The organism is Gaetbulibacter sp. M240 (assembly GCF_043876815.1).
Lineage (GTDB): Bacteria > Bacteroidota > Bacteroidia > Flavobacteriales > Flavobacteriaceae > Gaetbulibacter_A.
Genome location: NZ_JBAWKA010000002.1, coordinates 519,044 through 634,386, shown reverse-complemented (window position 1 = coordinate 634,386; position 115,343 = coordinate 519,044). Strand labels below are relative to the sequence as shown.

At 36.9% G+C, this 115,343-nt stretch carries 111 protein-coding genes, 4 tRNA genes and 1 other RNA gene (2 of these 116 running past the window's edge); 61 read left to right on the top strand and 55 right to left on the bottom strand.

Features of this window, described 5'->3' with window-relative positions:
- The 5 genes from V8G61_RS08430 to V8G61_RS08410 all read right to left on the bottom strand — a co-directional run.
- Positions 1 to 218, bottom strand: partial view of a hypothetical protein gene (locus V8G61_RS08430; RefSeq protein ID WP_394875105.1) — the start only. It extends 2,197 nt beyond the left edge of the window; the window shows 218 of its 2,415 coding nt (coding positions 1-218); it begins with the start codon at positions 216 to 218; its stop codon lies beyond the left edge, outside the window.
- A 519-nt stretch (positions 219 to 737) separates the two neighbouring features.
- Positions 738 to 811 (bottom strand) — tRNA-Arg (locus tag V8G61_RS08425).
- A gap of 168 nt (positions 812 to 979) precedes the next feature.
- Positions 980 to 1,054 (bottom strand) — tRNA-Pro (locus tag V8G61_RS08420).
- Between the two features lie 23 nt (positions 1,055 to 1,077).
- Positions 1,078 to 1,161 (bottom strand) — tRNA-Ser (locus tag V8G61_RS08415).
- An 86-nt stretch (positions 1,162 to 1,247) separates the two neighbouring features.
- Positions 1,248 to 3,296: an HD family phosphohydrolase gene (locus V8G61_RS08410; protein WP_394875104.1), complete on the bottom strand. Its 2,049-nt coding sequence runs from the start codon at positions 3,294 to 3,296 to the stop codon at positions 1,248 to 1,250.
- Between the two features lie 123 nt (positions 3,297 to 3,419).
- Between V8G61_RS08410 and V8G61_RS08405 the strand changes: the two genes are divergently transcribed.
- Both V8G61_RS08405 and V8G61_RS08400 read left to right on the top strand, forming a co-directional pair.
- Complete coding sequence (locus V8G61_RS08405) at positions 3,420 to 4,598, top strand: acetyl-CoA C-acyltransferase (protein WP_394875103.1); 1,179 nt, start codon at positions 3,420 to 3,422, stop codon at positions 4,596 to 4,598.
- Between the two features lie 6 nt (positions 4,599 to 4,604).
- Positions 4,605 to 5,354 (top strand): NlpC/P60 family protein, encoded by a 750-nt coding sequence (locus V8G61_RS08400; protein ID WP_394875102.1) that lies wholly within the window; start codon positions 4,605 to 4,607, stop codon positions 5,352 to 5,354.
- Positions 5,355 to 5,410: 56 nt separating this feature from the next.
- On the opposite strand, the gene V8G61_RS08395 is transcribed toward V8G61_RS08400, so the two are convergent.
- Together V8G61_RS08395 and gyrA are read right to left on the bottom strand one after the other, a co-directional pair.
- Positions 5,411 to 6,658 carry a tetratricopeptide repeat protein gene (locus tag V8G61_RS08395; RefSeq protein ID WP_394875101.1) on the bottom strand — a complete coding sequence of 416 codons (1,248 nt, stop codon included), beginning with the start codon at positions 6,656 to 6,658 and terminating at the stop codon, positions 5,411 to 5,413.
- A 16-nt stretch (positions 6,659 to 6,674) separates the two neighbouring features.
- Positions 6,675 to 9,212: a DNA gyrase subunit A gene (gene gyrA / locus V8G61_RS08390; RefSeq protein ID WP_394875099.1), complete on the bottom strand. Its 2,538-nt coding sequence runs from the start codon at positions 9,210 to 9,212 to the stop codon at positions 6,675 to 6,677.
- Positions 9,213 to 9,471: 259 nt separating this feature from the next.
- On the opposite strand from gyrA, the gene V8G61_RS08385 reads away from it, so the two are divergent.
- Positions 9,472 to 12,027, top strand: a complete 2,556-nt coding sequence (locus tag V8G61_RS08385) for an ATP-dependent Clp protease ATP-binding subunit (RefSeq protein WP_394875098.1) — start codon at positions 9,472 to 9,474, stop codon at positions 12,025 to 12,027.
- 56 nt (positions 12,028 to 12,083) lie between these two features.
- On the opposite strand, the gene V8G61_RS08380 is transcribed toward V8G61_RS08385, so the two are convergent.
- Complete coding sequence (locus tag V8G61_RS08380) at positions 12,084 to 13,406, bottom strand: MFS transporter (protein ID WP_394875097.1); 1,323 nt, start codon at positions 13,404 to 13,406, stop codon at positions 12,084 to 12,086.
- Positions 13,407 to 13,464: 58 nt separating this feature from the next.
- Complete coding sequence (locus V8G61_RS08375; RefSeq protein ID WP_394875096.1) at positions 13,465 to 14,280, bottom strand: M48 family metallopeptidase; 816 nt, start codon at positions 14,278 to 14,280, stop codon at positions 13,465 to 13,467.
- Between the two features lie 147 nt (positions 14,281 to 14,427).
- Between V8G61_RS08375 and msrB (V8G61_RS08370) the strand changes: the two genes are divergently transcribed.
- Entirely contained in the window at positions 14,428 to 14,928 is a 501-nt protein-coding gene (msrB, locus tag V8G61_RS08370; protein WP_394875094.1) for a peptide-methionine (R)-S-oxide reductase MsrB, read from the top strand.
- A complete protein-coding gene (gene msrB, locus V8G61_RS08365) occupies positions 14,918 to 15,313 on the top strand; it encodes a peptide-methionine (R)-S-oxide reductase MsrB (RefSeq protein ID WP_394875093.1) in 396 nt (131 codons plus the stop codon). The genes msrB (V8G61_RS08370) and msrB (V8G61_RS08365) overlap by 11 nt, the downstream gene beginning before the upstream one ends.
- A 78-nt stretch (positions 15,314 to 15,391) precedes the next feature.
- On the opposite strand, the gene V8G61_RS08360 is transcribed toward msrB (V8G61_RS08365), so the two are convergent.
- Positions 15,392 to 16,315, bottom strand: a complete 924-nt coding sequence (locus tag V8G61_RS08360; RefSeq protein ID WP_394875092.1) for a nuclear transport factor 2 family protein — start codon at positions 16,313 to 16,315, stop codon at positions 15,392 to 15,394.
- Positions 16,316 to 16,582: 267 nt separating this feature from the next.
- Between V8G61_RS08360 and lpdA the strand changes: the two genes are divergently transcribed.
- On the top strand, positions 16,583 to 17,959 hold the full coding sequence (gene lpdA / locus V8G61_RS08355) for a dihydrolipoyl dehydrogenase (protein WP_394875091.1): 1,377 nt from the start codon (positions 16,583 to 16,585) through the stop codon (positions 17,957 to 17,959).
- Between the two features lie 69 nt (positions 17,960 to 18,028).
- On the opposite strand, the gene aroQ is transcribed toward lpdA, so the two are convergent.
- Both aroQ and V8G61_RS08345 read right to left on the bottom strand, forming a co-directional pair.
- Entirely contained in the window at positions 18,029 to 18,445 is a 417-nt protein-coding gene (gene aroQ / locus V8G61_RS08350; protein WP_394875090.1) for a type II 3-dehydroquinate dehydratase, read from the bottom strand.
- Between the two features lie 76 nt (positions 18,446 to 18,521).
- Positions 18,522 to 19,034, bottom strand: a complete 513-nt coding sequence (locus V8G61_RS08345) for an outer membrane beta-barrel protein (RefSeq protein WP_394875089.1) — start codon at positions 19,032 to 19,034, stop codon at positions 18,522 to 18,524.
- A 234-nt stretch (positions 19,035 to 19,268) separates the two neighbouring features.
- On the opposite strand from V8G61_RS08345, the gene xerD reads away from it, so the two are divergent.
- Positions 19,269 to 20,165: a site-specific tyrosine recombinase XerD gene (gene xerD / locus V8G61_RS08340; RefSeq protein ID WP_394875088.1), complete on the top strand. Its 897-nt coding sequence runs from the start codon at positions 19,269 to 19,271 to the stop codon at positions 20,163 to 20,165.
- Positions 20,166 to 20,217: 52 nt separating this feature from the next.
- Here xerD and rny read toward each other — a convergent pair whose 3' ends face one another.
- From rny to V8G61_RS08320, 4 genes are all read right to left on the bottom strand, one after another.
- Positions 20,218 to 21,792 (bottom strand): ribonuclease Y, encoded by a 1,575-nt coding sequence (gene rny, locus V8G61_RS08335; protein WP_394875087.1) that lies wholly within the window; start codon positions 21,790 to 21,792, stop codon positions 20,218 to 20,220.
- Between the two features lie 59 nt (positions 21,793 to 21,851).
- A non-coding RNA gene (ssrS, locus tag V8G61_RS08330) (6S RNA) lies at positions 21,852 to 21,959 on the bottom strand.
- A 56-nt stretch (positions 21,960 to 22,015) separates the two neighbouring features.
- The gene (locus V8G61_RS08325; protein ID WP_394875086.1) at positions 22,016 to 22,309 is read right to left on the bottom strand and encodes a cell division protein ZapA; all 294 of its coding nucleotides are present in this window, start codon (positions 22,307 to 22,309) and stop codon (positions 22,016 to 22,018) included.
- Between the two features lie 14 nt (positions 22,310 to 22,323).
- Positions 22,324 to 22,614: a hypothetical protein gene (locus tag V8G61_RS08320; protein WP_394875084.1), complete on the bottom strand. Its 291-nt coding sequence runs from the start codon at positions 22,612 to 22,614 to the stop codon at positions 22,324 to 22,326.
- 169 nt (positions 22,615 to 22,783) lie between these two features.
- Between V8G61_RS08320 and V8G61_RS08315 the strand changes: the two genes are divergently transcribed.
- Together V8G61_RS08315 and V8G61_RS08310 are read left to right on the top strand one after the other, a co-directional pair.
- A complete protein-coding gene (locus V8G61_RS08315) occupies positions 22,784 to 24,469 on the top strand; it encodes a M23 family metallopeptidase (RefSeq protein WP_394875083.1) in 1,686 nt (561 codons plus the stop codon).
- Positions 24,470 to 24,480: 11 nt separating this feature from the next.
- Positions 24,481 to 26,955 carry a carboxypeptidase-like regulatory domain-containing protein gene (locus tag V8G61_RS08310; RefSeq protein ID WP_394875082.1) on the top strand — a complete coding sequence of 825 codons (2,475 nt, stop codon included), beginning with the start codon at positions 24,481 to 24,483 and terminating at the stop codon, positions 26,953 to 26,955.
- Between the two features lie 9 nt (positions 26,956 to 26,964).
- Here V8G61_RS08310 and V8G61_RS08305 read toward each other — a convergent pair whose 3' ends face one another.
- A complete protein-coding gene (locus tag V8G61_RS08305) occupies positions 26,965 to 28,119 on the bottom strand; it encodes a cysteine desulfurase family protein (RefSeq protein ID WP_394875081.1) in 1,155 nt (384 codons plus the stop codon).
- A 100-nt stretch (positions 28,120 to 28,219) separates the two neighbouring features.
- On the opposite strand from V8G61_RS08305, the gene V8G61_RS08300 reads away from it, so the two are divergent.
- Positions 28,220 to 29,119 carry a hypothetical protein gene (locus V8G61_RS08300; RefSeq protein WP_394875080.1) on the top strand — a complete coding sequence of 300 codons (900 nt, stop codon included), beginning with the start codon at positions 28,220 to 28,222 and terminating at the stop codon, positions 29,117 to 29,119.
- Here the strand turns inward: V8G61_RS08300 and V8G61_RS08295 are convergent.
- Entirely contained in the window at positions 29,116 to 29,676 is a 561-nt protein-coding gene (locus V8G61_RS08295; protein ID WP_394875079.1) for a Smr/MutS family protein, read from the bottom strand. The two genes, V8G61_RS08300 and V8G61_RS08295, sit on opposite strands and share 4 nt — an antisense overlap.
- A gap of 5 nt (positions 29,677 to 29,681) precedes the next feature.
- Positions 29,682 to 29,882 carry a hypothetical protein gene (locus V8G61_RS08290; RefSeq protein ID WP_394875078.1) on the bottom strand — a complete coding sequence of 67 codons (201 nt, stop codon included), beginning with the start codon at positions 29,880 to 29,882 and terminating at the stop codon, positions 29,682 to 29,684.
- Positions 29,883 to 30,026: 144 nt separating this feature from the next.
- Here V8G61_RS08290 and V8G61_RS08285 point away from each other — a divergent pair, with 144 nt between their 5' ends.
- Both V8G61_RS08285 and V8G61_RS08280 read left to right on the top strand, forming a co-directional pair.
- Complete coding sequence (locus V8G61_RS08285; protein ID WP_394875077.1) at positions 30,027 to 30,326, top strand: DUF2752 domain-containing protein; 300 nt, start codon at positions 30,027 to 30,029, stop codon at positions 30,324 to 30,326.
- A gap of 9 nt (positions 30,327 to 30,335) precedes the next feature.
- Positions 30,336 to 30,665: a CCC motif membrane protein gene (locus V8G61_RS08280; RefSeq protein ID WP_394875076.1), complete on the top strand. Its 330-nt coding sequence runs from the start codon at positions 30,336 to 30,338 to the stop codon at positions 30,663 to 30,665.
- A gap of 72 nt (positions 30,666 to 30,737) precedes the next feature.
- On the opposite strand, the gene rocD is transcribed toward V8G61_RS08280, so the two are convergent.
- Positions 30,738 to 32,018, bottom strand: a complete 1,281-nt coding sequence (gene rocD, locus V8G61_RS08275) for an ornithine--oxo-acid transaminase (RefSeq protein WP_394875075.1) — start codon at positions 32,016 to 32,018, stop codon at positions 30,738 to 30,740.
- A 231-nt stretch (positions 32,019 to 32,249) separates the two neighbouring features.
- On the opposite strand from rocD, the gene rlmD reads away from it, so the two are divergent.
- From rlmD to V8G61_RS08260, 3 genes are all read left to right on the top strand, one after another.
- The gene (rlmD, locus tag V8G61_RS08270) at positions 32,250 to 33,662 is read left to right on the top strand and encodes a 23S rRNA (uracil(1939)-C(5))-methyltransferase RlmD (RefSeq protein WP_394875074.1); all 1,413 of its coding nucleotides are present in this window, start codon (positions 32,250 to 32,252) and stop codon (positions 33,660 to 33,662) included.
- Between the two features lie 67 nt (positions 33,663 to 33,729).
- On the top strand, positions 33,730 to 34,284 hold the full coding sequence (locus V8G61_RS08265) for a DUF6452 family protein (protein WP_394875073.1): 555 nt from the start codon (positions 33,730 to 33,732) through the stop codon (positions 34,282 to 34,284).
- Positions 34,250 to 34,969, top strand: coding sequence for a DUF6048 family protein (locus V8G61_RS08260; RefSeq protein WP_394875072.1), 720 nt, complete (start codon positions 34,250 to 34,252; stop codon positions 34,967 to 34,969). Before V8G61_RS08265 ends, V8G61_RS08260 begins: the two co-directional genes overlap by 35 nt.
- Before the next feature lie 13 nt (positions 34,970 to 34,982).
- Here V8G61_RS08260 and V8G61_RS08255 read toward each other — a convergent pair whose 3' ends face one another.
- Positions 34,983 to 36,140, bottom strand: coding sequence for a class I SAM-dependent RNA methyltransferase (locus V8G61_RS08255; protein WP_394875071.1), 1,158 nt, complete (start codon positions 36,138 to 36,140; stop codon positions 34,983 to 34,985).
- Between the two features lie 167 nt (positions 36,141 to 36,307).
- On the opposite strand from V8G61_RS08255, the gene V8G61_RS08250 reads away from it, so the two are divergent.
- From V8G61_RS08250 to V8G61_RS08240, 3 genes are all read left to right on the top strand, one after another.
- Complete coding sequence (locus tag V8G61_RS08250) at positions 36,308 to 37,039, top strand: class I SAM-dependent methyltransferase (protein ID WP_394875070.1); 732 nt, start codon at positions 36,308 to 36,310, stop codon at positions 37,037 to 37,039.
- A gap of 65 nt (positions 37,040 to 37,104) precedes the next feature.
- Complete coding sequence (locus V8G61_RS08245; RefSeq protein ID WP_394875069.1) at positions 37,105 to 37,779, top strand: ZIP family metal transporter; 675 nt, start codon at positions 37,105 to 37,107, stop codon at positions 37,777 to 37,779.
- 40 nt (positions 37,780 to 37,819) lie between these two features.
- Positions 37,820 to 38,248, top strand: a complete 429-nt coding sequence (locus V8G61_RS08240) for a DUF4268 domain-containing protein (RefSeq protein ID WP_394875068.1) — start codon at positions 37,820 to 37,822, stop codon at positions 38,246 to 38,248.
- Here V8G61_RS08240 and V8G61_RS08235 read toward each other — a convergent pair whose 3' ends face one another.
- The 5 genes from V8G61_RS08235 to V8G61_RS08215 form a co-directional block, all read right to left on the bottom strand.
- Positions 38,249 to 38,740, bottom strand: a complete 492-nt coding sequence (locus tag V8G61_RS08235; RefSeq protein WP_394875067.1) for a GNAT family N-acetyltransferase — start codon at positions 38,738 to 38,740, stop codon at positions 38,249 to 38,251.
- On the bottom strand, positions 38,737 to 39,363 hold the full coding sequence (locus V8G61_RS08230; RefSeq protein ID WP_394875066.1) for a hemolysin III family protein: 627 nt from the start codon (positions 39,361 to 39,363) through the stop codon (positions 38,737 to 38,739). The genes V8G61_RS08235 and V8G61_RS08230 overlap by 4 nt, the downstream gene beginning before the upstream one ends.
- Before the next feature lie 3 nt (positions 39,364 to 39,366).
- Complete coding sequence (locus V8G61_RS08225; RefSeq protein ID WP_394875065.1) at positions 39,367 to 40,065, bottom strand: DUF4294 domain-containing protein; 699 nt, start codon at positions 40,063 to 40,065, stop codon at positions 39,367 to 39,369.
- 145 nt (positions 40,066 to 40,210) lie between these two features.
- Complete coding sequence (locus V8G61_RS08220) at positions 40,211 to 43,867, bottom strand: M1 family aminopeptidase (protein WP_394875064.1); 3,657 nt, start codon at positions 43,865 to 43,867, stop codon at positions 40,211 to 40,213.
- A 29-nt stretch (positions 43,868 to 43,896) separates the two neighbouring features.
- The gene (locus V8G61_RS08215; RefSeq protein ID WP_394875063.1) at positions 43,897 to 44,784 is read right to left on the bottom strand and encodes an ABC transporter ATP-binding protein; all 888 of its coding nucleotides are present in this window, start codon (positions 44,782 to 44,784) and stop codon (positions 43,897 to 43,899) included.
- Between the two features lie 167 nt (positions 44,785 to 44,951).
- On the opposite strand from V8G61_RS08215, the gene V8G61_RS08210 reads away from it, so the two are divergent.
- Positions 44,952 to 46,040: a M42 family metallopeptidase gene (locus tag V8G61_RS08210; protein WP_394875062.1), complete on the top strand. Its 1,089-nt coding sequence runs from the start codon at positions 44,952 to 44,954 to the stop codon at positions 46,038 to 46,040.
- A 38-nt stretch (positions 46,041 to 46,078) separates the two neighbouring features.
- Complete coding sequence (locus tag V8G61_RS08205) at positions 46,079 to 46,627, top strand: NUDIX domain-containing protein (protein WP_394875061.1); 549 nt, start codon at positions 46,079 to 46,081, stop codon at positions 46,625 to 46,627.
- A gap of 82 nt (positions 46,628 to 46,709) precedes the next feature.
- Here V8G61_RS08205 and V8G61_RS08200 read toward each other — a convergent pair whose 3' ends face one another.
- Together V8G61_RS08200 and V8G61_RS08195 are read right to left on the bottom strand one after the other, a co-directional pair.
- Entirely contained in the window at positions 46,710 to 47,288 is a 579-nt protein-coding gene (locus V8G61_RS08200) for a YceI family protein (protein ID WP_394875060.1), read from the bottom strand.
- A 109-nt stretch (positions 47,289 to 47,397) separates the two neighbouring features.
- Positions 47,398 to 47,982 carry a Crp/Fnr family transcriptional regulator gene (locus tag V8G61_RS08195; protein WP_394875059.1) on the bottom strand — a complete coding sequence of 195 codons (585 nt, stop codon included), beginning with the start codon at positions 47,980 to 47,982 and terminating at the stop codon, positions 47,398 to 47,400.
- Positions 47,983 to 48,080: 98 nt separating this feature from the next.
- Between V8G61_RS08195 and V8G61_RS08190 the strand changes: the two genes are divergently transcribed.
- Positions 48,081 to 49,304, top strand: coding sequence for a multidrug effflux MFS transporter (locus V8G61_RS08190; protein ID WP_394875057.1), 1,224 nt, complete (start codon positions 48,081 to 48,083; stop codon positions 49,302 to 49,304).
- On the opposite strand, the gene V8G61_RS08185 is transcribed toward V8G61_RS08190, so the two are convergent.
- On the bottom strand, positions 49,299 to 49,817 hold the full coding sequence (locus tag V8G61_RS08185) for a DinB family protein (RefSeq protein WP_394875056.1): 519 nt from the start codon (positions 49,815 to 49,817) through the stop codon (positions 49,299 to 49,301). The genes V8G61_RS08190 and V8G61_RS08185 overlap by 6 nt on opposite strands.
- Positions 49,818 to 49,970: 153 nt before the next feature.
- Here V8G61_RS08185 and V8G61_RS08180 point away from each other — a divergent pair, with 153 nt between their 5' ends.
- Together V8G61_RS08180 and V8G61_RS08175 are read left to right on the top strand one after the other, a co-directional pair.
- Positions 49,971 to 51,887, top strand: a complete 1,917-nt coding sequence (locus V8G61_RS08180) for a DUF294 nucleotidyltransferase-like domain-containing protein (protein WP_394875055.1) — start codon at positions 49,971 to 49,973, stop codon at positions 51,885 to 51,887.
- Entirely contained in the window at positions 51,888 to 52,550 is a 663-nt protein-coding gene (locus V8G61_RS08175) for a PolC-type DNA polymerase III (protein ID WP_394875054.1), read from the top strand.
- A gap of 5 nt (positions 52,551 to 52,555) precedes the next feature.
- On the opposite strand, the gene acs is transcribed toward V8G61_RS08175, so the two are convergent.
- The 4 genes from acs to V8G61_RS08155 form a co-directional block, all read right to left on the bottom strand.
- Positions 52,556 to 54,463, bottom strand: coding sequence for an acetate--CoA ligase (gene acs / locus V8G61_RS08170; protein ID WP_394875053.1), 1,908 nt, complete (start codon positions 54,461 to 54,463; stop codon positions 52,556 to 52,558).
- A 69-nt stretch (positions 54,464 to 54,532) separates the two neighbouring features.
- A complete protein-coding gene (locus V8G61_RS08165) occupies positions 54,533 to 56,260 on the bottom strand; it encodes a sodium:solute symporter family protein (RefSeq protein ID WP_394875301.1) in 1,728 nt (575 codons plus the stop codon).
- Positions 56,253 to 56,507 (bottom strand): DUF4212 domain-containing protein, encoded by a 255-nt coding sequence (locus V8G61_RS08160; RefSeq protein WP_394875052.1) that lies wholly within the window; start codon positions 56,505 to 56,507, stop codon positions 56,253 to 56,255. Before V8G61_RS08160 ends, V8G61_RS08165 begins: the two co-directional genes overlap by 8 nt.
- 131 nt (positions 56,508 to 56,638) lie before the next feature.
- Positions 56,639 to 58,003, bottom strand: a complete 1,365-nt coding sequence (locus tag V8G61_RS08155) for an alanine/glycine:cation symporter family protein (protein WP_394875051.1) — start codon at positions 58,001 to 58,003, stop codon at positions 56,639 to 56,641.
- A gap of 100 nt (positions 58,004 to 58,103) precedes the next feature.
- Here V8G61_RS08155 and V8G61_RS08150 point away from each other — a divergent pair, with 100 nt between their 5' ends.
- Complete coding sequence (locus V8G61_RS08150) at positions 58,104 to 59,192, top strand: heparan-alpha-glucosaminide N-acetyltransferase domain-containing protein (protein ID WP_394875050.1); 1,089 nt, start codon at positions 58,104 to 58,106, stop codon at positions 59,190 to 59,192.
- 540 nt (positions 59,193 to 59,732) lie between these two features.
- Here V8G61_RS08150 and V8G61_RS08145 read toward each other — a convergent pair.
- The 3 genes from V8G61_RS08145 to V8G61_RS08135 form a co-directional block, all read right to left on the bottom strand.
- Positions 59,733 to 62,093 (bottom strand): prolyl oligopeptidase family serine peptidase, encoded by a 2,361-nt coding sequence (locus V8G61_RS08145; RefSeq protein WP_394875049.1) that lies wholly within the window; start codon positions 62,091 to 62,093, stop codon positions 59,733 to 59,735.
- A gap of 74 nt (positions 62,094 to 62,167) precedes the next feature.
- On the bottom strand, positions 62,168 to 63,118 hold the full coding sequence (locus V8G61_RS08140; protein WP_394875048.1) for a phosphoribosylaminoimidazolesuccinocarboxamide synthase: 951 nt from the start codon (positions 63,116 to 63,118) through the stop codon (positions 62,168 to 62,170).
- A gap of 130 nt (positions 63,119 to 63,248) precedes the next feature.
- Positions 63,249 to 64,202, bottom strand: a complete 954-nt coding sequence (locus V8G61_RS08135) for a PhoH family protein (RefSeq protein WP_394875047.1) — start codon at positions 64,200 to 64,202, stop codon at positions 63,249 to 63,251.
- A gap of 247 nt (positions 64,203 to 64,449) precedes the next feature.
- On the opposite strand from V8G61_RS08135, the gene V8G61_RS08130 reads away from it, so the two are divergent.
- The 6 genes from V8G61_RS08130 (at position 64,450) to dnaN (ending at position 69,674) form a co-directional block, all read left to right on the top strand.
- A complete protein-coding gene (locus tag V8G61_RS08130; RefSeq protein WP_394875046.1) occupies positions 64,450 to 65,286 on the top strand; it encodes an S-adenosyl-l-methionine hydroxide adenosyltransferase family protein in 837 nt (278 codons plus the stop codon).
- 3 nt (positions 65,287 to 65,289) lie between these two features.
- Entirely contained in the window at positions 65,290 to 65,586 is a 297-nt protein-coding gene (locus V8G61_RS08125; RefSeq protein ID WP_394875045.1) for a putative quinol monooxygenase, read from the top strand.
- A gap of 24 nt (positions 65,587 to 65,610) precedes the next feature.
- Positions 65,611 to 66,330, top strand: coding sequence for a gliding motility-associated ABC transporter permease subunit GldF (gene gldF, locus V8G61_RS08120; protein WP_394875044.1), 720 nt, complete (start codon positions 65,611 to 65,613; stop codon positions 66,328 to 66,330).
- The gene (locus V8G61_RS08115) at positions 66,327 to 66,812 is read left to right on the top strand and encodes a hypothetical protein (RefSeq protein WP_394875043.1); all 486 of its coding nucleotides are present in this window, start codon (positions 66,327 to 66,329) and stop codon (positions 66,810 to 66,812) included. Before gldF ends, V8G61_RS08115 begins: the two co-directional genes overlap by 4 nt.
- The gene (gldG, locus tag V8G61_RS08110; RefSeq protein WP_394875042.1) at positions 66,805 to 68,472 is read left to right on the top strand and encodes a gliding motility-associated ABC transporter substrate-binding protein GldG; all 1,668 of its coding nucleotides are present in this window, start codon (positions 66,805 to 66,807) and stop codon (positions 68,470 to 68,472) included. The genes V8G61_RS08115 and gldG overlap by 8 nt, the downstream gene beginning before the upstream one ends.
- Positions 68,473 to 68,555: 83 nt before the next feature.
- Positions 68,556 to 69,674: a DNA polymerase III subunit beta gene (dnaN, locus tag V8G61_RS08105; RefSeq protein ID WP_394875041.1), complete on the top strand. Its 1,119-nt coding sequence runs from the start codon at positions 68,556 to 68,558 to the stop codon at positions 69,672 to 69,674.
- A 75-nt stretch (positions 69,675 to 69,749) separates the two neighbouring features.
- Here dnaN and V8G61_RS08100 read toward each other — a convergent pair whose 3' ends face one another.
- Positions 69,750 to 70,088: a DUF4870 domain-containing protein gene (locus tag V8G61_RS08100; protein ID WP_394875040.1), complete on the bottom strand. Its 339-nt coding sequence runs from the start codon at positions 70,086 to 70,088 to the stop codon at positions 69,750 to 69,752.
- A gap of 108 nt (positions 70,089 to 70,196) precedes the next feature.
- Complete coding sequence (locus V8G61_RS08095; RefSeq protein ID WP_394875039.1) at positions 70,197 to 71,048, bottom strand: universal stress protein; 852 nt, start codon at positions 71,046 to 71,048, stop codon at positions 70,197 to 70,199.
- Positions 71,049 to 71,226: 178 nt separating this feature from the next.
- Between V8G61_RS08095 and V8G61_RS08090 the strand changes: the two genes are divergently transcribed.
- Together V8G61_RS08090 and V8G61_RS08085 are read left to right on the top strand one after the other, a co-directional pair.
- Positions 71,227 to 71,997, top strand: a complete 771-nt coding sequence (locus tag V8G61_RS08090; RefSeq protein ID WP_394875038.1) for a DUF3108 domain-containing protein — start codon at positions 71,227 to 71,229, stop codon at positions 71,995 to 71,997.
- 7 nt (positions 71,998 to 72,004) lie between these two features.
- Positions 72,005 to 72,391 carry an FUSC family protein gene (locus tag V8G61_RS08085; protein WP_394875037.1) on the top strand — a complete coding sequence of 129 codons (387 nt, stop codon included), beginning with the start codon at positions 72,005 to 72,007 and terminating at the stop codon, positions 72,389 to 72,391.
- 25 nt (positions 72,392 to 72,416) lie between these two features.
- On the opposite strand, the gene V8G61_RS08080 is transcribed toward V8G61_RS08085, so the two are convergent.
- The 10 genes from V8G61_RS08080 to V8G61_RS08035 form a co-directional block, all read right to left on the bottom strand.
- Positions 72,417 to 72,953 (bottom strand): thioesterase family protein, encoded by a 537-nt coding sequence (locus V8G61_RS08080; RefSeq protein WP_394875036.1) that lies wholly within the window; start codon positions 72,951 to 72,953, stop codon positions 72,417 to 72,419.
- Between the two features lie 171 nt (positions 72,954 to 73,124).
- The gene (locus tag V8G61_RS08075) at positions 73,125 to 74,138 is read right to left on the bottom strand and encodes a DUF3500 domain-containing protein (RefSeq protein ID WP_394875035.1); all 1,014 of its coding nucleotides are present in this window, start codon (positions 74,136 to 74,138) and stop codon (positions 73,125 to 73,127) included.
- A 213-nt stretch (positions 74,139 to 74,351) separates the two neighbouring features.
- Positions 74,352 to 75,137, bottom strand: a complete 786-nt coding sequence (locus V8G61_RS08070; protein ID WP_394875034.1) for a DUF6090 family protein — start codon at positions 75,135 to 75,137, stop codon at positions 74,352 to 74,354.
- A gap of 257 nt (positions 75,138 to 75,394) precedes the next feature.
- Positions 75,395 to 76,513, bottom strand: a complete 1,119-nt coding sequence (locus tag V8G61_RS08065; protein WP_394875033.1) for a DUF418 domain-containing protein — start codon at positions 76,511 to 76,513, stop codon at positions 75,395 to 75,397.
- 156 nt (positions 76,514 to 76,669) lie between these two features.
- Positions 76,670 to 78,715, bottom strand: a complete 2,046-nt coding sequence (locus V8G61_RS08060) for an alpha/beta hydrolase domain-containing protein (protein ID WP_394875032.1) — start codon at positions 78,713 to 78,715, stop codon at positions 76,670 to 76,672.
- Positions 78,716 to 78,797: 82 nt separating this feature from the next.
- Positions 78,798 to 79,544: a DUF6090 family protein gene (locus V8G61_RS08055; protein WP_394875031.1), complete on the bottom strand. Its 747-nt coding sequence runs from the start codon at positions 79,542 to 79,544 to the stop codon at positions 78,798 to 78,800.
- Between the two features lie 161 nt (positions 79,545 to 79,705).
- Positions 79,706 to 80,518, bottom strand: a complete 813-nt coding sequence (locus V8G61_RS08050) for a hypothetical protein (protein ID WP_394875030.1) — start codon at positions 80,516 to 80,518, stop codon at positions 79,706 to 79,708.
- 84 nt (positions 80,519 to 80,602) lie between these two features.
- Positions 80,603 to 81,421, bottom strand: a complete 819-nt coding sequence (locus tag V8G61_RS08045; protein WP_394875029.1) for a CDP-alcohol phosphatidyltransferase family protein — start codon at positions 81,419 to 81,421, stop codon at positions 80,603 to 80,605.
- 314 nt (positions 81,422 to 81,735) lie between these two features.
- A complete protein-coding gene (locus tag V8G61_RS08040; protein WP_394875028.1) occupies positions 81,736 to 81,948 on the bottom strand; it encodes a putative signal transducing protein in 213 nt (70 codons plus the stop codon).
- Between the two features lie 255 nt (positions 81,949 to 82,203).
- Positions 82,204 to 83,013, bottom strand: a complete 810-nt coding sequence (locus tag V8G61_RS08035) for a hypothetical protein (protein WP_394875027.1) — start codon at positions 83,011 to 83,013, stop codon at positions 82,204 to 82,206.
- Between the two features lie 188 nt (positions 83,014 to 83,201).
- On the opposite strand from V8G61_RS08035, the gene V8G61_RS08030 reads away from it, so the two are divergent.
- On the top strand, positions 83,202 to 84,224 hold the full coding sequence (locus V8G61_RS08030) for a M28 family metallopeptidase (protein ID WP_394875026.1): 1,023 nt from the start codon (positions 83,202 to 83,204) through the stop codon (positions 84,222 to 84,224).
- A 67-nt stretch (positions 84,225 to 84,291) separates the two neighbouring features.
- On the opposite strand, the gene V8G61_RS08025 is transcribed toward V8G61_RS08030, so the two are convergent.
- The 3 genes from V8G61_RS08025 to V8G61_RS08015 form a co-directional block, all read right to left on the bottom strand.
- A tRNA-His gene (locus V8G61_RS08025) sits at positions 84,292 to 84,367 on the bottom strand.
- Positions 84,368 to 84,459: 92 nt separating this feature from the next.
- Positions 84,460 to 85,176 carry a bacillithiol biosynthesis deacetylase BshB1 gene (gene bshB1, locus V8G61_RS08020; RefSeq protein ID WP_394875025.1) on the bottom strand — a complete coding sequence of 239 codons (717 nt, stop codon included), beginning with the start codon at positions 85,174 to 85,176 and terminating at the stop codon, positions 84,460 to 84,462.
- A gap of 23 nt (positions 85,177 to 85,199) precedes the next feature.
- A complete protein-coding gene (locus V8G61_RS08015) occupies positions 85,200 to 85,793 on the bottom strand; it encodes a TMEM175 family protein (protein ID WP_394875024.1) in 594 nt (197 codons plus the stop codon).
- A 121-nt stretch (positions 85,794 to 85,914) separates the two neighbouring features.
- Here V8G61_RS08015 and V8G61_RS08010 point away from each other — a divergent pair, with 121 nt between their 5' ends.
- The 3 genes from V8G61_RS08010 to V8G61_RS08000 all read left to right on the top strand — a co-directional run bounded on the left by V8G61_RS08010 (position 85,915) and on the right by V8G61_RS08000 (position 88,022).
- On the top strand, positions 85,915 to 86,580 hold the full coding sequence (locus V8G61_RS08010; RefSeq protein WP_394875023.1) for an HAD family hydrolase: 666 nt from the start codon (positions 85,915 to 85,917) through the stop codon (positions 86,578 to 86,580).
- A 114-nt stretch (positions 86,581 to 86,694) separates the two neighbouring features.
- Positions 86,695 to 87,309, top strand: coding sequence for a SatD family protein (locus tag V8G61_RS08005; protein WP_394875022.1), 615 nt, complete (start codon positions 86,695 to 86,697; stop codon positions 87,307 to 87,309).
- Complete coding sequence (locus tag V8G61_RS08000; RefSeq protein WP_394875021.1) at positions 87,306 to 88,022, top strand: DUF3307 domain-containing protein; 717 nt, start codon at positions 87,306 to 87,308, stop codon at positions 88,020 to 88,022. Before V8G61_RS08005 ends, V8G61_RS08000 begins: the two co-directional genes overlap by 4 nt.
- Here V8G61_RS08000 and V8G61_RS07995 read toward each other — a convergent pair.
- The gene (locus V8G61_RS07995) at positions 88,019 to 88,420 is read right to left on the bottom strand and encodes a DM13 domain-containing protein (RefSeq protein WP_394875020.1); all 402 of its coding nucleotides are present in this window, start codon (positions 88,418 to 88,420) and stop codon (positions 88,019 to 88,021) included. The two genes, V8G61_RS08000 and V8G61_RS07995, sit on opposite strands and share 4 nt — an antisense overlap.
- 63 nt (positions 88,421 to 88,483) lie before the next feature.
- Positions 88,484 to 91,669 carry a cytochrome c biogenesis protein CcsA gene (gene ccsA / locus V8G61_RS07990; protein ID WP_394875018.1) on the bottom strand — a complete coding sequence of 1,062 codons (3,186 nt, stop codon included), beginning with the start codon at positions 91,667 to 91,669 and terminating at the stop codon, positions 88,484 to 88,486.
- 149 nt (positions 91,670 to 91,818) lie between these two features.
- Here ccsA and V8G61_RS07985 point away from each other — a divergent pair, with 149 nt between their 5' ends.
- The 11 genes from V8G61_RS07985 to V8G61_RS07935 all read left to right on the top strand — a co-directional run bounded on the left by V8G61_RS07985 (position 91,819) and on the right by V8G61_RS07935 (position 102,745).
- Entirely contained in the window at positions 91,819 to 92,577 is a 759-nt protein-coding gene (locus tag V8G61_RS07985) for a Rossmann-like and DUF2520 domain-containing protein (RefSeq protein WP_394875017.1), read from the top strand.
- Complete coding sequence (locus tag V8G61_RS07980; protein WP_394875016.1) at positions 92,567 to 93,097, top strand: KdsC family phosphatase; 531 nt, start codon at positions 92,567 to 92,569, stop codon at positions 93,095 to 93,097. Before V8G61_RS07985 ends, V8G61_RS07980 begins: the two co-directional genes overlap by 11 nt.
- Before the next feature lie 24 nt (positions 93,098 to 93,121).
- On the top strand, positions 93,122 to 93,442 hold the full coding sequence (locus V8G61_RS07975) for a hypothetical protein (RefSeq protein ID WP_394875015.1): 321 nt from the start codon (positions 93,122 to 93,124) through the stop codon (positions 93,440 to 93,442).
- Between the two features lie 36 nt (positions 93,443 to 93,478).
- Positions 93,479 to 94,069 carry a Maf-like protein gene (locus tag V8G61_RS07970; protein ID WP_394875014.1) on the top strand — a complete coding sequence of 197 codons (591 nt, stop codon included), beginning with the start codon at positions 93,479 to 93,481 and terminating at the stop codon, positions 94,067 to 94,069.
- A gap of 139 nt (positions 94,070 to 94,208) precedes the next feature.
- Entirely contained in the window at positions 94,209 to 95,024 is an 816-nt protein-coding gene (locus V8G61_RS07965; protein WP_394875013.1) for a septum formation inhibitor Maf, read from the top strand.
- 72 nt (positions 95,025 to 95,096) lie between these two features.
- Positions 95,097 to 95,639: a mechanosensitive ion channel domain-containing protein gene (locus V8G61_RS07960; protein ID WP_394875012.1), complete on the top strand. Its 543-nt coding sequence runs from the start codon at positions 95,097 to 95,099 to the stop codon at positions 95,637 to 95,639.
- Between the two features lie 32 nt (positions 95,640 to 95,671).
- Positions 95,672 to 96,739 carry a magnesium/cobalt transporter CorA gene (gene corA / locus V8G61_RS07955; protein ID WP_394875011.1) on the top strand — a complete coding sequence of 356 codons (1,068 nt, stop codon included), beginning with the start codon at positions 95,672 to 95,674 and terminating at the stop codon, positions 96,737 to 96,739.
- 137 nt (positions 96,740 to 96,876) lie between these two features.
- The gene (locus tag V8G61_RS07950) at positions 96,877 to 97,326 is read left to right on the top strand and encodes a hypothetical protein (RefSeq protein WP_394875010.1); all 450 of its coding nucleotides are present in this window, start codon (positions 96,877 to 96,879) and stop codon (positions 97,324 to 97,326) included.
- Between the two features lie 99 nt (positions 97,327 to 97,425).
- Positions 97,426 to 99,951 (top strand): PIG-L family deacetylase, encoded by a 2,526-nt coding sequence (locus V8G61_RS07945; protein WP_394875009.1) that lies wholly within the window; start codon positions 97,426 to 97,428, stop codon positions 99,949 to 99,951.
- A gap of 117 nt (positions 99,952 to 100,068) precedes the next feature.
- A complete protein-coding gene (locus tag V8G61_RS07940) occupies positions 100,069 to 101,781 on the top strand; it encodes a sodium:solute symporter (protein WP_394875008.1) in 1,713 nt (570 codons plus the stop codon).
- Positions 101,759 to 102,745: a Gfo/Idh/MocA family protein gene (locus tag V8G61_RS07935; protein WP_394875007.1), complete on the top strand. Its 987-nt coding sequence runs from the start codon at positions 101,759 to 101,761 to the stop codon at positions 102,743 to 102,745. The genes V8G61_RS07940 and V8G61_RS07935 overlap by 23 nt, the downstream gene beginning before the upstream one ends.
- 131 nt (positions 102,746 to 102,876) lie before the next feature.
- On the opposite strand, the gene V8G61_RS07930 is transcribed toward V8G61_RS07935, so the two are convergent.
- A complete protein-coding gene (locus V8G61_RS07930; RefSeq protein ID WP_394875006.1) occupies positions 102,877 to 103,719 on the bottom strand; it encodes a DUF2911 domain-containing protein in 843 nt (280 codons plus the stop codon).
- Between the two features lie 152 nt (positions 103,720 to 103,871).
- Complete coding sequence (locus V8G61_RS07925; RefSeq protein ID WP_394875005.1) at positions 103,872 to 104,294, bottom strand: MgtC/SapB family protein; 423 nt, start codon at positions 104,292 to 104,294, stop codon at positions 103,872 to 103,874.
- A 118-nt stretch (positions 104,295 to 104,412) separates the two neighbouring features.
- On the opposite strand from V8G61_RS07925, the gene V8G61_RS07920 reads away from it, so the two are divergent.
- The 14 genes from V8G61_RS07920 to V8G61_RS07855 all read left to right on the top strand — a co-directional run.
- Positions 104,413 to 105,069, top strand: coding sequence for a TetR family transcriptional regulator C-terminal domain-containing protein (locus tag V8G61_RS07920; protein ID WP_394875004.1), 657 nt, complete (start codon positions 104,413 to 104,415; stop codon positions 105,067 to 105,069).
- 9 nt (positions 105,070 to 105,078) lie between these two features.
- Positions 105,079 to 106,389 (top strand): ABC1 kinase family protein, encoded by a 1,311-nt coding sequence (locus tag V8G61_RS07915; RefSeq protein WP_394875003.1) that lies wholly within the window; start codon positions 105,079 to 105,081, stop codon positions 106,387 to 106,389.
- Entirely contained in the window at positions 106,389 to 107,006 is a 618-nt protein-coding gene (locus tag V8G61_RS07910; RefSeq protein ID WP_394875002.1) for a flavin reductase family protein, read from the top strand. The genes V8G61_RS07915 and V8G61_RS07910 overlap by 1 nt, the downstream gene beginning before the upstream one ends.
- A gap of 5 nt (positions 107,007 to 107,011) precedes the next feature.
- Positions 107,012 to 108,442, top strand: coding sequence for an SDR family oxidoreductase (locus V8G61_RS07905; RefSeq protein WP_394875001.1), 1,431 nt, complete (start codon positions 107,012 to 107,014; stop codon positions 108,440 to 108,442).
- On the top strand, positions 108,429 to 108,575 hold the full coding sequence (locus V8G61_RS07900) for a DUF2256 domain-containing protein (RefSeq protein WP_394875000.1): 147 nt from the start codon (positions 108,429 to 108,431) through the stop codon (positions 108,573 to 108,575). Before V8G61_RS07905 ends, V8G61_RS07900 begins: the two co-directional genes overlap by 14 nt.
- Positions 108,545 to 109,855, top strand: coding sequence for a DASH family cryptochrome (locus V8G61_RS07895; protein ID WP_394874998.1), 1,311 nt, complete (start codon positions 108,545 to 108,547; stop codon positions 109,853 to 109,855). Before V8G61_RS07900 ends, V8G61_RS07895 begins: the two co-directional genes overlap by 31 nt.
- A gap of 12 nt (positions 109,856 to 109,867) precedes the next feature.
- A complete protein-coding gene (locus tag V8G61_RS07890) occupies positions 109,868 to 111,400 on the top strand; it encodes a cryptochrome/photolyase family protein (protein WP_394874997.1) in 1,533 nt (510 codons plus the stop codon).
- Positions 111,390 to 112,877 (top strand): deoxyribodipyrimidine photo-lyase/cryptochrome family protein, encoded by a 1,488-nt coding sequence (locus tag V8G61_RS07885; protein ID WP_394874995.1) that lies wholly within the window; start codon positions 111,390 to 111,392, stop codon positions 112,875 to 112,877. Before V8G61_RS07890 ends, V8G61_RS07885 begins: the two co-directional genes overlap by 11 nt.
- Before the next feature lie 106 nt (positions 112,878 to 112,983).
- The gene (locus V8G61_RS07880; protein WP_394874994.1) at positions 112,984 to 113,412 is read left to right on the top strand and encodes a hypothetical protein; all 429 of its coding nucleotides are present in this window, start codon (positions 112,984 to 112,986) and stop codon (positions 113,410 to 113,412) included.
- A complete protein-coding gene (locus V8G61_RS07875; RefSeq protein WP_394874993.1) occupies positions 113,409 to 113,681 on the top strand; it encodes a TIGR03643 family protein in 273 nt (90 codons plus the stop codon). Before V8G61_RS07880 ends, V8G61_RS07875 begins: the two co-directional genes overlap by 4 nt.
- 55 nt (positions 113,682 to 113,736) lie before the next feature.
- A complete protein-coding gene (gene folE, locus V8G61_RS07870; protein ID WP_394874992.1) occupies positions 113,737 to 114,432 on the top strand; it encodes a GTP cyclohydrolase I FolE in 696 nt (231 codons plus the stop codon).
- 3 nt (positions 114,433 to 114,435) lie between these two features.
- Positions 114,436 to 114,660, top strand: a complete 225-nt coding sequence (locus tag V8G61_RS07865; RefSeq protein ID WP_394874991.1) for a hypothetical protein — start codon at positions 114,436 to 114,438, stop codon at positions 114,658 to 114,660.
- Positions 114,661 to 114,800: 140 nt separating this feature from the next.
- Positions 114,801 to 115,016 carry a hypothetical protein gene (locus V8G61_RS07860; RefSeq protein WP_394874990.1) on the top strand — a complete coding sequence of 72 codons (216 nt, stop codon included), beginning with the start codon at positions 114,801 to 114,803 and terminating at the stop codon, positions 115,014 to 115,016.
- A 21-nt stretch (positions 115,017 to 115,037) separates the two neighbouring features.
- A protein-coding gene (locus V8G61_RS07855) for an SDR family NAD(P)-dependent oxidoreductase (protein ID WP_394874989.1) crosses the window boundary here: on the top strand, positions 115,038 to 115,343 show its 5' end (the start). It continues 378 nt past the right edge of the window; the window shows 306 of its 684 coding nt (coding positions 1-306); the start codon lies at positions 115,038 to 115,040; its stop codon lies off the right edge, out of view.

The window sequence follows — 115,343 nt, the reverse complement described above, 5'->3', positions numbered from 1 at the left end:
GCACTAAACCCAAGCATTTCTCCCTTTAAGTATGTGCTTTTATTTAATTGACAATAGGCAAGCTCTCTATAAGGATTACTATACTTACTGAAAGAAGAAATTATAGGTTCTAAAGATTCTGTTTGCCCAATTAATGATTCTATGGATGTGAAGTAAATACCAATACTTAAAAAAATAATTATCGAGTAATTAAATCGAAGTACTACTTTTTTATTCATTTTTATCTTGGTAATTTATTAAAATAGTTTTTCACATTCAATTTTATTCATTTGATTCGGATTCCAAATATTGATTTTAAGTGCTACTAATATTCCAATAACTACCAGTAAAATCTCTTCAACGGCTAATCAAACATACTTACCTATTTTATTCTTTACCTTAGGGTTATAGCGCATTTTACGAAAGAATTGAATCATTGGTTAGTTAGTTTTTTTAAAGATAATAAACTATTATAAAAATTAGTTAAATTGAATAAATTATATTCTGACCGAAGATCTCATGGCGGCATTTACTCTAAAGAAGAAGATTAAAAGTCTAAGTTTGAAATTAATACTTCTTAATAATTCACTAATAGAAATCTAAAAAGGCTCCAACACTTTAAGATTAGATATCAGTAATTTAAACGTTGCTGGGTAACTGATGAAAAAAACAGAAATAATAAAAAATATTAATACATTCAGAGCCCTCGTGAACAGCACAAAAACAAAAAAGCCTCACTAAAATTGTGTGGCTTTTTGTGATCGCGACAGGATTCGAACCTGTGACCGTCTGCTTAGAAGGCAGATGCTCTATCCAGCTGAGCTACGCGACCTAACCGAGTAAAATAAATTCACTCTTTTAATTTGTCGGGGTGGCAGGATTAATAAAATTGATCCTGAATAGGTTTGTTGCAAATTAAAGTAAAACTTTAATTTAAAATTAAACCTTTCCACTCCTTTAGGAAAGCGCGCTTTCCACAGGAGTTCCACGCTTTAATTTGTCGGGGTGGCAGGATTCGAACCTGCGACCTCCTGCTCCCAAAGCAGGCGCGATAACCGGGCTACGCTACACCCCGAGTGGGTTATCTTAAAATATTAGCGGAGAGACCGGGACTCGAACCCGGGCGACACTTGCGCGTCGACAGATTAGCAATCTGCTCCATTACCACTCTGGCACCTCTCCTAAATTCTAACAAGAACTTATGCAATAAAATTGCGGTTGCAAATGTAATTTAATCAAAAGAACAACGCAACTTTTTATTTACTTTTTTATTCGGGATATTCAATACGTAAATGATATATATTGGCAAGCTTTAATTTTAATACTTTTTTAATCGATTGGATCTCCTTAAAGGTAATATTCGCATTTAAAAATTGCCCCTCCTCGATTTGCTTATCAATTATATTTTCAACAAAATCATCAATCTTGATCGTAGTTGGTTCCTTTATACTTTTTGATGCAGCCTCAATACTATCACTCATCATGAGGATTGCGGTTTCTTTACTAAAAGGTTTTGGCCCGGGATACTTAAAATCGGCCGTGTCTGTTTCATCAAAATCTTTCTTGTGTTGCACATAAAAATAGTATACCAAACTGGTGCCGTGATGGGTTCGGATAAAATCAATAACCCGATCTGGTAAATTATTCTTTCGGGCAATTTCAATCCCATCAATCACATGATTGATAATGATACTCGCACTTTCCTTGGCAGATAATTCGTCATGAGGGTTGATAGCTGTTGATTGATTTTCAATAAAATAAGTTGGATTTTTCATTTTACCAATATCGTGATATAAGGCTCCTACACGCACCAACATCGCATTAGCCCCTATTTCATTGGCCGAAGCTTCAGCCAAATTCGCCACATTTAAGGAGTGGTGAAAAGTTCCCGGTGCTACATTGGATAACTCTTTTAGTAATTTTGAATTGGTATCTGATAATTCTAATAGCGATACATCACTCACTAAACCAAATAATTTTTCGTAAGCGTATATTAATGGTTGTACGAATAAAGTAGCTAAACCATTTAAAATAAATAATCCAAAAACAGTTAACTCCAAAGTCTCAATAGTACCTTCATGGATCACGAAAAAGGCAAAATAAGCCACTATATAGATCAGGGTTATTTGCCCCACGGAAATAAATAAATTTGCTCGTTTATACAACTCGGATACCGTTAAAATAGTAACAATACCGGCGATGATCTGAAGAAACATATACTCATAGCTATTCGGTACAATAAACCCTAATAGTAATACTGTGATTACGTGTGCGAACAAACCTAAACGCGCATCGAAAAACGCTTTAAAGATCAACGGCATTATACAAATGGGGACCACATATATGTATTTTGAATTATAGTTGATCACCAAAGTGGTTAAAAATACCATCAAAAAGATGTTGAAGAATATAAAGGTCACCTTGGTATTATGGTCAAAAACCGATGGCCTGTATTTCCGCAAGAACAAGAGTAGCATCAATAAGGCTAATGACACCAATAAGGTATAAGCAAACAAAACCCAATAAAAGCTCGATTGATTCCAAACCTGCGACTGGTACTCGGATTCCAAAGATTTTAATATCTGAAATTTATCGCCTTGAACCACCTCACCCTTGGCAACAATTAAAGTACCACGTTCTATGCTACCACGAGTAAAAATAATTTTATCTAAACTTTCCTGAAGTGCCTTCTCCGTAAATGCTTTGTCATAACTCAAGTTCGGCTGAATAAGATCGAAAAATAGTGACGTAAATCCGTTTTTAAAATCTTGTAGATTTTCTTTGGTTAAATATGAATTTATAATCCCTGTTAATTGATCCTGCCTGGTTAAATCGGCATATAAACCATCCTTTTTTTTGACGCGACCGGCAACGATGGCAATGGTTCTATCGTTTGAAAAATTATAGTTTTCATCAAGAACACCATAATCGTAGGCATCATCAATAATGGCTTGTCCAATATTATATAATTGGTTTAATCGCCGTTTCGTAATTGAATCAGAAAAGGTTTTTTCAAAGTCTTTGTTAAATAATTCCTCAACCGAGGACTTAATGGTTTCATCGATATCAAAGTATAGCGTAGCATTTTCGGTGATTGATTTTTTTTCAGCAGAAATTTCGTCCTCAGACTTTTTTATAGCAAAATCAAACGGGGCATAGAGATTTTCAGATTGCCACGGTTTACCCTTTTCAAAATTGTATTTGAACTTACCACTTTTCGGAAAGAGATACACAATAACGAATGTGGTAGAAACAAACAAAAGTGCTTTGTAAATCAGGGAGTGATTTCTGTATAATTTGTTTATAAAGTCTTTCATTATAAATTAAAAGGTTTTCAAATGTAATAAAAATAATAGCTGCCACATTTTTCTAAGGTGTGAATCATTCAGTTTGTGCTAAAAAATGATTAATTTCGCGAGTACTAAACTAAAGATGACGTTATGAGTAAAGAAGTAGTAATTGTGTCGTATGCCAGAACTCCAATAGGAAGTTTTATGGGTGCATTATCGACCATTCCTGCTCCAAAACTAGGGGCGGTGGCGATAAAAGGTGCACTTGATAAAATTAATTTAAAACCTGAACTGGTTGAAGAAGTTTTGATGGGTCACGTCGTTCAGGCGGGAGCCGGGCAAGCACCTGCCAGACAAGCTGCTATTTATGCAGGAATTCCAGATACCGTACCCTGTACAACAGTGAATAAAGTTTGCTCCTCAGGCATGAAAGCCGTCATGCAGGCAGCACAATCGATCGCTTTGGGCGACACCGATATTGTAGTGGCCGGCGGTATGGAAAACATGAGTTTAATACCACATTATTTACAGGCTAGAACCGGAACAAAATTTGGACCAACGACTTTAGTCGATGGTATGCAAAAAGATGGTTTAGTAGACGCCTATGATCAAAATGCCATGGGAGTTTGTGCCGATGCCTGTGCTACAGAATATAAATTTTCTCGTGAAGATCAAGATGCTTTTGCTATCCAATCTTATAAACGCTCAGCTGCTGCCTGGGAAAGCGGGAAATTTAAGGATGAAGTAGTTCCTGTCAATGTACCTCAGCGTCGTGGAGATGATATTGTGGTTAGCGAGGATGAAGAGTTTAAAAATATCCGCATGGAAAAAATATCCAGCCTTCGCCCTGCATTTAGCAAGGATGGTACCGTTACGGCTGCTAATGCTTCTACCATAAATGATGGTGCTGGTGCCATGGTTTTGATGAGTAAAGAAAAAGCAGGAGCTTTAGGCTTAAAGCCTTTAGCGACCATTAAAAGTTACGCGGATGCGGCCCAAGAACCAAAATGGTTTACCACAGCCCCCGCCATAGCCCTTCCAAAGGCACTTGATAAAGCAGGAATATCAATAGATGAAGTTGATTTTTTTGAATTTAACGAAGCCTTTTCGGTTGTTGGTTTGGCTAATATGAAAATACTTGGTTTGAACGACAAAAATGTTAACGTAAATGGTGGTGCGGTATCCTTGGGTCATCCCCTTGGTTGTTCGGGAGTTCGTATTTTAATTACCTTATTAAGTATTTTACAACAAAACAATGCGAAAATCGGAGCTGCTGCAATCTGTAATGGTGGCGGCGGAGCTTCGGCAATGGTCATTGAACGTAACTAAACTTGAATGCTGTACGGAATTTGTAACTTAAGTATTGTTCCTCTTAGAATTGAACCTAATGATACCAGCGAATTGGTCTCTCAATTATTATACGGTGAAATTTTTAAGATTTTGGAACAACGCAAATCCTGGAGCAGAGTCCGTCTATGTTATGATGGGTATGAGTGTTGGGTGGACAATAAACAATATGTAGAAATTTCGGAGGATGACTATAAGTCACTCGAGAAAAATACACCAAAACTCTCAAGTGATCTCATTGAATTCATTCAAGACCCTAATCAACAGCTATATGCTATTCCTTTAGGGGCTACCTTGAATGGCTTAAAGCTATTAAACCACCAATTTGACGGCCATACTACTCAAGGCAAAAAAGCCAAAAATAATATTATCGAAACAGCCTTCCTATATTTAAACACCCCTTATTTATGGGGTGGCAAAACGCCTTTTGGTATCGATTGTTCAGGACTCACCCAAATGGTCTATAAGCTCAACGGTTATAAGTTATTACGGGATGCCTCGCAACAAGCCACACAGGGTGAAGCTTTAAGTTTTATTGAAGAAAGTGAACCCGGAGACCTAGCCTTTTTTGATAACAATGAAGGTATAATTACCCATGTTGGGATTATTATGAAAGATAATTACATTATTCACGCCCATGGTAAAGTTCGGATTGATCGATTGGACCATTCCGGTATTTATAATGTCGATAAAAAAATGCATACCCATAAGCTAAGAGTGATTAAAAAAATTATATAAAAAAAAACCTCCAGAGTACTCTGAAGGTTTTTTTATTTAATGTATTTATGTCGGTCTTACTTAGATTCTAATTCCGCAACTTTAGCTTTCAATTCTTTAAATTTGGCCGTTTCACCCAGAATACTGTAAATATTCATTAGGGTTTGAGCCGCATCCAGATTTTCAGAATCTATTTCCAGAGCTTTTGTTAGATAAGGCACAGCGTTTCTATATAACCCCTGACGCTTTTCTTTTAACTCGTCATAACGTCTATTGTCGGCTGCAGAGTTTCCAAGGCTATTCATTTCCTCGATAAGGCTCTTTTCATCAGCCAAGGCTAAAACTGAAAGGTTAATGTATGCATTAATATATTCCGGGTCCAACTCAATGGCCTTTTCGTAATAAGTTTTTGCTTGGTCCTGTTCATTACTTTGTGAAGCTACAACACCGAGGTTATAATATAATTCCGGATTAGTCGGATCCATTTGGGTCGCTTTTTCTAAAAGCTCCTTGAACTTTTCTTTATCACCTGTTTTTAAGTAAATATTCGCCTCATTAAGAACCAAATTTACATCATTTGGATCTTCTTTACGAGCATCTTGAATCGCGGTTATAGCCTTTTCATTATCACCATTGTTGATATACATCAAAGCAATGTTTTTAATAATCTCAGGTCGTTTAGATTCCGCTAAACGTACTTCCGGCTTGATATACTCTTTGGTCTTTTTATACAATTCAAAGGTATTCTTATCATATACTTGCTCCTCACCTGTTTCTTTATTCGTTAAATAGTATTCTTTCTGAACACCTGTGTAACCAAGGTCTCTAAGTTCTTCGTATAAATTTAACGCTCTATCATAATCCTGCGTGTTCAAGGCAGTTGCGGCAGCATAATATAGGAAAGTTGTATCAATTGTGGATAGTCTAAAAGATTGCTCAAAATATTTTGAAGCTTTAGGGTAATCATTTTTGGTGTAGAAATCATTCCCTTTCTGGATTAATTCGTTAGCCATTTTTATTTTAAAATCGCCAGCTTCTTTCTTGTATTCTGTTTTTACTTTATCTAAATTTTCTTGAGCTTCCTGAATATCCTTTAAAGAACCATTACCTCCAGCATATAATGTTTCTGCCTTTAAGTAATAATACTTGGATTTTAAATCTTCATCCATTTCCGACATCAAAGCCTCTGCTGCTTTTAATTCTGCTCTCGCCTCAGCATAATTAGATGATTTGAGTGCCTTTTCAGCATCCCTTAATTCCCTTTTTTGTGCGAAAATTAAAGTACCCGTAAACAAGGCTATGATAAAAAGTGATTGTTTTCTCATTTTTAAAATATTTAATTTATGTATCTGAATTATTTTCATCATTAGTATTATCAAGAGTTGTGCCATCCTCCGAAGACGCCTCAGATTCTATTCCTTCAGCCTCATCAACCTCATCATCATCATGCATAACTTTTGCAACAGCAGCAATAGAATCATTTCCTTTAAGGTTTATCAATTTAACACCTTGCGTGGCTCTTCCCATAACACGTAAATCCTGAACTGCCATACGAATAGCAATTCCCGATTTATTGATGATCATAAGATCATCATCATCGGTTACATTTTTTATAGCTACTAAATTACCAGTTTTTTCCGTAATAGAAATAGTTTTCACACCTTTTCCACCTCTATTGGTAATTCTGTAGTCTTCAAGACTTGAACGCTTACCATAACCATTCTCTGAGACTACAAGTATGTTGCTCTCCATATCATCTACGGCAATCATACCAATCACTTCATCTTTAGGGCCGGCAAGCGTAATACCACGTACACCGGAAGCATTTCTTCCCATAGGACGCGTTTTAGCTTCTTCAAAGCGAATGGCCTTACCAGATTTTAAAGCTAACACCACCTGACTTTCTCCTGTAGTAAGCTTAGCTTCTAATAGTTCGTCGTCGTCTTTAATCGTTATCGCATTGATACCATTTGTTCTTGGTCGAGAATATTGCTCTAATGAAGTTTTCTTAACCTGACCATTTTTCGTGGCCATTATGACATAATGACTGGTTATGTACTCTTCATCCTTCAGATCCTGAGTGCAAATGAAAGCTTTTACCGAATCATCTTGTTCTATATTGATCAAATTCTGAATCGCTCTTCCTTTAGAAGTTTTGCTTCCTTCCGGGATTTCGTATACCCGCATCCAGAAACATTTACCTTTTTGTGTGAAGAATAACATATACTGGTGATTCGTCCCTACGAATAAATATTCAAGAAAGTCTTCATTTCGCGTTGTTGAAGCCTTTTGTCCAACACCACCTCTATTCTGTGTTTTATATTCTGAAAGCGAAGTACGTTTAATGTAACCTGCATGAGAAATCGTAATAACCACTTTTTCGTCAGGAATCATGTCTTCAATACTCAAATCACCACCTGCATATTCAATTACCGAACGGCGTTCATCTCCGTATTTACTTTTGATTTCTTCCAATTCCTCCTTAATGATCTCCATACGTCTGGACTTCTTATCCAGAATGTCCTTAAGGTCTTCAATGGTCTTCATCAATTCTTCATATTCCGCACGTAACTTATCTTGCTCCAGACCAGTAAGTTGACGCAAACGCATTTCAACAATGGCTTTCGCTTGAATTTCAGTAAGTTTAAAGCGTTCTACTAATTTTTCACGTGCCTCCTCAGCATTCGCGGAAGCTCTAATCAGCGCAATCACTTCGTCGATATTATCCGAAGCAATAATGAGACCTTCCAAAATGTGAGCACGCTCTTCAGCTTTTCGTAATTCGTATCTCGTACGTCTTACAACAACTTCATGACGGTGTTCTACAAAATAATGAATCAGTTCCTTAAGATTCAATAACTGTGGACGACCGTTAACTAATGCAATATTATTTACACTGAATGAAGATTGAAGTGCGGTATACTTATATAGTTTATTAAGAACTATATTAGGTATCGCATCACGCTTTAAAACGTAAACAATTCGCATTCCATTTCTATCGGATTCATCGCGGATCGTTGAAATGCCCTCTAATTTCTTATCATTAACAAGATCGGCTGTCTTCTTAATCATATCCGCCTTATTCACCTGATAAGGAATCTCTGTAACGATAATAGATTCTCTGCCAGCTACCTCTTCAATATTCGCTTTCCCACGAATCACAATTCGTCCACGACCTGTTTCAAAGGCTTCCTTAACCCCATCATAACCATAGATTGTTCCACCAGTAGGAAAGTCAGGAGCCTTTACATGCTTTATCAGTTCTTCAATTTCTATAGAAGAATCGTTAATATAAGCAATCGTACCATCGATAACTTCGGACAGGTTATGCGGAGGCATATTCGTTGCCATACCAACGGCAATACCCGAAGCGCCGTTCACTAAAAGTCCCGGTACACGAGTTGGTAGAACAGTAGGTTCTTGTAATGTATCATCAAAATTTAATCGGTGATCTACAGTCTCCTTGTCAATATCGGCAAGCATATCCTCAGATATTTTGCGCATACGGGCTTCTGTATAACGCATCGCTGCCGGGCTATCGCCATCAACAGAACCGAAATTTCCCTGACCATCAACTAACATATATCGTAAGCTCCACTCCTGAGCCATACGAACCATAGTGTCGTATACCGAAGTATCACCATGAGGATGGTATTTACCCAAAACCTCACCCACTATTCTTGCGGATTTTTTGTAGGAGGAGTTTGATCTAACTCCTAATTCGTGCATCCCAAAAAGAACTCTCCTGTGTACAGGTTTTAAACCATCTCTTACGTCTGGTAGTGCACGTGACACAATGACTGACATTGAATAATCAATGTAAGCCGATTTCATCTCATCTTCAATGTTGATAGGTATCAATTTTTCACCTTCTGCCATATAAAATTAGTTTAGTTTTTATCCATTATTCATAACGTGCTAATATAAGAATTTCGGTAGTGACTGTAGGGCATACAGGCTCGTTTTTTCATGTTTTTTATTAACAATTTTAGGGGTGTTTTCAGTTAATAAGTAATACATGAAATATTTTGATTTTATAAACTTTTTTTCGTCAATTAGCAACATACATTTAATTTAAGGTATAGTTTTTGTCCTTTGTAAAATGTTTTAGTACTTTTAAAAGCAGAAAGGATAGATTATGGATGATAATTTTTCACCAAGAGTAAAGGACGTTATTGCTTACAGCAAGGAGGAGGCACTGCGCTTAGGACACGATTTTATCGGTACTGAGCACCTGATGCTTGGGCTGTTACGTGATGGCGATGGGAAGGCGATTAATATACTGAACGCCTTGGAGGTTGACCTAAACCATCTGAGACGCAAAGTAGAAATTTTAAGTCCTGCCAATCCCAATATTACGATTGCCTCTAATCAAAAAAAGAATTTACACTTAACAAGGCAGGCTGAACGTGCCTTAAAAACAACATTTCTTGAAGCGAAATTATTCCAAAGCACTTCAATAAATACAGCTCATTTATTGTTATGTATATTAAGAAATGAAAATGACCCAACTACAAAACTTTTAAATAAGTTGAAAGTAGACTACGATAATGTTAAAGAACAATTTAAATCAATGATAACAAACGACAGTGATTACATAGAGCCTAAAGCAGAATCGTTCCAGGATGATGATGCTTCTCAGGCAGATGACGATAATTCTAAGGAAAATATCTTTAATGCTCCGTCCGGAAAAAGTAACAAAAAAAGTAAAACTCCGGTATTAGACAATTTTGGTCGTGATTTAACCGCCCTTGCGGAAGATGGCAAATTAGACCCGGTTGTAGGAAGAGAAAAAGAAATTCAACGTGTTTCTCAGGTGTTGAGCCGTCGTAAAAAGAATAATCCGCTTTTAATTGGTGAACCCGGTGTAGGTAAATCAGCAATTGCAGAAGGTTTGGCACTTCGCATCGTGAAGCGTAAAGTATCCCGTATTTTATTTAATAAGCGCGTGGTAACTCTGGATTTGGCAAGTTTAGTAGCTGGTACGAAATATCGTGGCCAGTTTGAGGAGCGCATGAAAGCCGTGATGAATGAGCTTGAAAAAAATGATGATGTGATCCTCTTTATTGACGAGATCCACACCATTGTTGGAGCTGGTGGTGCTACCGGTAGTCTAGATGCGTCAAACATGTTCAAACCCGCTTTAGCTCGTGGTGAGATTCAATGTATTGGTGCCACTACCCTCGATGAATATCGTCAATATATTGAAAAAGATGGTGCTCTGGAGCGAAGATTTCAGAAAGTACTTGTGGAACCTACCACGATTGAAGAAACCATTGAAATTTTAAATAATATTAAAAGTAAATACGAAGAGCATCACAATGTTGATTTTACCCCTGAAGCTATTCAAGCCTGCGTCAAGTTAACCGCAAGATACATGACTGATCGCTTTTTACCGGATAAGGCCATTGATGCTTTAGACGAAGCCGGTTCACGTGTACATATTACCAATATTGATGTTCCAAAACAAATTATCGATTTAGAGAAAAAACTGGAAGCCGTTAAGGAAACCAAAAATTCTGTAGTTCGAAAACAAAAATACGAAGAGGCAGCGAAACTTAGAGATGATGAAAAACGTCTTGAAAAAGAGTTAGCTATAGCCCAGCAAAAATGGGAAGAAGAAACAAAACAGCATCGTGAGATTGTAACGGAGGATAATGTTGCTGATGTCGTTTCTATGATGACCGGTATACCTGTGAATCGTATCGCTCAAACAGAGATCAATAAATTGGCTGAGTTACCTAACCTTATAAAAGGTAAAGTAATTGGTCAGGATGAAGCTGTATCTAAAGTGGTTAAAGCGATTCAGCGTAATCGTGCGGGCTTAAAAGATCCTAATAAACCTATTGGTTCGTTCATTTTTCTTGGACAAACCGGTGTTGGTAAAACCCAGTTAGCGAAGGTCCTTTCCAGAGAATTATTCGATAGTGATGATGCGTTAGTACGTATCGACATGAGTGAGTATATGGAAAAATTTGCGATCTCACGTTTAATTGGTGCGCCTCCAGGGTATGTTGGTTATGAGGAAGGTGGACAATTAACTGAAAAAGTGAGACGCAAGCCTTACGCCGTGATTCTTCTTGATGAAATTGAAAAAGCGCATCCTGATGTGTTCAATATGCTTCTTCAAGTGCTCGACGACGGTTACTTAACTGACAGTTTAGGTAGAAAAATTGATTTTAGAAATACGATCATTATAATGACCTCAAATATTGGAGCCAGAAAACTTAAGGATTTTGGTACCGGTATTGGTTTCGGAACTGCTTCTCAAAAAGCACAGGAAGATGCTAATGCGAGAAGTGTGATCGAAAATGCCTTAAAAAAATCATTTGCTCCGGAGTTCTTGAACCGTATTGATGATGTGGTGGTATTTAATAGTTTAGAGAAGGAAGATATCAACAAAATTATTGATATCGAATTGCGTAAACTGCTAGACCGAATCAAAGGTTTAGGGTATAACCTGACGCTTACCGACAAGGCGAAAGACTTTATTGCGGAAAAAGGTTTTGATAAACAGTATGGCGCCAGACCGCTTAAACGAGCTATTCAAAAGTATGTTGAGGATGCTTTGGCTGAAGAAATTGTATCATCAAACCTCACCGAGGGCGATGATATTATCATCGATTTTGATTCGAAAAAAGAAGAATTGAGTATTGATATCAAAAAAGCTGAAAAGCCAACAGAATCCGAATAATAAATTCTTGAAATAATGACGTTAAAATCCTGTTGCCTATGCGATGGGATTTTTTGTTATTTAGGTTTAGATACTCTGGTTAAAAGATAAATACCGGTTAGGAAAAAAATGAGTAAAAACAGCACTGCATTACGCATGCTTCCTGTAATTTGAGCTACAAATCCATACAAAAAAGTACCGATGATAATCCCGATTTTTTCAGATACATCGTAAAAACTAAAAAACGAGGCAGTATCTTTTGTTTCCGGCAAAAACTTTGAATAGGTAGAACGAGATAAGGCCTGAATACCTCCCATTACAACACCTACACACCCTGCAGCAATATAGAAATCCGTTGGTGTAATTACAAAGTAAGCATAAACACAGATTATAGCCCAAAGCATATTGATTACAATAAGCGTTTTAATATTCCCGAATTTTTTAGAAGCTGCAGCCGTAAGGGTTGCCCCGATAATAGCCACAACTTGAATCACTAATATACTCACAATCAAACCCACGGTTCGCTCCGAATCCGAACCCCAAAGAATTTCTTCTTCACCAAAATAGGTAGCAATAAGCATCACGGTTTGCACAGCCATACTGTAAACAAAAAATGCACCTAAATAGCGTTTTAGTTTGGTATTTTCCCCTAATTGATGCCAAACCAATTTCAATTCCTTGAAACCGTTTAGGATCACATGTGATTTATGGGTGTTCCTCTCCCTTTTATTCCCTTTAGGTAAATAATAAAACGTATACTGACTAAAGGCGATCCACCAGACACCTACCGAAACAAAAGAGTATTTCATGGCCTTTACCTCTGCCAATCCACTGGCATCAGTGATAATTCCGAAAAGATCGGGCTTCATTACCATGGCTAGATTAATGAGAAGTAAAATAACACTGCCGGCATAACCCAAAGAAAACCCTTTAGCACTTATTTTATCTTGTTGTTCTGGAAAAGCGATATCAGGCAAATATGAATTGTTTATGGCAAAACTTACCCAAAAGCCTGCTAAACTAAAAAAGTAACACAATAGACTAAAGTAAATATGTTCTAATGAAAACCAGTATAAACCAATACAAGAAAGACCTCCCAGATAACAGAAAAACTTCATGAATCCACGCTTGTTTCCGATATAATCTGAAATCCCAGAAATAAGAGGCGTAATTATCGCAATAAAAACAAAAGCGATAGAAGTGGTATAACTTATCAGTGGTGCTCTGGCAATTTCACCTCCAAAAACCTTAACGGTTTCAATATTCGCAACTCTAAAAAGACTCCCGTAAAAAATAGGAAAAATAGCCGATGCAATAACCAAACTATAAACAGAATTCGCCCAGTCATAAAAGGCCCAGGCATTTAGGAGTTTCCTACTTCCTTTGGTGAGTTGATTCATAAAAAAGCGGCCTTTTATTGGCCGCTTCTAAAGTAATGAAATATTTTAGAATGAAAAATTACCTAAATTGAGTAACACCGTATTTCGAAGCCTCGGTTTTAGCTTCCTGAACCCATTTTGTCAAATTTTGAATTCGGGTATCGTTTGAAGGGTGTGTACTTAAAAACTCGGGTGGTGCCTGACCTCCACTTCGAGCCTTCATGCGTTGCCAAAGCTCAGGAGCTTCCTCCGGATTGTATCCTGCAATAGCCATTAAAATAATACCTATATGATCGGCCTCAGTTTCATGAGAACGACTAAAAGGCAACATACCGCCAACCTGTGAACCTACGCCATAAGCCTGATTGAATATTTGTCTAGATTGTTCATCATTTATTGCTACATTACCAACCACGGCACCTAATTGCTGTACCATCCCAGCGCTCATACGCTGCTGACCATGATTAGCTAGTGCGTGGGCAATCTCATGACCCAAAACTACTGCTAGTCCGGTTTCATTTTGGGTAATCGGAAGAATTCCTGTGTAAACCACAATTTTACCTCCTGGCATACACCAGGCATTTACTAAACTATCATTCACCAAATTATATTCCCATTTATAACCCTCGAGATAACCAATGTTTCCATTTGCAGTCAACCAACGCTCGGCAGCAACAGCTAAACGCTGTCCTACCCGGTTTACCATGTTTGCCGCTTCAGTTCCTGTAATAACCTTGTTTTCTTTTAAAAAGGCATCATATTGCGCAAAAGCTGTTGGAAATAATTGAGAATTTGGCACAAATGCCATGGTCTTTTTACCTGTAAACGGATTGGTGGCACAGGCTAAAATTAGAAATGATAAAATACTTAGAACAAGAATATGTTTATTTTTCATAATTATTTTTTTGTTTTCTAAATGTACGAAATTGTTGAATAGGTAAAAATCAATATAAAAACTTTTATTTATAAATTCTTTTGAAATATTTTTTGTCGGAATTTGTTATGTTCTATCAGTGAAGTCGACTGATTAAAGAAAAAGAATATGAATTTTATTAAAATTACCTTGATTAGCCTATGCGCTTTAGTTTTTAGCTGTAAAGGCTACACCCAAAAAGAACCTTCGGATAAAAATACCTCGAAAACCACAGTAATCAATAAAACTCCTTCAGAATGGAAGGCGCAACTTACGGATATGCAATATTATGTGATGCGTGAGGAAGGTACTGAGCGTGCCTTTTCTAGCCCATTAAATAAAAATTATGAGAAGGGAACTTACATTTGTGCGGCCTGTGACACACCACTTTTTAAAAGTGACCATAAATTTGATTCGGGTACTGGCTGGCCTAGTTTTGACAGACCGATCGAAGGGAATGTTGCTTATTCTACAGACCGCAAGTTAGGTTATACAAGAACCGAGGAGCACTGCGCTGTTTGCGGAGGACATTTGGGACATGTTTTTAACGATGGCCCAAGTGACACTACTGGAAAAAGACATTGTATAAATGGTGTGGCACTAAAATTTATACCAGAAGATGAAAAATAAACTTCAAAAGACCGAGGCCGAGTGGCGTGAAAGTTTGAGTGATGAGGAATACCGTGTTTTGCGCGAAAAAGGAACGGAACGGCCACATACAGGAAAATTCAATTTGCATTTTGAAGCTGGCTCATATATGTGCAAAGGCTGTGGGCAAAAACTATTTGAAAGCGACAGTAAGTTTGACGCCCATTGTGGTTGGCCCAGTTTTGATCAATCCATAAAAGGAACAGTAGATTACGTTTTAGACAAAAGTCATGGTATGATCCGTACAGAAATTGTTTGTTCCAATTGTGGTGGTCATTTAGGACATGTATTTAATGATGGTCCAACTGAAACCGGAACACGCTATTGTGTTAATTCTGTAAGTATCGATTTTGAGAAATCTCAGTAATAAAAAATACTAGAAATTATATCATAAAAAAAACCTTCAAATCCAATTTGAAGGTTTTTTGTTTATTAAATACTTTTTTTAGTCGGCCATAGCGGTTGTAGTAAAATAGCCCATTTCACTTGTAATTTCACCTTCATCATTGAATCTATGAACCAATAATACAGGAATACTTATCACTTTATCACTGGATTTTTTCTTAACTCTAAAATTCCACCAGGATTGAACCACCTTGGTCGCGTCTTTTTCGTATTCCAGATAGTCTGGATAGCCAACCACATCGATACTAACAATATCCCAGATTTTCAACATTTCTAAAAAATTCTTCTTTTCGTCGGCTACTGAATTTCTTTCGCCAGGAGGGGTTTCAATAGTTCTAAACCATGCATTTTCAGAGAAATAGCTAAAGCCTTTATCCGCATCTCCATGTTCCAAAGCGTTCACCATTTTCCTAACCGTGTCTATATTTGGATGCGAATTATATATGGTACCATTGGTTCTTGGAAATCTTGCCTCTCTTATTTCAGGCCCGATATTTTCGCTGTAGTCAATTACTCTTGCAATTTTGTTGTCCTTATTTATCACATATAACTGGTGAAAAGGTCCGCCGATTTTAACTCCAGTTATTTTATCTGCACCATGTAAAACATCCCAGGTCTGCACCCAAATACCATCTTCTTTATACTCCAGCGCATCGGGATAAGCTCCTCCCGCTCTGGAAATACTCAAATAATCGATGTTCTGACTCCACCAATAAGATTGTCTTAAAAAATTTTCTTTAGATCTTCCCTCATTGTCAGGGTTCATATTAAATCCGTCGAAAGCGCGAAAGTTATCTGCTAAATAACCGGCCACGGTCGCAGTGTCCCCTTTTACAAAGGCCTGCTGCATAGCTTCCACCACGTTTATAGCTGGGTGTTCACTGTAAATAGTTCCGTTTTTTTTCTTTTGAGAATACATGGCTACTGTAAATAGTAGCATGTATAAAATTGATACTTTTTTCATTTTGGATTAATTTTGGTTTGTTAATAGACTTGAATTTAATCAAAATAACTGAACATCAGTAAGTTATATTAAAATATTACATAAAAATTTTAATGTTTGCTCATTTTTATTAACATTTGATAATCAATAATTTAAATTTCTTGGAAATTTATAAATACCTAAATTTAATTAGGCCAGTTTTAAAGGACACTCAGAATAAAATTAAAAACAGGTCAGTATTCTTTTTTAGATTTCGATTTCGTAAATTCGCAGTCTAAAAAATAACTCATGAGTAAATACGATATTATAGTTCTTGGAAGCGGGCCTGGCGGTTATGTAACCGCTATTAGAGCTTCGCAATTAGGTTTTAAAACTGCTGTTGTTGAAAAAGAAAGTTTAGGTGGTGTTTGTTTAAACTGGGGTTGTATTCCTACAAAGGCCCTTTTAAAATCAGCTCAAGTATTCGAATATCTTAAACATGCTGATGAATATGGTTTAAAAGTGAAAGACGCTGAACACGATTTTGATGCGGTTGTAAAACGTAGTCGTGGTGTCGCTGATGGCATGAGTAAAGGCGTTCAGTTTTTGATGAAGAAAAATAAAATTGACGTCATTGAAGGTTTTGGAAAACTAAAACCTGGTAAAAAAATAGATGTAGATGGTACCGAATATAGTGCCGATAATATCATCATTGCAACCGGTGCGCGCTCCAGAGAGTTGCCTAGTTTGCCACAGGACGGTAAAAAGGTAATTGGATATAGAGAGGCCATGACCTTAGCAAAACAACCAAAAAAAATGATCGTAGTAGGCTCTGGCGCTATTGGTGTTGAGTTTGCTTATTTTTATAACTCCATGGGTACCGAGGTCACTGTTGTAGAATATTTACCAAACATTGTACCCGTTGAAGATGAAGATATTTCCAAACAATTGGAGCGCTCTTTCAAAAAGTCCGGCATAAAGGTTATGACCTCGGCAGAAGTAACTAGTGTGGATACGTCCGGGAGTGGTGTAAAGGCAACGGTTAAAACCAGTAAAGGTGAAGAGCAGCTTGAAGCGGATATTATTTTAAGTGCTGTTGGGATAAAAACCAATATTGAAAATATCGGATTGGAAGATGTGGGTATTGTTGTTGACCGCGACAAAATATTAGTAAACGATTTTTACCAAACCAATATACCGGGATATTACGCCATTGGAGATGTAACGCCGGGTCAGGCATTAGCTCATGTCGCTTCCGCGGAAGGGATATTGTGTGTAGAAAAAATCGCTGGAGAACATGTACAACCTTTGGATTATGGAAATATTCCTGGATGCACGTATTGTTCCCCAGAAATTGCCAGTGTTGGATTAACTGAAAAACAAGCCAAAGAAAAAGGATTTGACATTAAGGTTGGAAAGTTTCCATTCTCTGCCTCGGGTAAAGCAAGTGCCGGTGGTAATAAAGAAGGTTTTGTAAAAGTTATTTTTGATGCTAAATATGGTGAATGGCTGGGATGCCATATGATTGGTGCCGGTGTTACCGATATGATCGCAGAAGCCGTATTAGGTAGAAAATTAGAAACGACAGGCCATGAAGTACTTAAGGCAGTTCATCCACATCCTACCATGAGTGAGGCTGTGATGGAAGCTGTCGCTGATGCTTATGATGAAGTTATTCACATTTAAGAATAAAGACATTAAAATAAAAAAGTTCCGGTTTGCGCCGGAACTTTTTATTTATAATAGTTTTAATTTTTACAAAAAACTTTGAATGGCTAAACTATAACTTCGTAAACCAAACCCTAAAATAACGCCACTGGCATTTGGAGAAATATAGGATTGGTGCCTAAATTCTTCACGGCTAAAGGTATTCGAAATATGAACTTCCACCACAGGTGCTTCAATAGCTTTAACTGCATCTCCAATACCAACAGAGGTATGTGTATAAGCGGCGGCATTCAGAATGATCCCGTCGTATGAAAAGCCTGCTTCTTGAAGTTTGTCAATAAGTTCCCCTTCAATGTTCGATTGAAAATAATCCAATTCAACGGTTACAAATTCCGTTCTGAGTTGACCTAAAAAATCTTCAAATGACAATTTACCATAAATATCAGGTTCACGTTTGCCTAAAAGATTCAAATTCGGACCATTAATTATCATTAGTTTTTTCATAGGGTAAATATATTAAAAATTGGGTATAAAAAAACCGAGCATAATGCCCGGCTTTATCTTATTAAAAAATATTTATTTAATTGAATTTATAGCCTACACCAACAGTAAAAAAATTATCTCGAGCTCTAAAATCTTCATTTCCATTGTAATAATTGTTTATTTGAACAGAATATCTGGCTTGAAGGAAAAAGTTTTGAGTAATATCATAACCCAATCCTGTAGCCAAAGCTAGTCCTAAAGGAGTATAATTAGTAGAAGCATCTTCTAAAATATAAGAAGCCTGAGGTCCTGCCTGGATACTAAATTTTTCGGTAGTATAATATTTGAGCAAAATTGGAATAATGATGACATCGTTACTATTCGCATTTGCGTATAAAAGTTCAGGTTGCAAATGTAATTTTTCAGAAGTTTTAAAATCTGCCATAGCACCAACATAAAATCCCGAGGCTGTGCCAGATAAAGAACTTCCACCAATTGTGAAGGACTTAGAAGATACACCGAAATAACCAGCTGTTAAACCAAATTGTGTTTGGGCTTTGGCCGAAAAAATAAAAACAGATAAAAAAGAAAATAAAAGTAGGTTTTTCATAATAATTTTTTTTAGGTTAAGTCTGGCGAATATAATCAGAAATTATCTGTGTTTTTACATGTTTTCTAAAAGTTTATCTAAAAATATCTATTAACATTTGTTTATAGATATTTTAAATGCTTATTTTTTGAATATAGTTTTTAATGAATGATAAAATCATTTTATAATCTTAGGACAAAGACTATTTTAAAAGTATTTTAAAACTAATTTCAAAGTATGTGTAATTTTACAAATATGAAATGGAACCAAGTTCTTAAAGACTATCAACTTTACCTCAAGATCGAACGTGGACTGGCTGCAAATTCCATTGAAAACTATAGTCTTGATGTTAAGAAACTGATCCAGTACCTTGAGGATAACAAAGTGAGCGTGTCTCCAACCGACATCGATAAAGAAACCGTTCAACGGTTTATTTATGAACTGGCTAAGGTGATCAATACACGGTCGCAATCCCGAATCATCTCTGGTTTACGCAGTTTTTTTAATTTTTTGGTCTTTGAAGACTACCGCAAAACAAACCCTTTAGACCTTATAGAATCACCTAAAATAGGTAGAAAGTTGCCTGATACCCTTTCAGAAGAAGAGATCGATAGACTGATCGCTGCAATAGATCTTAGTAAACCAGAAGGAGAACGTAATAGAGCTATGTTAGAAACACTTTATGGATGCGGTCTTCGTGTAAGTGAATTGGTAAACTTAAAACTATCGGACCTGTTTTTTGATGAAGGTTTTATAAAAGTAACGGGCAAGGGTGATAAAGAACGCTTTGTGCCAATCGTAAATTCAACTATAAAATATATTAATAACTATATCATTTACATTCGGAACCACCTGAACATTCAAACGGGTTACGAAGATACCCTATTTTTAAATAGACGTGGTAAACAGCTTACCCGTGCCATGATTTTTACCATAATCAAACAATTGGCGGAGAAGATCGGACTCAAAAAAAGTGTGTCACCACATACCTTCAGACATTCTTTTGCAACGCATTTATTACAGAATGATGCCGACCTAAGATCAATTCAATTAATGCTCGGACACGAAAGTATTACCACCACTGAAATTTATGTGCACATGGATAAAAGCCACCTTTCCAAGGTGATTCAAAAGTATCATCCCCGGAAATAAAAAATCCAGCTGTAAAAGCTGGATTTTAATTTTATTATATTTCAAACCGCATCTATTTTGCAATATTCACGGCACGTGTTTCACGGATCACAGTTACTTTAACCTGTCCGGGATACGTCATATCTGTTTGAATTTTTTGTGAAATACTAAAGGATAGATCTGCAGCTTTATCGTCATTCACTTTATCGCTCTCTACGATTACGCGAAGTTCTCTACCAGCTTGAATAGCATAAGCTTTTTTAACACCGTTAAATCCAAATGCGATATCCTCAAGATCTTTTAAACGCTGAATATAGCTATCTAAAACCTGACGACGCGCTCCTGGACGAGCACCTGAAATGGCATCGCAAACCTGAATAATAGGTGCTATTAATGTTTTCATTTCGATTTCGTCGTGGTGAGCCCCAATGGCATTACAAACATCCTCCTTCTCGCCAAATTTTTCAGCCCATTGCATACCTAATATAGCATGTGGAGTTTCCATATCCGCTTCTGCATCCGGCACTTTTCCAATATCATGCAGTAGTCCGGCACGCTTGGCGAGTTTTGGATTCAAGCCTAACTCAGCAGCCATAACACCACAGAGTTTAGCTACTTCACGGGAGTGTTGTAACAAGTTTTGCCCATATGAAGAGCGGTATTTCATTCTACCGACCATTTTGATAAGTTCAGGGTGCAGGTTATGAATTCCCAGATCGATCACGGTACGTTTACCGATCTCAATAATTTCCTGATCAATTTGTTTTTTGGTCTTCTTGACTATCTCCTCAATACGGGCCGGATGAATACGTCCATCAGTAACCAATTTATGAAGAGATAAGCGTGCAATTTCTCTACGCACAGAATCAAAACAAGACAAAATGATAGCTTCCGGAGTATCATCAACAATGATCTCTACCCCTGTTGCCGCCTCAATGGCACGAATATTTCGACCTTCACGACCAATGATTCTACCTTTTACGTCATCAGATTCAATATTGAATACGGAAACGCAGTTGTCTACTGCTTCTTCTGTTCCAATACGCTGAATGGTGTTAATGATCACCTTTTTAGCTTCCTGTTCCGCAGTTAGTTTCGCTTCTTCAAGGGCATTCTGAATATAGCCCATGGCATCATTTTTAGCTTCTCCTTTTAAGGATTCTACTAATTGCTCTTTAGCTTCTTCCGCCGAAAGGCTGGAAATAACCTCAAGCTGCTGAACCTGATTTTTATGAAGTTTATCAATTTCTTCTTGCTTCTTCTCAAGAACAGTTATCCTGTGATTGTAGTCTTTAACCTTTTCTTCGAGATTTTCATTGATCTTCTTATTTTTCGATAACTCATTAGATATCTGAGCTTCTTTATCCCGAGTTCGTTTTTCGGCCTCAGCCATTTTTTTATCCCGAGAGAAGATTACTTTTTCGTGCTCCGATTTTAATTCAATAAACTTTTCTTTGGCCTGAAGGATTTTATCTTTTTTTATCGATTCTCCTTCGCTTTGGGCTTCTTTTAAGATCATAGCCGCACTCTTTTTTGCCTCTTTTATAAGTTTTGAAGCATTGTTTTTCTCGAGAGCTTTGGCCACGAAAAAGCCTATGATTAAGCCAACAACAGCAGCTACCATTGTGAATATAATTGGGTTTTCCATGTATTTAATTTAGTTGACAGTTAGATATAAAAAAGCCTACACTGGTAAAGGATTTGAATGAACTCCTTAAAAACAAGTTTAAGGCTAACAAGCTGATCAAGGGTCTGCTCGGAGGCAGCATGCTTTTACAACTTAGACTCACCTTTTTTAAAGAATTAACGTTGAGTTCAGCAAAAAAATAACCAATGTAGGCAGTAACTTTATGTATTTAAAGAACGTTTTTTTAAGAGCTTAATTGTGCGTTTAACAACGCATCCAATGCTTTTAGCTTTTCCTCGACATGTTCACTTACTGTGGCCTTATCAATCGATTTTTGCTCAACTTGTGAGGCAAATTGCAGGGCACACATCGCTAGTACATCTTGTTTATCTCTTACAGAGTAACTTTGCTCAAATTGCTTTATCATTATCTCAATGTTCTTAGCGGCTTTTCTTAAACCTTCTTCTTGACTAGCTTCAATCGTAAGTGGATACACGCGATTTGCTATAGATAGCTTTATTTTAAGCTTTTCGGACATTGATTTTCATTTCTCTAATCTGATAACTGCGTAATGCAGTGGTCGATTTCTCTAATTAAAGCGTTTATTTTGAGTTTCGTTTCTCTTTTATTATCGCTACTACCAAGCATTGTATTTGCCATTTTTAAAGCATCGTATTTTTCTTGCCAGGCTAAAATATCTTGAGACTGACCCTCAATCGTTTGCTTCGATTGCTCTAATTCTTCTTTTAACCTAGAATTAGCTTGCTTTAAAATATCCATTTTGTGTAATATCTTACTAATTTTGTTTTCTAACGAATCAACAATTTCTTCAATATTACTCATTTACAAATATCAATACTTATTACACAAAGTTAACATTCGCAATAGAAACTTACAATACTTTTCTCATAAAATTTAAATGTGATGTTTTTAACACAATAACCCAAGTGGTTTTGTGTTTTATAGTTTGCATATTGAAATCTAATTAATATTTTAGCACCAAGTCTTACTTATGCGATTCATCCCGATACTACTATTCATTTACGTTTTTAGCGCAGGAGCCCAAAATATTTATCCTCAGGATTATTTTGAAAGTCCCTTAGATATTCCACTCATTTTTTCCGGTACATTTGCTGAGTTACGATCCAACCATTTCCACGGAGGTTTAGATATTAAAACTCAGGGGCGCGAGGGACAAACAATTAAGGCTGCTGCTGATGGTTATGTGAGTCGTATAAAAATTTCTCATTACGGCTACGGTAAGGCCTTATATATTGCTCACCCTAATGGGTACACTACGGTATACGGACATTTGCAACAATTTAATGATAGCATTGAAAACTTTATTAAAAAAAAGCAGTACAGTAACGAGTCCTATGAGGTTGAAGTTTTTCCGCGTGCCGGTGAACTTCCGGTGAAACGTGGTGAATTTATAGCCTACAGCGGAAATACGGGTGGCTCTGCTGGTCCGCATTTACATTTTGAAATTCGGGATAAAAATCAATACCCGATCAATCCAATGCTTTTCGGAATCGAAACTGAAGACCATATACTTCCTATTGTTAAATCAGTTTTTGCCTATCCTATGGACGAAAATTCCGGCATTAATAAGGAAAGCTCCAGAATAAAATTGCGTTTGATCCCATTGGATAGTGGAGATTATATCACGGAAAATGTAAATGCTATTGGAAAAATTGGTTTTGGTATTGAGACCATCGACCGTCAAGATCTGGCTTCGAATCAAAACGGGGTTTATAACATCTCAACTTTTTTGAATGGGAATCGAAATTATGGCCTAGATTTTAAATCATTTTCATTTGATGAATCAAAACACATCAATCAACTGATCGATTACGAATACTATGAAACTCATGAAAAACGTATTCAAAAACTGTTTAGGATCAACAATCCACTGAGTATTATAACAGACGTCGTTAACGATGGTATTGTGAGACTTGAAGACAGCACTAACGTGGTTTATAAAATAAGGGTTTCCGATTTTAAAAACAATGAAACCTGGGTTACCATCAATATAAATGGTACTAAAAATGCTATGGGAACACCAAAGCCTGAAGAAAAAACGCCCTATTTCATTCATCATGATCAAAAAGTGAATTTAAGCAAAGATGGAGTCGATGTTTCTTTTGCCGCCGATACCTTCTACGAGGATTTTTATATGGATTTTAATGTTTCCAACGACACCTTGACCCTACATAAAGATATTGTTCCGGCGAAGAAATATTTCGATATTTCGTTCGACGTCAGTAAATATAAACCTGAAGATTTAAAGCATTTATACATTGCGCGTTTGGTTGGTTACAAAGGCTTTCCGGCGTATTCATCCACACATAGAAAGGGGAACACGCTAACAACCCACACCAAAACGCTTGGAACCTACACATTGGCTATGGATACTATAAATCCAACCATAAAACCAGATAATTTTTATGATGGGCAATGGATAAGTAATTTCCGTTTCTTAAAATTAAAAATAAAAGATGACATTTCCGGTATTTCTGATTATCGCGTAACAGTAAACGGCAAATGGATTTTAACAGAATACGATTACAAAACTAATACCTTAGTGCATGATTTTAAGGATAATGTTATTAGGGATGTTAAAAATAATTTGAAAGTGATCGTGGTGGATAATGCAGGAAATAGTGCTACATTTGAAGCAATTTTTTACAGAAAATAAAATAATTTCATTTGAATTTTTCGAAGGGTCTTTTACTAGGTTTCATATTACTCACAACCGTTGTTTACTCACAGACGGCTACGGTTCAAGGTGTTATTTTAGATGAAAACAACACACCGGTATCCAATGTAGCTATAACGAATTCTACCTCGGGTACTCAAAGTAATGCTAATGGTTTTTATCAGATAAGTATTCCCGCTAACACCTTAATAAAACTTCGATTTTCCCATATATCTTTTAAAAGTATTGAGATATCATTCGAATTGAAAAATGGTGAAATTGTTGAATTTAATCCCGTGATGAAATTAGCAGTGGAACAAATAGCAACAGTTGTTGTAAATTCTTCACGTAATAAAGATATTGAGGGTATTACAAGTTTAGATCCTGAAACCATTCGAAAAATTCCGGGAGCAAATCCGGGTGTTGAAAATTTATTGATGACCCTTCCAGGGGTAAGCAACAATAACGAACTGAGTACACAATACAACGTTCGGGGTGGTAATTTTGATGAAAATTTAGTTTATGTGAACGGCATAGAGGTCTATCGTCCGTTTTTAATTCGTTCGGGCCAACAGGAAGGTTTGAGCTTTGTAAACTCAGATTTGGTTCAAAATGTAGATTTCTCTGCTGGAGGATTTCAAGCTAAATATGGCGATAAGTTATCATCTGTTTTAGACATTACCTACAAACGACCATATCAATTCGAAGCACATGCTGATCTTAGTCTCTTGGGCGCGGGTATTTCGATAGAAAATATGAGTAAAGACTCGAAGTTTACGGCACTTGTTGGAGCCCGGTATCGCGATAATCGGTTATTGATCAATGCCAGAGAAACAGAAACCACGGTCTCCCCTGTTTTTACAGATGTCCAAGGCTTATTCACGTACCGTTTTACGAATAAATTCCAGTTAAGTTTTTTAGGTAATGCCGCTCTAAACAATTATAATTTTATACCCCAAACCCGGCAAACTAACTTTGGAACCCTAGCCGATCCAAAAGCTCTGGTCGTTTATTACAATGGTCAGGAAAAAGACCGTTACCAAACGCTTTTTGGAGCGTTAAAAGGGACTTACATAGTTAATGACCATCTTACAACGCATCTCATAGCCTCTAGCTATCACACCACAGAAGAAGAGTATTTTGATATTTTAGCTCAATACGCACTCGGTGATGTGAATACCAATATTGGTGATGAAAATTTAGGTGAGGTGGAATTCACACAAGGTATCGGAAGTCAGATCAATCATGGTAGAAATAGTTTGGATGCCTTGATATCGAATATAGAACTCAAAGGACAATATACCAAAAATGAAAACCGTATTGATTGGTCTGTGAAATTTACGAATGAGGATATTCGCGATCGTCTGGTTGAATGGGAAGTTATTGACTCGGCTGGATTTTCTATTCGACCACCAAAAACCACACCTGTAAATGAACAACCTTACAGCCCATATGCCGGACCTCTGGTACCCTTTCAAAATGTAAGAGCAACAAACTTCACCACAATCAACCGAATACAGGCCTATACCCAGTGGAGTAAAAAAACGTCGGTAGGCAACTCTGAACTTTGGCTAAATGCAGGCGTCAGGGCACACTACTGGCAGGTTAAGAACAAAAATGGAAGAGGTACAGCAACCCAAGCTTCAGGGCAAACCGTGATCAGCCCTCGTGTTCAAATCGCCTTAAAACCGAACTGGGAAAAAGATATGCTATTCAGGCTTTCGGGTGGTTTATATTACCAACCCCCGTTCTATCGTGAGCTAAGAGATAGTTCGGGTACCGTTCAACCCACAGTTAAAGCTCAAAAATCCTTTCACGTCGTTTTCGCTAATGATTACAGTTTTAATATGTGGGATCGCCCTTTTAAGTTAAGTTCGGAAGTTTACTATAAAGGCTTAAGCGATGTAAACCCATATACCTTGGAGAATGTCAGAATCCGCTATCGTGCACGAAATAATGCTAAAGCTTATGCATACGGCTTAGATCTTCGACTGAATGGTGAGTTTGTTCCCGGTACGCAATCGTGGTTTAGTTTTGGCTATTTAAAAACGGAAGAGAACATTGATGAAAGAGGCTATATTTCAAGACCAACAGATCAACGTTTAAAATTTGCTGCGCTGTTTCAGGATTATGTTCCTAGTGTGCCGAATTTAAAGGTTTATCTCAACTTAGTATATAACACAGGGCTTCCTGGTGGATCTCCCAGCTATGCCGATCCTTACCAATATCAAAATCGTCTGCCGGATTACAAGCGCGGTGATCTAGGACTGCAATATGTTTTAGTTGATGAAGATAAGCGTTTCGATCATGGTTGGAAAAAACCCTTCAAAACCCTGAGTATCGGGTTTGAGATCTACAATATATTCGACGTTCAAAATTCTATTACCAATACTTGGGTGCGTGATGTTTACACGAAACGACAATATGCCATTCCAAACTATTTAACCCCAAGAGTATTCAATTTAAGAACACGAATGTCATTTTAATAGGCAAGATCAAGACACCTGACTCAAAATATTTTCCTTAAGAACAGAAACAACATAATCTACTTCAGCTTTCGAATTAAATATACTGAACGAAAAACGAACTGAGGGTTTTTGAAGTTCTGCATCATTCAATATTTCATTAAGCACATGTGAGTTTTGATTACTTCCACTCTGACAGGCACTCCCCTTGGAACAAGCAATACCTTTCAAATCCAATTGAAATAGAAGCATTCCTCCTTTTTGAGCGCTAACCGGTAAACACACATTAACCAGAGTATAGGTGCTTTTTTCAAGATCACCGGAATAGCCGTTAAATTTAACTTCAGGAAGCGCATCTTTTAAAGATCGGATAAAATAGGCCTTCAATTCTTTTACACTTTGATATTCCGTTTCAAAATTATTACTGGATAGCTCCAAAGCACTGGCTAAGCCAACAATGTTATGCGTACATTCGGTTCCGGCACGTAACCCACGCTCCTGCTCACCCCCAAAGATCAAAGGTTTTAAACCGGTGTTTTTTCGAACGAAAGCAAACCCAACACCTTTAGGACCATGAAATTTATGTGCTGAAGCAGCTAAGAAATCAACTGGCGTTTCTTGTAAGTCCAAAGGATAATGACCGATAGATTGAACAGCATCAGAATGTAAAAAAGCGCTAAATGTTTTACAAAGTTCAGCCACTTTTTTAAGGTCCAAAATAGTTCCAATTTCATTGTTCACATGCATCAAACTCACAAGTGTTGGTTTGTCTGTTTGTAAAAGGGTTTCCAGATGTAAATAATCAATATCACCATGAGGGTCCAAATTCACATAACTAATTGTAAGGTCGTATTCCTCCGCGAGTTGGTCTAAGGTATGCAACACGGCGTGATGCTCTATTTTGGAACTAATAATATGTTTTACACCTAGATCGCGAACAGCGCTTCGAAGCACTAAATTATCAGCTTCTGTACCACCGGAAGTGAAAATAATTTCACTAGCAGAACAATTCAAACATTTGGCTACCGTTTTTCGGGATTGTTCGATCAGGGCTTTGGAATGACGTCCAAAACTATGGGTGGATGACGGATTACCAAAGTTGTTTTTCAACACCTCGGTCATAGCCTCTACAACCTTATCTCGCATTTGGGTGGTTGCCGCATTATCAAAATATACCTGTCTCATCCTGCTGTAATAAAGTACAAAAGTACTTGAAATAAAATTATTCTCAATAAGCTACGTTATAATTAACAATTCTACTATTTTTGCCTAAAACCCAAACACAATGCGAAAGTTTTTATACCTTTTACTACCACTCCTTATCTTACCTGCTTGTGATGATGGGGATGTGATTACCGTAGAATTGAACTTTGGCGAAACCTTTCAGGCATGTGAAAGTTTATCCAACCTCGTATTGTATAAAACAAAAACAGAACCCAGTGAATCACTTTCTTTATTGATTACCAGTTTTACAAAGGCCGAATTGATTGCTGTTGGTGCTGACGGAACCTCTACAACCACAAAATCAGCGACCATATATTACCGAACCTATAGTGATGCAACATTACCAAATAATCTTTTTTGTACTAATATACCGCCAAATGTCAACATTATTCAGGATGAAAGTGATACTTGTTCTGTTGATTTCAGCGCTGTGTTAGTGGAAGATGATCAAGATGATGTCACAGCGATTTTGGAAGACCGAAATGGTGATGGTAATTTAGAGAATGACGATACTGATATGGATGGATTACCAGACTATATCGATATGGATGATGACGGGGATAATGTTCTTACTAAAAATGAAAACCCCGATCCTAACGGTGATGGTATTTTAGATGATGCTCAGGATACCGACGGCGATGGTATTCCGGATTATTTAGACCCGGATGATGATGGTGATGGCGTTCTTACCAGAGATGAAGAAAACCAATCTCAGGACCAAAATCCTCAAAACGATATCACAAATGGAACCTTGGGCATTGCTGATTATTTAAATCCCGAGGTCGCCACAACGGTTTCAGCTACTGCTTACAGACAACATACTATTAACCAAACGTACAACGTTAGTGCTCAAGTACGAGATATTAGCCTATCATTCTTGTCTCAGGAACTTTTGGATTTTGGTATTCTAAATGATGGAATTACAACCAACTCCAGAAAAGAAACACCGCCTTTTAATTAACTTTTAGTGTTCTGATAGATATAGATTTCTGTAGCGCCTAAACCATACTTCTGATAATTCGCATCATAGTATTTGATGTTATCATAACGCCGAAAAAGATATTCTAATTCTAATTTTAATACGCCTTCACCTACACCGTGAATAAAAACGACTTTCGGGATACGATTAGCCATAGCATATTCCAATTTCCGTTTGGCGGTATCTAACTGTAGGGTGAGCATGTCGAAATTGGACATGTTTTTTGTTGAAGTCACCAACTGATGTATGTGAAGATCTACCTCCATGATAACTTCATTACGTTCTTTTGGTTTTTTACGTGGTGTCTGTTTTCGCTTTGGTTTTTCTTTTTCAGCAACCACTTCTTTAAAAGACCTTTCGGAAAAAATCGATTTGCCAAAACCTGATTTATCCTCCATTAAAATAAGTTCATTTCTGTGAAAACTGAGTTCAAAACCGTCATTTGTTTCGATATAAACCACATCTCCTTGAATACGTTTTACCGTACCTGAAAGATCATCATCCAAAACCGAAACAAAATCATTCACCTTAAAAGCCATAATATCTATTCATTTTGACTGTTTTCCTCCGCATCAGATTGATTGGAACGACTTCGTAAACCACGAGAGATCCGGTAGATTCCTAACATCATCAAAACCATTCCTACCACTAAAACCGTGGTTTTTTGATTGTAGTCGGTAAAGGTATCCGAATAAAACGCTGTGGCTGCGCCAACGACCAGGAGGATATAATTTATATACTTCATTTTTAGAATTTAACTAAAAACAAATTTACATAGAAATACCGAGCTTACTGAACTAAATGAAGTAAGACTTTTACGGTCAATGTTGTTATTAAGCACCCCGCTTTTAATTATGATAATAGGTGGCTATTTAGTAATTTAGCTTCCATGTATTTTATAGCTCAAAATTTCGAACAATACATGCTACCCTGCCTGTCTAAAAAATTATTTGGTTTAGATTGCTTCGGCTGCGGTATGCAACGTTCTATGGTTTTTCTTATTCAAGGAGATTTTTCTGCAGCCTTTCACATGTATCCTGCTATTTTTACTTTAATCGTACTTATCGCTGTTATTGGGATAAATGCGATCAGAAATTTTAAATACGTCGGGAAACTTATTTATTTTTTGGCTATATTGAATGCGGTAATTATCATTACCGGCTATTATTTTAAACATTTTAACTTCTAACTGTCAATCATGGAACAACAAAAATTACCCAATTCCACACTTATTCTAGTATTCGGTATCATTTCAATTTTAGGATGTTGCTTTTATGGTGTTGGTTTCATTTTAGGAATTGTCGCCTTAGTGCTTGCTAGCAAAGCCACAAAATTGTATAAAGAAAACCCGGATTTATACACCGGATATCAAAATGTAAAAATTGGTAAAATTCTATCCATTATTGGTATTATACTAGGTGCGTTGTATCTGATTTTATTACTTTGGATGATAACCACATTTGGTTGGGAGACCATGCAGGATCAGGACCTTATGCAAGAGCGTATTCAGGAAATGATGGGACAATAATTTTTGATCCTCTACATATCATAAAAAAGCGACCTATTTGGTCGCTTTTTTATTTAAAAGAAATTAGAATTATTATTTTTCGAAGTCTTTCAGTGTTTTCGTAATAATAGAAACACAGTCCAATAACTGTTCTTTAGTCATGACTAAAGGCGGCGCAAACCTGATAATATTACCATGGGTTGGTTTTGCCAACAAGCCATTATCGCGCAGTGCCAGGCAGATGTTCCATGCTGTATCACTGTCTTCAGCGTCATTTATCACGATGGCATTAAGCAATCCCTTACCGCGAACCAGTTCTACTATGCTACTAGTCTCTATATATTTATTTAGTTCACTACGAAATAATTCACCTAAAACAAAAGCATTCTCTGCCAGGTTTTCATCGCGAACAACTTCTAATGCAGCTATGGCAACAGCCGCGGCTACCGGATTTCCACCAAACGTACTACCATGATTTCCAGGGCGTATCACCCGCATGATATCATCATTTGCTAAAACGGCCGACACCGGATAAACACCACCACTTAGGGCTTTTCCTAGGATAAGAACATCGGGCTTAACCTCCGGTGTTCTGGAACAATTCTTGTCTTCACAGGAGCAATTACCACAGGTAGCCAATAAGCGACCTGTTCTGGCAATTCCGGTTTGAACTTCATCAGCGATGAACAATACATTATGCGCCTCGCAAAGCGCCTTGGCCTTAGTTAAATAATCATCACTGGGCACATAAACACCGGCCTCTCCTTGAATAGGTTCTACTAAAAATCCTGCAATATTTTTATTACTTTTTAAAGCTGTTTCCAGCGCCTGTAAATTATCGTATTCAATTTTTATAAATCCTTTAGTGTAGGGTCCGAAATGTTTTCTGGCCACCGGATCGTTACTGAATGAAATAATGGTCGTCGTTCTTCCATGGAAATTGTTTTCACAAACAATGATTTCAGCGTCATTTTCATCAATATTCTTTACCTCATAGGCCCATTTTCTACAAATTTTAAGAGCTGTTTCTACGGCTTCAGCACCTGTGTTCATGGGTAATAACTTATCGAATCCGAAAAATTCTGTAGCAAACTTTTCGTATTTCCCTAACATATCATTGTAAAATGCCCGTGAAGTTAGCGTTAAAGTTTGTGCTTGCTGGGTCATTGCGTTTACGATCTTCGGGTTACAATGTCCTTGGTTTACCGCAGAATAAGCCGATAAAAAATCATAATATTTTTTACCTTCTACATCCCAGACAAACACACCATCGCCCTTACTTAATACCACAGGTAATGGGTGGTAATTGTGTGCACCGTATTTGTTTTCTAAATCTATCGCTTGTTGCGAAGTTAATTGGTCTAAAATAGCCATTTTAAGAGTGTTTAAATTTTATAAAATAACCATTCCTTCTGTACCTTTATTCTTTCGAAGTCACCGAAAAAGCAGCGTGGGAGAGAAATCATCCCTGGATAGGCCTGCAAGTTACTAAATTTTCACGCCTTAAAAAACATTTTTGATCTTGCCTTTCGGCAGAAAATACATCCTCTTAAAAAATAGTTAGGTTATGACACAAATAGAAATGGCTTTGTTTATTTTTGCAGCATGTCAAGAAGAAAATCTAATCGTAAAATTTTTGAGCAACTTGAAGTTACTGATGCGGCCGCAAAAGGTAAAACCATAGCCAAAGCACCGGATGGCAAGGTTGTTTTTATATCCAATGCCGTGCCAGGCGATATTGTTGATGTACAGACCTTTAAAAAGCGAAAAGCTTATTATGAAGGCAAGGCTACCGTATTTCATGAATTATCTGATAAACGTACCGATCCTGTTTGTGAACATTTCGGAACTTGTGGTGGTTGTAAATGGCAAAATATGGCCTATGAACACCAATTGTATTACAAACAAAAGGAAGTTACTAATAACTTAAAACGCATTGGTCATATTGAACTTCCTGAGGTTACACCAATTCTAGGTTCGAAAAAAGAGTACTTCTACCGCAATAAAATGGAGTTCTCTTTTAGTGATAGTCGCTGGCTTACACTGGAAGAAATCAATTCCGGAAAAGATTTAAAAGATAAAAATGCCTTGGGCTTTCATATTCCCGGAATGTGGGACAAGATTCTCGACCTGAACCATTGCCACCTGCAGGCCGATCCGTCGGATGCCATTCGAAATCAGGTTAAAGCGTTTGCTGAATCAAACGATCTGGAGTTTTTTAACACCAGAGAACAAAGTGGATTTTTGCGTACGATGATGATTCGAACTTCCACAACCGGAGATCTTATGGTATTGATCCAGTTTTTTAAAGAGGACAAGGAAAAACGAGAACTACTTTTAGATTTTATTGCTGAAACTTTCCCGGAAGTGAGCTCATTGTTATATGTTATCAACAGTAAAGGTAATGACACGATCTATGACCAGGAAGTTGTGTGCTATAAGGGTGATGATCATATTTTTGAAGAAATGGAAGGCCTCCGCTTTAAAATAAACGCAAAGTCCTTTTACCAGACCAATTCAGATCAAGCTTACGAATTATATAAAATAGCTCGAGATTTCGCCGATCTTTCGAGTACCGAGCTAGTTTATGACCTCTATACCGGAACAGGTACCATTGCTCAATTTGTAGCAAAAAAAGCAAAAAAAGTGGTTGGTGTTGAAGCGGTTCCTGATGCCATTAAAGCCGCAAAAGAAAATGCACAATTAAATGGCATTAATAACGTTGAATTTTTTGTTGGCGATATGAAAAATGTATTTAATGCTCAATTTATTGCCGCTCATGGTGTCCCGGATGTGATCATTACAGATCCACCAAGAGATGGTATGCATAAGGATGTCGTACAACAAATTTTAAACATTGCCCCAAAAAAGGTGGTTTACGTGAGCTGTAACAGTGCTACCCAGGCCCGGGATCTGGCCTTAATGGATGCTGATTATAAAGTGGTAAAAACACAAGCCGTGGATATGTTCCCTCAAACATTTCATGTGGAAAATGTTGTACTTTTGGAACATCGTTAATGACAAAAGCAGAAAATTGCTAAAAAAATTGTTCTTTTGAACATCCAAATCGATATGGAACCTTATTATGAATAAAACAACTATTGGCATACTTTGGTGCTTGATCACTGGACTGATGATAGCGAGTTCCCTGAGTTGCGAACCCGATGATATTTGTCCGGCTAGCACCCCGACTACGCCCAGTTTGGTGCTTGAAGCTTTTGATGCTGAGACTCCGGAAAATAATAAAAATATTTTTGGTTTGACCGTTGTTGGTATTGGTCAAGACGTCGCTTTACCTGATTATTTTAATGTGTCGTCCAACAAACTTTTATTACCATTGGACACTAACACCAATAGAACACAGTATCAATTAATTAAAGATTCATTTGTTAACGATAACGGGACACCCGAAAATCCTGATGATGATTTTATTGATGGAAATTATGATCTTATCACCATAAATTACACAACCAAAGCCGTTTTCGTATCGCGTGCCTGTGGTTATAAATATATTTTTGAAAATGTTTCGGTTCAAGTCGATCAATCCGATCCTGACCGTTGGATCCAATCCATTGCACCTTTAAACCCAAACCAATCTGTAGAAAATGAAACAGAGACGCATTTTAACTTACTACATTAGTATCTTAATGCTTTTATTTTGTGTTGGAATTCAGGCGCAAAATGATAGCATCCCTGAACCGGAAAAGGATACTTTAGTGATTAAACAAAAATACGGTTTACGTATTGGGGCGGATATCAGTAAACCTATCCGATCATTCTATGACGATGATTTCAGCGGGTTTGAGCTCGTTGCAGATTATCGCATTAAAAAAAGTCTTTATATAGCTGGTGAAATTGGGTATACCGATAAAAGAACCTTAACCGATTATCTTGATGTAACGAGTAAAGGAAGTTATTTAAAAGCCGGAATTGATTACAATATGTATCAAAACTGGCTGGACATGGATAATATGATCTATGCCGGATTTCGTGTGGGTGTAAGTAGTTTTAGTCAGGTACGTAATGCGTATACCATTTATGCCACTAATCAATATTGGGCTCCACAATTTTCCAGTACTGAAAGTAAAACCTACAGTGGTCTTACAGCAGCTTGGGCTGAACTGATATTAGGTATCAAAGCGGAAATATTCAATAATCTTTATTTCGGAGTGAACGTTCAATTGAAGTTGATGGCTAGCCAAACCGAACCTGATAATTTTAGGAATATCTATATCCCTGGATTTAATAAGACCAATGATAGTTCTGGAATTGGAGTTGGCTATAGCTACATGATCTCCTATCGCATACCGCTGTATAAGAAATAGAATCCTCAGTATTTTATTTTTGGTACTTGGCTTTTTTACTACCCTCGTACATCACGTATTTCACAAAGCGCGCTTCCAATTTGGCATTATACAATGGTATTTTTTTTGAAGGGCGTAAGCCAACATGTTTTAAAGCATCCATATTACTGGTAATAAACCAGGCATCAGTTCCCGGATAATTTTGCTTTAAGGTATCTCCGATGGTTTTATATAACTCTTCCATTTCGATATTCAAGCGCTCACCATAAGGCGGATTGAATACCATGTGTAATTTATTTTCTCCGGCTTTCTGCGTTTTAAAGAAGTCCTCATGTTTTACCTGAATAAAATCTTCAAGATGCGCATTTTTTACATTTTCTATAGCCTTCGCCACGGCACTTGGTGCTTTGTCGTAACCTGTGATCTTGTAATGGAAATCCCGAGTCTTTTTCAACAGTGATCCTTCAATGGTTTCGAATAAATCGACATCCCAATCTTGCCAGCGTTCAAAAGCAAATTCCTTACGCATCAAGTTTGGCGGAATGTTACAGGCTATCATGGCGGCCTCAATAAGTATGGTTCCGGAACCACACATAGGATCCATAAAATCGCTCTGACCATCCCAACCGGAGAGCATGACCAGCCCGGCAGCTAAAACCTCATTGATGGGTGCAATATTAGTGGCCGTTTTGTAACCACGTTTATGCAAAGAATCGCCTGAAGAATCCAAAGATATGGTGCATTTTTTGCGATCGATATGCACGTTGACCTTTATATCAGGAAATTTTAGATCGACACTAGGGCGCTGACCAGTGGTGTCTCGAAATTTGTCTACAATGGCGTCCTTGGTTTTTTGGGCAATGTACAAGGAATGTGAAAAAAGGTCTGAATGGATGGTCGCATCTATAGCCAAACTACCTGTGGGTTTGAGGTATTCGCTCCAATCCATAGCATAGATCTTTTTATAAAGATCGTCTTCACCGGAAACATTGAAGCTATGAATGGGTTTTAATATTTTAATGGCCGTGCGCAATCCTAAATTGGCCTTATACATAAAGCCTTTATCTCCTACAAAAGAAACGTTACGGACACCCTTTTTTATGTCCATAGCTCCCAGTTGCGTGAGTTCTTTTTCTAAAATATCTTCAAAACCAAATAAGGTTTTGGCCACCATATTAAAATTTTCTTCCATGATTTCGCTGAAATTCCTAGCAAAAATAATGTAATTTTACCGCAAACTTGATGAATTACTAAATATTTGGGTTAAGGATTGTAGCGGCATCCTTTTTTAGTTACTGCTAAAAAAGATACAGCGGAAAGCCTGGCTACCGCAGCATGCGGGAGAAACCCCCAGAAACTATGAATAAAACAACAAATACCTGGTTTACGGCCTGGTTTGACACACCATTTTACCACATACTTTACAAGGAACGGGACCACACGGAGGCACATGCATTTATGGATACCTTGACAGAATATTTGAATGTTCCGGAAGGTGGCCGAATTTTGGATCTGGCTTGTGGCAGAGGCCGGCACGCCCTGTATCTAAATAAATTAGGGTATGATGTTACAGGTGTGGATTTAAGCGACAATAGCATTGCCTATGCCAAACAATATGAAAACCACAGGTTGCGTTTTTTAGTTCATGATATGTGCGAACCTGTTGGTCAATCCTTTGATGCTGTATTTAATTTATTTACTAGTTTTGGTTATTTTGAACATGATGAAGATCATTTGAAAACCATAAAGGCCATTAAATCTGATTTGAATGCCGATGGTTTTGGAGTGATCGATTTTATGAACAGTGATTTTGTAAAAGAACATTTAGTACCTGAAGAAGAAAAAACGCTGGAGGGTATTCGTTTTAATATTAAGCGGTATACTGAAGGTGATTATATTATGAAGGACATTGCTTTTGAAGCCAGCGGAGAATCATATTTTTTCCAGGAACGTGTGCGGGCTTTTAATCTGGCCGATTTTGAGACCCTTTTTGAGCAAGCAGGTGTCTATTTATTAGATGTTTTTGGTGATTACAAGCTGAGACACTTTCATCCCAAAAGCTCGGAGCGTTTGGTGATGATCTTTAAATAAATTGTATTTTTAACGCTGTCTTGTAAATGGTTTAATGTAACACCCGAACAGAAACTTATTTTTTAATGATTAACTACTTACTACCTATTGCCGCTGTTTTATTGGGTATTTTTATTGCCTTTTTAACGCGTGGCAAAAAAACCTGGAACACTAAACTTTTACTTTCATTTAGTGGCTCATTCTTATTGGCTCTGACCCTTTTTGAGCTTTTGCCTGAGGTTTATGAGCATATGTCAAGTAAACTTACCGGACTCTTTATAATGTGCGGCATTTTATTGCAAATTGTTTTAGAGGTGTTTTCCAAAGGTGCGGAGCACGGCCATATTCATATCCACAAGGAGGTAACTGTTTTTCCGTGGTTACTTTTCATCAGTTTATGTATTCATAGTTTTTTAGAAGGGTTTCCAATTCATAATCATAATGATATGGTTTATGGCGTTTTGGTTCACAAAATACCCATCGCTACTTTGGTGAGTTTATTTTTGTTTCGATCCGGATTTAATAAGGTTAAGATCATTGGTTTTTTAACAATTTTCACCATTATGACGCCCCTGGGAACACTCGTTTCAAATACGGCGAATTTAGACCCACAATTGGCCTACAGCATTAACGCTATGGTCATCGGTATCTTTTTACATATTTCCACAACGATATTATTTGAAAGTGGCGATGGCCATAAATTCCATCTTAGTAAGTTTATTGCCATTTTACTTGGTGTTGGAATTGCCTTTTTCATTTAATATACTTTGAAGATAGTCTTTAAATCCATTTTTAAAATCTATGTTTTCTAAAGAAGAATCTCGCCTTTTACGACAGGAATTCTGGACCAGTTTTGGGAAATCCTTCCCACGAAAATGGTTGTTATACAACACAAAAATGAAAGGTCTTAATTTTAAATTTCACTTTGATACCCGTACGGCATTGGTGGCTTTGGATCTTGAAGATCCATTAGAAAACCGGATTCAGTTTTGGGAAAAATTAGTGGCCTTAAAAAGCATGTTGACAGATGACTATTTGCCTGAGGCTATTTATGAGGAAAGTTATTTGTTGGACAGCGGCAAAGAGATCTCAAGAATTTATGTGCCTTTAGAACAAAAGGTGTCCATCCATAATAAAAACACCTGGCAGGAGGTTATGCTGTTCTTTAATGAAAAAATGAATTTATTTGAAGCCTTTTTTCAGGAATACAGGGATATTATCGACAGTTGATCAAACCGTTTTTACCAAAACATAATCATCCATAATAAAACCTGAACCAATATCGGTTACTTGCGGACCAGCATTTCTGAATCCCAATTTGGTATACGCCTCTATGGAATTTACATTGTGGATGTTAACCGTTAAGCGGATTTTTGACTTTTGATAGGTTCTAGCCTTGGTTTCTATAAAGGCCATGGCCTGTTTACCAATTTTTAATCCCCTAAAGGATTTCAGAACATATATTTTGCTGAGGAACAGTGCTGATTTTTCTTGAAGAATAGCCAAATACCCAACCTCTTTTTCATTGTAAAGCATCAGGTAATATTCATAACCATTCTCAATTTGTTCTGAAATAGCTGAAGCCGATTGGTATTTTTCGAGCATGTAATCAATCTGTGGTTTTCCTACTATGGGAATATAGTGCTCGCGCCAAATGGTATCGGCCAATTGTACTACGTTATGGATATCAGTATTTGCAACAACTTGTTTAATATCTATCATAGTACGTAAAAATAAATCATTAAAAAGTGGAACACTGCTCCCGCTAACACAAATAGATGCCATATTACATGGTTATAGGGGATACTTTGAATTGCGTAAAAAACAATCCCAAGCGTATAAGCCAAACCTCCGGCAAACAGAAATAGAATCCCATTACTACCTATAATGTTCGATAATTGGGTGAAATCGAAAATAATCAACCACCCCATTAAAAGGTATAAAAGTGTTGAGAAGATCTCAAATTTTCCTGTAAAAAATAATTTCAGGATCAATCCAAAAACGGCAATAGACCAAACGACCCAAAACAGAATCCAACCTCTGCTGTCTTCCAAAGTAATAAGCGTTACCGGGGTATACGTTCCAGCAATAAGTAAATAGATACTAATATGATCAATAATGCGGAAATAATGCTTTTTAGACTCGGATCTCACGGCATGATACAAGGTAGAAGCTGAAAATAAAATGATAATTGACATCCCATAAACCACCACACTAAATTGACTTAGAAAAGGTTCGTAACGTGTATGATTTATAAGAAGCACGAGTGCAATCAATCCAAATAAGGCTCCAATTCCATGGGTAATTGCATTTAGTTTTTCCTCAAGTTCCGATTGAATTCGCATGACTTATTTTTCCGCTTTTTTAGCTTCGTCCCGACCATTATGTAACCATTTATTGGTTAAATCATAATAATCTATGGGAATTGCCGACTTCTGTCGTTTTAAAATACCATTTTGAAAATTACGCTCTAAAATATCTTCAATAAGATAATCTTCCTTATTATTCCAAGGATCAAACTTTTCTTTTAATGAAATATCAAACATACTAGCAGTTGTGTTGTACCAAAAGGCACGCCAGCCACTTCGCAGTTCTTTTACCAGATCGAAGGTGGTTATCCCTGTTTGCCGATAAATAAGTTTCACCAAAATCTGACCTTCTGTTCGGGTAAACTTTTTGAGTTTTTCAGAAAACTCCCCTTCGATATATTTTTGAATCATTTTGGTATAACGCCTTCTATCGCTTTTACTGGTAATCTTAGCCAAGCGCTTGTTCAAAGAATCTAGGCGTTCCGCAGCCAACTTGGCATAGGGATAGACTTTAATGGTTTTTCTGCGAAGTATCAGGTAACGGATACGATCTTCTCGACTATCGAATTTTAATTTCTGCAAAAGCATGACCTCATCCAGGTCAATAGTGGTTCGTGGTACCGAGTCTCCCTTTATAATCAGGTAGGTTACCTCCGTTGTATCCTCATCTTTCTCGGGAGCTTGCGCCAACCCGAAAAATGGTATACAAAAAACAACTATGATTAAAACTCTTCGCATATCTAGAATTCGGGACGTTTTAAATTCAAAATTACTAATTTACCCTTCAATAGTTAAAAAAATATACGAATATTAATTGGTTACAGATTAAAAAACCTGTAAACGTTGAAGCCTACAGGTTTGGTATGATTGAATAGATGTGTTTTTAAAGCCTACGCCTATTATCTAAAGAATTGGCATCTATCAGTTTATTGTACGGATCAACACCTACCTCTGTTGGTTCCTTATCTACGATAATACTGATTTTATTATTGATAGCTGTAACCTTATGCTTTTTTAAATACAATACTTCTTCATTTGGTGTGTCAGGGGTATCTAAATTTTCCACAAAAACACCAACATCTATATAATCAGCTAATGGCAGGGAGTACACTGGTTTAGAAACTTCTGGCGATTTAAAGCTCAAGGAGTCTTTTTTGTTGTCCGAATAAAACTTTTTCCCTTTTTCATCATTTCGATACTTGGTCACTTCAAATTCAATATCCACCTTATACTTACCATTATCCAGTTTTGTAGAAATTACATCCTTTATACGGTTCTCATAAAGGGTTATGGTTTCAAACATATCCTTTAAGGTGTATTGTAACGAATCTGGAGTCGCCATTCGAATATAGTGCATCATATCAACGGTCGTGGTATAAGGTGGTTCCTGAAACTTGACCTTATTAACATATTCCTTTAATGCCTCATTCAATATATCTTCTCCAATATAATCTGCAAGAGCATAAAAAACCAAAGACCCTTTTTGATAACGGATATAACCCTGGCCATCATTGTACATCAAAGGTTTCTCACGCTTACGCTCAAATGATCTTCGGGTAAGATAATCATCGAGAGAACGTTTAAGGAACTTACGCATTTTGTTTTTTCCATATTCGTGTTTTAAAACTTCTAGAGACACATATTCCGATAAGCTTTCCGAGAGCATCGTTGCACCCAGAACATCAGCACCGATAACTTGATGTGCCCACCATTGATGCGCTACTTCGTGCACTGTTACAGCAAAGGGATAATCCACGCCTCCTTCCTCAGAATCGTCAACTTCAGCAATAAACCCTATACTTTCTGAATAGGGAATAGTATTTGGAAATGATTGCGCGAAGGCTCCGGCGGTTCGTGGGAACTCAATAATACGTACTTGCTTGTGCTGATACGGACTGAAATTTTTAGAATTATATTCTAAAGAGGCTTTTATCCCAGAAAACATGCGATCGATATTGAATTCATGACCTTTATGGTAATAGATCTCCAAGTTCACATCGCGCCATTGGTCTTTCTTCACACTGTATCGTGCTGAATTGAAGGCAAAGAAATTCAATATTTTGCTATCCATCTTATAATGGAAATAACGTCGTCCATTTTCTGTCCATTCTTTTTGCAAATAGCCGGGAGCTATGGCAATTTGATCAGGTGAGGTACTTACAGTAGCCTCAAAATCGATCCAGTCTGAGTCCTTTCGGATGTAAGTATTCCCTAGCGCCGTAGAATCCGTCGGTTCAGGTTTAAGATCATTCGGTGGTAGTCCATATTTTTCACGGGTTTTATCGTCTGTCAATTCAGTCCCAGAAGAATAACCTAAAGAAGGAAATATGGCGAAATTATTAATAAAAGTTCCGTTTTCTAACACGGGTGAGTTTTTTCGCAACCAAGTATTTGGCTTATTCTTTACAGAAAATTTAAGCTTTAAACTATCGCCAGGTTTTAACGGTTGTTTTAGTTGATAAATATCGAAATTGTATACCGTATCCTCCAAAACCAGTTGAACCTCTTCATTAAATTCAAAAGTGCTGGGATAATTATTATGATTCAAGAAAATACTATCTATAACCTCATTCGTTTTATTAACCATCAAATAATCACCACTCGCTTTAAAATCAAGTGTTTTAGGAAATATATTCATATCTGCCTTAACAGCCACAATTCGAGGTTGTGCTTTGTTTTCAAATTTCTTATAAGTCTTTTCCCAGGTTACGGCACGTTGTTCTCTTTCCTTGGCAGACACTCTTTCATTCAAAATGTTATTCTCGTAATAAATACGAGCACCCAAACTAATGAAAGCTGTAAAAAATATTAAAAACCCAACAATATAAATCCCTTTAAATCTGGATCTTGCTATGCGTAAGCGTTCCCAAAAACTATGTGGTAAGCCACGAACCCAAAATAAGGCGGTGAAGATGAACAGAATAATTCCCGCAGAGACCCAATAGATCTTATAAGTAAAATACGGGATCAAGTCCGAACCATATCCATTCATATCGGAATACTCAAATCCGGGACCATCGTTATATTTAAAAATGGCTTGCTCTATTCCCGCAAAACGTAATAAGGGCATTCCAATGGAAATAACCAATAATACAAACAGACCAACATAAGGATTGCGAAACAACGTTTGGATGAACAAAGCTAGAAAGGCCCAAACCACATAATTAATGAGGCGCAAACCAAAAAGTTCTTCAATATAATGCCCTAGTTCAAATTGATAAAAGCCTTTATAGATCTGAAACAATAATCCGGACACCATGATAACGCCTAACAAAACGATCTGCATTTTTATTAAGGCTAAAAATTTCGAAGTAAACAAGGTCCAATTCGGAATTGGCGTAACATCGATAAGATGATCCATCTGTGCTATTTTACTGCGATGCACCAGCATACCTGCGTATAAAAAGGTACAGATATTTATGGCCACAGTAAATGAACCACCACCGTTTAACATTTTCCAGGTCATGGGTAGCGTTGACGTTCCAAAAATATCACCTACCTCTGAAAGCGCAATTAAAACAATAATGAGCCCAACCAACACGATACTTAAAAAAGGCCAGTTCTTTAAAATATATTTAAAGTCGATATTCGAAAGTTTCCATGTTGTTTTTAAATTCTGAAGGAAAGAATAGTCTACGTTTACTTCTGGTAATTTAATACGAATGATCCCTCCAAAATTTTTCTTTACAGAACGTATTCCTTGTTGTTTTTTCAAACTAAAGGTCAAGGCATTCTGGCTAAAGGAGAAAAATTTGTACACTGAACCAAAAACGACAATTGCCACGGACAACCAAATAAGTCGGTTATAAAGAATAATGGATTTAATAGGTATTTGCATTTCATTTTGTTCCGCAAGGGTCCAATAACGTGTATAATAGTTAACGGCAGCACTACCATAGGGATCTAAAAGTGCTGCGATCAATCGACTATCAGGGTCAGACAAGAAACTTTCCATAAGGCCCTGCACAAAAAGCAATAAAATAATGGCAATAAAGCCCGCAGCAATATTTCTAGTAAAGGCGACCACACCAAATACAATAGCCCCAAACAATAAAACGTTAGGAAGAATAAAAATGACATAGGTGTTAAAATAAGCTTGGAAGCTAAATGCTGTAACTATATCAGAGTTTGTTCCGGGTAACCTGAATCCTATAAATAGGGCAAAACCAATCGCTATAACAATACAGCTCACCACAATCACACCACTAAAAAATTTTGCGAATAGGTAATTTGCTTTGGAAAAAGGATAGGAATATAAAATGGTATGCATATCACTTTTATAATCGCGATATATCGAGAGCCCAATTATCGACGGAAATAAAAAGAAGATTAGAATCGCCATGGTAAGAAACAAATTTGTAATAGCAAGCGGTGAATTCACAATAGATGTTGATCCTGTGCTCACCGTTAGGCTATCAAAAATACCTGCTGCTCCAGCCGATAAGAATAGTGCTATCAAAACAAAAATAGCTGTATAAATATAGAAGGCTGGTTTTTTAAACCAATACCCTAATTCGTGTTTTAAGATCGTTAAAAACATATGTACAATGAATTTTATGTGATAAGGGTTTAAGCTAAAACTTCGAGATCAGCTTTTAAGGCGATAAAATAGACATCATCCAATTGGGGCGCCACAGCTCTAAAATCAGAAGCCGGTTGTGCTTCTGAGTATACACGAATGTTCAGCGTGTTATCTTGATTGTAGTTTGAGGACAACACGTTATAGGTAGCCTCCATAGCCTCCAAGTCATCACGTTCAATTATTTTTGTCCAGATCTTTCCCTTAACAGACTCAGTGGCCTCGCTTGGTGTGGTGTGTTGCAAAATCCGACCCCCATTTAAAATTGCCATTTCATTACACAACTCCTTAACATCATCAACAATGTGTGTCGAGAAAATAACCGTACAATTCGTACCCACTTCACGAAGCACATTCAAGAAGCGGTTGCGTTCGGCTGGGTCTAGCCCTGCAGTCGGCTCATCTACGATAATCAATTTGGGGTTATTTAAAAGTAATTGTGCAATCCCAAATCGTTGCTTCATACCTCCGGAATAACCGGCAACCGCTTTTTTACGAACATCATAAAGATTCGTGATTTCTAGAACTTCTCGCACTAAAGTCGCGCGTTCTGACTTCGATCTTACACCTTTTAATGTTGCAAAATAATCTAGAAGTGCCTCCGCCGACATTTTAGGATATACTCCAAAAGATTGTGGTAAATACCCCAAAATCTTACGTAAAGCCATTTTATCCTCTAGCACATTGATATCTCCAAACTGAATAGTACCTGAATCAGCACTTTGCAATGTCGCGATGGTTCGCATTAAAGTGGACTTCCCTGCTCCATTCGGACCTAAAAGTCCAAACATTCCAGTGCCAATTTCTAAACTGAGATTATCAATAGCTTTAACACCATTGTCATAGGTTTTTGTAAGGTTTGTAATGGTTAATTTCATCTTTCTGTGTTTTAGGATATCTTGCTATTGGTAGGATACTTGGTGGAGATGTTACAAATTATTTTTATAAACTTTTAAAAACTGAATAAATCCTAGTACTTTTACAAAATACAGTTAAAATTTCCTCGTCAATTTAAACAATGACCTTAAATTAACATAATAATCATATGGCAAAAAAAAGTGTTCTAAACGATAAGTCCATGGACTTTTTAGAGAAATATTTGAATAATGCAGCCCCTACAGGATACGAGTGGACCGGGCAAAAAATATGGATGGATTACCTGAAACCCTATGTCGATAGCTTTATTACAGACACTTATGGTACGGCAGTTGGGGTTATCAACCCGGACGCTAAATATAAAGTAGTGATCGAGGGGCATGCCGATGAAATTTCATGGTATGTAAATTATATTTCAGATAACGGTTTAATTTATGTGATCAGGAATGGTGGTAGTGACCATCAAATAGCACCGAGTAAAGTGGTTAACATTCACACCAAAAAAGGCATCGTAAAAGGGGTTTTTGGTTGGCCTGCAATTCACACCAGAGATAAATCGAAGGAAGAAGCACCAAAACCTGATAATATTACCATTGATATAGGCGCAAAAGATAAAGCCGAAGTTGAAAAAATGGGTGTGCATGTAGGTTGCGTTATTACGTATCCTGATGAATTCCATATTTTGAACAAAGATAAATTTGTATGTCGTGCTTTAGATAATCGCATGGGTGGTTTTATGATTGCTGAAGTGGCTCGATTACTTAAAGAGAATAATATCACATTGCCGTTTGGTCTATATGTTACAAACTCTGTTCAGGAAGAAATAGGTCTCCGTGGTGCTGAAATGATCACACAAACGATTAAGCCCAATGTTGCCATTGTGACGGATGTTACACATGATACCACAACGCCCATGATAGAAAGAAAGAAAGAAGGTCATTTAGAGTTAGGTTTAGGTCCTGTCGTAGCTTATGCCCCGGCAGTACAACAAAAATTGCGTGATTTGATCACTGAAACTGCAGAAAGCAAAAAAATTCCATTCCAGCGTTCAGCCTTATCACGAGCCACCGGAACCGATACCGATGCTTTTGCATATAGCAATGGTGGTGTGGCCTCTGCATTAATTTCTTTACCCTTGCGTTACATGCATACTACCGTAGAAATGGTTCATAAAGATGATGTAGAAAATGTGATCAGACTAATTTATGAAACCTTATTACAAATTAAAGAAGGCGAAACCTTTAGCTACTTTGAATAAAGAACCACAGCCTCTTAGCAGAGGCTTTTTTTAATCCTATGGAAGAATATTTAGATATTTTAACCAAAGGTGGCATGCCCACCGGTGAATCCGCATTAAAATCGGTTGTACACCAGAAAGGTTATTATCACAATACGGTTCATGTTTGGTTTTACACGAATAATAAAGAGGTTTTATTATCTCAGCGTTCAGCAAAAAAAACAATTTGCCCCCTACTTTGGGACGTTTCTGTTGCCGGTCATATCGATGCGGGTGAAGCCATAATGGATGCGGCTTTAAGGGAAACTGAAGAGGAAATCGGTTTAAAAATAACGAAACCGCACCTGCGTAAAATAGGTGTTTTCCCTTGTTTCCAAAGTTACGAATCCGGAATTCAGGACAATGAATTTCATCATACCTTTTTATGTGAATTACCGGTGCCTTTGGAACAATTAAAGCGGCAGGAAGAAGAAGTAGAAGCCTTAAAACTGGTAAGTCTTTTGGAATTTCAGAACCTTATAAATACCATAGAAACACCAAACAATCATTTGGTGCCATCCAATAAGGCTTACTATCAAATGGTTTTGGAAGCCATAAAGTATAAATAAGATTTTTCAATGTATAAAATAAAAAAGTCCCGCCGATGGCGGGACTTTTTTTCATTTTCTTTTTTCTAGCAATTCTTAATAATTAGAACTTTAAATCTGCTACTAGATCAAATTCATCATAAATTACTTTATCTTTTAATCCATCAAAAAAGCTGGCAGATCCATAACGTACATTATACTCTGAACGATCGATCTTTAAAGTGGCATTAGCCTGACTACCGTAAATTGCGATAGTAAAGTTTACCGGCTTAGTGATACCTTTAATAGTTAAGTCTCCTTTTACATCATAAGCGTTTTTTCCTGAAGAGGTTACACTCGTAAATACTAAAGAGGCTGTTGGGTGATTTTCTACACCAAAGAAATCATCAGACTTTAAATGTCCTTCTAACTTCGTTCTGTATTCTCCTTCTAAGTCAGTGTTAGAAATGGTCGTCATATCAATAACAAACTCTCCACCTACTAATTTATCATCTTCGAAATTTAAAGTACCATTTTCGATACTAATTGTTCCTTCATGAGAACCGGTTACCTTATAACCTTTCCAAACAACTTCACTTTCTTCAACTTTTACAGATTTCTTTTCGATATCAGCAGTAGTAAATGCAGCTCCTATAACACTCACTAAAGCGATTAAAGCAATATTTTTCATAATTTTTTTCATTTTATAATTTTTATTATTCGGTTTATACTAATTATAGTACAAAGATGAGAAACTTATAACTCTAAAAAAATGAAGTAGTTTATCAAATTATGTTAAACTATTTTAACATTTAATCTTCGATAAGCAATTGAGCCTTTATTTTACTTAAAAATTCTTTGGTGATACCTAAGTACGAAGCCACCATATATTGAGGTATGCGCTTTTCAATATGAGGATATTGATTTCTGAAGTATAAATAACGATCTTTCGCAGAAAGGCTGAAATTTCGGATCAAACGTTTTTGAGTGGCTACAAGCCCGCGTTCCAGTACCTGGCGGAAAAAGCGTTCCAGTTTTGGTATTTTTTCGTAGAGATATTCTGAGACCTCAAAAGAAAACATGATAAGTTCTGTAGGTTCTATGCATTGAATCGTAAAATCTCCGGGGCTTTGTGTAATGAAACTCCCAATATCAGACAACCACCAATCTTCAACCGAAAACAAAACAATATGCTCCTGCCCTTCTTCATCCGTATAAAAAGTTTTGGTACATCCTGAGATCACAAAGGACTGGTAAATACACACATCACCTTGTTGTACGATATATTGTCCTTTTTTATATTTCCTGTAAATCACCTTTTCCTCTATCATCGCAGCTTCCTCGGGGGTTAAATCCACGTAGCGTTTTATATAGTTCAGAAGCGGTTGGATAGTCATCTCAATGATTTTTTAAGTATCAAATTTAACAATAATAAGATTGTATTAATAGATGAAAAAGAAATATTTCACTAGTTATAAAAACATACTTTTGCAAAATGAAAAAGGACAATAGGAATATAAATTTTGAATTTGTGGTATTGATGGCATCTTTAATGTCATTAGTAGCACTCTCAATAGATGCACTATTACCTGCTTTGGCTACCATTGGAACGGACCTTAATAGCCATTCACCAAACGAAAACCAATTGCTTATTACTATGATCTTTTTAGGTATTGGTTGTGGACAGCTTATTTTTGGTCCGCTATCGGATAGTTTTGGACGAAAACCGTTAGTCTATGTTGGTTTCAGTATTTTTATTGTGGCCAGTATTATTTGCGTGGTAACCGAGAGTTTTGAAATCATGATCCTTGGCCGGGTCCTTCAAGGAGTGGGACTAGCATCACCCAGAAGCTTAAGCCTTTCAATGATTCGTGATAATTTTAGTGGGAATTATATGGCTAAAATTGTATCTATTGTGGTTATGTTTTTCATTTTAGTCCCTGTAGTTGCACCTACCTTAGGACAATTCCTGCTTCATTTTTACAGTTGGGAGTCTATTTTTTATTTCAACCTGATCATAGGTGTTATTGTAATGATCTGGTTCGGTATTCGTCAACCCGAAACCCTAAAAAAAGAAAAACGTATCAAATTCAGTTCGCATCTTTTTATTGATGGAACGAGAGCGTTTTTCAAACAAAAGGAAGCGGTAGCGTTTACTCTGGTATCCGGTTTTATAACCGGTTCATTCATGGTGTATTTAAGTACTTCACAACAAATATTTCAGGTACAATATAATATGGGCGCGATGTTCCCTTACATTTTTGCCAGTCTTGCAATAACCGTTGGTTTAGCAACTTTTTTAAACAGCCAGCTGGTGGAAAGATTCGGAGCCTTAAAAATAGCCTTTGTGTCTTGTATAGGTTATACTGCGGTATCCATTTTATATGTCATATTATTTGCCTCAGGAAAGAACCCAAGTGTATATGTTCTGGTGGCCTTTTTTGCTCTACAGTTTTTTAATGTTGGCTTCCTTTTTGGGAATTTACGTGCTCTGGCCATGGAACCACTTGGCCATATTGCCGGTATTGGTGCGGCAATCAATGGATTTATCTCTACAGTTATGGCCGTACCCATTGCAAATTACATTGGGAGTTTTGTAAAAACTTCTGTTTTGCCCCTATTTATTGGGTTTTCCATATTTGGTATTTTGTCCTTTTTGGTATTTATTGTTTTGAGGAAAATTCCACCCATTGAAATACCTGTTATAGAGGACTTATAGATAGCGTTTTTCTAAAACCTCTTTGTGCCAGATCTCATGTCCTAAAACTATAAAGGCAGCTGCACGTGCAGATATCCTATTACCGTCTGAGATCCCAATGAATTTTAGGTCATCATCCTGTAGGCTTTTTAAGAACACTATAGAATTATGTCGCACGGCAGCATATTCTTCAACGAGATCATCCATTGTCTTTCGATTGGCCAATGAGGGTTTGATGTAATCATCCTGTTCAAAGCCAGATAAAGGAGTTTTATCGTGCCGTGCTAAGCGCAAACAACGATACATAAAAATACGTTCGGTATCAATAACGTGTTGAACAACCTCCTTAACACTCCATTTGCCCGGTTGGTAGCAGTAATCATGTTTTTCCTTTGGGATACTTTTAAAAAAATCGATCATTATTTTTTCGGCTTGGATATAACTGTCAATTAATCCAGTGTTGTTAGGAACTTTTTGTACATAACCACTGTAAAAAGGATGATACTCTGTGCTGCTTAATTCTTCAACTTTCATAATCTGACTATAATTTTCTGTATTGAATCCTGACAATTTCATTATCGCCCTCGTAAAAATAAAATTATTAGTTGCTAATTATTACTTTTACGGAAACATTTTTATTTCTTGATAATTACCAAAAACCTGTAAAGCATTCGAAAAGCATAAATTATGAAGAACTCCATAGCCGAACGCGTTCAAGATTTTTTAAACCGCTATCCACCGTTTGATCTTATTAAATCAAAAAAGCTATTGAGTATTGCGGAGAATGTGTCGATCATTTATTTGGAAAAGGGAGACACCCTTTTTAAGGCTGGTGACAGCTCGCAAGAGCATTTTTATATGGTTCGCGATGGGGCGATAAGTTTGTTCCATACGGCCGATAATACTCAGGAACTGGTTTCCATAAGTGATACCGGCGATATATTTGGAGTGCGACCTTTGATAACGAAAGAGAATTATAAGCTTACTGCAAGTGCTCACGAGGAATCTATTGTTTATGCCATTCCAATTACTGATTTTCAGGAAGCTGCCGAGAATAATTCCAAAGTTTACAAATACCTTATAACCGCTTTTGCTACCAATGCATACGATTCGTATTCCGCCCAAGAAAACAAAGAGATCTTTGTAGATTATTTACCCAATAACACCCAGGATCTAGCGACGTTTCAAACAGCAAATTACACCAAAAACCCGATTACCTGCACCATAAAATCTACGCTACAGGAAGCTGCCTTAAAAATGAGCAAGAACAAGATCGGTTGTATTATTGTAGTCGATGAAGCGAAAAAACCATTAGGTATTATTACAAATAGTGATATCAAGAACAAAATAGCCACAGGTTTATATACCATAACCACATCCGTTTCTAACGTTATGAGCGCGCCGGTAATCACCAGTAAAAAAGACTTGACCGTCGCCGACGGCCAACTTAAAATGATAAAAAATAATATCGGGCATTTGTGTATCACAAAAGACGGCACGGTAAACTCCAGATTGGTGGGCGTTCTAACGCATCATGATGTTTTGGTAAGCCTCGGTAATATTCCTTCAGTTATTTTAAAAGAAATAAAGCGCGCTAACCGTACTAAAAAGTTACGGTCGGCCCGTCTTAAGACCAATACACTTCTAAAAAATTATTTAGAGCAAAATATACCCTTATCACACATCATAAAAATTATTTCTCAAATAAATGATGCCGTTACGATTCGTGTTATTGAACTATCATTACAAAAAATGGAGAAGAAACCTCCAGTTAAATTTGCCTGGATGGCATTGGGAAGTCAGGGCCGCGGCGAGCAATTATTATTCACCGATCAGGATAACGCCTTGGTTTTCGAAGATGTCCCTGAGAAGGATTACGAAAAAACAAAAAATTACTTTTTAGAGCTAGCAAAACACATCACTAAGGCATTAAATAAAATTGGATTCGAATACTGCGATGCAGATATGATGGGCAGTAATCCACAATGGTGCCAGTCTATATCCGAATGGAAACAACAATTTAGAGCCTGGATTTTAAATCCGGATGAAAAAGCCATATTGTTATCTTCTATTTTTTTCGATTATAATTGTGTTTATGGTGAAAAGACTTTGGTTGATGAATTGTCTGATGCTATTTTTGATGCCCTTGAAAATACGTCTGCGTTTTTCAAATTTATGGGAAGTAATGCCGTTCTGAGTCCCTCTCCATTAAGTTTCTTCAGGCAATTTGTAGTTGAGGAAAATAATGATCAAAAGGATCTTTTCAACATTAAGAACAGGGCCTTAATGCCTTTAATCGATGCCGGACGTCTTCTTATTTTGAGCAAGCATGTGAAGCATCTCAATAATACTGGTGAACGTTTTGAAAAACTTGCGGCCATGGAACCGGAGAACAAAGAGTTGTTTGAATCCTGCTCCTATGCTTTTAAAGCCTTATTAAAGTTTAAAACCAAGCAAGGATTACTTCATGGTAATTCGGGGAAATATATCGCTTTAGAAAGTTTGACCAAGGAGGAAAAATTAAAACTTAAGCGCTGCTTTAAACCGATACATGATGTACAGGAATCCCTAAAAATACGTTTCGATCTAAAAAACTTTATATAAATGGCGTTCGATTGGTTCAAAAAGGAAAAAAAAGATTATCCTGAATTTTTTCAGGATTATTTGGATCTTTTCGATACCAAATCAAATCCTGATATTGACACCACTCGTTTTGTGGCCTTTGATACAGAAACTACAGGTTTTGACACCAAAGAGGATCGTGTGCTTTCCATTGGCGCAGTGGCCTTCACGGGTAAAATTATATCCGTTAAAAACAGTTTAGAAATTTACGTCCAACAGGAAATTTTTAAACCGGAAACCGTCAAAATCCATGAATTGTTGCGGACCGGAAAAGAAAAGGTCAGTGAGATTGATGCCATAAAAAGATTCTTAACTTTTATCGGTGATAGTGTTTTAATTGCCCATCATGCTAATTTTGATAAAAACATGATGAATGAAATGCTAAAACGTAATGGTTTGGGAAAACTAAAAAACACCTTTATTGATACCGGCGTATTATATCGTAAATCCAAACACATCATTTACCGGGAGAATTTACCACACTACTCGCTTGACGATCTTTGTCGTGAACTCAATGTACCAAAAGTAGATCGACACACGGCTAGTGGTGATGCTTTAATAACCGCAGTAGTTTTCCTGAAAATACTAGCGCGTTTGGATAAGCAAAAACATCTTAACTGGGATTATTTACTTAGTAGTTTTTAAGATTATCATAAGGCATTATCAATAATATCCTGTACCACTTCAGGGTTTAATAAGGTGCTGGTATCCCCCAAATTACTAGTGTCCTTACTCGCAATTTTTCTCAGGATACGACGCATAATTTTACCGGAACGTGTTTTAGGTAAACCTTGTGTAAACTGAATTTTATCCAACTTAGCAATTGGGCCTATTTGCTCAGTGATCATTTGATTAATTTCTATTCTCAAATTATCCTGATTACGTGTCTCTCCTACATTCTTTAAGATCACATAACCATATAAGGCATTGCCCTTAACATCATGCGGAAAACCTACAATAGCACTTTCAGCAACGGCTGGATGTTCGTTTACAGCATCCTCAATGGGTGCCGTTCCCAAATTATGGCCGGATACAATTATCACGTCGTCCACACGACCGGTAATACGATAATACCCTACCTCATCACGCAGGGCACCATCACCCGTAAAATACATGTTATCAAAAGCTGAAAAATAAGTATCCTTATAACGTTGGTGATTTCCCCATATCGTACGTGCCATACTCGGCCATGGAAATTTTATACATAAACGACCATCGGCCTGATTTCCTTTAATTTCTTTACCTGCCTCATCCATTAATGCCGGTTGGATACCGGGAAAGGGTAAGGTCGCGTAAGTTGGCTTCGTTGGTGTTACGTAAGGAATTGGTGTAATCATGATCCCTCCGGTTTCAGTTTGCCACCAGGTATCTACAATCGGACTCATTTTTTTACCAATATTATCATTATACCAATGCCAGGCTTCTTCATTAATGGGTTCGCCAACCGAACCTAAAACTTTTAAAGAACTTAGATCGTGATTATCTATAAAATCGGTGCCTTGCTTTGCCAATGCACGGATCGCAGTAGGCGCTGTATAAAATTGATTGATTTTATGCTTTTCAACGATTTCCCAGAACCTTCCAAAATCCGGATAGCTCGGCACACCCTCAAACATTACGGTAGTGGCACCATTCGCCAAAGGTCCGTAAACAATATAGCTATGTCCGGTGATCCAACCAATATCGGCCGTGCACCAATATACGTCATCTTCACGGTATTGAAATACATTTTTAAAGGTATAAGCCGTATACACCATATATCCTGCCGTGGTATGCACCATCCCTTTTGGTTTTCCGGTAGAACCGGACGTATAAAGAATAAATAATGGATCTTCAGCATCCATTATTTCCGGTGGACATTCGGACGATGCCGCATCTAAAAGCGGTTGCAACCATTGATCACGACCCGTTTTCATTTTAATATCTGAATGAATCCGCTTGGCCACTAAAACCTTATTTACACCATCACAATGCTCCAGAGCTTCATCTACAATACCTTTAAGATCAATGGTCTTGGCACCACGATATGATCCATCACTGGTGATCACCATTTTACAATCAGAATCATTTATTCGGGTTGCCAAAGCTGTAGAGGAAAATCCTGCAAATACCACAGAATGAATAGCTCCTATTCTGGCGCAAGCCAAAACAGAAACAGCCAATTCAGGGATCATGGGTAAATAGATACACACCCGATCCCCTTTCTTTATACCCTGAGCTTTTAAAACATTTGCAAATTTATTTACACGCTCCGATAATTGTGCATAGCTAATGTGTTGTGCCTCCTCCTTAGGATCATTGGGCTCAAACAAAATAGCCGTTTTATCGCCACGGGTTCGTAAATGTCTGTCTATACAATTTTCAGTAATGTTCAATTTCGCGCCTTCAAACCACTTCACCTCGGGTTTACCGAAATCCCACTCTACAACCCGATCCCACTTTTTGTGCCACATGAAATGCTCCTCAGCAACTTCTTCCCAAAAACTTTCCGGATCCCGAACCGATTTTCGATATACCTGATAATATTCTTCTAAATGTTTTATATGATAATTACTCATGAAATATAAAGTTTAATACCCTAAAAATAAGCCATAGCAGGCGTTTTTAAAAATCTTTCTTTTAATGAATTAATGCCCCGTGGCTTCTTTAGCACCACTCGGAATCCGGATGTTTTCGACCAGTTCCTGAACGTCTTCCGGTGGATCAGCCGTAAATCGCATCACCGTAATCGATACCACAAAATTCAATAGCATGGCAACACTCCCAAAACCTTCAGGCGAAATACCAAACCACCATTCACTCTGATCCGGAAGGGTGTCATCGAACCAACCTAATTTGTATTTGATCATGTAAAGTAGCATGGCCGTAATACCAACAACCATTCCTGCCACAGCACCTTCTTTATTCATTTTTTTATAGAAAATCCCTAATATAATCGCGGGAAAGAATGATGCAGCAGCCAAACCGAAGGCCAGTGCGACCACGGCTGCAACAAATCCCGGTGGATTAATTCCAAAGTAACCGGCTACACAAACAGCACCAACGGCCGATAAACGGGCGGCAATTAATTCACCCTTCTCAGAAATACCCGGTTTTATAATCTTCTTAACCAGATCGTGTGATACTGAAGCGGAGATCACTAAAAGCAATCCGGCAGCAGTAGATAAAGCTGCGGCAAGCCCTCCGGCTGCAACTAAAGCGATAACCCAGTTTGGTAATCTTGCGATTTCAGGATTAGCTAAAACCATAATATCCCTATCAACAATTAATTCATTTTTATCAGGGTCAGCCACATAGCTTATCAGGCCATCCTTATTTTTATCATTGAAAGTAATAAGCCCCGTTGTTTCCCATTTTTTAAACCAAACAGGAACATCTGCGTAGGCTTTATTAGAAACTGTTTCGATCAAATTAGTTCGCGCAAATACAGAAACGGCAGGTGCTGTGGAGTATAGAATCACTATAAGAAATAAGGCCAACCCTGCTGATTTTCGTGCATCTTTCACTCTTTTTACAGTAAAAAAGCGCACAATAACATGGGGCAGCCCAGCGGTTCCAACCATCAGTGCTAACGTTATGGCAAATACATCAATGGTTGCTTTACTTCCATTTGTATAAGCATTGAAACCTAATTCCGTACTTAAGCCATCCAATTTGTCCAAAAGGTAAGTTCCAGAGCCATCAGCTAATGTACCTCCAAAACCAAATTGCGGAATAGGGTTTCCTGTCATTTGAATAGAAATGAAGATTGCTGGTACCATAAACGCGAAAATAAGTACGCAATATTGGGCCACCTGTGTATAGGTGATTCCTTTCATACCACCAAGCACGGCGTAAAACAGAACGATGATCATCCCGATAATAACTCCTGTATTGATATCTACCTCTAAAAAACGAGAAAAAACGATACCTACACCTCGCATTTGACCGGCAACATATGTAAACGACACCAACAAAGCACAAAAAACGGCTACCAAACGAGCTGTTTTCGAGTAATACCGATCCCCAATAAAATCGGGTACTGTAAATTTTCCAAATTTTCGTAAATACGGCGCTAGTAATAAGGCCAATAAAACATAGCCTCCGGTCCATCCCATTAAGTAAACGGCCCCGTCATATCCGGCGAAGGAAATGATACCAGCCATGGAAATAAATGACGCGGCACTCATCCAGTCGGCAGCCGTGGCCATACCATTAGCAATAGGTGAAACACCACCACCAGCAACATAAAACTCTTTTGTAGAGCCCGCTCTGGACCAGATAGCAATGCCAATGTACAGGGCGAAGGTAATTCCAACTAAAACGTAGGTCCACTTTTGAACATCCCAGGCTTCTAAAAAGATCATATTACTCATCATAACCGTAGGTTTTATCAAGTTTGTTCATCAAACGAACGTAAACAAAAATCAAAATTACAAATACGTATAAGGAGCCTTGTTGAGCAAACCAAAATCCAAGTTTAAAACCACCCATTTTGATGGTATCTAGCTCCTCTTTAAATATTATTCCGGCACCATAGGATACTACAAACCAAATAGCAAGAAGGATGAGAACGTATCGGATATTGGCTTTCCAATACGCAATGGGGTCTTTTTTAGTCATATTTTATTTTATTTTAGTTGGTACTAGGTTCTAATAATATCGCCAAAATTATTTCGTGGGCGTACACGCGAATATAATTACTTTTTGAGTTGGCTCATAATTTATTTTCAAAATAATTAATTAGCACTTATTCAATGTTTTTTAAGTCTTTTTTGATAGCCTTTAATTTCCTTAATTACCCGTGGCGCCATTAAAATAGTGGCTGTCATAGTAGGAAATGCCATTAAAGCGAAAAAACCATCAGTCAGGTTGATCATCATACTCAAAGAGGTGGTGGCTCCTAGGATGATGCTGACAAGATAAAAATAATTGTAATAATGTTTGTATTTATCTCCGAACAAAAAGGACATACACTTAGTACCGTAATAGGAATACGACAATAAAGAAGTTAGGCTAAATATAACAATGCATATAAGAAGCAAATATTTTCCGTAGACCGGCATGGTACTGGAAAATGCCGAAGCAGTTAAACTTACACCATTAGCCTCACTACTTTGCCAAACCCCTGTGACTAGGATGGCCAAAGCCGTTAGTGTACAAATCACCAAAGTATCAATAGCAGGGCCCAACATAGCTACTAAGCCTTCGCGAACAGGTTCATCCGTTTTAGCAGCACCATGAGCCAAGGGTGCCGTACCTATACCCGCTTCATTAGAAAAGGCACCACGACGAATACCCAATAAAATAAGGCCACCGGTAAGACCGCCTAGGAACGTATCCCCTTTGTAGAGATTCGCTGAAAAAGCTTCCGTTATAATCAATTTAAAATACTTTGGAACCACTTCAATATTCGAAATCAATATGATAGCTATAAGTACAAAATATAACAGCACCATGGCAGGTACTAATTTGGATGCTGTTTTACTGATCCGATTCAAACCTCCTAATATAACTACGGCAGTAATACTCACTAAAACAAGTCCGATGATCAAATTCGATTGAAAATTCACGGTAATCCCACTTGGAATAAGGACAATATCATTAATAGCTTGTGTTAGTTGATTGACATTAAATACAGGAAATGCGCCAATCATACCGCAAATACTGAAAAAAATCGCAGCAGGTTTCCATGATTTCCCTAATCCTTCAACAATAAAATACATGGGACCTCCCTGTAAAACACCAGCACTATCTTTCCCGCGATATAAAATCGCTAATGTGGCTGTAAAAAATTTGGTTGACATACCGATAACTGCACTCACCCACATCCAAAATACAGCTCCGGGGCCACCCATAGTAATAGCAACCGCAACACCTGCAATATTTCCCATACCTATGGTGGAAGACAATGCTGTTGAAAGCGCCTGAAAATGATTTATCTGACCCGGATCATTAGGGTCGTCATAGCGTCCGCGTAAGACCTGAATGGCATGACCTAAAAAACGAAAGGGTAGAAAACGGGATAGTACCAACAGGTATAACCCGCCGCCAATAAGTAAAATAAGTAAGGGTAAGCCCCAGGCAAAATCTGCAAAAGCCTTGATGGTATCGTTCATAAGGAACTAACTTGATTCGTTGAGCTTCTAAATATATAACTTTAGAATTTATAGTTTTCATTATTTAAAAGTATATTTAAACCCAGAAACTGATTAACCCTTGCAAGTTAAACGCCTATATTTTATTGATGCGGTAAGAGCATTTGCTATTTTAATGATGCTCCAGGGGCATTTTATCGATACACTTCTAAGCCCTGCTTTTCGAGATGAAAGCAATGCTATTTACTACGTTTGGAAATATTTCAGAGGTATCACTGCTCCCGTTTTCTTTACCATATCCGGATTGGTTTTTACCTACTTACTCTTACGTGCCTATGCCAAGGGAAACGATCAGTCCCGTATTAAAAAAGGTATTTTTAGAGGTCTGCTTTTATTAGGAATTGGTTATAGTTTACGTATTAATATTTTAAGTTGGCTAACCGGCTATTTTAGCGCCTATGTCCTCGTGATCGATGTCTTACAGTGTATTGGATTAGCGCTAATATTGATGGTAGGATTACACTTGCTTTTTAGAAAACACACTTACATTTATTCCATAGTTTTATTTGCTATTGGCTGTATCATATTTGTTACAGAACCCCTTTATCGTAATTTAGCGCTGGATCACGTGCCAGCGGTTTTTGCTAATTACATGACTAAATCTAATGGTTCTGTTTTCACCATTTTACCGTGGTTTGGGTATTCGGCCTTTGGCGCTTTTTTATCGACGGTTTTTTTCCGGCATGCTCATCGAAACCGTTTTAAGGTTTTTTCTATCGTTTGTTTTTATATAGTAGGCCTGATGTTTATGTTCTGGTCTACACCATTGCTATTTTGGTTGCATGAGGTTACCGGAGTTGAACTGTTTCAGCGCAGCGGAGATTTTAATTATTTGTTTTTGCGTTTGGGGAATGTGCTTATTTTATTTGCGCTGTTCTACACCTTTGAACGGTTCTTAAAGCAATCTATCATAGCCCGTATTGGTGAGAAAACCCTATCTATTTACGTCATTCATTTTATTTTACTTTATGGAAGTTATACAGGCTACGGATTGAAACGATTTTTCAATCAAGCCTTAGACCCTTACGAAGCTGCGATTGGAGCGATTCTTTTTATGATCGTGGTCTGCATTATTTCGTTTCATTATGCCAAGACCAACCATTTTGTGTATAGCTTATTTCAAAGGATCAGTGGTTGGTTTAAAAAATAGAAGTTCATTTTCAGTATCTTAGAACCATTTTTTACCATTTATCGGATAATTTTTCATTATAATAAATATAATTCTTACAAAAATATGATTTTACTTTTCAATGTGAAGAATTAGTTCTAATTTTCATAAGTGGTCCAATATTAATAAATATCTAAATAATGAAGGATTTTTTTTAATGAAAGGCAAACGTGTGATTTAGCCTTAATTTATCCCTATTTGAATACCTTGTTCAGAGTATTTAAAAAAGTGATAACAACTTTATGAATTATTTGGAAACCATATAAAAAAACTTTATTTTACATGATGCTACTATGTGCTATCTTAGGTATACTAGCCCTTTCTTGGGTCGAATGGAGTAATTTGGACACCACTGAAGGTATAATTAACGAATTTCAATTGCCGATCATTTTTTTGCTACTTTTTTTCACTTTCATGATAACTTACTATAAGAAATTAAAAGAAGATAAGATGAATAAGGACTAATCCAAAATGACATTTATTTTGAAACAAAAAAGACCTTGATCAAGGTCTTTTTTAATTCTATTTTTCCAACAAGGTATTATTAAATAAATCATAGATCCTGCGATATTCATCCGTCCAGCTGGAGGCTTCCTTGAATCCATGCTCTTCCAAAGGAAATACCGCCAGATCCCAATTTTTCTTACCGAGTTCTATCAAACGTTGCGATAAACGTACCACGTCCTGAAACTGCACATTAGTGTCAATAACACCATGCAGCATCAATAATTGTCCTTTAAGACCTTCTACAAAATAAATAGGTGAACTTCTTCTGTAAGCCATACTATCCGAGACTGGAGTATTCAAAATATTGGATGTATAGCCATGATTATAATGGGCCCAATCGGTCACTGAACGCAGGGCTGCACCACTTTTAAAAATATCCGGCGCCTTAAACATACTCATAAGTGTTATAAATCCGCCATAAGAACCACCGTAAATCCCTATGCGATTTTTGTCTATTCCCTGTTCTCCAACCAAATATTTGGCACCATCCACCTGATCTTCAAAATCTCTTCCACCCATATGGCGATATATTGCTGTTCGCCAATCACGACCATAGCCTTTACTCGCCCGGTAGTCAATGGCTAAAACGGTATAGCCATTATCGGCCATCATATTGTGAAACATGTATTCACGAAAATACGAGGACCACCAATGATGCACATTTTGCAAAAAACCTGCACCATGAACAAATATAATAGCGGCACCATTTTTTTTATCAGGTGCTGGTTCATACAAGGTAGCAGGTACCATCACCCCATCGGAAGCTTTAAATTTTATAATCTTGCTATCACGCCATGGATAAGATTTAAATTGTGTTGACGTAGAATGCGTTATTTGTTCCATTTTGGCTCCCGGCTTGTTAGGCATTAGGTATAATTCCCAGGGCTTATTCGTTTGAGAATAGCGGAGTGCCAACATTTTTTCATCAGGAGATATCGAAACTTCAAAACCGCCTTTAACATTGGTGATCCTGATCATTTCTCCGCCGTTTACAGATAGATGATAGAATTGATTTTCGAAAGGACTGGGTTTATTACTGGTGATGTAGAAGGTTTTTTTATCCCTTGATAACTGTACTTTCAGAATTTCGAAGTCTCCTTTTGTAAGCGCTTTGATCTTTCCGGTTTTTACATGAGCACTATACAAATGGGAATAACCGGTTTTTTCCGATTGAAAATAAACATGTTCATTATCGATCCAACCTAATGTGGTCGTTGTATTCCATGAAATTCCCGGACCAGCGATCCAAGCCTCGTCGTGCTGATGATCCAATTGCTTTAATTCACCATTACTAAGATCCAGTGTAGTGATCCAACGATCTTTGTTGTCATCAGATGTGATATTTAAAACCACTTTGCCGTCCTCAGAAAAGATTGGTTTTTCTATAGTCACGGGTTTAGGATCGTCATAGGTTTCCTTATAATTTGAAGGATCTTGAGCATAATCCTTTAGATACTCCGGCTTTTTATAAATACCCTCGAGATCTTCAGTTTTGATCTGGTATATCGTATCCTTTTGAATATTATATATCCAGGATTCATAGTGATTTTGGGGTCCGCCAACTTTTTGTCTGGAGGAAATTTCAGTGGTAAAACCTGATTGGGTAACATAATTAGGGACATTAGTTCTTTTATCATTGGCATCCTTGTACAGACGATAGATCACATAGTTGAGATCAGGCGTGGCCTCAAGGTAGGAAAGGCGTTTGCCTTCAAGATAAATAGTTTTGGGTCGATTTGGATCGATTAATGCTTCTCGGTACTTTTTTGCATCCTGTTCATCTTTGCGCTTTTTAAGGATATCAAAATTCTCCAGTTGATCGTTTTCCAACCATGATTCATATGGATCTAAAACAGATTCTTTTTTTGTTCCTTTTCTAAAATCGGTTAATTGCTTCGTACTGCCATCCCTTAAAGACCAAACGTACAGATTATTATCCAAAGTATATATCACCGCTTCATCATCTCCCGAAAAGGCCGGACTGGATTCACTTTTTAATGTATTTGTGATGTGTTTTACGGAATGGTCTTTTTGGTCCAAAAGAAAAATATCTCCATAGGATGCGTATACTTTTTTACTGTAATCTTTTGTAAAATCACCATCTTTTGTTTGACGTTTTAATTCATCGCCGGAAAGTTTTGCAATGGCTTTTGAGGCCACGCTTACCTTATAAGTGGACCGAAGGGTATCCGCATCGGGGTTCCAACTAAAATAGACTTCCTTATTGTCATCCGACCATTTGATATCTTCGGGTAAGTAGCCCACGAAATCGTCACCCTTCATGATGGTTTCCAACTTTAGAGGAGATGTATTTTGAGCATAGGCATTCTGGGCTATAGCTGCCAGAACTAGAAAAAATAAAACAAAACGTTTCATACTATATAATTCAATTACTTAGGGATAATTAAAAAAAATGCCATGAATTTTTCATGGCATTATTATTTCTGTATTTATGATTTTAAATAGGCCAATACATTGGCTTCTATACGTTCCTGAATGTTACTGACATCAGCTTTCACAAAGGCTTCACCTGTAATATTTTCGTAAAGCTCAATGTAGCGGTCGCTTACCGTTTGAATATAATCGTCGCTCATAAAGGGTACGGTTTGCCCTTCCAGACCTTGAAAATTATTGGCAATAAGCCATTGTCGTACAAATTCTTTTGAGAGTTGTTTTTGTGATTCACCTTTGGACTGACGCTCTTCATAGCCGTCGGCATAAAAATAACGCGATGAATCGGGCGTGTGGATCTCGTCTATCAAAACGATCTGACCATCCTTGGTTTTGCCAAACTCGTATTTCGTATCGACCAAAATCAAACCTCTGGATTCAGCGATCTCACTACCGCGACGAAATAATTTACGTGTATAATCTTCCAAGACGATATAATCTTCTTCGGATACAATTCCCCGTTTAATAATATCTTCTGCTGAAATATCCTCATCATGATCGCCTTTTTCAGCTTTTGTAGCCGGGGTTATAATAGGTTCCGGGAAAGCGTCATTTTCTTTCATACCATCGGGCATAGGAACACCACAAATAAGACGTTTTCCTGCTTTATATTCCCGAGCGGCGTGACCTGATAAGTAACCACGAATAACCATCTCTACTTTAAAAGGTTCGCACAACTGCCCCACAGCAACATTTGGATCGGGCGTGGCCGTAAGCCAATTTGGCACGAGATCTTCAGTTGCCGCCATCATTTTGGTTGCAATCTGATTGAGGATCTGACCTTTATAGGGAATTCCTTTTGGCATGACCACATCGAAGGCGGAAAGCCTGTCTGTTGCGATCATGACGAGCTGCTCGTCGTTAATATTATAAACCTCTCTCACTTTGCCTTTGTAAACACTTTTTTGGCCCGGAAAATGAAAATCGGTGTTTATGATGGTCTGACTCATGACTCCTTTACTGTTTATTTTTTGTTAATCTGTTTATACTTTTTTCTGCTGCCCTAGCCCGGATTGAGGCTTTGTTGGAGCGCCTTGCAAAGCGCGACTGCCGAAAGCCGGAAACAGCTTCAAAAAAAAATTAATCTCTGTTTTCGATGCTCTTATAGGCAGCGATAACCTCTTTTACGAGTTTGTGGCGGATAACGTCCTTATCGTCCAAGAAAATCATGCCCACGCCCTCTATGTTCTTTAATATGAGCAGGGCTTCTTTAAGGCCAGAAATGGTGCGTCGTGGCAGGTCGATCTGACCCGGGTCGCCGGTTAATAAAAATTTAGCGTTCTTTCCCATTCGGGTGAGGAACATTTTCATTTGGGCATGTGTAGTGTTCTGACCTTCATCGAGAATTACGAAAGCGTTATCCAGGGTTCGACCGCGCATAAAGGCCAATGGTGCAATTTGAATCGTACCATTCTCGATGTAGTGCGCTAATTTTTCGGCGGGGATCATATCACGCAAGGCATCGTAAAGTGGCTGCATGTAAGGGTCTAGCTTTTCTTTTAGGTCTCCAGGCAGAAAACCGAGGTTTTCACCGGCCTCCACCGCAGGACGGGTTAAAATGATGCGTTTGACCTCTTTGTTTTTTAATGCTTGAACGGCCAAAGCAACACCGGTATACGTTTTCCCGGTTCCGGCAGGACCTATGGCAAAAACCATATCGTTTTTACGCATAAGCTCTACGAGTTTGCGTTGGTTTACGGTTTGCGCTTTAATAAGTTGCCCACCTACACCATGCACTAGTACTTCTCCACTTTGTTTCGAGGTGTTGTAATCGTCGCTACTTTGACTGGTAAGCACACGCTCGATCGTATTTTCATCGATCTTGTTATAGCGTCCGAAATGCTTGAAAAGCATGCTAATACGCCGATCGAATTCCTCGAGGAGCTCTTCGTCTCCAAAAGCTTTGATTTTATTACCGCGTGCTACGATCTTTAATTTTGGGAAATATTTTTTTAAAAGTTCAATGTTTACATTTTGAGCGCCAAAAAATTCTTTTGGTGAGATCTCTTCCAGTTCGATTATAATTTCGTTCAAAAGCCTGTTTTTAATTTAAATTAGCTTGCTATCAGTTAGCTGATAGGCGAATATTAGTATGGTTTAAAGTCATTTTTTAGTGGGTGAATTTAAGCTTTGAAACCTAAATGATCAGCCTGCTACATTTTTGGTTAAATTATAAAAACAAAAACGAAAATTTATGTAGGTTTGTGTAACAAAATACACCCACTCAAAAATACATAATTTTGAGTGACCTAACGCTAAAAACATATCAACAATTTTGCCGATGGCAATTATAACTTTAACAACCGACTTCGGAGAAAAAGACCACTTTGCTGGCGCTACTAAAGGGGCCATTTACAGTGAACTTCCCGATGTTAAAATTGTTGATATCTCACATTCTATTTCGCCTTTCAATATTCCGGAAGCCTCGTACGTGATTCAAAATGCCTACAAAAGTTTCCCTAAAGGCACCATTCATATTATTGGTATTGATTCGGAAATAAACCCGGAAAACAAGCATATTGCCATGAAATTGGATGGATATTTTTTCATTTGTGCGAATAATGGGATCATGAGTATGATCTGCTCAGAAATTGCTCCTGAGCAAATCGTTGAAATTAATATTCACGATAAGATACAAACTAGTTTTCCGGTTTTAGATGTTTTCGTAAAAGTGGCCTGCCATATTGCGAGAGGTGGCACTCTGGATGTTATTGGTAAAAAGATTGATGCTATAAAACCCATTAAAAATATTGTGCCTTACGTGAATGAAGATAAAACTCAGATCATTGGCAGTGTGATTTATATTGATAATTATGGCAATGTTGTTACGAATATTAAGCGGCAGTTCTTCGAGGGCATTCAGAAAGGTCGCTCATTTATGATCTCGGCACGACATTATAAGTTCAAAGAAATTTTTAAGAAATATAGCGATATCGTCAATTTTGAAATTCCAGCAGAAAAGCGTCAGGACGAAGGAAGGAAACTGCTTGTTTTTAATTCCGGGGATTTTTTGGAAATTGCCATATTTAAAAGTGATCCCTTAACAGTAGGTAGCGCCTCTACACTTTTGGGACTGGGTATTCGCGATACCATTACTATAAATTTTTATACCGAATAGCTTATGTTGATACGCATTGTAAAAATGGGGTTTTATAAACAAAATATAGAGGTTTTCCTCAAACATTTTGAAGGTTATAAATCGCGCATTCGTGGTTTTGAAGGTTGTCAAAATTTAGAGCTTTACCGGGATCACAACGACCCTAGTGTGTTTTTTACGTATAGCTATTGGGAGGACGATAAAGCCTTACAGCGTTACCGAAAATCAGAAGTTTTTAAGGATGTATGGTCGAAAACAAAACCTTTATTTAGTATCAGGCCGGAAGCCTGGAGTGTAAATAAAATAGATTCCCTGCCTTAATTTTTTTAATTTTAGCACCGAAACATGCTCTCTATTTTAAAAAAAGAAATAAATTCATTTTTTGCCTCACCGGTAGGTTATTTGGTGATCGCCATTTTCCTGGTGCTTAATGGCCTGTTCCTATGGCTGTTCAAAGGGAATTTTAATATTTTGGATTATGGCTTCGCAGATCTATCTGCTTTCTTTTTGTTAGCACCTTGGATCCTGATCTTTTTAATCCCTGCCATTACCATGCGCAGTTTTTCAGATGAAAAAAAGCAAGGAACCCTGGAACTCTTGCTTACGAAACCTATCTCTATAAGCCATATTATCTTGGGTAAATATTTTGCAGCATTGGCGCTCATTATCATAGCCTTGATTCCAACCTTACTTTATGTTTACACGGTTTACCAATTAGGAAATCCAATGGGTAATATTGATCTGGGAAGTACTATGGGCTCGTATTTCGGTCTGTTTTTTTTGGTCGCTGCGTACACCGCGATCGGAGTTTTTGCTTCCACATTTTCAAGCAATCAAATTGTAGCATTTATCAGCGCCGTGTTTTTATGTTTTTTTATTTATGCGGGGTTTGAAGGCATCGCCGATTTCACTTTTAGTGATTTTATAGATCAACTGGGGATGAAATATCATTTTAACAGTATGGGGCGTGGTGTGTTGGACACTCGAGACATTATTTACTTTTTGAGTATTACGATTTTCTTTTTAATGCTCACAAAACTAACTGTTAATAGCCAGCGCCAATGATATACACACCGCTACATATTATCTTTTTAATCGGTATTTTTTTATTGATGTGGTGGTTTGCTAACACCATTGATAAACGAAAATGGCTGAGTTTTTTGATCAGTTTGGTACTTACACCATTCGTGTTTTATTACGTGTTCTATCCGGTGTTGAATATATTTAGCTCTTACCACCATGAAAAATATTTTGAAGCGGAAGCTTGGATAGAAAAACCTGCTTTTCGCTACGAAATGAGCGATCATATTATAACAGACAGCATTTTAATAGGGAAGACCAAGGAACAGATACAGGATCAACTTGGTAAACCTGAATGGTTTGGTTGGGATGATGCCCTAAAAGCCAACTCCCCTGACCTTTGGAATTACAATTTAGGTTTTGAACCCGGTGCATTTAACCATATGCAGGAATGTTTGGAATTAACTTTTGAAAAGGATACAGTCAATTCTGTAAGACAATATCAACTCGAAAAATCTTTTGAATAAAATAATTAAACATAGTGTTCTGGTTTTGATCGCGCTGATTGCTGTAAATGTTATCAGTAGTAAGATTTATGAGCGTTTCGACCTCACCAAAGATCAGCGTTACTCCCTAAGTGAAGCAACAAAAAGTATCGTTTCCAGTGCCGCTTCTCCCTTACAGATCGATGTTTTTTTAGAGGGAGATGATTTTCCTTCGGAATTCAGACGCCTACAAAGTGAGACCAAACAGATCCTTGAAGAATTTCAGTCTGAGAACAACAATATCATTTTCAATTTTATTGATCCTCTTCAGGATGAGGCCAATCAGGATCAGGTGATCCAGCAGCTTTCGCAACGTGGTTTAACCCCGATGCAGCTGAGTGTTCAAGAAAATGGAAAATCCTCTAAAGCCATTATTTTCCCTTGGGCTCTGGCTAGTTACGACAACCAAACCGTAGCTATTCCCCTGATCAAAAATAAGATTGGAGCATCTCAACAGGATCTCGTCATTAATTCAGTGCAGCATCTGGAGTATGCCTTCGCCGATGGCTTTAAAAAACTCACACAACCCAAGAAGAAAAAAATAGCCATCCTGAAAGGAAATGATCAATTAGCTGATAGATATATTGCCGACTTTATAAAGAAAATTGGCACTTACTATTACATAGCTCCCTTTACTTTAGACAGTGTGGAAGGTAATCCAGTTAAGACTTTAAAAGCCTTAGATCAATATGACCTGATCATTAACGCAAAACCACTGGAACCATTCACTGAAAAAGAAAAATTTGTGCTGGACCAGTATACCATGAATGGCGGTAAAAGCCTGTGGCTGATTGATAAAGTAGCCATTGAAAAGGACAGTTTGTACAACAGTGCCGGTTTAAATTACGCGGTGGGTAGGGAATTAAATCTCACAGATTTCTTTTTCAAATACGGGGTTCGTATCAACCCCAATTTAGTAAGCACCCTCTACTCTGCCCCGATTACGCTGGCCATTGGAGAAGGTAGTGACTCCCAATTCCAAAATTTACGTTGGCCCTATTCGCCTTTGGCAGGTACCGAAAATCACCATCCTATTGTAAACAATATTGATCTTGTACGTTTCGATTTTGCAAACCAAATAGATACCTTAAAAAATAGAATCAAAAAGACCATTTTACTAGAATCGGCACCATTAAGTAAATTAGAAGGAACTCCCAGAGAAATCAGTTTAAATATTGTGACCAAGGAGCAAGATCCTAAAGGCTTTAATCATGGTAATATCCCCTTGGCAGTGCTTCTCGAAGGTCAGTTCCACTCAGTTTATGAAAATCGCTTAAAACCTTTTAAAACAGAGACTCCTAAAGACCTCAGTACCGACAACAAAATAATCGTGATCTCGGATGGGGATCTTATTAAGAATGATGTGATAAAAAATCAGCCTCAGGAACTTGGTTTCGATCGTTGGACCGGGCAACTCTATGGGAATAAAGAATTTTTGCTCAATGCTGTGAATTACCTTTTGGATGATACAGGACTTATAAACATTCGGTCGAAACAAATCTCAGTAGCCTTTTTAGACCAAGAAAAAATAGCATCTGAAAAAACAACCTGGCAGCTTATAAACATTGTGCTACCATTGGTATTATTAGCCCTTTTCGGATTTGTATTTAATTACCTGAGAAAGAAAAAATACACGGTCTAAATGTTAATAAGTTTGTTTCCAAATATAGACACGATAGAATATCTTTGTACATAGCTAAATTCTAAACTAAACGCAAATAATTGATGAAATTTATAGTTTCCAGTACTTATTTATTAAAACAACTGCAAGTTTTAGGAGGTGTTATTAACAACTCGAACACCTTACCTATTTTAGATAATTTTTTATTCGAACTTAATCAAAATAAACTAACGGTTTCTGCAAGCGACCTGGAAACCACAATGGCCTCTAAGCTTGATGTAGAAAGTGACAGCCAAGGAAGTGTTGCCATTCCGGCACGTTTGCTTTTAGATACTTTAAAAACCTTTCCTGAACAACCTTTAACCTTCGTGGTTGAGGATAATAATACTGTTGAGATCAGTTCGAATCATGGTAAATATGCTTTGGCATACGCCGATGGTAATGAGTTCCCAAAAGCGGTAGCTCTGGAAGATCCAAGTAAAACTGTAGTAACAGGCGATATACTGGCAACAGCTATTAGTAAAACTATTTTTGCTGCTGGAAATGATGATCTACGTCCTGTAATGAGCGGGGTCTTTTTTCAATTCTCAACTGAGGGTCTAACCTTTGTTGCTACCGATGCTCACAAGTTGGTGAAATATACCCGTGAGGATGTAACCGCCAGTCAGGTAGCTGAATTCATCATGCCTAAAAAACCATTGAATTTATTAAAAGGTATTTTAGCAGCGAGTGAGGAAGACGTCATCATTGAATACAATGAAAGTAACGCAAAATTCACTTTCGAGAACTCGGAATTGATTTGTCGTCTTATCGATGGAAAATATCCAAATTATGAGGCTGTTATTCCAAAAGAAAACCCAAACAAACTCGTTATCGATAGAACACAATTCTTAAATTCTGTGCGTCGTGTGAGTATCTTTTCAAATAAAACAACCCATCAGATACGTTTAAAAATTGCAGGTGCGGAATTAAATATTTCTGCAGAAGATGTAGACTATAGTAATAAAGCTGAAGAGCGTTTAACCTGTGATTATCAAGGTGACGATATGCAGATCGGTTTCAACTCACGCTTCTTAACCGAGATGTTGAACAATTTGAGCTCAGACAATGTACAGCTGGAAATGAGTATGCCTAATCGTGCAGGCATATTAACCCCTGTTGATGGCTTGGATGACGGTGAAAATGTAACCATGCTGGTTATGCCTGTGATGCTTAATTCATAAGAAAATAAACTATCATTAAAATAAAAACGCTCACCAATAGGTGAGCGTTTTTGTTTATCTCTACAAACTAACTAACTAACTAATAAAATTAAGAGATAAAGGATATTTTGCAATTTCCCCATGGCTTGCTTTTATAGCATTCACAATGGGAAAAACAAAAGATATGATCCCAATGACAATAAGCCCCACAACACCCAATCCAAAAAGGAAAATTAAAGGAATACACAATAAAGCATAAATAAGCATACTTAATTGAAAATTCACAATGTTCTTCCCATGGGTATCCATGGTATATACTTTTTCTTTTTGTGTTAACCATAAAATTAATGGTAACAGCAGGCTCCCAAAGCCAATAACTATAGTAATTAACTGACTTAAATGTGTTAGGACGATAAGTTGGTTGTCTTGTTTCATGATGATGGTTTTATTTTGATTGACAATTATATGACGAAAGGAAAATAAAAATGTTACATGAAAGTTACTGATTTTTTTGATAAGTAACTACTTGAAAATTAGCACATTTTATTTATCTAAATCCCTCTGTTTTAAAACCAGTAAAGGCAGATCGATTTTAAAAGCGAAGGTTTCTACCCGATATTCAGAAAATAAACGGTTCAAAAAACTGTGGGTTTTACTTAACATAACAATAAGTTTTAGTCTATGGGTCTCAGCAAACTCATGAATACCATCGTAGACAGAATCTGTATGTTCCGCGATACGGTTTATGGAAACTTTGTCAAAATGTGTTTTAAAAAAATCTACATTTTGATTTAATGTCATTTCTCCATTATCTGCCTGTATCACATGCATCACATGTAGGTGTGATCTATGGGCTATCAAAAGAGCCTTTAAAAACTTAAAATCTGCCTCGCTATATTTCGACTTAAAGCTGGATGTGAAACCAACGGAATCTAAGGACCGGAATTTACAATTATCCGGGATGACCAAAACTGGAACTTTACAGCGTTTTATAACATGAACCGTATTACTGCCAAACAACATTTTTTTCAAGCCTGAGGCTCCGTGAGTTCCCATAACGATCAGGTCGATGTTATGCTGCTCCGTGATCTGGTTGATAGAATCTACAAAATTGTCGTAATCTACCAGAGAATGAAAGGCATGCTTATTATTTTTATATTCTTTTTTAAGATTAGAAATAAGATTTTCAATTGACTTTTTAGCAGCTCCAACCAAGGTATTGTATAAGGTTGCTGTAGACGGTACAACCAACATATCATCAGAAATAAAAGAGGATGCTTTTTGAATATTTAAAATATAAAACTCACAAATATCATCCTTGAACATACGCATGGCATAATGAATCGCGTTGACGGAGTTGTTAGAAAAATCAGTTGGTAACAATATAGCTTTCATTATTCCGAGAAAATAGGTTCTACGTAAAATTAAAACAGTTCATCACCAGAAAATATGATAATTGTCAGTTCGTCGATTTCTTTTAAAAGGCCAATATTAAATTAGTTTAAAACGGATACGTATTGTATTTTCGGCACAATAAATGATTCGATAAACGTTATAACATAAAATCAAAAACATGCTTCGATCTTTCTTGACCGCACTCTTTTTAAGCATCTCCTTAATGCTTCAGTCTCAAAACGATGCCGTTGGCTATAACGAGACCCTAGTGTATACGGCCTCATACAATATGTCGGGAATTTTAAACGATATTGCTGAAATTAAAATGGAAACGAGTCCGGTTAAAACCTCAAAAGCGACTTTACTTCAATTAAAATGTACCGCAGTAACTTACAGTAAATGGGATAATTTTTTTAAGATACGCGACTTATATGAAAGCTACGTAAGCCCTAAAAGCCTGCTCCCCTATTTGTACAAAAGGGATATCTCTGAAGGTGGGTTTTACAAATACATGAAATACACCTTTAGTCATAAAACGCAAACCGTGAAATCGCAAATGAAAAAGAAGAACGGCTATGAAGAGAATACAAGCGTTTCGATTGGCAGTGACACCAAAGACATCGTTTCTACACTTTATTCCATTCGTCTTATAGATTATAGCACCATGAGCGTTGGTACCGTTAAAACATTTACGATTATTTTTGACAATAAGGAGTTGAAAGGACAATTTAAATATCTCGGTAAAGAAACCATTAGTACGGCATTGGGCAAAAAAAGCTGTTATAAATTAGCTCTGGGATCTCGTAGTACCGATGCTCTAAAAGGAACTAATAGCAACTTTTTATGGCTTACGGCCGATGCTAATAAGATCATTGTTTATGGAAAATTCAATATTCCTGTGGGTACCGGTGAACTACGTATTAAATCAGCCTCAGGCCTAAGAAATTAATATTGTTATGAAAAAGCTTTTTACAATTCTTGCGCTAATTGCGGCCATTTTAGCTATTATTTTAGCTGTATTACCAGTGTCTAACCTTGCTGTTTTCCCCAGTATTGCCGCCCTAGTTTTTGGCTCGCTAGCCTTTTATTTTTCCAAAAAGTCCGGGGAAGTAAAAAAATTGGTGCAGTTTAGTTTTCTACTCACTACAGCCGCTTTGGTATTGGTGATCTATAAGGCCATATTTACAGAAACGGAAGTTAGTAATACCGAAACTCTTGATGCTAAAGAAACACAGTTCAAGGAAGATGCGATAGAGGAGCTTGAAGAGCTTAACATTGAGGAGTTGGACGATATTGATGATCTGGAACTGGATGAAAGTTTCGAGGACATTGAACTGGAATAATAGAGTTATTTCAATCTTGTAGTATTTAACACAAATTGTTCTGTAACATGTCGTAGTCATTTTTGAATAAATTCATGACCTCCTTTGAGGGCGCTTTAATGGTTTTGTCGATCCCACTTTTGATCAAAATCGCCTTTATATTTTGCGCTTTTTTATTTTTCCAAAAGCCTGCTTTTGTAAAACCAATGGCACACAATTGATTGTTTTGTGTGAACGTTTGGCGATGATAAACCCATTTATCGTCGGCTCCTTCAAATATTAAGGTTATTTCAAATTTTTTTAATCTTCGTAAGGGTTTTTTATAGATAATTTTTTGAGATGCTAAAACACCGAACATGCCCTTTTTAATAGTGTTTTCATACAGCTTGGACCGAAAAACTACTTCAAATCGTATTAAATCCATGTAATAAAAATACTTGGAATTAGCCATGAACCTAAAAGCTTCACAGTCCAATAAATTTACCCGCCGTGTTCGTTTAAGATCGGATCCGGGTTTTACTTTTTTCCAGATAAAACGGGATCCAATGAAAATATAGACCACATGTAACCAATAATAAATCATTGTTTTGAAATTTAATTAAGTAGGTTATGCGGATTTTCAAAAAGGCATATAACTTATAGGGATAACCAAGTCAACTTACTGTAATACAATTAAATACAACGACTAAAGTAATAAAAAAGGAAGATTAATTATTGATTTAGTTATTTTTGTTCATCTTTTTCGATCTGAAGTTTAATTTTTATGATGATCAGAGGTTTCGTAATGCTCTTTTATGAGGTCTCTCCCGAAATCACCATTAAAATCTCTCCAAACAGTGTGAATATGATTCGCGTTGTTTTGAGTATTATCGAATTCTATTAAAAAAGATTTCCCCTGAATCCTGTAATAATGCGGTTCTCCACGGTTTAGGCTACCAGCCCAACCAAATCTTATGTCATTCAATTCCTCACGCTTTAATTGCTGCATTCTTTTTACAGCCAAATTTTCTTTAACGGTTGATAGGTATTCCATAATTAAATTTTGAAAAATCTCTTGCTGTGAACTATTCAATGCGTCATAGGGTATTCCTGCAGGAGATAAAGGAATAACTTCAGCTGAATTTTTAGTTACGATATCAGAAAAAGTATTCGCTCGAAATATAGCAAGCTTCCTTTGCTCATCGGAAAGAGCATTTATCAATTTATAACCTAAATCTTCCTCATTGTGTAGTGTACGCTCCCCCTTTCTTGAACCCGATAATACAATTGCCGGATTCGCCCCGAAAAATCTGGGTGCCAAAGTTGTTTTATCATTCAAAATGGTGAAATTTAAAGAAATGTGATGACCCTCAAAGGACCATGACCATAAACTGTCCTTCTCAGGATTTCCATAGAATGCCAAAGCGTATTTATCCGGGTCACGCCTAACAGTATCTCCTGAAATTTCCCTAAGAACATTTTCTAGATCAATAATCTTTTGAACCTTTTTATAACCGGCCTCCGATAGCGAAGCCTGAATAAGATTAAAGGCCAGCTTTTTTTGATTATCATTAAGTTCGTTTAAACGAATACCTTTTCTAGGTCTTGATGTAGCAGGAATATAATGCCAATTGGATTTAGAAAGATCGTTAAATTCTAGCATCATCATACTTCTTTGATCTTGACTTAATGCATTTAAGAATGTAATCGCCGGGTGTTCATTATTATTCATTAAGGATAAATGCACGGTAGCAAAAATTAAGAGTGCTAGTTTAAAAATGTTTGTCATGGTTTTTCTTATTTTAAGGTATGATGAATTTCTCTAATTTATAAGGTCATTCAAAGGGTAGGAAGGGAAACTTGAAAACTAAGATAGGTAAAAAGGAAGAGAATTAATTTTTGACAACAAATTTAAAGGTTTATATGTTAGGAATAAGAGATCATCTAGTCCATGCATTTGGGGCAATAATATGACTAATCTTAATTAAGTTCTTTTGTTTTCCTAGTTCTTTAAATTAAGCTCCTCTTCAATGTCTCCTACAAGCCTAAGCGCCCAACTTTCTTCCCTTTCAAGTCCAATAATACCAATTTCCAATCTTATCGAAAGATTATTTAAATAGTTTTCCAGACTTACATCTCCCCTAATGTCCTGTAGTTGTATAACAGGTCGATTGTCGTCCTTATATCTCTCCAAAGCGTAATCTCCTCCTTGACCATCAAGAGCCATTACCAAATTGTTAAATATTCGGTATTTATTAATCAGGTAAGTGTCGTTGAATGCATTAATAAACCTTTTGGTTTCAGTCACATGTTGCTCAAGACCAATATTAGCGTAATAATTTGATAATTCTTTATTCAGACGATCATTTGTTATATTGTTCAAATACCCTGTACTGGTGGCTATATCAAATGATGTCCTATTAGGGCTTGGAACTGTGAAGTAAATCATAAGATTAAAATCATTAACGAATTGCACGGTATCCTCTAGTGGTTTTGAAGTATCAATCAAATATTCCAAAAGTCTAAGTGCTGCCTTATTTTGTGATGTTTTAAATGCTCTTACACCTTTCAATTCCTGAATATCACTTTCCAAATCCATTTTTATATTCTTTAATAGTATTTTTTCGATGTGCCGATCGTTTTTTTCCACACGCCAAGTATTAAACTGCAGAGCAATCAAAATTCCTATAACGACCAGAATAATTTCACCAATAGCGTATTTCAGGTATTGGCTAATTTTGTTTTTCTGTATAAGATCTTTTCTAAAACGTCTAAAAAACTTGATCATAGTATTAAAATTTATCATGTTTAATTCCGCAATCGGTAACCGCAATCAAAGGTCTGCCGGATCTTTTATTTTGTGTTTCAAAATTACTTTTTGATAAACTAAAGAATATTATCATAGCTTAATGGTTGGTTATGATGAACCATAACAGTCTCTGCTGCGATTAGTTAGGTCTTCAGGAACCTAATTTAACAAATAAAACCACACCCTTGGGAAATCTGAATAATTTTCCGAAATAAGCAAGAAGCAAGCAATCAATTTTATACGCTGTTAGACACCCGTCTTTTTTTAATTGGAAGTAACTTATTATAGGTCAGGCATCTCCATATCCATTCTAATGGCCCAAACTTAAAATAGGTCAGCCAAAACTTACTCAATATTAATTGAATTATAAAAACGAAAATTGCCGAAATGAAAGTATGTGATGGACTTAATGTTTCGTATAGTTTAAATCCGACAGAGGAAAATAATATTAACCCTATTAAACTTTGAAACATATAATTTGTTAATGCCATCCTTCCTACATACTTTAAAGGCGACAAAATTTTCCCCCAATTTGTATGATGCCATATCCAACCAAATAACCATAAGTAAAACAAGCCCATCATTACATCTGATATCACCATTAATTTGATCAAAATTGTTCTATAAAACTCGACTTTATAAATTTCCAGTTTGGTCAACACAAACAAAAACAGAATTCTATAAACGTTCGTAATGAATGTTAACAATAGAATTGGCTTCATTTTTTTTTCTAAAAAAGACTCTAAAGACATATATATCTTATTTTTTCCAAGATAAAGTCCCAGTAAAAACATGGACAAGGCAATTGGGGCTAAAAAACCAAATAACATGGGAATATTTGAAAGGTATTCCATGATTCTCAGTGTGACACCTTGGAAATAAGTGCCATTTTTAATGGTTTGGTTTACAATTTCTCCAGTATAATTACTTAAATAGGTTTCAGGCCGAAAATTTAATAGTTTAAATAGGTGTTCAAAAAGTTGGTCATAAAATGGAAAGAAGAGAAAAAACGCTGATAAGACAAGTATCAACTTATTAGATTTCCTTATGAAAAATGTGGTTAAAAGTCCCAAAATGGCATAAAGATTTAAAACATCTCCAGACCATAATAATATGATGTGTAATGCCCCAAAAAAGAACAAAATAGACATTCTTCTAGCAAAAAAGGAAAATGAAAGTTTATCATTTTCAAACAATTTTAGGGCTTGCATTGATATTCCCAAACCAAATAATAATGAAAATATTGGGAAGAATTTAGTGTAGAAAAAGAGCTTTAAAATAAGCTCGGATATTTGATCAATATTGGAAGTCCATTGTTTTGCAAATTCGTCTTGGTTTAGAAAAGTCGAATTCATTATAACGATGTTTACAACAAAAATACCGAGGATTGCAAATCCTCGGTAAATATCCAATAGTTCAATTCGTTTTGTCGTTTTAGTAGGTTGCTCGTTCAATCTAAGTTTCAGCTTTTGTTCACGTTATTCACAACGTGCATTCGTTTATTATTGAGCTTATCTATTCGTCAGCCAATCCCAATAAGAGGCATTTCTGTTCACTATATCATCTTTGTCTCGCGGTAATACAAATCCTTCTGTTACTAGTGCTTCAATAGCAGTCCTTACCTTTTCCAAAAATTCTTTTTTGTTTTTATACAAGGTTTTGATGGATGGCCTGGGATCGCCATGACTACGTTTTATGTCATCATTTAAAGGAAATGGCAGGAATGTTCCCTGAAAATCTGTAAGTTCTCCATTGCCACCTGCAAAACCCTTACGAAGATTCCATGGTGTGTATGTAGCAAGAGGCACGGTTAACTCAACATTTCTTATACCTCCAATTTCATTACCGTATTTGTCCACTGCTGATACCTTAGGAATATATTGATCTTTAAAAACCGGAGGTTGAAAATCTACAAAACCTAAGTTCCATTTGGGGCCATAATCAACATTGTAGGCGGTTTGAATAACTTTGGGCACCTCCAATCCCGGGATTTCCGGCATATTCAAATCTGTATGGGCAATTAATGTACCCGCAGCATGATTCGGGTAGGTACTATTGGGAGGCGTTTCATGACTGTTCACCCATTGAGTTAGCTTAAATAAAAGGGCTCTATAATTAGGAAAAAAATAAAGAGGGTTTCCCTTGAATAATTCCGTGCTATTTTCTCCCTCGTAATTAGTCGGTGGCCATGGGCCTACAAAATGCTGGCCTGAAGCAATATGGTATATGCGTTCGTTATCTGCTAAAGAGATATCTTTTTGACTATCTGGTGTGGTATGGATTAACGAAGCTGCTCGACCCCAATACTCATATCCGGTATTTACGAAGAAAACCTTGGGCAGATGTTCTTTATTTGCAGCTGCAAACAATCCGTCATTTCTCATTAATAAACTATTGAATTGAGTCGTTGCGCTAAATGGAAATATATCCGTGGGATATAAAAAGGCAGAATAACGATGTCCGTCTCTTGAAGGCTGTGCAAATCGGTGATTGAAACTTCCCATTCCGGCACCTGCCGTTATAACCAACAAGCCGTCATAAGCTTTCAGTCCATTTTCATCTGTATTGAAGTTTTGATATACAAACTTTCTCAAAAATCGTCCTGTTTGTGAAACTCCCGCAGCAAGACCATATTTGGCACTGAACTCGCAGGTCTCATCGTATTTTACATATGAAATGATATCACGGATAGCTGCCATACCAAGTCCGACGACCGGTGGATTTTTACCAACATAAACGAGCTCATAAATGCGACCCGCTTTGAATCCTTCTTTTGAATAAATAAATTCGGAACTTTCTTTGACCTCTGCTTCATTTATTGTCGCAAATTGCCATTGGTCCCGTGGAACGGTAATCCGTTCATCATCCCGACCCGTCCTGTAGGTCAAAATATTTCGGGGATCATTCTTAAGGGCTACCGGATATCCCTCCAGAGTTCGATGTCCTAGCCTTAGTTGGCTTGTATCTTTATCAACGGTCCAGTCACTTCGAACCAATCCAAATATCTCAGAGCCATCCAATGCTTTCGCTATAGGAACATGAAGTTTTAATCCCGGCTTTGGCACATCAAACTGCCAGCCTATCCAAATGATCGTAAACCCTTCATCCATCAGAAAATTATCTCCAAAATCTTCAGGTTTATTTACATCCAGATCAGCACTCACTGCTCTGTTAAAGTATCTGGGAGTAAACTTACCTCCGCGGTTGCTCACTTCTACCAACGCTACACCGTTACTTTTCGTAATGTCTATAGGCCTTAGTACAATAAGTTCAGACCATGCTTCAATTTTACCATTCGAATTTCTTTCAGCTAAAAGTATGTCCGTTATTCGACTGTTAGCATAATTCGCTGGATCAAATTCGAAATAGACCCTACCTTTAATCAATTCATAGGCGGTACCCGAGGAAAATACCTTGCCATTAAGAACTTGTTCTCTAGAATCGATCTTCACTCGAGTAACATGACCAAATGTAGAAATACAATGAAAGGAGCAAATAATAAAGAGTAATAATCTTAAATTAAAGCGGTTTGTAAGTATCAGAAATGTTTTTATCATAGTAGCATAAAAATTTATTGAATGTACAACAATGTAAGTAAGCCTGAAATAGCAATTCCTTATAGCCATAGTTGTGCTTTCGTTATTTATTTTCTTTTAATTCAGATTTAATTATACTCTCCATTTCATTTATATCTTCTATAACTTGTAATAATCTGTTGCGTGTGTTTTTTTCGGTATAAATTTTAATATTAAATGCACTTTCGGCGCTAAGGATAGCTTCTATTGGACTAATATGTTTATCTAATTCCATTTTGATTTCATTTTGAGTTTTCAATCGCGATATGAATTGCCCAATTCCTTTCTCACCGTACCTAAAAAGACCGTCTAGATAAACCTTCAAGTTTCCATTATTTACGGTGGTCCAAAAGTCAATTTTACTTTTATGAGTAATTAGTTTATTTCGTAAAGTTTCCGGAATAATCTTAATATCTCCAGTAGATTGTAAGGTCTCCATTGTGTTGAACCGAAAATAAAGATATGGAGTTACATTCTCAACTTTATTCAGGGCTTCTACGGCATCATTAACATTTAAATTCCCCTTTTCATATAATTGTGTATAGGTCTCATACGAAATAATACTCGAATCTAATTGAGTAATTGTTTTTGCTGAATAGATTTTTTGCTCATCCAAATCCTTGAGGATTTGCTCGTAATAGGTTTTTAATAAGTTGTGTTCTTTTCTTTTTTCATTCCAATTATTTACTTGTAATGCTATTAAAATCCCTATCACTACAAGAGCTATTTCACCTAAAGCATATTTTAGGTAGTTAAAGGTTTTGCCCTCTGAAAGTAAATTTTGCCTAATTTTTCTAAAGAATTTTATCATTGGTTAGTGGTTGGTTATAATAAAGCACAACGTTTATGTATAAGATTAGAGGCGTTGTAAAGCAACTAATTTAGTAAATACAAATCGAATAGAAAATCCGGATGATTTTCATAAATAGAATTGCGCTAACAAATTTATTCAAATCGTTTTAGGCACCGTTTTTAATTTTCAATCCAACTATAAAAATTGATATTATTCCAACCGTAAATAGCGATAGATACTCCAGAATTTGCTTCGATGTTTTCTGCAGCATATGCATTCAATATGTTAGCTAAAGTGTCAAATTGGGCAGAGTCTGTGTACTTGTAATATTTTGAAGGATGATTGACCCAATGTCCAACCGTTGTTTCCGGGTAAGGTATTCTCCCCTCTCCTTCAAATACAAATTCTGTGAAATCAGGATTTTGCCCTATGATTGCTGAAAAATCTGTGTAAATATTCGTGTTATTCGTATTGGTTCCGCAAACATAGGCAAATGAATTTTCAGGAATCCGAAAAGTGTTATTGTATAATGAGGTTGTAAACTTATTTTCTATAAGTGTAACCGATATTTTTTGTTCGTTAATGGCAACGGAATACTTATCAATGACAATTCCATTTAAGAAAGTGAGTTTACTTATGTTTTCAGGTAGATCTATAGAGGCTGTTGCAGGTCCGAGAGCCGTTAAACAGATATCGGGTTCAATGATTTGCTCAAATCTTACTATGAGTTCGTTCCCATTTATAAATTCTGTTGTTGATAATTGGTAGTTGATGCAAGGGTATATTTTAGAGCTAATTAATTTTAGTTTTAATACCGGTTCTTGACTTTCGTTAGTTGTATAAATTTCTTCAGCCATAAAATTTATTTCTGTATCGATAGCATTCTCTGTGATATATTCGGCATAATCAGGATCAGTAATAAGGCCATCATTATTAGAACTACAGGCTATAAAAGCAAATTCAATTAAAACAAAGATTAATAATCTTTTCATAAAAACTGTTTTAAGTATAGATGGTATTTTTCGCGTTTGGTTGCGTCGAAGGATGCTCCACATTTGGTGTATAAAGCTCAGGTGCTATGGTTTTATATGCATTGTGGTGTTGTGTTTTTTATCTTTCTCTTTCGGTTCTTGAAAGAAAAACTTTCTAATACCAATAAACACAAAAACCATAAGGGTGTACACTAAAAAGAATGGTAAAATAATGGCTTTTAAATCTAATACAAGCAATACTGCAAAAATGAGTAGTTGGAAACCCAACCCAAACGTAGAAACACTTGTCATAAACCAATTTGGCAAAACTTTTCCTTTATCTGCATTACTATCTAAGGCATAAATGGTTTTATCAAAAGCACCATAAAACAGTTTATACAAACCAAAAAGGATGTTCACATACTTTTGCATTTCGCCTTCTAATGCTATTGGTGTTTTGTTTTCAAACACACGACTGGTAGTATCGCCATCAAATTTATTTCTTAAAATAACATAGTAATAATTATAAAGCGTGCCTTGCAATTGAAAGCCTATGAATGCTAAAAGGCAGATCCAAATGTTAGTATTTGTAATATACCAGATAGAAATAAAAAATAAAGCATTTAATAGAATATCTGCTACAGAATCTAAATAACGACCCGTATACGATGGTTTTTGTTTTACGCGGGCCAATTCACCATCTGCTGCATCTAAAATTGACTTCATAATTAAAAAACATGCGGCTAGCCAATAATAACCTTGGATAATACAATAAATGGCAATGAAGCCGGATATAATAAATCCAATAGTGACGTGAATAGGAGTGACAGCAGTATTCTTTAAGGAGTTTGCAATAACTTTAGCTATTGGTCTTCCATAGTCTGAAAGATCAACAAATTTATTCTCTTTGGGTAATTTGGACATATAATGTTATAACAATCCTTTTATTGGAAAATACCAAGAAGAGCTTAAAGATAAGGTTAAATAATAACTTGTGAATTGGTTTTAGGAAGTAAATAGATTGAATAAGGAGTGTTCCATTTTTATATTATACTGAGTACCGTCTGATTACTTTGTCATTTTTATACTTAATGATTGAAATTATGCAGCCATTCTTCAGGACGGATCAGGCTTTTGCAGTGGCTAAAATAAGGAAGACCATACGATGAAAAACTTTGTTTCAAAATTAGCTTAATATCACTTGTTTTTTAACTCAGTTCTTTGTTGTAGGTAGCTTTTTAATTATTTTCTATTTCATTCATTATTTTTTTGACTCTTTCTAAATCTAAAGTTTGTACTTGAAGTTCAATTTCAAATGTTGGTATATAATTCATTAATTGTGTCGTCAGCTCATTTTTCAGGTAACATTCAATTCCCTCTGATTCTAAGCGACTTTTAAGTACCAATAAATCAGTCTCGTGGCGCGATGTTTTGATAGTGATTAAACTCATGGTTTTATTTATTTATTAAAATCTGTAAATTCTTTGTTATATAAACTTATTTGAAGTCAATTTAGGAACTATTTTTTATATTAAATCCTTTTTTTTAGGACGGGACAAAATTACCTGCAACGGTTTGAATATGGTGCGTGCCTCACTTTATTCAATAAGTTTCTTTGGTTCATGTAGTTTCAATTTTACTAATTCTTTTTTAAAGTGCTACTAACCGCGGCATGCACTATATTTTTTGTTATGCGCAGTACTTTATTAATCTGATTTTAATTCTGATTCAAGCCAATCGTATAAAATCTTCATATTCACATCTGAAAAACTATCTGAATCAATTTCGTTAATTAACCAATCTAAAATTAATTCACAACATATTTTTAGTTGGTCTACATAGCAGGAGTCTTTTAAAATATATTGTTTTGTAATAGAATCTATAGTTGCATTTTTTTTGAAAGTTTCTTTAGTTTCAGCATTAACAATATCAAATGCAGGATATTTAGGATATCGACTTTTAATAAATTTGAGATTGTCTGAATAGGTTCCTCCAAGAATAAATGTTTGAATTAACATTTGTCCGTTAAGCTCGTTTCCTTTTAATGAAATCATATGGGTCAATTTATTTCTAAATAGATTCCACATTTTTCTAATCTCTTGAGGATTCTCTTTATTAAAACCTAAATCTATTGGAGAGTCTTTGACTAGTTCAGTAAATGCTTCAGTTTCATTTATTTCACCAATTCTAGGTTTTTTAAAATACTTCTTTATCCTTTTCCAGTCTTCACTATTTCTCTCCTTAATTAAAGTTTTCAGTTCTTCATATTCTTCAATGTGCCCTTTCTCAATTATTTTCTTATTACCATTTTTCAAAATTGTATATATTTTGGATAATAAATTCAATAAGGCAAAAAGTGAAATTGCACTTACAAAAGTTCCTTTACCCAAATTGAAAGTCTTAATTTCTTTATTTCTCTCTGAATTTAAATATATATACGAATAGTTATCCTTAATAATCAGATCGGCATTTTTTAAAACTTCTTTTATTCTCTTTTTTACAATATTAGGATCCATTTAAATTTGTATTGCGCATAACTCGTTATATACAACTAAATATACACCTTTTTGGGGTCTATTCTCCGGATAACAGGGATTTCAGTCCAACTTATAACCCCAATACACTACATAACAATGTTAAAATAGCCTGAAATAGACATCCCGTTTCTCTAACTTTTTGTATTATCGTTAAAAAATTCTAAACTATGAAAAAATTAATGTCGCTGGCTGTCACCTTTTTCTTTATTCAGGCGTCCTTCGCGCAGCTTAATACCATTGAAAAAAGAGATGTTGCCACCACCTATGCCAACAGTATTCAGGCTTCCAACCTGAAGGACCTACTTTATATTTTCGCTTCTGATGACTTTCAAGGTCGGAAGACCGGTGAACCCGGACAGAAAAAAGCGGTGAACTTTCTTAAAGAAAAGTATATGGAATATGGTGTGCCCTCCGCTTTTGGTGATAGCAACTATTTTCAAATCGTCCCAAAAAAATTTTTAAAAAATAAGTATAACGACTCCGAGAATGTTTTAGCTTTTATTAAAGGAACGGAAAAACCTGAAGAGGTTATTGTCATTTCAGCGCATTTGGATCATGAAGGTGTCTCAAAAAATGGTGACATTTATAATGGCGCTGATGACGATGGTTCCGGAACGATCGCCATTCTGGAAATTGCCCGAGCCTTTAAAAAAGCGATCCACGATGGCTTTCGTCCAAAACGATCTATTCTATTCTTACACGTTACCGGTGAAGAAATAGGCCTTTATGGTTCGGAATACTATACTGAAAATCCAGTATTTCCCTTGGAAAATACGGTTACCAATCTCAATATCGATATGATCGGGCGTGTTGATCCAAAGCATGAAGGGAAACCTAACTATTTATATCTTATTGGCTCTGATCGATTGAGTATGGAATTACACAATATTTCCGAAATGGTTAATAAGAAGTATACCCTATTAGATTTCGACTACACTTATAATGAAAAGAACGATCCCAACCGTTTTTACTACCGTTCGGACCATTACCATTTTGCAAAGAACAATATTCCGGTGATCTTTTATTTTAATGGGACACACGCCGATTACCACCGCCCGACGGATACCCCGGAAAAGATCAATTATGAGTTTTACGAAACACGTACGCGGCTTATTTTTCACACTGCCTGGGTTCTGGCAAATCGTGAGGATCGGGTAAAACTAAATGGTACGGATATCAAATCAAATTAATATTATTTACTCCCTGAACAACACAAAAAAAGCCTTTCAAAACGTATTTTGAAAGGCTTGTATTTTTGGGTGGAAGATCGGTCTCGAACCGACGACCTCCTGAACCACAATCAGGCGCTCTAACCAACTGAGCTACAACCACCATGTTGATCGCATATTAAATGCGAGTGCAAATGTAAATGATTTCGACGGTATCTACAAAGACTTTTTTAATATTTTAGATTGAAAAACGGAACTATTTCAGGTTGCCTAAACGATCTACAGCCACATAGCGCTCTACTGTATAACCTTCAGCATATTCCACACCTACCAGACGTCCCAGATCACGCGCTCTGTAACGAATGCTATCTGTAAAGTTCTTACTGGATATTGGTGTTTCAGGATCCGTACTATCGGGGTTGTAGAACTGGGTCTCAAAAGCCAAAACAGCCTTCATTTTTATATCCATGAAATCGGAAACATCCACAACAAAATCGGGTTTCAGGTTTTTCCACTGAATGTAGTGGTATACCTGTTTCGGGCGCCAGGCTTCCTGAGCCGCATTTTCATGCTTTGTTTCAATTTTGGCTAAACCACTTAAAAAACAGGCATCACTAATTAATTTACTGCCTTTGCCATGATCGATATGTCGGTCTTCTACCGCATTGCATAGCACAATATCCGGCCGATACTGCCTGATCTTTTCAATTAAAGCTAATTGATGTGTTTTATCGTTCGTAAAGAAACCATCAGCAAATTCCATGTTTTCCCGAAAAGAAACCCCTAAAATTTCAGCACTACGGTTCGATTCTTTATCACGGGTCTCTGCGGTTCCTCGGGTTCCCAGTTCTCCCCGGGTTAAATCGATGATACCAACGGTTTTTCCATGGGCAATTTCTTTAGCAATGGTAGCACCACAACCTAGTTCCACATCATCCGGATGCGCTCCAATAGCAAGAATATCTACTTTCATAAGTGTTTTTTAGGTTTAAAAACTTAAACTGTTTTATGATTGTTTTTGAGTCTTTTTTCAATTCGTTTATCTGGTATGAGCCATATTACAGCAACGATAACAAAAATAATTCCGCTAATCCATACCTTAAAAAATGATGATGATATACCCAAAAGATAAAGTATCATGGATGCCTTTCCTTTTAAATCTTTCCCTAAAGCCTGTGCTAAAATAGAATGCTTACCATGACTCTTTATAATGGTTAGCTGTAATATGTGATAAGCTATGGCTGCAAAAAGTAATATAGTTGCATATAAGAATACTGAGGCAGAAGTAAAATGATTTTCGCCCACCCAACCTGTTGAAAAAGGAATAAGGGACAGCCAAAACAATAAATGCATATTAGCCCATAGAATGCCACCGGTAACATGCTGCACGGTTTGCATCACATGATGGTGGTTGTTCCAATAAATAGCGATAAAAATAAAACTGAGTAAATAACTACCAAAAACAGGAATTAAAGGCATTAAGTCGGCAAATGAGCCACCGTGCGGTACTTTAAGTTCCAAAACCATAATGGTAATAATAATGGCCAAAACACCATCGGTAAAAGCTTCTATGCGTCCTCTTGTCATCATAAAGGTTTAACAGATATCAAAATTACAATTATTATTCTAAATTTATTTGAAAAGCTAAAAGCTAAACATAGTTTGTTTTTAAGAAGTCTATCAATTAAATTATCTTCGCAAAAAATATGCTATGGTAAAAGCTGTGATTTTTGATATGGATGGGGTGATCATAAATAGCGAACCCCTACACCGAAAGGCCTATAATCAAATGTTTGAGAATTTTAAGATTCAGGTTCCCGATGCTCTTTATGAATCTTTCACAGGGCAATCCACCATTAATATTTGCAAACGCTTAGTGGATCATTTTAAACTGCCGGAAGATCCCGAAACCATGGTAGCCTTAAAACGGAAGTATTTTGACGACCTCTTTAATAATGATAAAACCTTCGACCTTATTGATGGCGTGCGAAAACTTATTGAACACTATCACGAGAAAGGGCTTACGCTGGTTTTAGGTTCGTCTGCCTCCAGAGCCGGTATCGAACGTATTTTTGATCGTTTTCAGCTTAACCCTTATTTTAAAGCCAAGCTTAGTGGTGCCGAACTGAAAGCTTCAAAACCGCATCCAGAAATTTTCGTTAAAGCCGCCGAGGCCAGTGGGTATGATATTTCAGAATGTGTTGTTATTGAAGACTCTACCAACGGTATCATCGCTGCTAAGGCTGCCGGAATTTTTAGTGTGGCTTACGATAGCTTTCATTCTAAAAATCAGGATTATTCAGAAGCCAATTTAGTGATTACTGATTTTGAAGCCATTTACGTGGATGCGCTTCAAGAACACTTTAAAAAGCGCTAAAACATTAATAATCTGTTTTTTTAACGATATGATAAAATATCTGGTTTTAAGAGGATATTTAAATATATCTGTTTTTTAGCAGATATTTTTGTATCTTTGTTTTCAAGTAAAGTTTTGAAGACTAAAACGATGACCAGTATCATTACAGGAGACATTATTAATTCAAGAGCAGAACATCCGGAAAAATGGCTGACTGCACTTAAAAAGACCCTAGCGTTTTTTGGTGACTCCCCAAAACACTGGGAAATTTACAGAGGTGACAGTTTTCAACTGGAAGTTCTTCCGGAAAAAGCCCTATTTGCCTGCATTTTAATAAAAGCTACCATAAAACAATTTAAAGGTATGGATGTCCGCATGGCCATTGGAATTGGAGAGAAAACCTATGATGCCAAAAAGATCACTGAATCGAATGGTCCTGCTTTTGAAAACTCAGGAACTTGTTTTGAAGACATGAAAAACAAAACCTTGGCTATAAAATCTAACCATGAGGCTTTTAATAATGCCTTAAACACCATGCTGGGATTAGCCCTTTTAACCATGGACAGTTGGACTAAAACCTCATCGGAAATCATCAAAACAACCCTTCAGAAACCTGAATTGGATCAAAATGATATCGCGAAACTTTTAGGGAAATCACAAAGCAATATTAGTGAGGGTCTAAAACGCGCAGGGTTTGATGCCATTTCAAAATTATTAGGTTACTACGAATCCCAAGTTCAAAAACTATGATCAGTCTTTTTATCAAACTATTTTTAGCGCATGTCATTGGCGATTTTATTTTTCAACCCGAAAAATGGGTCAACCACAAACAAGAGCACAAACTGAGATCAAAGTTTTTATATGTGCATATCCTTGTGCATCTTATGGCACTTTTAATTGTACTGCAATTTGATAAGCGTTATTGGCTTGGCATACTCATTATTCTAATCTCACATTTCATCATCGACGTTATTAAGCTATTTTTAAATTCGAAATTTAATCAACGCTGGCTATTCGCCCTAGATCAACTGGCCCATATCCTGGTTATAGCTTACGTAATCACCTTGTATCACGAGGTTAGCTGGGATTTACAAATGCTGTTTAAACCTGAAGTTCTTCTTGTTATTACAGGAATCTTATGCGTCACCAAGGTTTCTTCTATTATCATGAAAATTTTTATTTCAAAATGGGATCTAAGCGCCCTGTCGAATGGTGATTCCTTAGAACAGGCCGGAGCATATATAGGCATGTTGGAACGGCTTTTTGTTTTTGCATTTATAATAACCAATCACTGGGAAGGCGTGGGTTTTTTGATCGCTGCAAAATCCGTATTCCGGTTTGGAGACCTGTCGAATGCCAAAGACAGGAAACTCACGGAATACATTTTAATAGGTACCCTGCTTAGCTTTGGTTTAGCTATAGCATTTGGCCTACTCTATTTATATCTTTTTGGTATAATTTAATTTTTAGTTAATTCGGCATGACCGAAATTAACACTAAAATCCACACACCATACCATAACGAACTTGTAGGTATCTAGATCAACATTTTCAGGAAGATTATATTCATAATTACCTTCAAGCCCTTTAAGGTCGCCCAGACTTATAAATGTAATAGCATTTGTATTTGTAGCCAGATACATCTCTAAAACAGGGCCGTCATCTGATTTGAAGTTTTCAATACTAAGAATGCTTTTATTTTGATCCACCGTAACTTTCCCCATGGTTGGGTGAGCAACAGATACAAAATCACCCGAATAACTAACCATGTCGGACATGGTATCGGGAGCTTCAAGCAAATTTTCTGAAGAACAGGAAAAAAGGAATAAGGAGAACACAAAAATAAATAGGGAAACACGCATAATTCATAGGATTAAGTTAATTATTAGGTAAATTTGGTGATGGTAATTTAGACAATTATATTCTTATTTCCTAAAATACTTCGCGTAACCACGATACGACACAACCCCTAATAAAGCCACAATAGCACAGGCAATTCCAATGAATTTTAAGCTTACAATTTGATCTCCACTAGCATAACTATGCAAGCCTGATAAATAGAAATTCACTCCAAAATAGGTCATCATAATACTTGAAAAAGCTATGATCGCCATGAGGTTAAAGAACCATCGCCCGCGAAGTCCGGGAATAATCCGCATATGCAATACAAAGGCATAGATCATAATACTTATAAGCGCCCAGGTTTCTTTAGGATCCCATCCCCAATAGCGCCCCCAGCTTTCATTGGCCCACATACCTCCTAAAAAGTTTCCAATGGTGAGCATAACCAAACCAACCGTTAAAGCCATTTCGGTAATAATAGTAAGTTCTTTGATGTTCAGATCCATTTTCAGCTTGTTCTTTTTGGTTGTGAAGGCCATTAATAACAATGACACCACACCTAAAATCAAGCCCAAAGTAAAGGGACCATAACTAGCCACAATTACAGCCACATGGATCATGAGCCAATAACTGTTCAATACCGGTTGTAAATTTGCAATAGCAGGATCCATCCAGTTCCAATGTGCTACCATTAAAATTATGGAAGCCACAAAAGCAGTTGCTGCAATGGTAAGATCACTTTTTCTGCCAAAGGCCAGACCAAAGAACATCGTGGCCCAGGCCACATAAATAATCGATTCGTAAGCGTCACTCCACGGGGCATGACCGGAAATATACCACCTCGCGATCAAGCCGGCCGTATGCAGCAGAAATAGCCCTAGAATGATAAATTTGAATACCGTAACGCCTCCATTAATGATCTTGTTTTTATCATTGAAAATCTGAACAATCAATAGAATAAACATCAAGGTTCCGGCATACATATACCAACTGAACAATTTTTTAAAAATGTCGTACTTATTGTATAGTATCTCAGTCTCAATCTTTTTATCACTCAGCATCACTTCGCTACCGTATTTGTGCTGTGTTTTTTTGATGGCTTCCAAAAGTTTTTCCGGCTGTGAGAAATCACCGGATTTCTTCGATTGATTCAAAGTATAGAGATAAGCAGAGAACCCACTGTTTATAAAATTCGAATACAGCGAATCTTTAATTTTATAATCACCAGTTCGATAATCATAAGTGGAAATCCATTTATTATTATCATCCCCAGGAACCGGGAATATTTTGAGAGACATCCCCTCAACGGTATTAAATAACAGATTTACCCGCTGGTTGGTTTCTTTGAATTCTTTTTGAAATGCATTAGGAACTTGTGCACGATAGGCTTCATCCAAGAACGGTCCGAGTTTATATTGTCCGCGATTGGTGAAAAAATCGGCCAGTGTCGCATATTTTTGTGTTTTTGGTATGCCGATTATTGAGCGAATAGAATCGTCTTTTTTGGCCTTTAAATAAATAACCGGGACATTATACCACAACTGCGGATTTTCCTGCATGGATAAAAGTACCTGATTGGCATTAAAACCTTCATAAGTATCACTTTTACTCAGTTTTCGCAACAGCTCTGAGGCATACGTATTTACGGGCATCATACGCCCACTAAGATCCTGGATAACCATTTGCCCAAACTGGTCAGCGTGTTTTGCCGGCGTCATATTGGCTTTTAAGATCGAATCGATCTGCACTTTCGTAGGCGCCGTATGATTATGACCATCGCCTTCAAAATGATCCTGTGCCTGAACTTGCAGCGCAAAACAGAGTAATACGACCGGAAGTAATTTTGCTTTTTTAGTTTTAACCTTTTCCAGCATACGTTTGAGATCACCAAAACGAGATCCTTTAACAAATAAGATCAACATGAGTCCGGTGTATAGTAAAATATACCCTAAATAAGTAAAAAAGGTACCCCAGAAATCATGATTAACAGAAAGTACTGTTCCTTTTTCATCCGGATCGAAACTGGACTGAAAAAAGCGATAACCTTGATGATCCAGAACATGATTCATATAAATCTTATAATCGAAATTACCCTCAAGAGAATCCAATACAGTAATTTTACTTGAATAGGACGAATAGCCTTTCTCGGTGCCAGGATAACGTTCGGCTTCAAAATCATTAAGTTTAATAGAAAAGGGTAATTCTAAAACTTTCGAGCCATAGTCGAAAGTAAAATCGAGCCCTCCTACGCGAATCTCCTTATAATTTCCAACGGTGCCTTTACCTCCAATAACACCAACGGTTTTCGTTTCTCCGCCGGTTGTAATTTGAAGTTTAACACCATCCTTATCATTTTTAAGAATCTTTGATTTTTTTACGACATCGAATTTACCTTTTACCACCGATTTCGGGAATACCAATTGGGTGTTTCCTATGATGTAACGTGATCTCAAATATAAAGGCTGCACACTATCTTTTACCAATTTACCCTGTGCCTGCGTCGCCATGGTAAGGTACTCCCCTTCAAAAGGCGATTGGATGGTTAAAGAATCTCCTTGAGAAATTATATTAACAGCGCCTTCAGTTGGCTTGTTCAGGGCATACAGAATATTGTGAATACTTTGAACTTCACCTAATTTCAAAAAATGATTATGCGGAGCTCCACCACTCGACTCTACAACTTTTAAATAAGATTCTCCAGAATCATCCGGAATAATATCTTCTTCCGCGCCAGCGATAAAATCAACCAATTTGATACTTACAGGCTGCTTGTTGTAGTCTGTTTTAATTTCAAATTCATTATCTAAACGTGAGGAAAAATCAACCTCACTCTCAAGAACCCGTCGCTGGTTTACGCCATTAACGGTATAATCACCATCGATAAACGTGGTTACATAGGTTTTCTGTGAATAGAAGGTGTTTTCGGTAGCACCTTCTCTTATGGCCATCATACCCTCGAAGCCAATATACCGGGTGATGAAGGCCCCAAATAATATGAGTATAAAAGCAAGATGAAAGATCAGGGTCGACCACTTTTCTTTCCTATAAAGTCGAAATCGAACAATATTTCCAGCAAAATTGATCACAAAAAATACCATAATAGCTTCAAACCACCAGTTATTGTAAATCAAAGTTCGTGTAAATGCTGTTGGCGACTGATCTGCTCCGGCGTCCAGGAAGGTTCCGGCAGCCATAGCCGCGGCAAAAAGAATAAATAAAACAGCTGTAAGTCGTGTAGAGAAGAGAATCTTAGCTAGTTTTTCCTGCATAATCATAGCCCTTTTTTGGGTTCTGCAAATTTAAGGATTAAACTTTATTTAATGGTGTTAAAGTAATCTAAAAAAGTAGTGTTTTTATTTAAAGATGTAATTTTGGACCACAATATGATTATGTCACAATTCATTAGTATTTTAGCAGTATGATTTCAGTTGTATTACTTGGAGCCGGTAACGTGGGCACACATTTTTTTAAAGCTATTGAAAGTACCGAAGATGTGAAGGTTACCCAATGGTACAGTCGCAATCTGGAGCGTATTAAAGGTTACGGGAACAAAACCATTGTTACAGACGACTTGTCGCAACTGGTTGAAGCCGACCTGTATATCCTCGCCGTAAGTGATGATGCCGTTGGAAAATTATCTTCTAAACTTCCATTTGAAAATAGATTGGTGGTGCACACTTCGGGCAGTGTGAATGTGTATGATCTGGATAAAAAAAACAAGCGTGGGGTTTTATATCCGTTACAAACATTCAGTAGTCATGCTGAAATGGATTTCAATAATGTTCCGATATGCATTGAAACGCTCGACAAAAAAAGTTATCCACTTTTAAAAGCTGTAGCCACCAGTTTGGGAAGCCCTACAAAACGCGTGAATAGTGATCAACGCAGGGTACTTCATTTGGCTGCCGTTTTTGTAAATAATTTTACAAATCAACTATATCGCATCAGTCATGAAATAACAGAAAGTGAAGCTGCAGAATTTGATCTCTTAAAGCCCTTGATCATGGAAACCGCAAAAAAAGTACAGACCCTTTCACCCTACATGGCACAAACTGGTCCGGCAAAACGACGAGATAAAAAAACAATAGAAAAGCATCTGGAGCTGTTAAATAATCCGGAACATAAAGCCATTTATAAACTCTTAACTAAATCAATTCAACACACCCATGGAAGATAAAAGTTACAAGGAATATTTAGAACACATTACGACCTTTATTTTAGATGTTGATGGCGTTTTAACGAATGGAAATGTTACTATTCTAAGCAATGGCGACTTACTGCGAACCATGAACATTAAAGATGGTTATGCGCTGAAAACGGCTTTAAATAATGGCTATCATATCTGTATTATCTCAGGAGGAAGTAATGAAGGTGTACGTTTAAGATTGAATGGCCTAGGCGTTCAAGATGTGTTTTTAGGGGTCCACGATAAAATGAGTTGTATGGAGGATTATTTAAAAACCAATAACTTAAAATCAGAGAATGTGCTATATATGGGTGATGATATTCCTGATATTGAAGTCATGCAGCGGGTAGGTTTACCATGTTGTCCGCAAGATGCTGTGCCGGAAATCAAGGCTATTTCAAAATATATATCCCACAAAAAAGGTGGCAAAGGCGCCGTACGTGATGTGATCCAACAAGTTATGAAAGTTCAGGGTAAATGGGCTGTTGACTACAATGCGAAATACGACTAATTTCATTATTAAATTCCTCTAGGTTTGGAACGAAACAGAAGACGACATCTTACGGGTTTTGGATACATCGGATTTGGCAATAATCAAACGGTATTTAATCAAAATTCCAAAAAAGCCTTCTCGGAACTCAAACACAGCCTGAATCAAACGTCGCACAAACACTATCAATGTCATTTTTCACATCAAGCACTTTCAAAAGAAGCGAAAGATCATATTAAAAATACCATCAGAAAGGAAGAACGAATCCGGAATAGAAAAATATATTTCGTATTTTTTTTAAGTGTGGTCGTGGTGGGTATGTTGATATATCATTTGATCGCCATGTTTGCTGATGCTCTAAAATAAATTTAATTAATCGTTTTTGATATAACAGATTCCAATATGCTACAAGATCAACTCAAAGATTATCACATTATTCTGGCTTCCGGATCCCCGAGACGTCAGGCTTTTTTTAAAGATCTGGGATTGGATTTTGAGATCCGCTTAAAACCTATTGCTGAAGAATATCCCGAACGGCTGAAACACTTTGAGATCAGTGATTATCTAGCACAATTAAAGGCACTGCCTTATAAGGAGGAATTACAGCCAAATGATATTTTAATTACCAGCGATACTATAGTTTGGCATGAAGAAAAGGCACTGGGAAAGCCTCGCGATGAACAAGAAGCTTTTGAAATACTTCGTTCTTTGAGCGACAAAACCCATGAAGTAATCACCTCGGTATGTTTCACTACAAAAACCTTCAATAAAACGATCAATGATATAACGAAAGTACGCTTTAAGACATTGACAGACGACGAAATCTGGTATTATATCAACAGCGCGAAACCCTTTGATAAAGCAGGTGCTTATGGCATTCAGGAGTGGATCGGTAAAATTGGTGTGATTTATATGGAAGGCTCTTATTTTAATGTTATGGGACTCCCTACGCAGCTTGTTTATAAAACGTTAAATGACATTGTGAGCCGCTGAGAAGTTTGTAATTTTAGGCAAAAACGATATGAAATTATATACAATCAGGGGCAAATTTTATTTATTGGTTATTTTATTATTCACACTTTTTCTCACTTCATGTAAAGAGGAAACCACTGCACCAATAAATTCAAAAACCATGGACATCTCCTCTCCTACTAAAACGAGCGCGAAACCCTTGAGCGGCTCCTTCAAAACGTATTGGTATGCGGGTAAGGCTGAAATCACCTCGTATAAACTGGAGCAGGTGCGTTATGGTGAAATCCGAGATGGTCGTGCAGTTTTGGTTTATGTTACCGAAGATTTCTTACCAGTTGAACAAGTAAAATCAGATGACCCCAACAAAGAAAATATTTCTGTTCTGAAACTTAACGCCACTAAAAAATTCAATACAGGGATCTACCCTTATTCGATCATGCAAAGTTCATTTTACCCTGTGGCAAATAATCAGCATGCTCTTAAAGTTTCCGCTTCTATCCAGGAATGGTGCGGCCAAACCTACATGCAACTGAATAACCGATCAGATTTTGAGGTCCGTTTACACTCTTATTTTCAGTCGGAAGGCGATCAAAATTCTCATTTAGAAAAAACTATTTTAGAAAATGAGTTATGGAACCAACTGCGTATAGACCCGAAGTCCTTACCGGTTGGTGATTTAGAGATTATCCCGGCCTTCGAATACCTGCGATTAAAACACAAAAATTTAAAAGCGTATGCCGCTGAAGCAAATTTGGAGCAAGGAACTTATCGGATTTATTATCCTGATCTTAAGCGGGAATTAACAATCCATTTTAATCCTGATTTTCCATTCGACATCTTATCCTGGGAAGAAACCTACCCGGACAGCGGTGAAATCCTATCAACAAAGGCAACCAAATTAAAAATATTAAAGACAGATTATTGGAATAAAAATAGTAATGCCTTTGAACGTTTAAGAGACTCCCTTCAAATTTAATAATTCATCCAAGAATCATTCGAATAGTTGCCTATTCTAACATATCTTTGTACCGCTAAACTTTTTTAGATCATGGTAGAATTCTTTAATAATCATCAAAGTGAACTTATTTTATCCGGGTTTGTATTACTCACCATACTCTTAGCCCGCTATATTATTCATTTTACGATTCGTAAAATTGGGCGAAAAAATCGTATTAATATAGCCCGAATTCGTTTAATAAATCGTTACATATCCGTAGCTTTTTTTCTTGTAGCTATTTTGATCGAATCTTTTATATTCGGTTCTGAGTTTCATGATTTGGCCGTTATTTTTTCCTCGGTATTTGCCGTTATTGGAATTGGTCTTTTCGCCATTTGGTCTATTCTCAGCAATATTACCTCAGGCATTATCATGTTCTTTAATTTTCCTTATAAAGTAGGAGACAAAATAAAAATTAATGACAGTGATTTTCCTGATGCAGCCATTATTGAAGATATTCGTGCCTTTCAAGTGCATTTACGCCTGGAAAATGGTGATCTGGTAACCTATCCCAACAACCTTATTATCCAAAAACCGGTTACACTCCTTAAAAAAGATGCTATTGAAGAACTTGAATTAGAGGATGAAATTTAAAAATTAAGTATCTTTAGTTCTTAAAGGATCCAATGGCCAAAAAAAAACAAAAGCGAAAAAATAAAACCGGGCTAATACCCGGCTCCATGGTATACACCGGGCAAAAGGAAAATCAGGAATTATTTATTGAGGTTTTTGATTATACGCCCGAACATTATACAGAAGAGAGCTATTATAAGATTGAAGACACTTTTGGCTACAAGGCTACAGACACGGTAACATGGATCACCATAAACGGACTGAATCATGTTGAAGCCATAGAAAAATTAGGGGTTCATTATGGCATTCACCCCCTAATCCTTGAAGACATTGTTAATATTTCGCAACGCCCTAAAATTGATGAGTTCGATGATTACCTTTATGTTGTTTTAAAATTGTTATATCTTAACGAGAAGGACAACACGGTCATTTCCGAGCAGATCAATTTTTTATTAGGCCACAATTATGTGCTCACCATGCATGAATCTGACCTCGATATCTTTGAAGGTGTAAAAGACCGTATCCGAAATACCAAGGGTCGTGTGAGAGATATGGGAGCAGATTATTTACTCTATATTCTTATGGATACCCTTGTAGACCATTATGTTAATGTTGTTGATGTTTTGGGAGATACCATTGAAGATTTTGAAAACGATGTTCTAGATGGAACAATCACAGAGGATGCCAGTAAAACGATACTCAATTTGAAACGCGAAGTATTACGAGCACGACGTACCGTTTTGCCTTCTAAGGAAGTCGTGAGCCGAATTGAACATAACGACCATAAACTAATCGGAAAAGGGACCTTAACATTTTACAAGGATATTTACGATCATCTGGTTCAGGTATCTGAGAATATTGATGTGTATCGTGAAATGGTATCGAATTTAATGGATATGTATATGACCACCATTAGCAATAAAATGAATGAGGTTATGAAAGTCCTAACCATCATGGCTTCTATTTTTATACCACTTACCTTTATTGCCGGCGTTTATGGCATGAATTTCAATTACATTCCCGAATTGCAATACCGTAATGGTTATTTCATAGTTCTTGGCCTTATGGCAGTAATTTTCATTGGAATGATATTGTATTTCAAAAGAAAAAAATGGCTTTAGATCATTGTTTTTAGGGTAATATTTTTTCTAATGTAAATTAAAAGTCTTGTAAAAGAATAAGACGAAAATATACTAAATTGGTATATTTTTTGATGCTATTTCTGGATAATTAACAAATCCAATTAAGTATTTCCAAAATGAAAAATTTAGTATTATTATGCCTTTGCTTATGCACTTTCGTTGAAGGTTTCTCTCAGGTTAAAAAACCTGAATCGAAAGATTCATTACAACCATCCGAAAAAATTCAGGTTAATAAAATATATGATGAACAGGGACGACTCACCCAATATGATTCGATTTACAGCTATAGCTATTCGAGTTCAGGAAAAATGAATGACAGTTTAAAAACCGTTTTTGAAACATATTTCAAGAATGACACTGTTTTTCCTGAAGGCTTTTTTGACGACTTTTTCAAGGCGGATTCTATAACAGGTGAATTTAATCACAAAGCCTTTTTTTCTGATGGTTTGAGAACGCAGCAAAAAGAAATCAAAAATATCATGAAGCAAGTCGACTCATTACAGCGTATGTTCCTTGAAGACCAAGGAAAATCCAAGACTAACGTTGTTCCAAAAACCTCAAAATAAACGAAATTCAATTGCTTTTTTGAACCGTTAAAGAAAGATTAAAACCTGCGTTAATGGTTGTTTCTTTTATATATTTGATCAAAAGCTAATAACACAACTATGAAAAAAACCTTACTCTGTTTCTTTTCTTTATTACTTTCTTTTCCCCTTGTTCAGGCACAACAACCTCAAAAACCTTCTTCGAACGATATATATGATGCCCTTCAAAAATTAAATTTTTTAGGGACTGTGTTATACGTCGCCGCCCATCCCGACGACGAAAATACCCGACTTATTTCTTATATGTCTAACCACGAAAAAGCCCGCACAGGTTACCTGGCATTAACCAGAGGTGATGGCGGTCAGAATCTTATTGGACCGGAGCTCAGGGAATTATTAGGCGTTATCCGCACACAGGAGTTACTGGCGGCGAGACGTATTGACGGCGGCGAGCAGCTTTTTACAAGAGCCAATGATTTTGGTTATTCTAAAAACCCGGATGAAACCCTAAAAATATGGAATAAAGATGCCGTACTGAGTGATGTTGTTTTAGCCATTCGAAAATTTAAACCTGACGTGATCATCAATCGCTTTGATCACAGAACCCCGGGTACTACACACGGCCATCATACCAGTTCTGCGATGCTAAGTTTTGAAGCTTTTGATCTGGCAAACGATAAAACCGCATATCCCAATCAATTAGATCAAACAGGGTTGTGGCAACCGAAACGATTATTCTTCAATACAGGCTGGTGGATGTATGGCAGTCAGGAAAATTTTGAAAAGGTCGACAAAAGCAATATGTTAAGTTTGGATATTGGTGTGTACTACCCTACCAAAGGCTTATCTAATAATGAAATAGCATCTTTAGCCAGCAGTCAACACCTCTGCCAGGGGTTTGGTCGCTTATCGCAACGCGGTGCTCAGGAAGAATATATAGAATTCTTAAAAGGGGTTCCCTTACAAAATAATAATGATGTCTTTGCAGGGATCAATACAACCTGGACACGGGTAAATAATGGGGCAGCTATTGGTGATATCTTAAGAAAGGTTGAAACGCATTTTAATTTCACCAACCCTTCTGTTCATGTTCCCGAGCTATTGAAAGCCTTTAAACTGATCCAAAAAATTGATGATGCTCACTGGCGTAACCTGAAGTCTCAAGAAATTAAAAACATAATTACGATGTGTGCCGGTTTGTATTTGGAAGCTTCAGCGGCAACAAATTGGGCGACACCGGGAGAATCTGTGGAGGTATCTTTGGAAGTTCTGAATAGAAGTGCTCAAAATATTATTTTAGAAAGTTTTAAATTCAATAATTCAGAATCTGAACCAAAACATTTAGAACTCAGTAATAACAAGCGCTTCTCCATTGAGGCAACACTTCAAATAGATAAAGACCAAAAACCTAGCAGTCCGTATTGGCTGAACGAAAAAGGGTCTTTAGGAATGTATAAAGTAGATAATACGAGTTACATCGGTTTACCGGAAACACCCAGAGCCTATCAGGTCGATTTTAATCTGATTATAGACAATGTGCCTGTAACCATTTCAAAAGATGTGGTATATCGTTTCTCGAAACCAGATAAAGGTGAACTGTATCGCCCTTTTGAAATTATTCCTGAAGCTTCTGCCAAACTTACCGAACAGGTCATCATTTTTGACACCAAAAAGCAACAAGATATTCCTGTGGTTGTAAAATCAGGACGGGATAATTTGGAAGGTTTTGTCACGATCGATCATCCGGAAGGCTGGAGTGTATTTCCTGAAAAACAAAAAGTTTCTATAAAAAATAAAGGAGAAGAACAAACTTTGGTTTTTACGGTGATTCCGCCGGAATCCGAGGACGAAGGCATCATTTCGCCTGTGGTTCATGTAGGTGAAAAACACTATTCTAAAGCGCTTTTAGAGATTGATTATGAGCACATACCATTTCAAACAGTATTACTTCCAAGTGATAGCAAGGTTGTGCGCCTGAATATAAAAAAACGAGGTGAAAAGATAGCTTATATTCAAGGTGCCGGAGACGTTGTTCCGGAAAGCCTCAGACAAATTGGCTATAATGTTCGGATTTTAGCCCCCGAAGAGATCACACCGGAAACTCTGGAATTGTTTGATGCCCTTGTTGTTGGCATCCGAGCTTACAATACCGTCGATGGATTAAAATTCAAACAACAACTTCTTTTTGATTTTGTTAACAATGGCGGAAACATGGTGGTTCAGTATAACAATAGCTACCGCTTAAATGTAGATCAATTGGCGCCTTATGAAATACATTTATCTAGGAATCGGGTAACCGATGAAAATGCAGAAGTCACTTTTTTAGATCCTGACAATCCAGTTCTTAATTACCCGAACAAGATTTCAGAATCTGATTTTGAAGGCTGGACACAAGAACGCGGCTTATATTTTCCCGATACCTGGGGCAACGAATTTACGCCTGTTCTATCAATGAACGATATAGGGGAATCACCTAAAAATGGTAGTCTTCTGGTCGCTAAATATGGTAAAGGTTATTACGTTTATACCGGTTTGAGTTTTTTCAGAGAATTCCCTGCCGGCGTTTCGGGTGCCTATCGTTTATTTGCTAATATGTTATCTTTAGGCAAAGACGATATGAAATCCAACAAAGAACTTAAGCAATAAAAAAGATGTCTGAAAAAGAAGATAGCAAACAACCCTGGCTCAAATTATATACCATCGTTCTAGTAGCAAATGCGGTATACATTATTCTTTTTTACATCCTAACTAAAATCTTTTAATATGGGAGTTCTTGGTTGGATAGATTGGACCATTCTTTGTTTCACTTTAATTGCTATCGTAGCTTATGGCACCTATCAAACACAGGGTAGCAAGAACGTTCAGGATTATTTAAAAGGCGGTAATACTTCACAATGGTGGACCATTGGGCTATCTGTCATGGCAACACAGGCCAGCGCCATTACTTTTCTGTCTACACCAGGACAAGCTTTTAATGATGGTATGGGCTTCGTGCAGTTTTATTTTGGATTACCTATCGCTATGATCTTTATTTGTGTTGTTTTTATTCCAATTTACAACCGTTTAAAGGTCTATACAGCCTATGAGTTTTTAGAAAATCGTTTCGATCTTAAAACACGAACCTTGACGGCTATGTTGTTTTTGATTCAGCGTGGACTTTCTGCCGGGATTACCATTTATGCCCCGGCGATAATTTTATCGGTGGTTCTTGGTTGGGATTTGCTAACCCTTAATATTGTTATTGGGTTCTTGGTGATTATTTACACCGTTTCAGGCGGAACTCGTGCCGTAAATGTGACTCAAAAACATCAAATGGTCGTTATTTTTATTGGGATGCTGGTAGCTTTCATTTTAATCGTTCAAGGCCTCCCTCAGGATATTAGCTTCACGAAAGCTATCAAAATTGCAGGGGCGAGTGAAAAAATGAATATTCTCGATTTTTCATTTAACCTCGATAATCGTTATACTTTTTGGAGTGGCATTATTGGCGGAACCTTTTTAATGTTATCCTATTTTGGTACCGATCAGAGTCAGGTGCAGCGGTATTTATCCGGGCGGTCCGTAAAAGAAATGCAGCTTGGTTTACTATTCAATGGCTTGTTAAAAGTACCGATGCAATTCTTTATTTTGCTACTTGGTGTTATGGTATTCGTTTTTTATCAATTTAACGTGTCACCAATAAACTTTAACCCTACAGCGACCGAAATGGTTATGAATTCTCAACATGCTGAAGAATACAAAGCCCTTCAGGAGGAGCAGCAAAAGGTGTTCAATGACAAACAGACCCTTATTAAATCTTTTATAGAAAACGATGATGCCCAATCGGCTGAATATTTAAAAATAGCTGATGATGTAAATAATGATCTACGCCGGGAGGCCAGAGCTATAATTGATAAAACGGCTGAAGAAAAACAAATAAAAATAGAAAGCAATGATAAGGATTATGTCTTTATTCATTTTATTGTAAATAATCTACCCCGCGGACTCATAGGTCTACTTTTGGCCGTGATACTTAGTGCTGCCATGTCGAGCACCGCAAGTGAGCTTAATGCCTTAGGTTCAACAACCACCATGGATTTATATCTTCGAAGAAAAGGAGATGTTAGTGAGGAGCAAAAGGTAAAAGCCTCAAAATGGTTTACCTTTTTATGGGGGATCCTGGCCATTTTAGTCGCAGGGGTTGCGAATCTTTTTGAGAATTTAATTCAACTTGTTAATATTATAGGCTCTATATTCTATGGAAATGTATTGGGTATTTTTCTACTAGCCTTCTTTTTCAAATTTGTAAAAGGTCGTGCCGTTTTTATCGGTGCCCTATTAACACAAGTTATTGTAATCAGCTTGTATCTGCTCGATTTGTACAATTATATTAATTTACCATTTTTATGGCTCAATTTTGTAGGTTGCGCTATTGTTATTACTATTGCATGTATCCTTCAATTATCAAGTAAAAATGAACCAATCAAAACCAAATAAGAACATTCAGTGGGGTATCATCGGATTAGGTGGTATTGCCCATAAATTTGCCAGCGACCTTCTAAACATTGATGATGCTGATTTATATGCCGTTGGCTCAAGAACACAGGCCAAAGCTGATGAATTTGCAAAAACCTATCACGCTAAAAAAGCCTATTCCAGTTATAAAGCTTTAGTTGAAGACCCAAATATTGATGCTGTTTACATCGCAACGCCACATGCCTTGCACAAAGAGAATACGCTATTATGTTTAAACCATGGGAAACCTGTATTATGTGAAAAGGCTTTTGGTATGAATGCTGAAGAAGTCGAGGTCATGATACAAACTGCAAAAGCCAAAAAGCTATTACTTATGGAGGCCTTGTGGACCTACTTTCTCCCGCATTATCAATTTGCCTTACAAGAGATTCGAAACGATCGTTATGGGAAATTATTAAAGCTAGAGGCAGATTTTGGATTTTTCAGAGCTTTTGATGATACTTCCCGATTATTTAAGAAATCTTTGGGTGGTGGCAGTTTACTGGATATTGGCATCTACCCTATTTTTGCAGCTTTATCTTCTCTGGGGGTTCCGAAACACATCGAAGCCCAAGCTACCTTTTTTGATAACGGTGCAGACAGTTCCTGTAAAATGCACTTTAAATATGATTCCGGTATTCAAGCTTTTCTGGCAAGCAGCTTGGTTGAAGACCTTGCTACAGAAGCTATTTTTACCTTTGAAATAGGTTCCGTTAAAATAAACCGACAATTTCATACGCCTACATCTGTGAGTTTGACCTTCGAAGATGAAACACAAACCAAAACGTTCGAAGAATCCTCATTTGGCTACACGCACGAGATTAAACATTTTAATACCCTCCTTCGAAATGGGAAAACCGAAAGTGATATTATGACTTTCGATTTTAGTCGCAAACTGATTGGTTTACTGGATCAAGTTCGAGAAATTATAGATTTAGAATATTAATAGTATAATTATTATTAGCCTTAAAACTATTTAAAACGCCCGTTGAAAATATAATCACACTAGAGAAGACGATTAATTAAAAAAGCCACCCAAATAGGTGGCTTTAATTTTTTATTAGTAAAAACAGGGCATTACATGGCTCCCCATTCTTTTAAAGAATCCTTATTCATTTTTACATAATCAGCATTTCCGGCTTCTTCTGCACCGGCCAACGATTTTTTAGCGGCCTCAATAGCTGCTTTTTTATCACCGGCTTTGGCATAGATTAAGCTCATTTGACGTAAATGCCAAAAACGTGGGGTCATCATACTCAGAGCCTTCTCCATCCAGGCTTTTGATTTATTGATGTCCTTATCACTTGAGAAATAATACACTGCGGCAGAGTAATAATCTCCTGCTCCAGGACCGCTCATAACTTTATCAATAGCACTACTCACCATTTTATCGGTAGGCACTTCAAAAGGCACACCTACATAGGTATTCGCCCATTTGATCCCTAAAGTAGCTCCGCTATTAGATAAATCATCAAACGATATGGTAAAGGTTTCAGCTGTCATAGCATTTTCCATTGCTGGAACATTGATTGTCGCAGCAACTTTAGACTCTTCCCATTCTTGAGGATTACCCCAATTGTTTGTATCTGTATAAAAATAAACATCCCAGGAAGTTTTACCTGGCTTTGTATAAATGGCATAGGAACCCGCCTTTAATTCAGTCCCGCCGATGGTTACAGGCTGACTAAAAGTAATCTTAGTATTGTTGTTTGCACCGGTACGCCAAACTTTATCATAAGGCACTAGGTCACCAAAAATAGTTCTTCCCCGCATACTTGGACGAGAATATTCGAGAGTGACATCCGTTAGTCCCACTTTTTGTTCGATGGTGCTTGATGGACTTGGTTGTGGAATTTCAATTTGGGCATTTACAGCCAGAGAAGCCGTTGCCACAAGGAAACATAATACTAGTTTTTTCATAGTCTTAAAGTTAATGAGTTAAATTACTCTAAAATAAGCATTACTGGAAGTAAAAATGTTAACAAAACTATAAAAAGAGTATTTTAAAATTTTCCGCTCTCAGATTTTAAGACAAGTAGGTTCTTATTATTCATATTAATTAAATAAACAATTTACTTCCGCTTTTTCAACCATTCATCTAACGGTTCCAGAAATGCATTAACCACTACGACCAAAATCGTACAAATAATAGTTTCTTTAAAATAACCTATAGCAGCCATACAGCCAATAGCAGCACTACACCAAATGGTAGCTGCCGAGGTAAGTCCGTGAACATTAGTTCCTTCTCTGAAAATAACACCTGCTCCAAGAAAACCAATCCCGGTAACAACCTGTGCAATGATCCTAGTGACATCAATAGATGGTTCTTTGGCATACATCTTTAAAGACAACAAAACGAAAATAGCAGCACCGGTAGTGACCAACATATTAGTTCGTAAACCCGCATTTTTATGTTGCCATTGCCGCTCAAAACCAATAATTAATCCTGCTAATAAGGCAATTCCTAAACGCGTTAAAAAATCCGTAATCTCCATGACAAAAAGTTATACTTAAAGATACAGAAAGTTAAAACTATTTTAAAATTATATTTTTTGTTTAACTTTTTAATTTATTCATTAAACATTTTGTACCTTTACACTAAAATTAGAGAATATGGCATCCAAGAAAAAAATTTCAAAAAAACAAATCATAAACGCCTACATGAGTTTTGTTTTAGAGCACAATGAAGCTCCTAAATCAGTTTTTATTTTTGCAAAAGACAATAATTTTGAAGAAGGAGAATTCTACAAATATTTCGCTTCGTTTGAAGCTCTGGAGCGCACTATTTTTGAGGCGTTTTTTGAGAATGCAATAAGTTTGCTTAACAAAAATGAAGACTATCAAAATTTCGATGCGAGAAACAAATTATTAAGTTTCTACTACACGTTTTTTGAAAACCTTACCGCAAATAGAAGCTATGTGGTTTACACCTTAAGTAAGCATAAGAATACGCTTAAAGATTTAAAGGTATTAACGGGACTAAAATCATCATTTACTGATTACATTGAAACATTAGGCATTCAATTATTGGATTTTAAACAAGATCAATTAGATAAGATCAAGGACCGTTCCTTAAGAGAATCGGCTTGGTTCCAATTATTGGTTACCATGAAATTCTGGATGGACGACACATCAGCTTCCTTCGAAAAAACAGATATTTTTATTGAAAAATCTGTAAATACAACCTTTGATGTTTTAGATGTAGCGCCTTTAAAAAGTGTAATAGACCTTGGAAAATTTCTTTTCAAGGAAAAAATGAAAATGAATTAAAAAGTGCCTATGAAGACCATTGATAAAATACCTACTTCTAAAATTCAACGTGCCGGTAAACTTGTAAAAACAGGAGCTAAGGTAGGTGTGAATTACCTAAAATATTATGGTGACAAAATGGTTAAACCAGAATTTGAAGCCAAAGCCCGCCTAGACCAAAGCAATGCGGAGGATATCTATGACAGTCTTAAGCAAATGAAAGGCAGTGCTTTGAAAGTGGCTCAAATGCTAAGCATGGAAAAAAGTATTCTGCCTAAGGCCTATGTAGAAAAATTTTCTTTATCACAATTTTCAGTGCCACCGCTTTCTGCGCCATTGGTTATAAAGACCTTTAAAAAATACTTCGGGAAACATCCGAATGAACTTTTCGATACTTTTAATGCAACTTCTGTTAACGCCGCAAGCATCGGTCAGGTGCACGTTGCGGAAAAAGATGGGAAAAAACTTGCTGTGAAAATCCAATACCCAGGAGTTGCAGAGAGTATTGCTTCAGATCTTGCCATGGTAAAACCCATTGCAATGAGCATGTTCAACATCAAAGGAAAAGACTCCGATAAGTATTTTAAAGAGGTTGAAAACAAACTGGTTGAGGAAACAAACTATTTACTGGAACTTCAACAAAGTCGTGAAATAGCTGAGGCCTGCAAACATATTCCTCATTTAAGATTTCCGGAGTATTACGAGGAGTTGTCCTCAGAGCGCATCATAACGATGGATTTTATGGAGGGGAAACACCTCTCTGAGTTTGTGCCTCTGAACACAGACCAAGCGAAAGCCGATCAATTAGGTCAGGCACTTTGGGATTTTTACATGTATCAGATCCATACCCTTAAAAAAGTACACGCTGATCCGCATCCAGGTAATTTCCTAATATCTGATGAAGGCCAGCTTATTGTAATCGATTTCGGCTGTATGAAAGAAGTTCCTGAAGATTTTTATACGCCATACTTTGAATTAGCTAAAAAGGAAAATATTGAGAATGAAGCTTTCTTTAGATCAAAACTTTATCAGTTGGAAATCTTAAAAGACGATGACACAGAAGAAGAGAAAATCTTTTTCACGAGTATGTTCCACGATATGCTCAGCTTATTTACACAGCCGTTCCATGCTGAAACCTTTGATTTTTCAGACCCAAAATTTTTTGGAAAAATAGCGGAGCTTGGAGAGCGCTATTCTAAAAGCACCGAATTGCGAAAAATGAATGGTAATCGTGGGTCGAAGCATTTTATTTATATAAATCGAACGTTCTTTGGCTTATACAATTTAATGTTCGACCTTAAAGCCAAGAATGTCAAAATAAACAATTTTATAAATCTATAATGACTCATTTTAGTGACACTGACATAGACGAGCTTGAGCATATCTATAAAATTAATCTTATAAATAGCTGCTCGGGATTCAAATCGGCAAATCTTATTGGTACCAGATCAACAGATGGTATTGATAATGTAGCTGTATTCAGTTCAGTAACACATTTAGGGTCCAGTCCTGCTTTATTGGGATTCTTCCTTCGGCCAACAACCGTGCTTCGCAACACTTACAGCAACCTTAAAGAAACAGGAGCATACACCATCAATCCCATTCATCATGGCATTCTCGAAGAGGCACATCATACATCGGCTAAATACGATGCTTCCATTTCTGAATTCGATGTCACAAATTTAAAAGCAGAGTACAAAAATAATTTTGAAGCGCCTTTTGTGGCCGGCTGCCCATTGCAATTAGCAATGGAATTTGTTGAAGAGTATCCTATTAAGGCGAACAACACGATCCTCGTAGTTGGTAAAATAAAGGCTCTATTTGTTAAAGATGACCTTATAGAATCTGATGGTTTTATAAACCTGTCGAAAGGTAATATAGCCAGCATAAACGGTTTAGATGGTTATGCCATTCCAGAATTAAAGGCGCGTTTTGGCTATCAAAGACCTAAATCTTAAGCCTCATGAAAATTCTAGTTACAGGTGCTACGGGATACATAGGAAAACGTTTAATTCCTTTGTTAGCTGATGAGGGCCACCACATTGTTTGTGCAGTGCGCGATACATTACGGGCAGAAAAAAGTTATATAGAAGATGATGATATTGATGTTGTTGAGGCTGATTTTCTAAAAAAAGATACTTTAAAAAATATTCCTGAAGATATAGACGTGGCCTTTTATTTAATTCATTCCATGTCAAATACCTCTAAAGATTTTGAAATCCTAGAAGAACGTTGCGCTGTTAATTTTAAAAATAGAATAGAACAAACGAAGGTAAAACAAGTTATTTACTTAAGCGGTATTACTAATGAAGATGAATTATCGAAACATTTGCTATCCCGCCAAAATGTAGAAACAAAACTTCAGTCAGACCATTATGCTTTGACCATTTTCAAAGCTGGTATTATTGTAGGTTCAGGGAGTTCGTCTTTTGAGATCATTCGCGATCTTGTTGAAAAACTACCTTTCATGATCGCACCAAAATGGTTACACACCAGAACACAGCCTATTGCCGTGCGCGATGTTTTAATGTTTTTGATGCGAAGTATAGGTCGTGAAGAACTCTACAACAGATCCTTCGATATCTTTGGCCCTGAAACCCTTACCTACAAGGAGATGCTTCTTCAATTTGCTAAAGTTCGTGGTTTAAAACGTTACATTTTAACGGTTCCCGTAATGACGCCTCGCCTATCTTCTTACTGGCTCTATTTTGTTACATCCACTTCCTATAAACTAGCCATTTCTCTAGTGGATAGTATGAAGGTACAGATTATTGGAAAGCCCAGTGAAATCAATACGCTTTTAAATGTTGATCCCATTAGTTATCAGGAGGCAGTCAAGCTAGCCTTTGAAAAAATTGAACAAAACAGTATTGTTTCCAGCTGGAAAGATTCTTTAGTGAGCAGTGGAAGGTTAAGAACCCATATGCATCGCTATATTAATGTTCCAAAATTTGGCTGTTATACAGACTATAAAGAGCGAAAGGTTACCAACACTCAAAAAACGCTAGATAAAATTTGGGGTATAGGAGGCACCAACGGCTGGTATTATGGTAACTTTTTATGGAAAATCCGTGGGTATTTAGATAAACTTTTTGGTGGCATTGGATTACGTCGTGGCAGAACGAGTCCGACCGAATTAAATGCTGGGGACTCCTTGGATTTTTGGCGTGTCATCTTTGCAGATAGAACAAAAAAACGCTTGTTACTTTATGCAGAAATGCGCCTGCCCGGCGAGGCCTGGTTGGAATTTAAAATTGAAGATGGACTCTTAAAACAAACGGCAACTTTTAGACCAAAAGGCTTGTGGGGCCGACTATATTGGTATAGTGTACTACCCTTCCATGGCTTCATTTTTAAAGGCATGATAAATAAATTGGTTGATGTCTCATCATAAACAACAACTACCACAAAAAATTTGCCCTTCTTGTGGCTTGCCCTTCAACTGGCGTAAAAAATGGCGCAACAACTGGGAAAATGTAAAATATTGTAGTGAAAAATGCAGACGAAACAAAACAACATCGGACTAGTTTGGTTTAGAAACGACCTGAGAACTCAGGACCAGACTGCTCTATTTCATGCTCGTGACAATCACAATTGCGTGATAGGGGCTTATTGTTTTGATCCAAGGCATTGTGAAGAAACTCCACATGGCTTTAAAAAAACAGAAAAATACCGTGCTAAATTCCTTATAGAAACCATTTATGATCTTAGAAAAAATTTGGCCAAACTTAATATCGAATTGTTCGTATATCTAGAACGTCCGGAAGATAAAATTCCCGAGCTTGTTCACCAATACGACATTGCTACTATTTATGCTCAAAAAGAGTGGACCGCAGAGGAAAAAAAAGTAGAGACCGCATTGAAATCTAAATTGCCCGAAAACGTCACCTTAAAAACCTTTTACGATCAATTTTTGTTTCACCCTGATGATATTCCGTTGGAAATTTCACAAATTCCTCAGGTATTTACGCAATTCAGAAAAAAACTGGAAAAAGAAGCCAAGGTGAGACCGGAATTGACCATGGAGAAAACCGAAAAAATATCCGACTTACATAATCCAACGGAAATTCCAAGTCTTGAAGATCTAGGATTCAAATCATTTGAAATTAACCCTCTTTCTGCTTTTCCTTTTATTGGTGGAGAAGATAGCGCCAACGAGCGCCTTTATAATTACTTTTTCAATACCAAAAAACTGGGTGTTTATAAAAAAACAAGAAATGGCCTGATTGGGACTGATTACAGTTCCAAATTTTCCGCCTGGTTGGCCAATGGCAGTATTTCGGCCCGTAGCATTTATTGGCAGGTAAAAAGATTTGAAAAAGAGTATTATAAAAACCAATCAACCTATTGGCTGATCTTTGAATTGATCTGGCGTGATTATTTTAAATACATAGCTCTAAAGCACGGCGATGCTATTTTCCGCCGAAGCGGCATTCTAAATAAAAATTATACCTGGCGAACTGACGAACGGGACATTCAAAATTGGATGTGCGGCAGAACCAGCTCTGATTTTGTTAATGCCAATATGATAGAGTTGGCCGAAACAGGTTGGATGAGCAATCGAGGACGCCAAAATGTGGCCTCCTTTTTTGCAAAAGAATTAGAAATCGACTGGCGGATTGGTGCAGCCTATTTTGAATCGCTGCTATTGGATTATGACGTTCATAGCAATTATGGAAATTGGATGTATGTATCCGGTGTTGGAAACGACCCCAGAGATCGAAAATTTAACGTAAAACTTCAGGCCGAACGTTATGATCCGCAAGGAAAATTTCAAAATCTATGGCTACAAAAATCCCTTTTTTAATTTGATCTTAAATTGAAGACTCTACGACTCATATTAGGCGATCAGCTCAACAGCAAACATTCGTGGTTTAGAACGGTGGATGACGAGGTAACCTATGCGCTTTTCGAAATGCGTCAGGAAACCGATTACGTTAGGCATCACATTCAAAAGGTCATCGGTTTTTTTGCAGCCATGAGACATTTTGCTGAGCACCTCACCTCTCGGGGTCATCAGGTGATCTATTATAAAATCAATGATGATAAAAACGATCAGGATCTTGTTGAAAACCTCAAGAAGATCATTTCAGAAAAAAGTATAAAACGATTTGAATATATCGCCCCTGATGAATACCGATTAGACAAACAACTTACTGACTTTTGCTCAAATTTGGATATTGAAACTGAATGTTATTCAGCCGAGCACTTCTATACGACCAGAGCAGAACTGGCAATGTTTTTCAAGGGGAAAAAACAATACCTCATGGAAAATTTCTACCGTGATATGCGTAGAAAACACGACATTTTAATGGTGGGTGATCAACCCGAAGGAGGAAAATGGAACTATGATAAAAGTAATAGGAATAAATGGAAAGGTGATACTCCAATTCCGCCTTATAAATATTTTCAAAATCAGGTTTCGGAAGTCGTTAACGATATTGAAAAGGCACAAATAAAAACCTTGGGGCATTTTAAAACAAAAACCTTCAACTACCCCATTTTACGAGACCAAGCGCTGGACCAATTAAAATATTTTTGCGAGCATTTGCTTATTCATTTTGGGGATTACCAAGATGCCATGCATACTGATCAGGAATTCCTGTTTCATTCCAGATTGTCCTTTGCCATGAACCTGAAACTCATCTCCGCCCAAGATGTGGTAAAAACAGTATTGAATTATTATAGAAAGAACAGTGAGAATATTGACATTTCTCAGGTAGAGGGCTTTATAAGACAAGTGATTGGCTGGCGGGAATATATGCGAGGCATGTATTGGGCATTTATGCCGGAATACAAATCTTTGAATACCCTGGAGAATACGAATACCTTACCTGAATTCTTTTGGACAGGTGATACCAAAATGAATTGTTTAAAGCAGGCGATTACCAATTCTTTGGATAATGGTTATGCACATCATATTCAACGCCTCATGATCACGGGTAATTATGCCTTGTTGACCCAAATACATCCAGATGAGGTAGATGCTTGGTATCTTGGTATTTACATTGATGCGATAGAGTGGGTACAACTCCCCAACACCAGAGGCATGAGTCAATTTGCTGATGGCGGCAAAATAGCAACGAAACCTTATGTTTCCTCAGGATCGTACATCCATAAAATGAGTAATTATTGCTCGGGATGCCAGTATAATAAGACTAAAAAAACAGGCAAGGATGCATGTCCTTTTAATAGTTTGTATTGGAACTTTTTGGATGATAAACGACCACAATTGGAAAGCAATTTCAGAATGAAAATGATGTACAGCTTGTTGAACAAAATGGATCAAAAACAGTTATCCGAAATCAAAGAAAAAGCAAAACATATTATAGAAAACCCCAATGAATACTAAACCTGAATTACATGTTGTTTGGCTAAAACGCGATCTCCGACTGGAAGATAACGAGGCGATCAGCAATGCGCTGGCTTCAGGCGGAACCGTTTTACTACTTTATGTTTTTGAGCCCTTACTTGTTAACGATATTCACTACAGTCAACGACACTGGGATTTTATAAAACAGTCTATTGTAGATCTTAATCAGCAATTAAAACCTTATAATTCCAAGATATTGGCAGTAAACTCAGATATTATTGCGACCGTCAACCAATTACTATCAAATTACAAGGTTAAAAACATCTACTCGCATCAAGAAACAGGAATTTTAGTCACCTATGAACGTGATAAATCATTTAAACGCTTTTGTACTAATAACTGGATCAACTGGCACGAAAACATTAACAATGGCGTTCAGCGCGGTTTAAAAAACAGAGCAAACTGGAAGGACCTGTGCGAAACTTTTTTCAGTATGGAAACCCTGCCTTTTAATCCCGAAGACGGGCAATTACTTTCTATAGAAGCCATTGAGCAACTGGAACGTTATTTTAAGGTCACGGATCTGAACACTAATATGGAGTCGCCGTTTCAAAAAGGAGGACGATCTACAGGGTTAAAGTATTTGAACTCTTTTTTTGAGTCGCGTCATGTAAATTACATGTTCCATATTTCGAAACCGGAATCGGCACGAACCAGTTGTAGCCGCATCTCGCCATATTTAGCTTGGGGTAACTTATCTATAAGGGAAGTCTACCAACAAGCCTATCATTTAAAAAAGGAAGCCAAAAACGCCAAAGCACTAGAGGCCTTTATGTCTCGATTGCGTTGGCAATCCCATTTCATTCAAAAGTTTGAAATGGAACATACTATGGAAGAAGCCAGTATTAATAAGGGTTTTCACCGTTTAAAGAAAGGGATATCCAAAAAATACCAAGAGGCCTGGCGAAAGGGACTTACAGGATTTCCTCTGGTTGATGCCTGTATGCGTTGTTTAATTGAAACCGGTTACCTAAACTTTAGAATGCGAGCTTTGGTCGTGTCATTTTTTACACATAATCTTTGGCAGCCCTGGCAGGAAGCTACATCTCATTTATCTCAAATGTTTTTAGATTTTGAACCGGGTATTCATTATCCACAGTTACAAATGCAAGCGGGTGAAACAGGTATAAATATGTTGCGCGTTTACAACCCTATAAAAAACAGTCTGGAACACGACCCTGACGCTTCGTTTATAAAAAAATGGGTTCCGGAACTTCGTGATCTGGAAACACCTTTCGCACACCAACCTTATTTAATGACGGAAATGGAACAACAGTTCAATGATTTTCATTTAGGAAAAGACTATCCTTATCCTATAGTCGACATCGATGAAACCAGAAAACGTGCGACAGAAACCTTATGGAATATGCGACGGGACCAACTAGTACAATCGGAACGTGAACGTATTCTTAAAAAGCACCTTAGCTCAAAAAACACAAATCACAGTAAATCATAGCTTTAACACATCCTAGTAAAGATGAAATGCTAGTATTTTGTTAATTTTGTTTAATTTTTTAATTAAAACATTAAACATTTTGTATATTTGAGTAAATATCTTGGTTATGATACTCAATAGCACATACAAAAACAAAGAAGAGAAACAGCTTTTGGAAGATGTTGTTGGCAAACCGTTCTCATTTTTTGAATCTCTTAAAATGGGTGGTATCGGCTCAAAACGTATGATCATCAGAGATGTGAGTCCTAACCTTAAGGAATTCATGAACAAGGTAGATGATATTAATTACGCCAATATTGAATTACGTAAAAGTGGCGTTCTCATTTACATCAATAAAGGGCTTCAAAACTTTACCTGGGCCATCCCCTATTATCAGTTAGTAATGTACAAAACTAATGGCGCCAGCATTCATGCACAAGGACGTTTTATTCAATTTAAGAATAACAAAACCTTTAAAGAAAATAAAGGGTTCTTCGAAAAAATGCTGGACGAAAAAATTAAATACGACCTGCAATATAATTTTCAATACATATGAATTTAAGTGTTGAAGAAATTGACAGGGTTATTGAAATGGCATGGGAAGACCGCACCACGTTTGAAGCTATTGAATTTCAATTTGGCCTAAAGGAACAAGATGTTATCGAGCTCATGCGCAACGAAATGAAACCCAGCAGTTTTAAAATGTGGCGGAAGCGCGTGCAGGGCAGAAAAACAAAACACGAAAAATTAAGAACATTCGAAAAAGGTCGCTTTAAATGTAGCAGACAAAAACAAATAACACACAACTCAATATCAAAACGATAACGTGCTTTGATTAGGGGTATGAGTTCCTTAAGACAGCACATAAAAAAGACAACTAATGATTACAGATTCTTTGAAAAAGAAAAAAAACGGTCAACACTTAAATGGATTTACAACTTCTGAAATTGGTGACGACCACCTTTACACCGGGTTAGAAACCCCAATGAAACCTGATGCCTTTAAAATTTCAGATGAAGAAAAAAAAGAGCGCATCGCCATCCTGTTTGAAGAAATCATGGATGTTATGGGTCTCGACCTCACAGATGATTCTTTGCAAGGAACACCGAAACGTGTTGCAAAAATGTTCATAGATGAAATCTACTCCGGGTTAAATCCTAAAAATAAGCCTAAGGTGGCTTTATTTGATAACAAGTACAAGTACAATCAAATGCTTGTGGAGAAAGACATAACCTTCTATTCGAATTGTGAGCATCATTTCGTTCCTATTATTGGTAAAGCACATGTGGCCTACATTTCTTCAGGAAAGGTTATTGGTTTATCAAAGTTGAATCGTATTGTACAATATTATGCAAAGCGTCCACAGGTTCAGGAGCGATTAACCAATCAAATTGCTAATGAACTAAAAACTATATTGGATACAGAGGATGTTGCTGTAATTATTGACGCAAAACATCTTTGTGTTTCTTCTCGAGGTATCCAAGATGATACTTCTGCGACAGTAACAACTTATTACGGTGGACAATTCAACACACCGGAGAAAATAAGAGAATTACAGAATTATATTAAAAATTAGATTATGGATTTAATTAACAAAGCTCTAGAATTTGAAAAAACAAGTTTAAGATCGTTATCAACAAGTGATCGCGTAAAACTCTCGCGTGAAGCTAAAAACCTGATTTTAAGTTTAAATGAAATATATAAGCGTAATCATGATGAAACGATCATGGATATTATGAAACGTTTAACAGCCATGAAACGCAAGGTTGAAAAACGTCTTAAGGGAGTTCCGTTAGTTGCTTAACATCAACTTGCAAAACCTTAAAATTTCCTTAATAAATTGAATATGAAAAAGTAAGTCTGACTAATTTTATTAACTTGCTGAATTGCCAAAAAATAAAAGATTTCGGCAACCACTGAACAAATAATTAGACAAACTAGTTTATGGAACTTATTAACAAGGCTTTAGAGTTTGAAAATAGGAAGCATACTTTTAAAACTACGAGCGAAAGAATAGAATCCGCAAGAGAAGTAAAAGAACTAATCTTAAGTTTAAATACGGTATACAAAAAGGAAAAAGATCCTGAGATTATGGATCTTATGAAACGTTTAACCGCGATTAAACAAAAAATAGAAAAAAGGCTTAAGGGTAGGCCATAACAAAAATTGCCCTGACACTTTATGAAAACAATCGTTATAATTGGTGGAAGTAAGGGCATTGGAAAATCCATCCTAAAAAAGCACCTTGAACAACATCAAGTAATTAATATCAGTAGAACGGCTCCGGAATTGAGTCATGAAAATCTAACCCATTATTCATGTGACATTCTGAAGGACGACCTTCCGGATTTTGCCAAAATAGACGGTTTGATATATTGTCCCGGGAGTATTAATCTTAAACCTATTTCACGACTTAGCACCGATGATTTCAAAGAAGATTTTGAAATTAATGTTATTGGGGCCGTTAAGGCCATTCACAAATACCTT

Excerpts from the sequence above, each read along its gene's own strand:
- V8G61_RS08285 (WP_394875077.1), top strand. The coding sequence starts at position 30,027 with ATGTATTTTATAGCTCAAAATTTCGAACAATACATGCTACCCTGCCTG.
- V8G61_RS07985 (WP_394875017.1), top strand. The coding sequence starts at position 91,819 with ATGATTTCAGTTGTATTACTTGGAGCCGGTAACGTGGGCACACATTTT.
- V8G61_RS08360 (WP_394875092.1), bottom strand. The coding sequence starts at position 16,315 with ATGAAAAAAGTATCAATTTTATACATGCTACTATTTACAGTAGCCATG.
- V8G61_RS07905 (WP_394875001.1), top strand. The coding sequence starts at position 107,012 with ATGAAAATTCTAGTTACAGGTGCTACGGGATACATAGGAAAACGTTTA.
- V8G61_RS08250 (WP_394875070.1), top strand. The coding sequence starts at position 36,308 with ATGAATAAAACAACAAATACCTGGTTTACGGCCTGGTTTGACACACCA.
- V8G61_RS08235 (WP_394875067.1), bottom strand. The coding sequence starts at position 38,740 with ATGATAGATATTAAACAAGTTGTTGCAAATACTGATATCCATAACGTA.
- acs (WP_394875053.1), bottom strand. The coding sequence starts at position 54,463 with ATGAGTAATTATCATATAAAACATTTAGAAGAATATTATCAGGTATAT.
- V8G61_RS08320 (WP_394875084.1), bottom strand. The coding sequence starts at position 22,614 with ATGAGTAATATTGAAGAAATTGTTGATTCGTTAGAAAACAAAATTAGT.
- V8G61_RS08090 (WP_394875038.1), top strand. The coding sequence starts at position 71,227 with ATGCTTCGATCTTTCTTGACCGCACTCTTTTTAAGCATCTCCTTAATG.
- msrB (WP_394875093.1), top strand. The coding sequence starts at position 14,918 with ATGAAAAATAAACTTCAAAAGACCGAGGCCGAGTGGCGTGAAAGTTTG.
- ccsA (WP_394875018.1), bottom strand. The coding sequence starts at position 91,669 with ATGCAGGAAAAACTAGCTAAGATTCTCTTCTCTACACGACTTACAGCT.
- V8G61_RS08125 (WP_394875045.1), top strand. The coding sequence starts at position 65,290 with ATGTTGATACGCATTGTAAAAATGGGGTTTTATAAACAAAATATAGAG.
- V8G61_RS08255 (WP_394875071.1), bottom strand. The coding sequence starts at position 36,140 with ATGGAAGAAAATTTTAATATGGTGGCCAAAACCTTATTTGGTTTTGAA.
- V8G61_RS08315 (WP_394875083.1), top strand. The coding sequence starts at position 22,784 with ATGCGATTCATCCCGATACTACTATTCATTTACGTTTTTAGCGCAGGA.
- V8G61_RS08210 (WP_394875062.1), top strand. The coding sequence starts at position 44,952 with ATGGCAAAAAAAAGTGTTCTAAACGATAAGTCCATGGACTTTTTAGAG.
- V8G61_RS08045 (WP_394875029.1), bottom strand. The coding sequence starts at position 81,421 with ATGTCCAAATTACCCAAAGAGAATAAATTTGTTGATCTTTCAGACTAT.
- V8G61_RS08055 (WP_394875031.1), bottom strand. The coding sequence starts at position 79,544 with ATGATAAAATTCTTTAGAAAAATTAGGCAAAATTTACTTTCAGAGGGC.
- V8G61_RS08175 (WP_394875054.1), top strand. The coding sequence starts at position 51,888 with ATGGCGTTCGATTGGTTCAAAAAGGAAAAAAAAGATTATCCTGAATTT.
- V8G61_RS08405 (WP_394875103.1), top strand. The coding sequence starts at position 3,420 with ATGAGTAAAGAAGTAGTAATTGTGTCGTATGCCAGAACTCCAATAGGA.
- V8G61_RS08325 (WP_394875086.1), bottom strand. The coding sequence starts at position 22,309 with ATGTCCGAAAAGCTTAAAATAAAGCTATCTATAGCAAATCGCGTGTAT.
- xerD (WP_394875088.1), top strand. The coding sequence starts at position 19,269 with ATGAAATGGAACCAAGTTCTTAAAGACTATCAACTTTACCTCAAGATC.
- rlmD (WP_394875074.1), top strand. The coding sequence starts at position 32,250 with ATGTCAAGAAGAAAATCTAATCGTAAAATTTTTGAGCAACTTGAAGTT.
- lpdA (WP_394875091.1), top strand. The coding sequence starts at position 16,583 with ATGAGTAAATACGATATTATAGTTCTTGGAAGCGGGCCTGGCGGTTAT.
- msrB (WP_394875094.1), top strand. The coding sequence starts at position 14,428 with ATGAATTTTATTAAAATTACCTTGATTAGCCTATGCGCTTTAGTTTTT.
- folE (WP_394874992.1), top strand. The coding sequence starts at position 113,737 with ATGATTACAGATTCTTTGAAAAAGAAAAAAAACGGTCAACACTTAAAT.
- V8G61_RS08220 (WP_394875064.1), bottom strand. The coding sequence starts at position 43,867 with ATGTTTTTAACGATCTTAAAACACGAATTAGGGTATTGGTTTAAAAAA.
- V8G61_RS08240 (WP_394875068.1), top strand. The coding sequence starts at position 37,820 with ATGTTTTCTAAAGAAGAATCTCGCCTTTTACGACAGGAATTCTGGACC.
- V8G61_RS08380 (WP_394875097.1), bottom strand. The coding sequence starts at position 13,406 with ATGAATCAACTCACCAAAGGAAGTAGGAAACTCCTAAATGCCTGGGCC.
- V8G61_RS07895 (WP_394874998.1), top strand. The coding sequence starts at position 108,545 with ATGCAGACGAAACAAAACAACATCGGACTAGTTTGGTTTAGAAACGAC.
- V8G61_RS07885 (WP_394874995.1), top strand. The coding sequence starts at position 111,390 with ATGAATACTAAACCTGAATTACATGTTGTTTGGCTAAAACGCGATCTC.
- V8G61_RS08080 (WP_394875036.1), bottom strand. The coding sequence starts at position 72,953 with ATGATTTATTATTGGTTACATGTGGTCTATATTTTCATTGGATCCCGT.
- V8G61_RS08280 (WP_394875076.1), top strand. The coding sequence starts at position 30,336 with ATGGAACAACAAAAATTACCCAATTCCACACTTATTCTAGTATTCGGT.
- V8G61_RS08040 (WP_394875028.1), bottom strand. The coding sequence starts at position 81,948 with ATGAGTTTAATCACTATCAAAACATCGCGCCACGAGACTGATTTATTG.
- V8G61_RS08075 (WP_394875035.1), bottom strand. The coding sequence starts at position 74,138 with ATGACAAACATTTTTAAACTAGCACTCTTAATTTTTGCTACCGTGCAT.
- V8G61_RS08095 (WP_394875039.1), bottom strand. The coding sequence starts at position 71,048 with ATGAAAGCTATATTGTTACCAACTGATTTTTCTAACAACTCCGTCAAC.
- V8G61_RS08065 (WP_394875033.1), bottom strand. The coding sequence starts at position 76,513 with ATGAATTCGACTTTTCTAAACCAAGACGAATTTGCAAAACAATGGACT.
- V8G61_RS08140 (WP_394875048.1), bottom strand. The coding sequence starts at position 63,118 with ATGAGTCAGACCATCATAAACACCGATTTTCATTTTCCGGGCCAAAAA.
- V8G61_RS08145 (WP_394875049.1), bottom strand. The coding sequence starts at position 62,093 with ATGAAACGTTTTGTTTTATTTTTTCTAGTTCTGGCAGCTATAGCCCAG.
- V8G61_RS07965 (WP_394875013.1), top strand. The coding sequence starts at position 94,209 with ATGGACATCTCCTCTCCTACTAAAACGAGCGCGAAACCCTTGAGCGGC.
- gldF (WP_394875044.1), top strand. The coding sequence starts at position 65,611 with ATGCTCTCTATTTTAAAAAAAGAAATAAATTCATTTTTTGCCTCACCG.
- V8G61_RS07860 (WP_394874990.1), top strand. The coding sequence starts at position 114,801 with ATGGAACTTATTAACAAGGCTTTAGAGTTTGAAAATAGGAAGCATACT.
- V8G61_RS08295 (WP_394875079.1), bottom strand. The coding sequence starts at position 29,676 with ATGGCTTTTAAGGTGAATGATTTTGTTTCGGTTTTGGATGATGATCTT.
- V8G61_RS07980 (WP_394875016.1), top strand. The coding sequence starts at position 92,567 with ATGGAAGATAAAAGTTACAAGGAATATTTAGAACACATTACGACCTTT.
- V8G61_RS08300 (WP_394875080.1), top strand. The coding sequence starts at position 28,220 with ATGCGAAAGTTTTTATACCTTTTACTACCACTCCTTATCTTACCTGCT.
- V8G61_RS08015 (WP_394875024.1), bottom strand. The coding sequence starts at position 85,793 with ATGATGACAAGAGGACGCATAGAAGCTTTTACCGATGGTGTTTTGGCC.
- V8G61_RS08395 (WP_394875101.1), bottom strand. The coding sequence starts at position 6,658 with ATGAGAAAACAATCACTTTTTATCATAGCCTTGTTTACGGGTACTTTA.
- V8G61_RS08185 (WP_394875056.1), bottom strand. The coding sequence starts at position 49,817 with ATGAAAGTTGAAGAATTAAGCAGCACAGAGTATCATCCTTTTTACAGT.
- V8G61_RS08050 (WP_394875030.1), bottom strand. The coding sequence starts at position 80,518 with ATGAAAAGATTATTAATCTTTGTTTTAATTGAATTTGCTTTTATAGCC.
- rocD (WP_394875075.1), bottom strand. The coding sequence starts at position 32,018 with ATGGCTATTTTAGACCAATTAACTTCGCAACAAGCGATAGATTTAGAA.
- V8G61_RS07970 (WP_394875014.1), top strand. The coding sequence starts at position 93,479 with ATGCTACAAGATCAACTCAAAGATTATCACATTATTCTGGCTTCCGGA.
- V8G61_RS08035 (WP_394875027.1), bottom strand. The coding sequence starts at position 83,013 with ATGGATCCTAATATTGTAAAAAAGAGAATAAAAGAAGTTTTAAAAAAT.
- V8G61_RS08265 (WP_394875073.1), top strand. The coding sequence starts at position 33,730 with ATGAATAAAACAACTATTGGCATACTTTGGTGCTTGATCACTGGACTG.
- V8G61_RS08245 (WP_394875069.1), top strand. The coding sequence starts at position 37,105 with ATGATTAACTACTTACTACCTATTGCCGCTGTTTTATTGGGTATTTTT.
- V8G61_RS07910 (WP_394875002.1), top strand. The coding sequence starts at position 106,389 with ATGACTCATTTTAGTGACACTGACATAGACGAGCTTGAGCATATCTAT.
- V8G61_RS08345 (WP_394875089.1), bottom strand. The coding sequence starts at position 19,034 with ATGAAAAACCTACTTTTATTTTCTTTTTTATCTGTTTTTATTTTTTCG.
- V8G61_RS08060 (WP_394875032.1), bottom strand. The coding sequence starts at position 78,715 with ATGATAAAAACATTTCTGATACTTACAAACCGCTTTAATTTAAGATTA.
- V8G61_RS08260 (WP_394875072.1), top strand. The coding sequence starts at position 34,250 with ATGAAACAGAGACGCATTTTAACTTACTACATTAGTATCTTAATGCTT.
- rny (WP_394875087.1), bottom strand. The coding sequence starts at position 21,792 with ATGGAAAACCCAATTATATTCACAATGGTAGCTGCTGTTGTTGGCTTA.
- V8G61_RS07930 (WP_394875006.1), bottom strand. The coding sequence starts at position 103,719 with ATGAAAAAACTAGTATTATGTTTCCTTGTGGCAACGGCTTCTCTGGCT.
- V8G61_RS08085 (WP_394875037.1), top strand. The coding sequence starts at position 72,005 with ATGAAAAAGCTTTTTACAATTCTTGCGCTAATTGCGGCCATTTTAGCT.
- V8G61_RS08195 (WP_394875059.1), bottom strand. The coding sequence starts at position 47,982 with ATGACTATCCAACCGCTTCTGAACTATATAAAACGCTACGTGGATTTA.
- V8G61_RS07950 (WP_394875010.1), top strand. The coding sequence starts at position 96,877 with ATGAAAAATTTAGTATTATTATGCCTTTGCTTATGCACTTTCGTTGAA.
- V8G61_RS08230 (WP_394875066.1), bottom strand. The coding sequence starts at position 39,363 with ATGCGAATTCAATCGGAACTTGAGGAAAAACTAAATGCAATTACCCAT.
- V8G61_RS08385 (WP_394875098.1), top strand. The coding sequence starts at position 9,472 with ATGGATGATAATTTTTCACCAAGAGTAAAGGACGTTATTGCTTACAGC.
- V8G61_RS08410 (WP_394875104.1), bottom strand. The coding sequence starts at position 3,296 with ATGAAAGACTTTATAAACAAATTATACAGAAATCACTCCCTGATTTAC.
- V8G61_RS07900 (WP_394875000.1), top strand. The coding sequence starts at position 108,429 with ATGTCTCATCATAAACAACAACTACCACAAAAAATTTGCCCTTCTTGT.
- V8G61_RS08290 (WP_394875078.1), bottom strand. The coding sequence starts at position 29,882 with ATGAAGTATATAAATTATATCCTCCTGGTCGTTGGCGCAGCCACAGCG.
- V8G61_RS07940 (WP_394875008.1), top strand. The coding sequence starts at position 100,069 with ATGGGAGTTCTTGGTTGGATAGATTGGACCATTCTTTGTTTCACTTTA.
- V8G61_RS08400 (WP_394875102.1), top strand. The coding sequence starts at position 4,605 with ATGCTGTACGGAATTTGTAACTTAAGTATTGTTCCTCTTAGAATTGAA.
- V8G61_RS08165 (WP_394875301.1), bottom strand. The coding sequence starts at position 56,260 with ATGAGTAATATGATCTTTTTAGAAGCCTGGGATGTTCAAAAGTGGACC.
- V8G61_RS08070 (WP_394875034.1), bottom strand. The coding sequence starts at position 75,137 with ATGATCAAGTTTTTTAGACGTTTTAGAAAAGATCTTATACAGAAAAAC.
- V8G61_RS07925 (WP_394875005.1), bottom strand. The coding sequence starts at position 104,294 with ATGGAGATTACGGATTTTTTAACGCGTTTAGGAATTGCCTTATTAGCA.
- aroQ (WP_394875090.1), bottom strand. The coding sequence starts at position 18,445 with ATGAAAAAACTAATGATAATTAATGGTCCGAATTTGAATCTTTTAGGC.
- V8G61_RS08160 (WP_394875052.1), bottom strand. The coding sequence starts at position 56,507 with ATGACTAAAAAAGACCCCATTGCGTATTGGAAAGCCAATATCCGATAC.
- V8G61_RS07960 (WP_394875012.1), top strand. The coding sequence starts at position 95,097 with ATGGTAGAATTCTTTAATAATCATCAAAGTGAACTTATTTTATCCGGG.
- V8G61_RS08155 (WP_394875051.1), bottom strand. The coding sequence starts at position 58,003 with ATGAACGATACCATCAAGGCTTTTGCAGATTTTGCCTGGGGCTTACCC.
- V8G61_RS08200 (WP_394875060.1), bottom strand. The coding sequence starts at position 47,288 with ATGAAAAAAATTATGAAAAATATTGCTTTAATCGCTTTAGTGAGTGTT.
- V8G61_RS07865 (WP_394874991.1), top strand. The coding sequence starts at position 114,436 with ATGGATTTAATTAACAAAGCTCTAGAATTTGAAAAAACAAGTTTAAGA.
- V8G61_RS08010 (WP_394875023.1), top strand. The coding sequence starts at position 85,915 with ATGGTAAAAGCTGTGATTTTTGATATGGATGGGGTGATCATAAATAGC.
- V8G61_RS07880 (WP_394874994.1), top strand. The coding sequence starts at position 112,984 with ATGATACTCAATAGCACATACAAAAACAAAGAAGAGAAACAGCTTTTG.
- V8G61_RS08205 (WP_394875061.1), top strand. The coding sequence starts at position 46,079 with ATGGAAGAATATTTAGATATTTTAACCAAAGGTGGCATGCCCACCGGT.
- V8G61_RS08100 (WP_394875040.1), bottom strand. The coding sequence starts at position 70,088 with ATGAAACAAGACAACCAACTTATCGTCCTAACACATTTAAGTCAGTTA.
- V8G61_RS08180 (WP_394875055.1), top strand. The coding sequence starts at position 49,971 with ATGAAGAACTCCATAGCCGAACGCGTTCAAGATTTTTTAAACCGCTAT.
- V8G61_RS08375 (WP_394875096.1), bottom strand. The coding sequence starts at position 14,280 with ATGAAAAATAAACATATTCTTGTTCTAAGTATTTTATCATTTCTAATT.
- bshB1 (WP_394875025.1), bottom strand. The coding sequence starts at position 85,176 with ATGAAAGTAGATATTCTTGCTATTGGAGCGCATCCGGATGATGTGGAA.
- V8G61_RS07915 (WP_394875003.1), top strand. The coding sequence starts at position 105,079 with ATGAAGACCATTGATAAAATACCTACTTCTAAAATTCAACGTGCCGGT.
- V8G61_RS07945 (WP_394875009.1), top strand. The coding sequence starts at position 97,426 with ATGAAAAAAACCTTACTCTGTTTCTTTTCTTTATTACTTTCTTTTCCC.
- V8G61_RS08225 (WP_394875065.1), bottom strand. The coding sequence starts at position 40,065 with ATGCGAAGAGTTTTAATCATAGTTGTTTTTTGTATACCATTTTTCGGG.
- corA (WP_394875011.1), top strand. The coding sequence starts at position 95,672 with ATGGCCAAAAAAAAACAAAAGCGAAAAAATAAAACCGGGCTAATACCC.
- V8G61_RS08305 (WP_394875081.1), bottom strand. The coding sequence starts at position 28,119 with ATGAGACAGGTATATTTTGATAATGCGGCAACCACCCAAATGCGAGAT.
- V8G61_RS08000 (WP_394875021.1), top strand. The coding sequence starts at position 87,306 with ATGATCAGTCTTTTTATCAAACTATTTTTAGCGCATGTCATTGGCGAT.
- V8G61_RS08130 (WP_394875046.1), top strand. The coding sequence starts at position 64,450 with ATGGCAATTATAACTTTAACAACCGACTTCGGAGAAAAAGACCACTTT.
- V8G61_RS07995 (WP_394875020.1), bottom strand. The coding sequence starts at position 88,420 with ATGCGTGTTTCCCTATTTATTTTTGTGTTCTCCTTATTCCTTTTTTCC.
- V8G61_RS07920 (WP_394875004.1), top strand. The coding sequence starts at position 104,413 with ATGGCATCCAAGAAAAAAATTTCAAAAAAACAAATCATAAACGCCTAC.
- V8G61_RS07875 (WP_394874993.1), top strand. The coding sequence starts at position 113,409 with ATGAATTTAAGTGTTGAAGAAATTGACAGGGTTATTGAAATGGCATGG.
- V8G61_RS07935 (WP_394875007.1), top strand. The coding sequence starts at position 101,759 with ATGAACCAATCAAAACCAAATAAGAACATTCAGTGGGGTATCATCGGA.
- V8G61_RS08190 (WP_394875057.1), top strand. The coding sequence starts at position 48,081 with ATGAAAAAGGACAATAGGAATATAAATTTTGAATTTGTGGTATTGATG.
- V8G61_RS08115 (WP_394875043.1), top strand. The coding sequence starts at position 66,327 with ATGATATACACACCGCTACATATTATCTTTTTAATCGGTATTTTTTTA.
- dnaN (WP_394875041.1), top strand. The coding sequence starts at position 68,556 with ATGAAATTTATAGTTTCCAGTACTTATTTATTAAAACAACTGCAAGTT.
- V8G61_RS08215 (WP_394875063.1), bottom strand. The coding sequence starts at position 44,784 with ATGAAATTAACCATTACAAACCTTACAAAAACCTATGACAATGGTGTT.
- gyrA (WP_394875099.1), bottom strand. The coding sequence starts at position 9,212 with ATGGCAGAAGGTGAAAAATTGATACCTATCAACATTGAAGATGAGATG.
- V8G61_RS08030 (WP_394875026.1), top strand. The coding sequence starts at position 83,202 with ATGAAAAAATTAATGTCGCTGGCTGTCACCTTTTTCTTTATTCAGGCG.